This is a genomic window from Ancylobacter rudongensis (assembly GCF_900100155.1).
GTDB lineage: Bacteria > Pseudomonadota > Alphaproteobacteria > Rhizobiales > Xanthobacteraceae > Ancylobacter > Ancylobacter rudongensis.
In genome coordinates this window covers 56,718-169,039 of the sequence record NZ_FMTP01000006.1, presented here as the reverse complement: position 1 = coordinate 169,039, position 112,322 = coordinate 56,718, and the positions used below count along the sequence as shown (strand labels likewise).

At 68.9% G+C, this 112,322-nt stretch carries 105 protein-coding genes and 1 pseudogene (2 of these 106 cut by a window edge); 51 read left to right on the top strand and 55 right to left on the bottom strand.

Annotated elements, in window-relative coordinates; translation table 11 throughout:
- A protein-coding gene (locus BLO63_RS15880; protein WP_091442479.1) for a GyrI-like domain-containing protein crosses the window boundary here: on the bottom strand, nt 1–596 show its 5' portion. 124 nt of this gene lie to the left of the window's left edge; only the first 596 of its 720 coding nucleotides appear in the window; the start codon lies at nt 594–596; its stop codon lies beyond the left edge, outside the window.
- A gap of 265 nt (nt 597–861) precedes the next feature.
- Here BLO63_RS15880 and dapF point away from each other — a divergent pair, with 265 nt between their 5' ends.
- The 4 genes and pseudogenes from dapF to BLO63_RS15860 all read left to right on the top strand — a co-directional run bounded on the left by dapF (nt 862) and on the right by BLO63_RS15860 (nt 4,593).
- A complete protein-coding gene (dapF, locus tag BLO63_RS15875) occupies nt 862–1,737 on the top strand; it encodes a diaminopimelate epimerase (protein WP_091442477.1) in 876 nt (291 codons plus the stop codon).
- A 2-nt stretch (nt 1,738–1,739) separates the two neighbouring features.
- A complete protein-coding gene (gene mtaB, locus BLO63_RS15870) occupies nt 1,740–3,041 on the top strand; it encodes a tRNA (N(6)-L-threonylcarbamoyladenosine(37)-C(2))-methylthiotransferase MtaB (protein WP_091442476.1) in 1,302 nt (433 codons plus the stop codon).
- Nucleotides 3,042–3,073: 32 nt separating this feature from the next.
- Nucleotides 3,074–3,988 (top strand): annotated as a pseudogene (gene ftsY / locus BLO63_RS15865) (signal recognition particle-docking protein FtsY); the annotation flags it as partial.
- A gap of 2 nt (nt 3,989–3,990) precedes the next feature.
- A complete protein-coding gene (locus BLO63_RS15860) occupies nt 3,991–4,593 on the top strand; it encodes a septation protein A (protein ID WP_091442472.1) in 603 nt (200 codons plus the stop codon).
- Nucleotides 4,594–4,635: 42 nt separating this feature from the next.
- Here BLO63_RS15860 and BLO63_RS15855 read toward each other — a convergent pair whose 3' ends face one another.
- The 3 genes from BLO63_RS15855 to BLO63_RS15845 form a co-directional block, all read right to left on the bottom strand.
- Nucleotides 4,636–5,682 (bottom strand): aldo/keto reductase, encoded by a 1,047-nt coding sequence (locus tag BLO63_RS15855; RefSeq protein ID WP_091442470.1) that lies wholly within the window; start codon nt 5,680–5,682, stop codon nt 4,636–4,638.
- Between the two features lie 103 nt (nt 5,683–5,785).
- Nucleotides 5,786–7,849, bottom strand: coding sequence for an acyltransferase family protein (locus tag BLO63_RS15850; RefSeq protein ID WP_091442468.1), 2,064 nt, complete (start codon nt 7,847–7,849; stop codon nt 5,786–5,788).
- Between the two features lie 137 nt (nt 7,850–7,986).
- Nucleotides 7,987–8,676, bottom strand: coding sequence for an arylesterase (locus BLO63_RS15845; RefSeq protein ID WP_091442467.1), 690 nt, complete (start codon nt 8,674–8,676; stop codon nt 7,987–7,989).
- 114 nt (nt 8,677–8,790) lie between these two features.
- Between BLO63_RS15845 and BLO63_RS15840 the strand changes: the two genes are divergently transcribed.
- From BLO63_RS15840 to BLO63_RS15820, 5 genes are all read left to right on the top strand, one after another.
- Nucleotides 8,791–9,516, top strand: a complete 726-nt coding sequence (locus tag BLO63_RS15840) for an ABC transporter ATP-binding protein (RefSeq protein ID WP_091442465.1) — start codon at nt 8,791–8,793, stop codon at nt 9,514–9,516.
- Complete coding sequence (locus BLO63_RS15835) at nt 9,513–12,116, top strand: ABC transporter permease (RefSeq protein WP_091442463.1); 2,604 nt, start codon at nt 9,513–9,515, stop codon at nt 12,114–12,116. The genes BLO63_RS15840 and BLO63_RS15835 overlap by 4 nt, the downstream gene beginning before the upstream one ends.
- A gap of 229 nt (nt 12,117–12,345) precedes the next feature.
- Complete coding sequence (locus BLO63_RS15830) at nt 12,346–13,125, top strand: Bax inhibitor-1/YccA family protein (RefSeq protein WP_091442462.1); 780 nt, start codon at nt 12,346–12,348, stop codon at nt 13,123–13,125.
- A gap of 142 nt (nt 13,126–13,267) precedes the next feature.
- On the top strand, nt 13,268–13,627 hold the full coding sequence (locus BLO63_RS15825) for a DUF1428 domain-containing protein (RefSeq protein WP_091442459.1): 360 nt from the start codon (nt 13,268–13,270) through the stop codon (nt 13,625–13,627).
- Nucleotides 13,628–13,809: 182 nt separating this feature from the next.
- Nucleotides 13,810–15,255 carry an NAD-dependent succinate-semialdehyde dehydrogenase gene (locus BLO63_RS15820; RefSeq protein WP_091442458.1) on the top strand — a complete coding sequence of 482 codons (1,446 nt, stop codon included), beginning with the start codon at nt 13,810–13,812 and terminating at the stop codon, nt 15,253–15,255.
- A gap of 74 nt (nt 15,256–15,329) precedes the next feature.
- Here the strand turns inward: BLO63_RS15820 and BLO63_RS15815 are convergent, their stop codons facing one another.
- From BLO63_RS15815 to BLO63_RS15805, 3 genes are all read right to left on the bottom strand, one after another.
- A complete protein-coding gene (locus BLO63_RS15815) occupies nt 15,330–17,549 on the bottom strand; it encodes a xanthine dehydrogenase family protein molybdopterin-binding subunit (protein WP_091442456.1) in 2,220 nt (739 codons plus the stop codon).
- A gap of 5 nt (nt 17,550–17,554) precedes the next feature.
- Nucleotides 17,555–18,013, bottom strand: coding sequence for a (2Fe-2S)-binding protein (locus BLO63_RS15810; protein WP_091442453.1), 459 nt, complete (start codon nt 18,011–18,013; stop codon nt 17,555–17,557).
- 177 nt (nt 18,014–18,190) lie between these two features.
- A complete protein-coding gene (locus BLO63_RS15805; RefSeq protein ID WP_091442451.1) occupies nt 18,191–18,814 on the bottom strand; it encodes a TetR/AcrR family transcriptional regulator in 624 nt (207 codons plus the stop codon).
- A 136-nt stretch (nt 18,815–18,950) separates the two neighbouring features.
- Here BLO63_RS15805 and BLO63_RS15800 point away from each other — a divergent pair, with 136 nt between their 5' ends.
- The 6 genes from BLO63_RS15800 to BLO63_RS15775 all read left to right on the top strand — a co-directional run bounded on the left by BLO63_RS15800 (nt 18,951) and on the right by BLO63_RS15775 (nt 24,295).
- On the top strand, nt 18,951–20,030 hold the full coding sequence (locus BLO63_RS15800) for a putative urea ABC transporter substrate-binding protein (RefSeq protein WP_091442448.1): 1,080 nt from the start codon (nt 18,951–18,953) through the stop codon (nt 20,028–20,030).
- Between the two features lie 309 nt (nt 20,031–20,339).
- Entirely contained in the window at nt 20,340–21,158 is an 819-nt protein-coding gene (locus BLO63_RS15795; RefSeq protein ID WP_091442446.1) for an ABC transporter permease, read from the top strand.
- 1 nt (nt 21,159) lies between these two features.
- Nucleotides 21,160–22,008, top strand: coding sequence for an ABC transporter ATP-binding protein (locus BLO63_RS15790; protein WP_091442444.1), 849 nt, complete (start codon nt 21,160–21,162; stop codon nt 22,006–22,008).
- Between the two features lie 5 nt (nt 22,009–22,013).
- Nucleotides 22,014–23,327 (top strand): NtaA/DmoA family FMN-dependent monooxygenase, encoded by a 1,314-nt coding sequence (locus BLO63_RS15785; protein WP_091442441.1) that lies wholly within the window; start codon nt 22,014–22,016, stop codon nt 23,325–23,327.
- A 167-nt stretch (nt 23,328–23,494) separates the two neighbouring features.
- Nucleotides 23,495–23,956, top strand: a complete 462-nt coding sequence (locus tag BLO63_RS15780; protein WP_244517912.1) for a flavin reductase — start codon at nt 23,495–23,497, stop codon at nt 23,954–23,956.
- Nucleotides 23,957–24,076: 120 nt separating this feature from the next.
- A complete protein-coding gene (locus tag BLO63_RS15775; RefSeq protein WP_091442437.1) occupies nt 24,077–24,295 on the top strand; it encodes a hypothetical protein in 219 nt (72 codons plus the stop codon).
- A gap of 30 nt (nt 24,296–24,325) precedes the next feature.
- Here the strand turns inward: BLO63_RS15775 and uraD are convergent, their stop codons facing one another.
- From uraD to pucL, 5 genes are read right to left on the bottom strand one after another with little or no spacing between them, the layout of a single operon-like run.
- Nucleotides 24,326–25,219 carry a 2-oxo-4-hydroxy-4-carboxy-5-ureidoimidazoline decarboxylase gene (gene uraD / locus BLO63_RS15770; protein ID WP_091442434.1) on the bottom strand — a complete coding sequence of 298 codons (894 nt, stop codon included), beginning with the start codon at nt 25,217–25,219 and terminating at the stop codon, nt 24,326–24,328.
- Nucleotides 25,216–26,577, bottom strand: coding sequence for a guanine deaminase (gene guaD / locus BLO63_RS15765; protein WP_091442432.1), 1,362 nt, complete (start codon nt 26,575–26,577; stop codon nt 25,216–25,218). Before guaD ends, uraD begins: the two co-directional genes overlap by 4 nt.
- Nucleotides 26,574–29,300 (bottom strand): molybdopterin-dependent oxidoreductase, encoded by a 2,727-nt coding sequence (locus BLO63_RS15760; RefSeq protein WP_091442429.1) that lies wholly within the window; start codon nt 29,298–29,300, stop codon nt 26,574–26,576. Before BLO63_RS15760 ends, guaD begins: the two co-directional genes overlap by 4 nt.
- The gene (locus BLO63_RS15755; RefSeq protein WP_091442426.1) at nt 29,297–30,130 is read right to left on the bottom strand and encodes an FAD binding domain-containing protein; all 834 of its coding nucleotides are present in this window, start codon (nt 30,128–30,130) and stop codon (nt 29,297–29,299) included. Before BLO63_RS15755 ends, BLO63_RS15760 begins: the two co-directional genes overlap by 4 nt.
- A 47-nt stretch (nt 30,131–30,177) precedes the next feature.
- Nucleotides 30,178–31,017, bottom strand: coding sequence for a factor-independent urate hydroxylase (gene pucL / locus BLO63_RS15750; RefSeq protein ID WP_091442424.1), 840 nt, complete (start codon nt 31,015–31,017; stop codon nt 30,178–30,180).
- A gap of 477 nt (nt 31,018–31,494) precedes the next feature.
- On the opposite strand from pucL, the gene BLO63_RS15740 reads away from it, so the two are divergent.
- The 3 genes from BLO63_RS15740 to BLO63_RS15730 all read left to right on the top strand — a co-directional run bounded on the left by BLO63_RS15740 (nt 31,495) and on the right by BLO63_RS15730 (nt 33,919).
- Entirely contained in the window at nt 31,495–32,307 is an 813-nt protein-coding gene (locus BLO63_RS15740; protein WP_091442421.1) for an SDR family oxidoreductase, read from the top strand.
- 95 nt (nt 32,308–32,402) lie between these two features.
- Nucleotides 32,403–33,047: a TenA family protein gene (locus tag BLO63_RS15735; protein ID WP_091442419.1), complete on the top strand. Its 645-nt coding sequence runs from the start codon at nt 32,403–32,405 to the stop codon at nt 33,045–33,047.
- Nucleotides 33,048–33,454: 407 nt separating this feature from the next.
- A complete protein-coding gene (locus BLO63_RS15730) occupies nt 33,455–33,919 on the top strand; it encodes a Ros/MucR family transcriptional regulator (RefSeq protein WP_091442416.1) in 465 nt (154 codons plus the stop codon).
- A 108-nt stretch (nt 33,920–34,027) separates the two neighbouring features.
- Here the strand turns inward: BLO63_RS15730 and BLO63_RS15725 are convergent, their stop codons facing one another.
- The 6 genes from BLO63_RS15725 to BLO63_RS15700 form a co-directional block, all read right to left on the bottom strand.
- The gene (locus BLO63_RS15725) at nt 34,028–34,795 is read right to left on the bottom strand and encodes a glutamine amidotransferase (protein ID WP_091442413.1); all 768 of its coding nucleotides are present in this window, start codon (nt 34,793–34,795) and stop codon (nt 34,028–34,030) included.
- A 106-nt stretch (nt 34,796–34,901) separates the two neighbouring features.
- On the bottom strand, nt 34,902–35,363 hold the full coding sequence (locus tag BLO63_RS15720; protein WP_018388131.1) for a tellurite resistance TerB family protein: 462 nt from the start codon (nt 35,361–35,363) through the stop codon (nt 34,902–34,904).
- Nucleotides 35,364–35,616: 253 nt separating this feature from the next.
- Nucleotides 35,617–36,345, bottom strand: a complete 729-nt coding sequence (locus tag BLO63_RS15715; RefSeq protein WP_091442410.1) for a GntR family transcriptional regulator — start codon at nt 36,343–36,345, stop codon at nt 35,617–35,619.
- A 334-nt stretch (nt 36,346–36,679) separates the two neighbouring features.
- The gene (locus BLO63_RS15710; RefSeq protein WP_091442700.1) at nt 36,680–38,194 is read right to left on the bottom strand and encodes a tripartite tricarboxylate transporter permease; all 1,515 of its coding nucleotides are present in this window, start codon (nt 38,192–38,194) and stop codon (nt 36,680–36,682) included.
- 47 nt (nt 38,195–38,241) lie between these two features.
- The gene (locus tag BLO63_RS15705) at nt 38,242–38,742 is read right to left on the bottom strand and encodes a tripartite tricarboxylate transporter TctB family protein (RefSeq protein WP_091442408.1); all 501 of its coding nucleotides are present in this window, start codon (nt 38,740–38,742) and stop codon (nt 38,242–38,244) included.
- A 239-nt stretch (nt 38,743–38,981) separates the two neighbouring features.
- Entirely contained in the window at nt 38,982–39,992 is a 1,011-nt protein-coding gene (locus BLO63_RS15700) for a Bug family tripartite tricarboxylate transporter substrate binding protein (RefSeq protein WP_091442406.1), read from the bottom strand.
- Between the two features lie 738 nt (nt 39,993–40,730).
- Here BLO63_RS15700 and zwf point away from each other — a divergent pair.
- The 3 genes from zwf (at nt 40,731) to edd (ending at nt 45,039) form a co-directional block, all read left to right on the top strand.
- The gene (gene zwf / locus BLO63_RS15695; RefSeq protein ID WP_091442402.1) at nt 40,731–42,206 is read left to right on the top strand and encodes a glucose-6-phosphate dehydrogenase; all 1,476 of its coding nucleotides are present in this window, start codon (nt 40,731–40,733) and stop codon (nt 42,204–42,206) included.
- 208 nt (nt 42,207–42,414) lie between these two features.
- Nucleotides 42,415–43,107: a 6-phosphogluconolactonase gene (pgl, locus tag BLO63_RS15690; RefSeq protein ID WP_091442399.1), complete on the top strand. Its 693-nt coding sequence runs from the start codon at nt 42,415–42,417 to the stop codon at nt 43,105–43,107.
- Nucleotides 43,108–43,200: 93 nt separating this feature from the next.
- Nucleotides 43,201–45,039 (top strand): phosphogluconate dehydratase, encoded by a 1,839-nt coding sequence (gene edd, locus BLO63_RS15685; protein ID WP_091442397.1) that lies wholly within the window; start codon nt 43,201–43,203, stop codon nt 45,037–45,039.
- Nucleotides 45,040–45,212: 173 nt separating this feature from the next.
- On the opposite strand, the gene BLO63_RS15680 is transcribed toward edd, so the two are convergent.
- Entirely contained in the window at nt 45,213–46,304 is a 1,092-nt protein-coding gene (locus tag BLO63_RS15680; RefSeq protein WP_091442394.1) for a DUF2125 domain-containing protein, read from the bottom strand.
- Between the two features lie 202 nt (nt 46,305–46,506).
- On the opposite strand from BLO63_RS15680, the gene BLO63_RS15675 reads away from it, so the two are divergent.
- Nucleotides 46,507–47,064, top strand: a complete 558-nt coding sequence (locus BLO63_RS15675) for a gamma-glutamylcyclotransferase (protein WP_091442391.1) — start codon at nt 46,507–46,509, stop codon at nt 47,062–47,064.
- Nucleotides 47,065–47,097: 33 nt separating this feature from the next.
- Here BLO63_RS15675 and BLO63_RS15670 read toward each other — a convergent pair whose 3' ends face one another.
- The 4 genes from BLO63_RS15670 to ftsE all read right to left on the bottom strand — a co-directional run bounded on the left by BLO63_RS15670 (nt 47,098) and on the right by ftsE (nt 49,892).
- The gene (locus tag BLO63_RS15670; RefSeq protein WP_091442389.1) at nt 47,098–47,421 is read right to left on the bottom strand and encodes a hypothetical protein; all 324 of its coding nucleotides are present in this window, start codon (nt 47,419–47,421) and stop codon (nt 47,098–47,100) included.
- 89 nt (nt 47,422–47,510) lie between these two features.
- A complete protein-coding gene (locus BLO63_RS15665; protein ID WP_091442386.1) occupies nt 47,511–48,197 on the bottom strand; it encodes a YdcF family protein in 687 nt (228 codons plus the stop codon).
- An 8-nt stretch (nt 48,198–48,205) separates the two neighbouring features.
- Nucleotides 48,206–49,240, bottom strand: a complete 1,035-nt coding sequence (locus BLO63_RS15660; RefSeq protein ID WP_342028881.1) for a cell division protein FtsX — start codon at nt 49,238–49,240, stop codon at nt 48,206–48,208.
- The gene (gene ftsE / locus BLO63_RS15655; RefSeq protein ID WP_091442379.1) at nt 49,233–49,892 is read right to left on the bottom strand and encodes a cell division ATP-binding protein FtsE; all 660 of its coding nucleotides are present in this window, start codon (nt 49,890–49,892) and stop codon (nt 49,233–49,235) included. The genes BLO63_RS15660 and ftsE overlap by 8 nt, the downstream gene beginning before the upstream one ends.
- A 190-nt stretch (nt 49,893–50,082) precedes the next feature.
- Here ftsE and hpt point away from each other — a divergent pair, with 190 nt between their 5' ends.
- Nucleotides 50,083–50,670, top strand: a complete 588-nt coding sequence (gene hpt, locus BLO63_RS15650) for a hypoxanthine phosphoribosyltransferase (RefSeq protein ID WP_091442377.1) — start codon at nt 50,083–50,085, stop codon at nt 50,668–50,670.
- Between the two features lie 90 nt (nt 50,671–50,760).
- On the opposite strand, the gene BLO63_RS15645 is transcribed toward hpt, so the two are convergent.
- The 10 genes from BLO63_RS15645 to BLO63_RS15600 form a co-directional block, all read right to left on the bottom strand.
- Nucleotides 50,761–53,556, bottom strand: coding sequence for a TIGR02302 family protein (locus BLO63_RS15645; protein WP_091442374.1), 2,796 nt, complete (start codon nt 53,554–53,556; stop codon nt 50,761–50,763).
- A gap of 161 nt (nt 53,557–53,717) precedes the next feature.
- Complete coding sequence (gene lysA / locus BLO63_RS15640; protein WP_091442371.1) at nt 53,718–54,986, bottom strand: diaminopimelate decarboxylase; 1,269 nt, start codon at nt 54,984–54,986, stop codon at nt 53,718–53,720.
- Nucleotides 54,987–54,999: 13 nt separating this feature from the next.
- Entirely contained in the window at nt 55,000–55,209 is a 210-nt protein-coding gene (locus BLO63_RS15635; RefSeq protein WP_091442367.1) for a lipoprotein, read from the bottom strand.
- Nucleotides 55,210–55,317: 108 nt separating this feature from the next.
- Nucleotides 55,318–56,136 carry an exodeoxyribonuclease III gene (locus BLO63_RS15630; RefSeq protein ID WP_091442365.1) on the bottom strand — a complete coding sequence of 273 codons (819 nt, stop codon included), beginning with the start codon at nt 56,134–56,136 and terminating at the stop codon, nt 55,318–55,320.
- A 281-nt stretch (nt 56,137–56,417) separates the two neighbouring features.
- The gene (locus BLO63_RS15625) at nt 56,418–57,161 is read right to left on the bottom strand and encodes a LolA family protein (protein WP_091442362.1); all 744 of its coding nucleotides are present in this window, start codon (nt 57,159–57,161) and stop codon (nt 56,418–56,420) included.
- Nucleotides 57,162–57,321: 160 nt separating this feature from the next.
- Complete coding sequence (locus BLO63_RS15620) at nt 57,322–59,811, bottom strand: DNA translocase FtsK (RefSeq protein WP_091442698.1); 2,490 nt, start codon at nt 59,809–59,811, stop codon at nt 57,322–57,324.
- Nucleotides 59,812–60,038: 227 nt separating this feature from the next.
- The gene (locus BLO63_RS15615; RefSeq protein ID WP_205409343.1) at nt 60,039–61,304 is read right to left on the bottom strand and encodes an aminotransferase class I/II-fold pyridoxal phosphate-dependent enzyme; all 1,266 of its coding nucleotides are present in this window, start codon (nt 61,302–61,304) and stop codon (nt 60,039–60,041) included.
- Nucleotides 61,305–61,588: 284 nt separating this feature from the next.
- The gene (locus BLO63_RS15610) at nt 61,589–62,953 is read right to left on the bottom strand and encodes an ammonium transporter (RefSeq protein ID WP_091442357.1); all 1,365 of its coding nucleotides are present in this window, start codon (nt 62,951–62,953) and stop codon (nt 61,589–61,591) included.
- 51 nt (nt 62,954–63,004) lie between these two features.
- Entirely contained in the window at nt 63,005–63,343 is a 339-nt protein-coding gene (locus BLO63_RS15605) for a P-II family nitrogen regulator (protein ID WP_013168191.1), read from the bottom strand.
- 296 nt (nt 63,344–63,639) lie between these two features.
- On the bottom strand, nt 63,640–64,530 hold the full coding sequence (locus BLO63_RS15600) for an acyl-CoA thioesterase (RefSeq protein ID WP_091442353.1): 891 nt from the start codon (nt 64,528–64,530) through the stop codon (nt 63,640–63,642).
- Between the two features lie 137 nt (nt 64,531–64,667).
- Between BLO63_RS15600 and BLO63_RS15595 the strand changes: the two genes are divergently transcribed.
- Complete coding sequence (locus tag BLO63_RS15595; protein ID WP_091442351.1) at nt 64,668–65,915, top strand: ubiquinone biosynthesis hydroxylase; 1,248 nt, start codon at nt 64,668–64,670, stop codon at nt 65,913–65,915.
- Between the two features lie 3 nt (nt 65,916–65,918).
- Here the strand turns inward: BLO63_RS15595 and BLO63_RS15590 are convergent, their stop codons facing one another.
- Nucleotides 65,919–66,146, bottom strand: coding sequence for a Trm112 family protein (locus BLO63_RS15590; RefSeq protein ID WP_205409342.1), 228 nt, complete (start codon nt 66,144–66,146; stop codon nt 65,919–65,921).
- 110 nt (nt 66,147–66,256) lie between these two features.
- On the opposite strand from BLO63_RS15590, the gene BLO63_RS15585 reads away from it, so the two are divergent.
- The gene (locus tag BLO63_RS15585) at nt 66,257–66,931 is read left to right on the top strand and encodes a GntR family transcriptional regulator (RefSeq protein WP_091442348.1); all 675 of its coding nucleotides are present in this window, start codon (nt 66,257–66,259) and stop codon (nt 66,929–66,931) included.
- A 7-nt stretch (nt 66,932–66,938) separates the two neighbouring features.
- On the opposite strand, the gene BLO63_RS15580 is transcribed toward BLO63_RS15585, so the two are convergent.
- Complete coding sequence (locus BLO63_RS15580) at nt 66,939–67,742, bottom strand: gamma-glutamyl-gamma-aminobutyrate hydrolase family protein (RefSeq protein ID WP_091442346.1); 804 nt, start codon at nt 67,740–67,742, stop codon at nt 66,939–66,941.
- A gap of 226 nt (nt 67,743–67,968) precedes the next feature.
- On the opposite strand from BLO63_RS15580, the gene BLO63_RS15575 reads away from it, so the two are divergent.
- From BLO63_RS15575 to BLO63_RS15555, 5 genes are all read left to right on the top strand, one after another.
- A complete protein-coding gene (locus tag BLO63_RS15575; protein ID WP_091442343.1) occupies nt 67,969–69,384 on the top strand; it encodes an MBOAT family O-acyltransferase in 1,416 nt (471 codons plus the stop codon).
- 14 nt (nt 69,385–69,398) lie between these two features.
- Nucleotides 69,399–70,529: an alginate O-acetyltransferase AlgX-related protein gene (locus tag BLO63_RS15570; RefSeq protein WP_091442341.1), complete on the top strand. Its 1,131-nt coding sequence runs from the start codon at nt 69,399–69,401 to the stop codon at nt 70,527–70,529.
- A gap of 98 nt (nt 70,530–70,627) precedes the next feature.
- Complete coding sequence (locus BLO63_RS15565; protein ID WP_091442338.1) at nt 70,628–71,161, top strand: prolyl-tRNA synthetase associated domain-containing protein; 534 nt, start codon at nt 70,628–70,630, stop codon at nt 71,159–71,161.
- Between the two features lie 71 nt (nt 71,162–71,232).
- Complete coding sequence (gene trxA, locus BLO63_RS15560) at nt 71,233–72,159, top strand: thioredoxin (protein WP_091442337.1); 927 nt, start codon at nt 71,233–71,235, stop codon at nt 72,157–72,159.
- Nucleotides 72,160–72,235: 76 nt separating this feature from the next.
- A complete protein-coding gene (locus BLO63_RS15555; protein WP_091442334.1) occupies nt 72,236–72,913 on the top strand; it encodes an LON peptidase substrate-binding domain-containing protein in 678 nt (225 codons plus the stop codon).
- 456 nt (nt 72,914–73,369) lie between these two features.
- Here the strand turns inward: BLO63_RS15555 and BLO63_RS15550 are convergent, their stop codons facing one another.
- The 9 genes from BLO63_RS15550 to rsfS form a co-directional block, all read right to left on the bottom strand.
- Nucleotides 73,370–76,555 (bottom strand): efflux RND transporter permease subunit, encoded by a 3,186-nt coding sequence (locus BLO63_RS15550; RefSeq protein ID WP_091442333.1) that lies wholly within the window; start codon nt 76,553–76,555, stop codon nt 73,370–73,372.
- Nucleotides 76,555–77,817, bottom strand: a complete 1,263-nt coding sequence (locus tag BLO63_RS15545) for an efflux RND transporter periplasmic adaptor subunit (protein WP_091442330.1) — start codon at nt 77,815–77,817, stop codon at nt 76,555–76,557. The genes BLO63_RS15550 and BLO63_RS15545 overlap by 1 nt, the downstream gene beginning before the upstream one ends.
- Nucleotides 77,814–78,536 carry a TetR/AcrR family transcriptional regulator gene (locus BLO63_RS15540; RefSeq protein WP_091442327.1) on the bottom strand — a complete coding sequence of 241 codons (723 nt, stop codon included), beginning with the start codon at nt 78,534–78,536 and terminating at the stop codon, nt 77,814–77,816. Before BLO63_RS15540 ends, BLO63_RS15545 begins: the two co-directional genes overlap by 4 nt.
- A 122-nt stretch (nt 78,537–78,658) precedes the next feature.
- Nucleotides 78,659–79,171, bottom strand: a complete 513-nt coding sequence (locus tag BLO63_RS15535) for an RNA pyrophosphohydrolase (RefSeq protein WP_091442325.1) — start codon at nt 79,169–79,171, stop codon at nt 78,659–78,661.
- An 88-nt stretch (nt 79,172–79,259) separates the two neighbouring features.
- Complete coding sequence (locus BLO63_RS15530) at nt 79,260–79,664, bottom strand: hypothetical protein (RefSeq protein WP_091442322.1); 405 nt, start codon at nt 79,662–79,664, stop codon at nt 79,260–79,262.
- A 176-nt stretch (nt 79,665–79,840) separates the two neighbouring features.
- Complete coding sequence (locus tag BLO63_RS15525; RefSeq protein ID WP_091442321.1) at nt 79,841–81,190, bottom strand: S41 family peptidase; 1,350 nt, start codon at nt 81,188–81,190, stop codon at nt 79,841–79,843.
- Nucleotides 81,187–82,485 (bottom strand): murein hydrolase activator EnvC family protein, encoded by a 1,299-nt coding sequence (locus tag BLO63_RS15520; protein WP_244517900.1) that lies wholly within the window; start codon nt 82,483–82,485, stop codon nt 81,187–81,189. Before BLO63_RS15520 ends, BLO63_RS15525 begins: the two co-directional genes overlap by 4 nt.
- 118 nt (nt 82,486–82,603) lie before the next feature.
- Nucleotides 82,604–83,086, bottom strand: coding sequence for a 23S rRNA (pseudouridine(1915)-N(3))-methyltransferase RlmH (gene rlmH, locus BLO63_RS15515; protein WP_091442318.1), 483 nt, complete (start codon nt 83,084–83,086; stop codon nt 82,604–82,606).
- A gap of 7 nt (nt 83,087–83,093) precedes the next feature.
- Nucleotides 83,094–83,507: a ribosome silencing factor gene (gene rsfS / locus BLO63_RS15510; RefSeq protein ID WP_091442315.1), complete on the bottom strand. Its 414-nt coding sequence runs from the start codon at nt 83,505–83,507 to the stop codon at nt 83,094–83,096.
- 171 nt (nt 83,508–83,678) lie between these two features.
- On the opposite strand from rsfS, the gene BLO63_RS20980 reads away from it, so the two are divergent.
- The gene (locus tag BLO63_RS20980; RefSeq protein ID WP_143007078.1) at nt 83,679–84,320 is read left to right on the top strand and encodes a hypothetical protein; all 642 of its coding nucleotides are present in this window, start codon (nt 83,679–83,681) and stop codon (nt 84,318–84,320) included.
- A gap of 52 nt (nt 84,321–84,372) precedes the next feature.
- On the opposite strand, the gene BLO63_RS15505 is transcribed toward BLO63_RS20980, so the two are convergent.
- Nucleotides 84,373–84,798, bottom strand: coding sequence for a hypothetical protein (locus BLO63_RS15505; protein WP_091442313.1), 426 nt, complete (start codon nt 84,796–84,798; stop codon nt 84,373–84,375).
- On the bottom strand, nt 84,759–84,989 hold the full coding sequence (locus BLO63_RS15500; RefSeq protein WP_091442310.1) for a hypothetical protein: 231 nt from the start codon (nt 84,987–84,989) through the stop codon (nt 84,759–84,761). Before BLO63_RS15500 ends, BLO63_RS15505 begins: the two co-directional genes overlap by 40 nt.
- A 177-nt stretch (nt 84,990–85,166) precedes the next feature.
- On the opposite strand from BLO63_RS15500, the gene BLO63_RS15495 reads away from it, so the two are divergent.
- The 4 genes from BLO63_RS15495 (at nt 85,167) to BLO63_RS15480 (ending at nt 88,402) form a co-directional block, all read left to right on the top strand.
- A complete protein-coding gene (locus BLO63_RS15495) occupies nt 85,167–85,562 on the top strand; it encodes a hypothetical protein (protein ID WP_091442309.1) in 396 nt (131 codons plus the stop codon).
- A gap of 25 nt (nt 85,563–85,587) precedes the next feature.
- Nucleotides 85,588–86,715 carry a BMP family ABC transporter substrate-binding protein gene (locus BLO63_RS15490; RefSeq protein ID WP_091442306.1) on the top strand — a complete coding sequence of 376 codons (1,128 nt, stop codon included), beginning with the start codon at nt 85,588–85,590 and terminating at the stop codon, nt 86,713–86,715.
- A gap of 185 nt (nt 86,716–86,900) precedes the next feature.
- On the top strand, nt 86,901–87,953 hold the full coding sequence (locus BLO63_RS15485; RefSeq protein WP_244517899.1) for a sensor histidine kinase: 1,053 nt from the start codon (nt 86,901–86,903) through the stop codon (nt 87,951–87,953).
- 71 nt (nt 87,954–88,024) lie between these two features.
- A complete protein-coding gene (locus tag BLO63_RS15480; RefSeq protein WP_091442302.1) occupies nt 88,025–88,402 on the top strand; it encodes a response regulator in 378 nt (125 codons plus the stop codon).
- Nucleotides 88,403–88,424: 22 nt separating this feature from the next.
- Here the strand turns inward: BLO63_RS15480 and BLO63_RS15475 are convergent, their stop codons facing one another.
- Nucleotides 88,425–88,991 (bottom strand): nicotinate-nucleotide adenylyltransferase, encoded by a 567-nt coding sequence (locus BLO63_RS15475; RefSeq protein ID WP_244517911.1) that lies wholly within the window; start codon nt 88,989–88,991, stop codon nt 88,425–88,427.
- Between the two features lie 198 nt (nt 88,992–89,189).
- Complete coding sequence (locus tag BLO63_RS15470; RefSeq protein ID WP_425284340.1) at nt 89,190–90,524, bottom strand: glutamate-5-semialdehyde dehydrogenase; 1,335 nt, start codon at nt 90,522–90,524, stop codon at nt 89,190–89,192.
- A gap of 231 nt (nt 90,525–90,755) precedes the next feature.
- On the opposite strand from BLO63_RS15470, the gene BLO63_RS15465 reads away from it, so the two are divergent.
- The 10 genes from BLO63_RS15465 (at nt 90,756) to BLO63_RS15420 (ending at nt 98,023) form a co-directional block, all read left to right on the top strand.
- Nucleotides 90,756–91,589, top strand: coding sequence for a YihY/virulence factor BrkB family protein (locus BLO63_RS15465; RefSeq protein WP_091442294.1), 834 nt, complete (start codon nt 90,756–90,758; stop codon nt 91,587–91,589).
- Between the two features lie 115 nt (nt 91,590–91,704).
- Entirely contained in the window at nt 91,705–92,163 is a 459-nt protein-coding gene (locus tag BLO63_RS15460; RefSeq protein ID WP_091442292.1) for a baeRF12 domain-containing protein, read from the top strand.
- Between the two features lie 200 nt (nt 92,164–92,363).
- Nucleotides 92,364–92,840, top strand: coding sequence for a TspO/MBR family protein (locus BLO63_RS15455; RefSeq protein WP_091442290.1), 477 nt, complete (start codon nt 92,364–92,366; stop codon nt 92,838–92,840).
- 45 nt (nt 92,841–92,885) lie between these two features.
- The gene (locus BLO63_RS15450) at nt 92,886–93,089 is read left to right on the top strand and encodes a twin transmembrane helix small protein (RefSeq protein ID WP_091442287.1); all 204 of its coding nucleotides are present in this window, start codon (nt 92,886–92,888) and stop codon (nt 93,087–93,089) included.
- Between the two features lie 12 nt (nt 93,090–93,101).
- Entirely contained in the window at nt 93,102–93,707 is a 606-nt protein-coding gene (locus BLO63_RS15445) for a cob(I)yrinic acid a,c-diamide adenosyltransferase (RefSeq protein WP_091442284.1), read from the top strand.
- Nucleotides 93,704–94,366, top strand: a complete 663-nt coding sequence (locus tag BLO63_RS15440) for a glutathione S-transferase family protein (protein ID WP_162841821.1) — start codon at nt 93,704–93,706, stop codon at nt 94,364–94,366. Before BLO63_RS15445 ends, BLO63_RS15440 begins: the two co-directional genes overlap by 4 nt.
- Nucleotides 94,367–94,454: 88 nt before the next feature.
- Nucleotides 94,455–95,174 (top strand): rhomboid family intramembrane serine protease, encoded by a 720-nt coding sequence (locus BLO63_RS15435; RefSeq protein WP_091442282.1) that lies wholly within the window; start codon nt 94,455–94,457, stop codon nt 95,172–95,174.
- A gap of 211 nt (nt 95,175–95,385) precedes the next feature.
- Nucleotides 95,386–96,135 (top strand): electron transfer flavoprotein subunit beta/FixA family protein, encoded by a 750-nt coding sequence (locus BLO63_RS15430; RefSeq protein WP_091442278.1) that lies wholly within the window; start codon nt 95,386–95,388, stop codon nt 96,133–96,135.
- 2 nt (nt 96,136–96,137) lie between these two features.
- Nucleotides 96,138–97,094, top strand: a complete 957-nt coding sequence (locus tag BLO63_RS15425; protein WP_091442276.1) for an electron transfer flavoprotein subunit alpha/FixB family protein — start codon at nt 96,138–96,140, stop codon at nt 97,092–97,094.
- A gap of 47 nt (nt 97,095–97,141) precedes the next feature.
- The gene (locus BLO63_RS15420; RefSeq protein ID WP_091442273.1) at nt 97,142–98,023 is read left to right on the top strand and encodes a 3-hydroxybutyryl-CoA dehydrogenase; all 882 of its coding nucleotides are present in this window, start codon (nt 97,142–97,144) and stop codon (nt 98,021–98,023) included.
- 145 nt (nt 98,024–98,168) lie between these two features.
- Here the strand turns inward: BLO63_RS15420 and BLO63_RS15415 are convergent, their stop codons facing one another.
- Complete coding sequence (locus tag BLO63_RS15415) at nt 98,169–99,131, bottom strand: DMT family transporter (RefSeq protein WP_091442270.1); 963 nt, start codon at nt 99,129–99,131, stop codon at nt 98,169–98,171.
- A gap of 154 nt (nt 99,132–99,285) precedes the next feature.
- Nucleotides 99,286–100,689 carry an aminotransferase-like domain-containing protein gene (locus tag BLO63_RS15410; protein WP_091442268.1) on the bottom strand — a complete coding sequence of 468 codons (1,404 nt, stop codon included), beginning with the start codon at nt 100,687–100,689 and terminating at the stop codon, nt 99,286–99,288.
- Nucleotides 100,690–100,811: 122 nt separating this feature from the next.
- On the opposite strand from BLO63_RS15410, the gene BLO63_RS15405 reads away from it, so the two are divergent.
- Entirely contained in the window at nt 100,812–101,672 is an 861-nt protein-coding gene (locus BLO63_RS15405) for a DMT family transporter (protein ID WP_091442266.1), read from the top strand.
- A gap of 61 nt (nt 101,673–101,733) precedes the next feature.
- Here BLO63_RS15405 and tlpA read toward each other — a convergent pair whose 3' ends face one another.
- Nucleotides 101,734–102,531 carry a thiol:disulfide interchange protein TlpA gene (gene tlpA, locus BLO63_RS15400; RefSeq protein WP_244517898.1) on the bottom strand — a complete coding sequence of 266 codons (798 nt, stop codon included), beginning with the start codon at nt 102,529–102,531 and terminating at the stop codon, nt 101,734–101,736.
- A 27-nt stretch (nt 102,532–102,558) separates the two neighbouring features.
- On the opposite strand from tlpA, the gene argH reads away from it, so the two are divergent.
- A complete protein-coding gene (gene argH / locus BLO63_RS15395; RefSeq protein ID WP_091442263.1) occupies nt 102,559–103,944 on the top strand; it encodes an argininosuccinate lyase in 1,386 nt (461 codons plus the stop codon).
- A 116-nt stretch (nt 103,945–104,060) separates the two neighbouring features.
- Here argH and BLO63_RS15390 read toward each other — a convergent pair whose 3' ends face one another.
- Entirely contained in the window at nt 104,061–106,316 is a 2,256-nt protein-coding gene (locus BLO63_RS15390) for a heavy metal translocating P-type ATPase (protein WP_091442260.1), read from the bottom strand.
- A gap of 79 nt (nt 106,317–106,395) precedes the next feature.
- Between BLO63_RS15390 and BLO63_RS15385 the strand changes: the two genes are divergently transcribed.
- Entirely contained in the window at nt 106,396–106,830 is a 435-nt protein-coding gene (locus BLO63_RS15385; RefSeq protein WP_091442258.1) for a MerR family transcriptional regulator, read from the top strand.
- A 15-nt stretch (nt 106,831–106,845) separates the two neighbouring features.
- Here BLO63_RS15385 and BLO63_RS15380 read toward each other — a convergent pair whose 3' ends face one another.
- Nucleotides 106,846–107,769: a LysR family transcriptional regulator gene (locus BLO63_RS15380; RefSeq protein ID WP_091442255.1), complete on the bottom strand. Its 924-nt coding sequence runs from the start codon at nt 107,767–107,769 to the stop codon at nt 106,846–106,848.
- Between the two features lie 117 nt (nt 107,770–107,886).
- On the opposite strand from BLO63_RS15380, the gene BLO63_RS15375 reads away from it, so the two are divergent.
- The 3 genes from BLO63_RS15375 to BLO63_RS15365 all read left to right on the top strand — a co-directional run bounded on the left by BLO63_RS15375 (nt 107,887) and on the right by BLO63_RS15365 (nt 110,613).
- Nucleotides 107,887–109,377 (top strand): CoA-acylating methylmalonate-semialdehyde dehydrogenase, encoded by a 1,491-nt coding sequence (locus BLO63_RS15375; protein ID WP_091442252.1) that lies wholly within the window; start codon nt 107,887–107,889, stop codon nt 109,375–109,377.
- A gap of 99 nt (nt 109,378–109,476) precedes the next feature.
- Nucleotides 109,477–110,184: a helix-turn-helix transcriptional regulator gene (locus BLO63_RS15370; RefSeq protein WP_091442250.1), complete on the top strand. Its 708-nt coding sequence runs from the start codon at nt 109,477–109,479 to the stop codon at nt 110,182–110,184.
- A 54-nt stretch (nt 110,185–110,238) separates the two neighbouring features.
- Complete coding sequence (locus BLO63_RS15365) at nt 110,239–110,613, top strand: VOC family protein (protein ID WP_091442686.1); 375 nt, start codon at nt 110,239–110,241, stop codon at nt 110,611–110,613.
- Nucleotides 110,614–110,630: 17 nt separating this feature from the next.
- On the opposite strand, the gene BLO63_RS15360 is transcribed toward BLO63_RS15365, so the two are convergent.
- Nucleotides 110,631–111,566 (bottom strand): prephenate/arogenate dehydrogenase family protein, encoded by a 936-nt coding sequence (locus tag BLO63_RS15360; RefSeq protein WP_091442248.1) that lies wholly within the window; start codon nt 111,564–111,566, stop codon nt 110,631–110,633.
- Nucleotides 111,556–112,322: the 3' portion of a histidinol-phosphate transaminase gene (gene hisC / locus BLO63_RS15355; RefSeq protein WP_091442245.1), read on the bottom strand. 361 nt of this gene lie beyond the right edge of the window; 767 of the gene's 1,128 nt are visible here — the last part of the coding sequence; its start codon lies beyond the right edge, outside the window; its stop codon occupies nt 111,556–111,558. The genes BLO63_RS15360 and hisC overlap by 11 nt, the downstream gene beginning before the upstream one ends.

Here is a 112,322-nt window from a genome sequence, read left to right as displayed (position 1 = left end):
ATCTGCTCATAGGTCGGGTCCATCGCGTCATAGGGGCCACGATGGGTGAAGCGCAGCGCCTTGCCCGCCGGCGAGGCCGAGAATTCCATGCCGTCCTTGGGCTTCTCGGCAGTCGCCCCCTCAAACGGCACTGCCGCCTCGAAGTCGAAGCCGAGATCATCGGTCGAGGTGTAGATGATGAAGGACGCCCCGTTGGCCTTTAGCTTCAGCCGCGCCATCTCGGCGTCGATCTGCTTCAGCGTGGCGACGATGGTCGTGAAGGCGTCGTCCCAGGTCGCATGCGCCTTTTTCATCAGCACCGGCACCGGCTGCATCACCGCCGGCTCGCCAAAGCCATCGGGCCGGCTCAGCGGATCGGGCGCGGGGGCGACGTTCTGCGTCTCCACCGAACGCGGGTCCACCATGGGCGGCGCGATCATGTCGTCCTCGTCGAGCGGCGCCGGATCCGGCGCGGTCTCGGGCGCCGCCACGCCGGGCGCGGCCGGGGCCGCCTCGCCCTGCGCCCGTAGCGGCGCGGGCAGCGCCAGCACGGCCAGCAGCGCGAGCAGGAGAAGGAGCCGGCGCGGAAGGGCGCGGGAGGACGAAATCACCATCATCGTCGGTTCACCGGAAAGGGCGTGAGCCGAGACTTCTAGCACTCCCGCCCGCCGCCCGCGACGCTGCGGGGAACACGCTGAGGTGTTTGCGCGCGGCTGTCGCCCGCCCGCGACACGTCTTTCGGCAGGTGCGCGGCAGGACGATGGCAGGTCCGCCGGTGCGGCCGATAGGTCTGGCCAATCCTCCGCGCTTCGCCATATAAGGACCGCACCCTCTTCCCTCACATTTGGTGGCCCTGCCGCCGCACGCTGTGAAACCGGGTCAATGGCCGCGCTGGAAAACCGCCCTTTCGTGAAGATGAACGGTCTCGGCAACGAGATCGTCGTGCTGGATCTGCGCGAGGCACCGCTCATGGTGCCGCCGGAAGAGGCGCGCGCCCTCGCCCGCGACGGCGTGCTGCCCTTCGACCAGATCATGGCGCTGTACCCGCCGCAGAGCGAGGGCACCCACGCCTTCGTCCGCATCATCAATGCCGACGGCTCGGAATCCGGCGCCTGCGGCAATGGCACGCGCTGCATCGCGCTTTATGAATCCGGCCGCACCGGCGCCGACCATCTGGTCTTCGAGAGCGTCGCCGGCCCGCTCGCCTGCTCCATAGGGCCCGAGGGCATCACGGTGGACATGGACGTGCCGCGCTTTGGCTGGCACGACATTCCGCTCGCCGGCCCGGTCGCCGACACCCGCGCCATCGAATTGCAGGCCGGCCCGGCGGAAGCCCCGGTGCTGCGCGCGCCCGCCGTGGTGAATGTCGGCAACCCGCACGCCATCTTCTGGGTCGATGATGTCGAGGCCGTCGACCTTGCCCGCCTCGGGCCGGAGCTGGAACACCACCCGATCTTTCCCGAGCGCGCCAACATTTCGGCCGCGCAGATCGTCTCGCCCGAGCACATCATCCTCAGGGTATGGGAGCGCGGCGTCGGCCTCACCCGCGCCTGCGGCACCGGCGCCTGCGCCGCCGCCGTCTGTGCCGCGCGCCTCGGCCTCACCGGGCGGCGCGTCACCGTCACCCTGCCGGGCGGCGATCTCGTCATCGACTGGCGCGAAAGCGACGACCACATCCTGATGACCGGCCCGGCCGAAATCGAGTTCGACGGCCGGCTCACCGCCGCCATGCTCGGCGCCCCTGCCGGCGCCGAGTGACCATGACGCTCGCCTCCCGTGCTCCCGCCTCCTCGGTCGAGGTCGTCACCTTCGGCTGTCGGCTGAACGCGCTCGATTCCGCCACGGCGAAGGCCATGGCGGGCGCGGCGGGGCTGGAGAACGTGGTCATCGTCAACACCTGCGCCGTCACCGCCGAGGCGGTGAAGCAGGCCCGCCAGGCCATTCGCCGGCTGAAGCGCGAATCCCCCGCGCGCCGTATTGTCGTCACCGGCTGCGCCGCCCAGACCGAGCCCGAACGCTTCGCCGGCATGGACGAGGTCGACCGGGTGCTCGGCAATGCCGAAAAAACCGCCCCGGCGACATGGGAGGCCACCCGCGCCGCGCTCGATTTCGGCCTCGGCGACACGGCGAAGCTCGTCGTCGGCGACATCATGGCCGTGCGCGAGACCGCGCCGCACCTGCTCGACGGGCCCGCCGACATCATAGAGGGGCACACCCGCGCCTTCGTGCAGGTGCAGGATGGCTGCGACCATCGCTGCACCTTCTGCATCATCCCCTATGGAAGGGGAAATTCCCGTTCGGTGCCGATGGGCGCGGTGGTGGCGCGGGTGCGCGAGCTGGTGGCGGAAGGCGCCCGCGAAATCGTGCTCACCGGGGTCGACCTCACCTCCTATGGTGCCGACCTTCCGGGCGCGCCCAAGCTCGGCACGCTGGTGCGGGCCCTGCTTCGCCATGTGCCGGAATTGCCGCGGCTGCGGCTCTCGTCGGTCGATTCGATAGAGATCGACGCCGATCTGATGCGGGCGCTGGCAGAGGAAGAGCGGCTGATGCCGCATCTGCACCTCTCGCTGCAGGCCGGCGATGACCTCATCCTCAAGCGCATGAAGCGCCGCCATGCGCGCGCCGACGCCATCCGCCTCTGCGCGGCGCTGCGGCGGGCGCGGCCGGACATGGTGTTCGGCGCCGATCTGATCGCCGGCTTCCCCACCGAGACCGAGACGGCGTTCCGCGCCTCGCTCGACCTGGTCGATGCCTGCGGGCTGACGCATCTGCACGTCTTCCCCTTCTCGCCCCGCCCCGGCACACCGGCCGCCCGCATGCCGCAGCTTCCCCCGGAACTTGCCCGCGAGCGGGCGCGGCGGCTGCGCGAGAAGGGCGCCCACGCCCTGCTGCGCCATCTCGCCGGCGAGATCGGCGGGCGGCGCGAGGTCTTGGCCGAGCGCGGCGGCCTTGCCCGCACCAAGAGTTTCACCCCGGTGCGCCTGTCCACTCCGCTGACGCACGGCACGCTCACCCATATCCGCATCGCCGGCCATGACGGCGTTCGGCTGATCGCGGCATGAACGACATGAACGACGACACCACCACCCGCCCCGGCTTCTGGAAACGCCTGACGCAGGGCCTCACCCGCACCGCTACCGGCCTGTCCACCGGCATCACCGACCTGTTCACCAAGCGCAAGCTCGACGCCGACACGCTGGAGGATCTGGAGGACGTGCTGATCCGTGCCGATCTCGGCGTGGACACCGCCGCCCGCATCGCCGCCGCCGTCGGCAAGGGGCGCTACGACAAGACCATCGAGCCGGAGGAGGTGCGCGCCCTCGTCGCGGCCGAGATCGAGACCGTGCTGGACCCGGTCGCCGTGCCTTTGGTTTTCGCCAGCGAGAACAAGCCGTTCATCCTGCTGATGGTCGGCGTCAATGGGTCGGGCAAGACCACCACCATCGGCAAGCTCGCCGCCACGCTGAAGGCGCAGGGCAAGAAAGTCGTGCTCGCCGCCGGCGACACGTTCCGCGCCGCCGCCATCGAGCAGCTGAAGGTCTGGGCCGATCGCACCGGCGCCACCGTCGTCTCCCGTGCCCCCGGCGCCGACGCCGCCGGCGTCGCCTTTGACGGGCTGCAGCAGGCCCGCGCGGAGGGCGCCGACGTGCTCATCATCGACACCGCCGGCCGGCTGCAGAACCGCGTCGAGCTGATGGCGGAACTGGAGAAGATCGTCCGCGTCATCAAGAAGCAGGACCCCACCGCCCCGCACGCCGTGGTGCTGACGCTGGACGCCACCGTGGGCCAGAACGCGCTGCAGCAGGTGGAAGCGTTCAAGCGGGTGGCCGGCGTCACCGGCCTCGTCATGACCAAGCTGGACGGCACGGCGCGCGGCGGCATCCTGGTCGCCCTCGCCGCCAAGCATGGCCTTCCCATTCATCTCATCGGCGTCGGCGAAGGCATTGACGACCTGCAACCCTTCGCGGCGCGCGATTTCGCCCGCGCCATCGTCGGACTGGAGAACTGACCATGAGCGATTCACCGTCCGATGCGCCCCCGGCTACGCGCCTGCGCACCATGCACCCGCTGCTCAAATTCGCGCTGGAGCTGGGCCCGCTGGTCGTGTTCTTCGTCGCCAACGGGCGCGGCGGCATCTACCTCGCCACCGGCGCCTTCATGGTCGCCACCTTCGCCGCGCTGGCGGTCATGTGGATCATCGCCCGCAAGATCGCGGTCATGCCGCTGGTCTCGGCCGGCGTGGTGCTGGTGTTTGGCACGCTGACCCTGGTGCTGCAGGACGACCATTTCATCAAGATGAAGCCGACCCTGGTCAATGCGCTGTTCGGCGGCGCCCTGCTCGCCGGCCTGTGGCTGCGCAAGCCGCTGCTGCCCTATGTGCTGGGCGACGTCTTCGTGCTGACCGACCAGGGCTGGCGCGAGCTCACCATTCGCTGGGGCGTGTTCTTCCTGGTGATGGCGGTGCTGAACGAGATCGTCTGGCGCAACGTCTCGACCGACACCTGGGTGGCGTTCAAGACCTTCGGCTATCTCCCGCTGACGCTCATCTTCGCCATGGCGCAGGTGCCGCTGATGACCCGGCACGCTCCGCCCGAGAGCAAGGGCGAAGGCTGAGGGAGGGCGGCGCGCTTTCGACCACCCTCCCTGATACCCCGCTCAGGGGCAGGGATTGCCGCGAAGCTGGTGCACGGCGTCGATGCGCGCCAGCACCTCCGGCGACAGCGTCACGTCCACCGCGCCGATGTCCATCGCGAGCTGTTCCATCGTCGTCGCGCCGATGATGACCGAGGTCATGAAGTCGCGGGTGAGGCAGAAGGCGATGGCCATCTGCGAAGGGTCGAGCCCAGCGTCGCGGGCGATCGTGAGGTAATCCTCGATCGCCTCCTCCGCCCCCGGCACCTGGTAACGGGACGCCCGCTGGAACAGGGCGGTGCGCGAACCCTCGGGCAGCGCGCCCTTCTGGTACTTGCCGGTGAGATAGCCCTGGCCCAGGGCCGAATAGGCGAGCAGGCCCACATTCTCGCGCAGGCTCACCTCGGCCAGCGCCGTCTCATAGGTGCGGTTCAGCAAATTATAGGCGTTCTGCACCGAGGCCACGCGCGGGCCGCCACGGCGCTCCGCCTCATGGAGGAACGTCATCGTGCCCCAGGCGCTCTCATTGGAGAGGCCGACATGGCGGATCTTGCCTTCCTTCACCAGTTCGCCGAAGGCATCGAGCGTCTCGGCGATCGGCGTTTCCTCGCCTGGCGCGCTCTCCCACCGGGTCGGGTTCGCGCCGAACAGCGCCACCGGACGGCCCGGCCAGTGCAGCTGGTAGAGGTCGATATAGTCGGTCTGGAGCCGGACAAGGCTCTTCTCCACCGCCTCGCGGATCTGCCCGCGCGTGGGGCGCGCCGGGGCGCCGTCGTCGCGGAACCAGGTCATCTGCGAGAGACCGCACACCTTGGTGGCGAGGATCACCTTGTCACGGGTGCCGCGCGCCTTGAACCAGCTGCCGATGATGCGCTCGGTCGAACCCTGGGTCTCGGGCTTGGGCGGGATGGAATAGAGTTCGGCGGTGTCGAAGAAGTTGATGCCGCGCTCAAGCGCGGCGTCCATCTGCGCGTGGCCTTCGGCCTCGGTGTTCTGCTGGCCATAGGTCATGGTGCCGAGACAGATCGTGGACACCTCAAGGCCGGTGCGGCCCAGCGGGCGATACTTCATGTCAGTCGCTTTTCGGAAAAAGGGGCGGGAGATGCGGGCAAGATAGGTAGCCGCGCGCCGCCCGGCAAGCCGCCCTCCCGTCGGCGGCCGGCGGCAGCCCCCGTCAGGGCGGGGCGGCGCCCGACGGCCGGCCCGCACGTACCACTTCCGCGATCTCCTCGAAGGCCACCGTCATCGCCGGCGCCAGCAGCGCCGCGCCATGGGCGGAGAGGTGGTCGCCATCGAGATAGAAGGTGCCGTCGCGGTCGCCCCAAAGATAACGCCCGTCGTGCGCGAACAGCTCGTCGAACGACAGCACCCACACCTTCTCGCCACGCAGCTTGTCCAGCTCCGCCTCGGTGAAGGCCTGCAGCCGGCCATCTTCTTCGACGGTGACGGAGCTCTCCCTGACCGCCTGCTCGAACTGCGCCTCGCCCTGCCCCTGATCGAGATCGAGCAGGATCGCCTGCTCGATCACCTTGCGCGGCAGCACCCGGTGCTCCGGCACCTGGTCGATCAGCACCACGGCGACGCCGAGATCGCGATACTCCTTCACCGTCGCCGCGAGATGGCTGGAGAAGGTGGCGCGCGAGGTGGCGAGGGAGGGGAAATACGGGTCGCCCTCCGGCCCCAGCGCGAAGGAGCGGCGGCCCTCGCGGCCGGCATAGACCGACCACCGGGCGGCCAGCACCACCACGTCGAACTGCCCCTCGCGCACCGCCTGCACCTGGTCACGGGTGGCCTGCTCGCACACCCCGATATCGAAAATCGCCCGGTGCAGCGAGGTGCGGTTGATCGGCGGGCAACTGGCCAGCGCCATCTGGTAGACCGCATTGTCCCGCCCGACGCCGGCGAAAGCGGACAGGAGCGAGCCGGCATGGCTGTCGCCGATGATCAGAATGCGTAGCTTCGGGTTTGCCGGGGTGAAGACCGCGCACAGGGGCGGCCGGTTCTCGCCCGGCGGCACCGACGCGCAATCGACGCGGAGCCCTGCCCTGCGCGTCGAAGCGAGGAGCTTCTCAGCGTAGCTGCCGGGCTCGACACCGGCGAGCCGGCTCGGAACGCCGGCGGAGAGGTAGGCATAAAGGCCGAAGCCGACAAAACCCGCGCCCACCCCCGCGCACAGCGCGAACAGCGCCCGGCGCGAAGCCAGCAGCGGCAGTGGCCGCCGGCGGAAGGGCTGCTCGACAAAGCGCCAGCTGACATAGGCCAGAGCCATCGAGAGCAGCGCGAGGCCCATCATCAGTGTCGGCGCCGGCTCTACCAGCGAGCGGATGCGGGCAAAGGCGAACAGCGGCTGGTGCCAGAGATAGGCGCTGTAGCTGATGAGCCCGATGCCGACCAGCGCCCGCGCCGAGAGCAGGCGGGCCACCCATGTGCCCTTATGGGCGAACAGCACCACCAGCGACGCCCCGCCCACCGGCACCAGCGCATAGAGGCTCGGGAACGGCGTGTTCTCGTCGAAGGCGAAGATCGCGAACAGGATCATCCCCAGCCCGAGCGCGCTCAGCCCATTGCTGGCGCGCGGCAGATTCTTGGTGCCTGGCGAGTGGCTGGTGGCGATGAAGCCGCAGATCGAGCCGGCGAGAAGTTCCCAGATGCGGAACTGCGGCAGGTAGAAGTTCGCTCGCGGCGCGTAACGCCAGCCCCATTCGGTGGCGAGAAGGCCGAGCACCGCCGACGCCACCACCAGCCAGAACAGGGTGCGCCGGCCGAAGCGCCAGAGCAGCGCCAGGCTCAGCGGCGCGAAGAGGTAATACTGTTCCTCGACCGCCAGGCTCCAGGTGTGCAGCAGCGGCTTCAACTCGGCGGCGGCGGCGAAATAGCTGCCCTCCTCGCTCCAGAACAGGAAGTTGGAGACGAAGAACACCACCGCCATGAGGCTCGCGCCGAACTCGCGCAACTGGTCGGGGATCATCCACATCCAGGCGAAGGGCAGGCACGCCAGCATCACCACGGTCAGCGCCGGCACGATGCGCCGGGCTCGCCGCTCGTAGAAGCGGGCAATCGAGAAGGTGCCGCTCTCGATCTCGGTCAGCAGGATGATGGTGATCAGGTAGCCGCTGATGACGAAGAAGACGTCGACGCCGACATAACCGCCGGAAAACGCCCCGAAGCCGGCATGGAACAGGATCACAGGAACGACGGCGACGGCCCGCAAGCCATCGATCTCGCTTCGGTATTTCATGTGCCCCCGCACAAGCAGACTTCGGCACGACACGGCCCCAGGGCGAGCGATAGCCCAGCCGCCCACATGCGTCGAGGACCGCCCAGCAACACTTCGTCACAATCTTGCCGGCACCCACCCCCGCTGCGGGGTCGCCGTCAGCCGGGATTGGGCCCGCCCGAGGCCGGCCCGCCGCCGCCCGCCGCCGGCGCTCCCGCCTTCAGCGTGGCAAGGAACGCCTCCACCGCCGGAAGCATGCGCTCGACGATGATCTCGACCCCGGCGGCGGTGGGGTGAACGCCGTCGGACTGGTTCATCGCCGTGTTGCCCGCCACCCCATCGAGGAAGAACGGGTAGAGCGGCACGCCGTATTTCTGCGCCAGCCGCGCATAGAGGCCATCGAAGCGTTTCTGATAGGCAGCGCCGAGATTGGGCGGCGCCTGCATGCCGGCCAGCAGCACGGGAATGCCGCGCGCCTTCAGCCGCGCCAGAATGGCATCGAGCGATTTCTCAGGGATGGCGGGATCGAGGCCGCGCAGCGCGTCATTGGCGCCGAGTTCCAGGATCACCCCATCCGTGCCCTCGGGGATCGACCAGTCGAGCCGGGCGAGACCCGCACTGGTGGTGTCGCCGGAAACGCCGGCATTTTCGATCACAACCTCGTGTCCCTTGGCCCTGAGCGCCGCCTGCAGCCGTACCGGGAAGGCCTGGCTGGCCGGCAGGCCGTAGCCGGCCGCGAGGCTGTCGCCAAACGCCACGATCCGCAGCGGTTCGGCCAGAACAGGCGTGGCGAGGCCCGCCCCGCCAACAAGGACAAGGCCGCAGAGAGCAAAGAGCCGATGGAGCAATCGTGACAAGGGTCTACCCTTTCGGAAACGGTGCAGCGCAACATATGGTGCGGGAGATGTCGGCCTCCAGAGGACGAGGCCTTCGCCGGCCCGAACAGACGCGAAAAGAGCCCCATGCCTTCTGACAAGACCACCGCCACCGCCATCCGCCTCGACGGGGTGGATCTCTCCCTCGGCAACGGCGCGGCGCGCGTCCATATTCTCAAGGGCATCTCGCTCGCCATAAGCCAGGGCGAGGCCGTCGGTCTGGTCGGCCCTTCCGGCTCGGGCAAGTCGAGCCTGCTGATGGTGCTGGCCGGGCTGGAGCGCGCCGATGCCGGCCGGGTCGAAGTGGCGGGGCAGCAGCTCACCGGCCTCGACGAGGATTCCCTCGCCCGCTTTCGCGGCCGGCATGTCGGCATCGTGTTCCAGGCCTTCCACCTCATCCCCACCATGACGGCGGTGGAGAATGTCGCCGTACCGCTGGAACTTGCCGGCCGGGCGGACGCCTTCGCCCGCGCCGCCGCCGAACTGACCGCCGTCGGCCTTGGCCACCGGCTCGACCATTATCCCTCGCAGCTCTCCGGCGGCGAGCAGCAGCGCGTGGCGGTGGCCCGCGCTTTGGCGCCGGAGCCGCGTATCCTCGTCGCCGACGAGCCGACCGGCAATCTCGACGAGGCGACCGGCAAGCAGATCATGGACCTGCTGTTCGAGGCGCAGGCGCGGCGCGGCGCCACGCTGGTCATCGTCACCCATGACGCGACGCTGGCCGCCCGCTGCGATCGCACGGTGCGGCTGCGGTCCGGTGCGGTCGAGACGGCGGACGCGCTGGCCGGGGCCGGCGAAGAGAGCCGCGTATGAGCACGGATCAGGTTTCCACCTCGGCGGCGGATGCCGGCCGGGCCGCCCCGCTGCGCGCGCCCAGCCGTCGCACCCTGCCGCTGCGCTTCGCCCTGCGCGAACTGCGCGGCGGCCTGCGCGGCTTCGCCGTGTTCCTCGCCTGCCTCGCGCTCGGTGTCGCCGCCATTGCCGGCGTCGGCGCCTTTTCGCGCGCCCTGACCGATGGGCTGGCGCGCGAGGGCACCACCCTGCTCGGCGGCGATGCCGCCTTCACCCTCGTCCAGCGCGAGGCCAGCCCGGAGGAATACCGGCTGATCGAGGAGGGCGGGCGGGTCTCCACCATCGCCACGCTGCGGGCCATGGCCCGGGCCGGCGGCGGCGAGGCGCTCGACGCCACCCTGGCGGAAGTGAAGGCGGTGGACGGCGTCTACCCCATGGTCGGCACGCTCGACATCGCCCCGCCGCAGCCGCTGGCCGAAGCCCTCGCCCGCACGGGCGACGCCTATGGCGCGCTGGTCGATCCCTCCCTCGCCGACCGGCTGCAGCTAAAGACCGGCGATCGCTTCCAGCTCGGCGCGGCGACGCTCATCCTCAAGGGCACCCTCGATCGCGAGCCGGACCTGCTCTCGACAGGCATCGGCTTCGGTCCGCGCCTGATGGTGTCGGTCGAGGCGCTGCGGGCAAGCGATCTGCTGCAGCCCGGCAGCCTCGTGCGCTGGCACTACCGGGTGAAGATGGACCGCCCGGCCGAACTCGCCGCCTTCGTCGAGGAGGTGCAGAAAGGCGCGCCGGAGGCCGGCTTCGAAGCCCGCACCCGCGACGCTGCTGCCCCACGGCTGGAAAACAATGTCCGCCGCTTCACTGAGTATCTCACCCTCGTCGGCCTCACCGCCCTTCTGGTCGGCGGCGTCGGCGTCGCCAATGCGGTGAAGAGCCATCTCGACGCCAAGCGCGGCGTCATCGCTACCTTCAAGAGCCTCGGCGCGCCGGGGGTGACGGTGTTCGGCATCTATCTCGCCGAGGTGGGGTTGATCGCGCTGATTGGCATCGCCATCGGCATCACGGTCGGTTCCGCCCTGCCCTTCCTCGCCAATGCCGCCTTCGGCCATCTGCTTCCCGTCGCCATCGAGCCCAGCCTGCAGCCCGGCGCGATCCTGCTGGCGCTGGCCTATGGCGCGCTGATCGCGCTGGCCTTCGCGCTGTGGCCGCTCGGCCTTGCCCATGACGTGCCGGTGTCGGCGCTGTTCCGCGAGCATGTGGAAGGCGCCCGGCGCCGCCCGCGCCTCGTCTATGTCGTCCTCACCGCGCTGGCGGTAGCCGCTCTGGCGGGTCTCGCCGTCTACGCCTCCGAGCAGCGGCACATCGCGATGATCTATCTCGCGGCGGCGGCGAGCGTGCTGGTGACGCTGCGCCTGGTGGCGGCCGGCATCATGGCGGTGGCGCGCCGGCTGCCGCGCCCGCGCTCCACCGCGCTGCGGCTTGCTCTGGCCAACATCCACCGGCCGGCGGCGCTCACCCCCACCATCGTGCTGTCGCTCGGCCTCGGCCTGACGCTGCTGGTGACGCTGGCGCTGATTGACCGCAGCCTGACGCGCGAACTCACCTCGCGCCTGCCGACCGAGGCGCCGAGCTTCTTCTTCCTCGACATCCAGAACAGCGAGACAGACAGCTTCACCCGCTTCCTCAGCGAGAAGGCGCCGGAGGGCGAGGTCGAGGTGGTGCCGATGCTGCGCGGGCGCATCCTCACTCTGGGCGGGCGCCCGGCGGAGAGCCTCGACCCGCCGGCGGAATTCGCCTGGGTGCTCTCCTCCGATCGCGGCGTCACCTATGCGCAGGACCTGCCCGAGGGCTCCATCCTCGCCAGCGGGGAATGGTGGCCGGCCGATTATGCCGGCCCGCCGCTTGTTTCCTTCGAGCGCGAGATCGCCGACGCCTTCGGCCTCAAGATCGGCGACGAGGTGACGGTGAACGTGCTCGGTCGTTCCATCACCGCCACCATCGCCAATCTGCGCGACGTGGAGTGGGAGCGGCTCGCGATCAATTTCGTCATGGTCTATTCGCCCAACACCTTCGCCGGCGCGCCGCACACCTCGCTGGCGACGCTGACGCTGCCGGACGGCGGCGATGTCGCCACCGAGCGCAGCCTCGGCCGCGCCGTGGCGGCGGATTTCCCCGCCGTCACCGCCGTGCGGGTGAAGGAGGCGCTGACCCAGATCGGCGAGATCGTGGGCAATCTGCTCATCGCCATACGCGGCGCCAGCCTCGTCACCCTGCTCTCCAGCGTGCTGGTGCTCGCCGGCGCGCTGGCGGCAGGCCAGCATCACCGGGTCTATGACGCAGTGATCCTGAAGACGCTTGGCGCCACGCGGGCGCGGCTGGTGGCGGCCTATGCGCTGGAATATGCAGCGCTCGGCCTCGTCACGGCGGTGGTCGCGGTCGGCGCCGGCACGGCGGCGGCCTATGTGGTGGTGGTTTATGTGATGAAGCTCGGCTTCGCCTGGTCCGCCGGCGCGGCGCTCGGCGCGGTGGCGGTGGCGCTGGTGCTCACGGTCGGCTTCGGCCTGATCGGAACCTGGCGGGCTCTGGGCCAGAAGCCGGCGCGCATCCTGCGCAATCTGTGAGGCGCCGGGGCGCTGATCCCGGGAGGCGCCGAGGGCGCCGATCGCGGTGCCGCCAACCGCTCTCACTCAACGCACGCTGCGGCAGAACCTTCTGCCGCAGCGTCATTCCTGTCGCAAACTTCACTTGCGGCAGGAGGGTCGCGCCCTCATATTCAGCGCAATGATCCACGCCGCCCGGCGGAGCGCCGGTGGCGGAGTGGGTGACGGGATTTCGCGAGAGGATTCGACCATGTCCGACTTTAACCGCAACGTCTCCGTGCCGCGCTTCGGGGCGACCGCGGCCCGGACGCAGGCCGACATCGACCAGGGCCTGCGCGCCTATATGCTGCGCGTCTACAATTACATGACGCTCGGCCTCGCCATCACAGGCGCGGCGGCGCTGGGCATCTACATGCTCGCCGTCTCCGATGTGGCGACCCCCTACCAGTTCGCCGGCATCTACCTCACCGAGTTCGGCGCCACGCTGTTCGGCAGCCCGCTGCGCTATGTCGTGATGTTCGCGCCGCTCGCCGCCGTGCTGTTCCTCAGCTTCCGGGTGGACCGGCTGAGCGTCGCCACCGCACAGACCATCTTCTGGGTCTATGCCGCACTCGTCGGCGTGTCGCTTGCCAGCATCTTCCTGGTCTACACGCATGAGAGCATCGTCCGGGTGTTCTTCATCACCGCGGCGGCGTTCGGCGGGCTGAGCCTTTATGGCTACACTACCTCGCGCAGCCTCTCGGGCCTCGGCTCGTTCCTCGTCATGGGCCTGATCGGCATTCTGGTCGCCATGGTGGTGAACATCTTCCTCGCCTCCTCCATGCTGCAGTTCATCATCTCGGTGGTGGGCGTGCTGGTGTTCGCGGGCCTCACCGCCTACGACACCCAGCGCATCAAGGAGATGTACTTCGCCGGTGACGACGACGTGGTGGCCGGTCGCAAGGCGATCATGGGCGCGCTGACGCTCTATCTCGACTTCATCAACATGTTCCTGATGCTGCTGCAGCTGTTCGGCAACCGGAACAACTGAGCCACCCCAAGGCTCCGCTAACAGGAAAAGCCCCGGCCCCGGCCGGGGCTTTTTCGTTTCCCCTCCTGCGCAGCCTACCGCCCTTCCGCTTGGGAACGCGGCTAGACTGCCGGCCCTGCCCGGGCAGAACGAGGAGGACGCCATGAGCTATATCGACGGGTTCGTCATCGCCGTGCCGACCGCCAACAAGGAGGCCTACCGCGTCGTAGCCGAGAAGGCCGCGCAGATTTTCTTCGATCATGGCGCGCTGCGTCTGGTCGAAGCCTGGGGCGACGACGTTCCAGAAGGCAAGGTCACCGACTTTCGCATGGCCGTGAAGGCGACGCCCGAGGAGACGGTGGTGTTTTCCTGGATCGAGTGGCCCTCGCGCGAAGCGCGCGACGCCGGCATGAAGAGCTTCATGGAAGATGCGCGACTGAAGGAGGCGACCGACATGCCCTTTGACGGGCAGCGCATGATTTTCGGCGGCTTCGCCTCGCTGCTCGACCTGCGCAAGGGGTAGCCCCCCCTCTGCCCGCAACCTCACAACCGATGTGACCGTCCCGGCGATTGTCGCCATGCCAGCCGGGCGCTACATAGCCTTGGCCGGCGCCGGCCAGGAGGGCCGCGCCCCGGGAGCCTGGTCCGGTCAGGTCGTCCGCCTGATCGGAGAATCAGTCTCCCCCTGATGGAGAGGCGGAACCCATGAACTGGGCGGATTTCAAGCGCGACGCGAACCTCATTGGCGGCGAATGGGTGGGCGCCGATGGCGGCGGCACGATTGACGTCACCAACCCCGCCACCGGCGAGGTGATCGGCACCGTGCCGAATGCCGGCACGGACGAGACGCGCCGCGCCATCGCCGCCGCCGAGAAGGCGTTCGAGACCTTCTCGCGCACCACGGCGGATGAGCGCGCCAAGCTGCTGCGGCGCCTGCACGCCGCCATCATGGACAATCAGCGGGCGCTCGCAGAGTTGCTGACCATCGAGCAGGGCAAGCCGCTGGCGGAATCGATGGGCGAGGTCGGCGCCAGCGCCGCCTATGTGCTGTGGTTCTCGGAAGAAGCCCGGCGGGTCTATGGCGATGTCATTCCCTCGCCCTGGGGCGAGCGGCGCATTCTCGTCACCAAGCAGGCGGTGGGCGTGGTGGCCGCCATCACGCCGTGGAACTTCCCCTCCTCCATGGCGGCCCGCAAGATCGGCCCGGCGCTCGCCACCGGCTGCACCTCGGTGATGAAGCCGGCGACGCAGACCCCCTATTCCGGCCTCGCCTGGGGCGTGCTGTGCGAGCAGGCGGGCTATCCCAAGGGTGTCGTCAACATTCTCACCGGCTCGGCCTCGGCCATTGGCGGCGAGATGACCTCCAACCCCACTGTCCGCAAGATCACCTTCACCGGCTCCACCCCCATCGGCAAGATGCTGATCAAGCAGGCCGCCGACACGGTGAAGCGCGTCTCGATGGAACTGGGTGGCAACGCGCCCTTCCTCGTCTTCGACGACGCCGATCTCGACAAGGCGGTGGAAGGTGCGATCGCCTCGAAATACCGCAATTCCGGCCAGACCTGCGTCTGCGCAAACCGCTTCTATGCCCAGGCCGGCATCTATGACGCTTTCGTCGAGAAACTCGCCGCCGCTTCGGCCAAGCTGAAGGTCGGGCCGGGGCTTGAGGAGGGCGTGGTGCAGGGCCCGCTGATCGACGACAAGGCGGTGGCCAAGACCGCGAGCTTCGTTGCCGACGCGCTGGCCAAGGGCGGGAGGCTCGTCACCGGCGGCAAGCGCCATGATCTGGGCGGCCAGTTCTTCGAGCCCACCGTCATCGCCGACGCGACGTCCGAGATGAACTTCGCCCGCGAGGAGATCTTCGGCCCGGTCGCCCCGGTGTTCCGCTTCGAGACCGAGGAAGAAGCGGTGCGCCTCGCCAACGACACCGAGTTCGGCCTCGCCTGCTATTTCTACACGCGCGACCTCGCCCGCGCTTTCCGCGTCTCGGAAAATCTGCGCTACGGCCAGGTCGGCATCAATGCCGGCGTCATCACCACGGAAGTGGCGCCCTTCGGCGGGGTGAAGGAATCCGGCATTGGCCGCGAAGGCTCGAAATACGGCATCGAGGAATATCTCGACGTGAAATATGTCTGCGTCGGCGGCTTGTAAGCCGGCAAACTAACGCTGCAACAAAAAGGCCGGTCACGCGACCGGCCTTTTCATATGTCGAAAGGGCGCGCCCCTCAGGCCTTGAAGTCCTCCAGCCGGAAGGGCAGCGAGCGCAGCCTCTGGCCGGTGGCATCAAAAATGGCATTGGAGAGCGCCGGCGCCACCCCGGGCACGCCCGGCTCGCCAATGCCGGTCGGCGCGTTGGCGGAGGGCAGGATATGCACCTCCACCCTGGGCATTTCCGACATGCGTAGCGGCACATAGGTGTCGAAATTGGCCTGCTCGACCACGCCGCCGTCCAGCGTGATCTCGTCATGCAGCGCGGCGCCGAGGCCGAAGCCGGCGCCGCCCTCGATCTGCGCCGCGATCACGTCGGGGTTGATGGCGATGCCGCAATCGACGGCGCAGATGACGCGGTCGACCTTGATCTTGCCGTCGACTACCGAGATGTCGATCACGCTGCCGACCACGGTGTTGAAGCTCTCATGCAGCGCCACGCCGCGCCCCTTGCCGGGCCCGGCCTTCGGGCCCCAGTTCGCCTTCTCCGCCAGCAGCTTCAGCACGGCGGCATGGCGCGGCTTGTCCTTCAGCAATTCCAACCGGAACTCGACGGGATCGCGCCCGGCGGCGCGCGCCAGTTCGTCGATCATCACCTCCACCACATGAGCGGTGTGGGTGTGGCCGACCGAGCGCCACCACAGGGTCGGCACCGCGACCATCGGCGAGTGCAGGTCCACCGCGAAATTGCCGATGTCGTAATTAGTGTCGGAGGCGCCTTCCACCGAGGTGCCGTCCACCCCCTCCTTGATCGCGAAGGCCTCGAAAGGCGTGCCGGCCATGAAGGACTGGCCGACGATCTGCTGCTGCCAGCCGGCGATCCTGCCCTCCGCCGTCAACCCGGCGCGGACCTTGTGGTAGAACATCGGGCGGTAATAGCCGCCCTTGATGTCGTCCTCGCGGGTCCAGACGAGGTGCACCGGCGCCCGGCCGTCGATCGCCTTGAGGATGGTGGCGGCCTCGGCGACATAGTCCGCCGTGACGGTGGCGCGACGGCCGAAGGAGCCACCGGCATAGAGCGACTCGATCTTCACCTGCTCCGGCTTCAGGCCGAGAATGCCGGCGGTGACCGCCTGCTCGATGGTCTGGAACTGCGAGCCGGTCCAGATGGTGACGCCATCGCCGGTCTTCTCGATCACGCAGTTGAGCGGCTCCATCGGCGCATGGGCGAGATAGGGGAAGCTGAACTCCGCCTCAAGGATCTTGGCCGCGCCTTCCAGCCCCTTGGCGGCGTCGCCCCGGCGCGCGGCGGGCAGGCCTGGCGTCGCCGCCAGCTTGGCGTATTCCTCGAACAGCTCGGCCGTGCCGCGTTTCTCGGCCTTGGCCTCGTCCCATTCGAGTGCGGCCAGCGCCTCGCGGCCCTGGATCGCCGCCCAGGTATTGGTGGCCAGCACGGCGACGCCGGAGGGCACCGCCACCACCTCGACCACGCCCGGCACCTTCTTCGCCGCCGTTGCGTCGAAGCTCTTCACCGTGGCGCCGAAACGGTCGGGCCGGCGGATGACGGCGGTCAGCATGCCCGGCCGGCGCATGTCGAGCGCATAGGTCGCGGTGCCGTCGGTCTTCACCGCGGAATCGAGGCGCGGCAGCCTCGTGCCGATCAGCGTGAAGTCCTTCGGCTGCTTCAGCGTCACCTCGGCCGGCACGGGCAGCTTGGCGGCCGCTTCCGCGAAGTCGCCAAACGTGCCGGAATGGCTGCCGCTGGTCAGCACGCCCTTGGCGACCGTGATGCTGTCCGCCGGCACGCCCCATTTCGTGGCCGCCGCTTCGACCAGCATAGCTCGCGCCGCCGCGCCGGCCCGGCGCAGTTGGTCCCAGCTATTGGCGATGGAGGTGGAGCCGCCCGTGCCCTGCACCGGGCCGAAGGCGAGGTTGTTGTAGAGCGTGGCGTCGGCCGGGGCGAAGGCGGTTCGCATCTGGCTCCAGTCGGCGTCCAGTTCTTCCGCCACGATGGTCGGCAGGCCGGTGGTGACGCCCTGCCCCATATCGACATGCTTGATCAGCACCGTCACCGTGTTGTCGGGGGCGATGCGCACGAAGGCGTTCGGCATCGGCGGGGCGGGCGGGACGGCAGCGGCCTCTTCCGCAAGCGCCAGGCGCGGGCCGAGATGAAGGCCGATCACCAATGCGCCGCCGGCGGCACCGAGGCCCTTGAGGAAATTGCGGCGGGAGGCGGCCAGCGGCGTGCCCATGCCCGCCAGCATCTGCCGGTAGTGGTCGGGTGTGATGAGGTGCATGGCGCTCACGCGAGGTTGGAGGCGGCTTCGTGGATGGCGGCGCGGATGCGCTGATAGGTGGCGCAGCGGCAGACATTTCCATCCATGGCGGCGTCGATGTCGTCATCCGTGGGTGTGCGGTTCTCGCTGAGCAGCCCCACGGCCGACATGATCTGGCCGGGCTGGCAATAGCCGCACTGCACCACGTCGAGCGTGCGCCACGCCTCCACCACAGCCTCGCCCACCTTGCCGGTGGCGGCGACGCCCTCGATGGTGGTGACGCTCTTGCCCTCGATATCGGAGAGAGAAGTCTGGCACGCGCGCACCGGCACGCCGTCGACATGCACCGTGCAGGCGCCGCACAGGGCTGCGCCGCAGCCGAACTTGGTGCCGGTCAGCCCGGCAATGTCGCGCAGCGCCCACAGCAGCGGCATGTCGCCGTCGGCCTCAAGGGTCTGCTCGCGTCCGTTGAGTGTGAATTTCATCAGATCGCCCTCTCCTTCCCGGGGATGAGGACGCGCAACGCCAAGAGCCCGCCGCCACCGCGCGGCGGCGGCCAGCCATGTTGACTGCGCTCCCGCCGGAAGGCTAGCGCTTCATGATGGTCATCATCTAATCACCGTTCCGTGACTGCCGGCCGGTAGCCCGTAGCGGGGCGGAACTCAGGCCGCCGCCTCGGCCCGCTGGCCCAGCAGGTCACGCACGAAATCGGCGAGATCGGCGATGTCGTCGCCGATGCGATCGTCGCCCCGGCTGGCGGAGGCATAGAAGATCCCGTCCAGCATCAGGCCGATGCGGCGGGCGGTGCGGGGAACGTCGACGGGAGCGAAATGCCCGCCCGCGACCCCACGCGCCAGCGCGCCCTCCAGCAACTCCTTCTCGCGGGCATAGAAGCCGGCGATCAGGGCGTCGAGCTCGTCGTCGCGCAGGCCGGAGCTGGCATAGTCCGCCATCAGCTTCACCATCTGCGCCAGCGTGGGCGCCAGCTCCATATGGATGTCGAGCCAGGCGAGAATCTCCGCCAGCGGCTCCGTCCCGGCGGCGCGGCGCGCCTCGTAACCGGCCACGAGCTGCTCGATCGCGTGCCCAAGGGCGCGCCGCACCAGATCGTCCTTATTGTCGAAATAGTGGTAGAGCAGCCCGACATTGATATCGCAGACAAGCGCGATGTCGCGCACCGTCACCACCGAAAAATGCCGCTGGGCGAACAGCCGCAAGGCTTCTTCCAGGATCATCCCCCGTCGCTCGGCGGGCTGCAGGCGCTTGCGCGCAGTTCGGGCCGTCATCGTTTTCCTCCGTATTTTTACGGAATTTTCTGCCTTGCTCATATGCTAGGCGTGCCCATTTGTTGGGCTTGCACACGATATTAAGTCACCGTTTAATAGCCCGGTCCAGCCATTTCAGCGACCGGAGCCACCCCTCATGAAGCGCATAATCAGGGCTGCAGCCGTCTTCGCCAGCCTTACCGCCGTCGTCCTTGCGGGAGCGCCCGCCGCGCACGCCGCGCCGAAGAAGAGTTTCAAGGTCGCCTACACCGTCTATATCGGCTTCATGCCCTTCGCCTACATGAAGACCTCCGGCATCATGAAGAAATGGGCCGACAAATACGGCATCGAGGTCGAGGTCATCCAGGCCAATGATTATGTCGGCTCCATCAACCAGTTCATCGCCGGCGAGATCGACGCGGTCGGCGTCGCCTCGATGGACGGCCTCACCATGCCGGCGGCCGGCGGCGTCGACACCTCGATCCTGCTGATCACCGACTATTCCGACGGCAACGACATCGTCGTCTCCAAGACCGCCAAGGACGTGAAGGAACTGGCCGGCCAGGACGTGTACCTGCTGCAGTACAGCGTCTCGCACTATCTGCTGAACCGCGGCCTGCAGCTCGCCGGCATCGATGATCCCACCGCCGCCAAGACGGTGAACATCTCGGACGCGGAAATCTCCGCCGCCTTCATCTCGCAGGACGAGATGAAGCACGCCGTCTCTTGGAAGCCGCTGACCGAGGACATGCTCAAGGTCAAGGGCGCCACCAACCTGTTCGACAGTTCCAAGATCCCCGGCGAGATCATGGACGTGTTCATCGGCAACACGCAGAACCTCAAGGACAATCCCGATTTCGCCAAGGCCGTGGTCGGCGCCTGGTATGAGGCGCTCGGCATCCTCAAGGCCGGCGGCGCCCCCGCCGAGGAGATGCGCGCGGTGATGACCAGCGCCATGGGCACCGATGCCGGCGGCCTGCAGGCGCAGCTCGACACCACCCACTTCTTCTACACCGCCCCCGAGGCGCTGGCCTTCCTCACCTCGGCCGACAACGCCAAGATCTGGGACAATATCCGCACCTTCTGCTTCCAGCAGGGCCTGTTCGGCCAGGGCGCCACCAGCGTCGACACCATTGGCATCGAGGTCGCCGACGGTACGGTGCTGGGCGACAAGGCCAACATCAAGATGCGGGTCAATGCCAGCTTCACCAAGGACGCGGTCGACGGAAAGCTGTGAGCGGTGACGCCCCCCTCTCCCCGACGGGGAGAGGGTTGGGGTGAGGGGCGACGCCTCGCCCCGTTCCCCGGGCCAGTTGCGCCCCGCGCAGCACCGATCCGGGGGCCCAGGGGATACGTCGACGAAGCCTGAGAGACTGTTCCAAAGCGCCCTTCTCCTGAAGCGTGAGCGGAGCGAGCCTCGAAGGATGGGATGTGACGTGCCTGAACATCCTTCGAGGCCCGCCCTCCGGGTGGGCACCTCAGGATGACGGTCATCGCGGGATGAGGTTCAGCCCCCGGGATGACGATCGCAACCGAAAGGCCCCCCATGCGCCGCATTATCAATTACGCGCCACGTCCCGGCGTCCGGCTGATCCTCGCCTTGCTGCCCTTCGTTGCGGTGCTGGCGATCTACATCCTCGCCTCCAATGCGCGCCTCGCGGTGGAGCCGGCGGACAAGCTGATGCCGAGCTTCGCCAGCTTCTGGACCACCATGGTGCGGATGGCGACGACGATTGATCGGGCCACCAGCCAGTATCTGCTGTGGTGGGACACCTGGCTCAGCCTGCAGCGCCTGTTTCTGGGCCTCGGCATCTCCGCCGTGCTCGGGCTGGTGCTCGGCATCATCGTCGGTTTCGTGCCCTATCTGCGCGCCACCTTCGAGCCCTTCTTCGCCGCCTTCTCGCTGATCCCTCCGCTCGCCGTGCTGCCGATCCTGTTCATCCTGTTCGGCCTGGGCGAAGCCTCGAAGATCGTGCTGATCGTGTTCGGCATCGCGCCCTTTATCATCCGCGACGTGATGCTGCGGGTGGCTGCCATCCCGGCCGAGCAGATCATCAAGGCGCAGACGCTCGGCGCCTCCACCTGGCAGATGATCGCGGGGGTGGTGCTGCCGCAGGTGATGCCGCGCCTGATCGATTCGGTGCGGCTCTCGCTCGGCGCCGCCTGGCTTTTCGTCATCGCCGCCGAGGCCATCACCTCCGAAGGCGGCCTTGGCTACCGTATCTTCCTGGTGCGGCGCTACCTCGCCATGGACGTGATCCTTCCCTATGTGATCTGGATCACCCTGCTCGCCTTTCTCATGGATTACGCGCTGCGCCGCCTCGCCGTCGCCGCCTATCCCTGGGACCAGATAAAGGCGGCCTGACATGACCACCATCCGTTTCGAGAATGTCTGGAAGGAATATGACGAGCGGGTCGTGCTCGAACAGGTGAACCTGTCGCTGGCCGACCACGAATTCCTCGTCATCATCGGCCCCTCCGGCGTCGGCAAGACCACGCTGCTGCGCATGCTGCTCTCGCAGGAGCAGCCGACGCGCGGGCGAATCCTCCTCGATGGCGAGCCGATCGCCACCGAGCCCACCGCCGATCGCGGGGTGGTGTTCCAGCGCTATTCCGTCTTTCCGCACCGCACCGTGCTCGGCAATGTGATGATGGGCCCGCAATGGGCCGGCGCGCCTTTTCTCGGCCGCTTCTTCGGGGCCCGCCGCAGGGCGCTGGAAGAGCGCGCCATGGCGCTGCTCACCCGCGTCGGCCTCGGCGAGCACGCGCATAAATACCCCGCCCAGCTCTCGGGCGGCATGCAGCAGCGCCTCGCTCTGGCGCAGGCGCTGATCATGAAGCCGAAGGTGCTGCTGCTCGACGAGCCCTTCGGCGCGCTCGACCCCGGCACGCGCCGCTCCATGCACGAGCTGGTGGGCGAATTGTGGGAAGAGAACCGCATGACCATCGTCATGGTCACGCACGACCTGCCCGAGGCCTTCCTGCTCGGCACCCGCGTCATCGCCGTCGACAAGCGGCGCAACGACCCGCAGGCGCCCGAGCGCTTCGGCGCCACCATCGTCTCCGACTTTGAAGCCAAGTGCCGCAGCGTGCGCGAATCCAGGGCCTTCGAGGCGGAGCGCGAAAGGGTCCGCCTCGCCCTCCTCGCCGGCCCATCCCCCGCCGTGGACGCCCCAGCCGTCCCGGCATTCGAGACCGCTTTAGTGAAGGACTGACAGCAATGGCCGACAAGCGCTTCCATCTCGCCTGGTTCATGAACTTCACGCCCGACGAATGGCGCGAACCCTTCGGCCAGGGCGGCAACCCGTGGGACGGCCAGTTCTATATCGAAATGGCCCAGGCCATGGAGCGCGCCTGCTTCGATCTCATCATGATCGAGGACAAGCTGATGGTGCCCGAAACCTTCGGCGGCTCGCGCGACCTCTCGCTCAAGCACGCCATGATGGTGCCGAAGGCCGATCCCGCCCCGCTGGCGGTGGCCATGGGCATGGCGACCAAGCATCTCGGCGTGGTGGCGACGCTCTCGACCATGGCTTATCCGCCCTTCATGCTGGCGCGGCTGTGCTCGACCATCGACAGCCTCACCAAGGGCCGCTTCGGCTGGAACGTCGTCACCTCGGCCGAGGACCTGATGGCGAAGAATTTCGGCATGGACAAGCTGCCTCCGCGCGAGGACCGCTACGCCATGGCCGAGGAATACATGGAAGTCTGCGACAAGCTGTTCAACAGCTGGGAGCCGGACGCCGTGGTGCTCGACCGTGCCAACGGCATCTATGCCGACGGCTCCAAGGTCCACACCATCGACCACAAGGGCACCTATTACCAGGTGCGCGGCCCGCTCAACACCGTGCCCTCGCCGCAGCGCCGCCCGGTCTATCTGCAGGCCGGCGCCTCCCCGCGCGGGCGCGATTTCGCCGCCCGCTACGCCGACGCTATCGTCTCGGTGGCCAATGGCGTCGACGGCATGAAGGCGTTCCGCGCCGACATCCGCGCCCGCGCCGCCGCCATCGGCCGCGACCCGGACGAGATCAAGGTGTTCTTCTGCATCACGCCGAGCTTGGGCGAGACTGAAGAGGAAGCCCGCGCCCGCTTCGACCGGGTCACCTTGTCCGACAACTTTGCCAATGACGTGCTGATCTCCATCTCGGCCATCACCGAGATCGACTTCGCCCAGTTCGACCTCGACCAGCCCCTGCCGGAAAAGCTCGTCACCAACGGCGAATCCGGCACGCTCGACAAGTTCCAGCAATGGGGCTCGGGCAAGACGCTGCGCCAGCTGGCGGCCGATGGCGGCGGCGGCCTCGTCTCCTCGCTGGAGCTGATCGGCACGCCGGCACAGGTGGCGCAGAAGATGGGAGAGGCGATGGAGGAGGTCGGCGGCGACGGCTTCCTCATCACCACGCCGGTGTTGCGCGTGTCCCGCCGCTACATCACCGAGATCTGCGACGGGCTGGTGCCGGAACTGCAGCGGCGCGGCCTCACCCGCACCGAATACAAGCACCAGCTGCTGCGCGACAATCTGCGTGAATTCTGACCCGCGACCCGACATCGCGACCCGGGGGCGCGGCCGCGCCGCGCCCTGCACCAGCGCCGGCAAGGCTCCGGCAGAAGGAGATGGGCATGCCCCCCCCGTGCTCGCCGCTCGACGGCGCTCCCGACACCACCCCTCCCGCGGTCACGCGGGAGGGCTTTCGCAACGCCATGGCGCGGCTGGGCGCGGCGGTGAATATCGTCACGACCGACGGGCCGGGCGGGCGCCACGGCTTCACCGCCTCGGCCGTGTGCTCGGTCACCGACAGCCCGCCGACGCTTCTGGTCTGCCTCAACAAGGGCTCCTCGGCGGCCGGCCCGGTCCATGCCAATGGCGTCGTCTGCATCAACACGCTGGCGGCGGGGCACGAGCCGCTGTCCAACCTGTTCGGCGGCCGCACCCCGCCGGAGGAGCGCTTCGCCAGCGGCGCCTGGCGCGTGGCCGCCACCGGTGCGCCGATGCTGGTCGGCGCGGTGGTCGCCTTCGATTGCCGCATCGTCCGCACTGTCGAGGTCGGCACCCATAATGTGCTGTTCTGCGAGGTGGTCGGCGTCGCCGAGGGCGGCTCGCATGAGAGCCTGATCTATTACAGCCGACGCTACCACACGCTGTCCGGCCCGACCGACGACTGAACGGGCATCAACAGCCGGTGATCCGCGGCGGTTTCCGCGCGCGCTGGAAAGCGAGCGGACAGGTGCGCGCGTAGATAACGGCGAGGCGTGCAGCCCGCACGCCCGTCGAGGAGACGCCCCATGCGCACCACCAAGCTCATCGCCGCTGCCCTGCTCGCCAGCACCTTCGCCCTGCCGGCGGCGGCGCAGACGCAGCCGCAGAACCCCAATGCGAAGCCCTCCGCCTTTCCCTGGCTGCGTACCTACGCGACGCCGGAGCGCGCGGCCAACCGCGCCGCGCTGAATGGCGACGCCGCCATTCGCTGGCAGGAAACGATCAACGCCTATGCGCATCGCTGACGCCGCCACGGCCGGCGGCACGCGCGTCGATCAGCTGCCGCGATAGGTGGAATAGCTCCACGGCGTCACCACCAGCGGCACATGATAGTGCCCCTCCGGCTCGGCGATGCCGAAACGGATCGGCACCGTGTCGAGGAAGGCCGTTCCCGGCAGATCGAGGCCTCGCGCCCTGAAATAGGCGCCGATATGGAACACCAGCTCATAGCGCCCCGCCCGCAGCGGCGCGCCTGAGATCAGCGGCGCGTCGGTGCGCCCGTCTTCATTCGTCACCGCCTCGGCCAGCAGTGCCCGCGCGGTGGCGCCCACCTCGAACAGCTCCACCCGCACGCCCTGCGCCGGTCCGCCCTTGTGGGTGTCGAGCACATGGGTGGAAAGTCGCCCGTGCACCTTCGGCGGACCCGGCCCCTCCACCCGCTCCACCAGCCGCAGCGCGGTGATATGGCCGATCTCGACCAGCGCGGTGGCGAGTTCCGCCTCCCGCCCCTGCAGCAGCCGCGCCTCGAAGACGTCGAGCAGCGCGTCGCGGGTCTGCCGCCGTACGCAGATGACGAAGGGAAAGCCGAAGCGGGCGCGATAGGCGGCGTTCAGCCGCTCGAAGCGCGCGAATTCCGCGTCCGACAGCCGGTCGAGCCCCAGCCCCGCCTGTTCCGACACCGAGGCGGCGGCGATGTCGCCCGCCCGCGCCGCCTTGCCGGCGAGGTCGGGATGCGCCGCAACGAAGGCGACGCGCTCCGCCTCCGGCCGCGCCCACACTGCCGCCATCAGCCCGTTATGCAGCGCTGAGACCGTATCGAACGGCGCATGGGCGAAGGCGGCCTGCGCCACCCATGGCGCATGCTCGAACACGCCGTCCAGCGCGGCGACGAAGCCGTCGCGGTCAAGGGTGTTGAGCGTGTCGAGGGAGACGGGGTGGGGCACGGTCACTCCTCGCTCGGGATCGCAGGCCGGAACGGATCGTCCTCGCGGTCACGGTCATAGACGCAGCGCCCGGCGACATAGGTCGCGCGCACCGCGCGGTCGTCGCCCAGCGTCATCAGCATGAACAGCACCTCCTCGATCGAGGCGCAATAGCCGGCGCGGAACGCCATGAACGGCGTCGCCCTCGGGTCGAGCACGCAGAGATCGGCCTCCATCCCCGGCGCCAGCTGGCCGATCTTACCGTCCAGCCCCAGCGCCCGCGCCCCGCCCAGCGTGGCGAGATAGAAGCCCTGCACCGCGTCGAGCTTGTGGCCGACCATCGCCGCGACCTTGTAGGCCTCGTTCAGCGTCTGCAGTTGCGAGAGCGAGGTGCCGCCGCCCACATCGGTGCCGAGCCCCACCATCACCGGCCGGCGCGGATCGACCGCTTCGAACAGGCGAAACAGGCCGCTGCCCAGAAACAGGTTCGAGGTCGGGCAATGCGCCAGCGCCGCCCCCGCCTGGTGGCAGGTGCAGAAATCGCCCTCATGCAGGTGGATGCCATGGCCGAACATGGAGCGCGGCCCCACCAGCCCGGCATGGGCATAGACGTCGAGATAGGAAGCGCGAGCGGGGAAGAGCTCGCGCACCCACTCGATCTCGGCCGGATTTTCGCACAGATGCGTCTGCAGGAAGAGCCCGTCGCGGGTCTTCAGCAGCGCGCCGGCGGCGTCGAGCTGGGCCTCGGTCGAGGTCGGCGCGAAGCGCGGCGTGACGCAGTAGAGCGCCCGCCCGCGCCCATGCCAGCGCTCGATCAAGGCGAGGCTTTCATCATAGCCGCGCTGGGCGGTGTCGAGCAGGCCCGCAGGCGCGTGCCGGTCCATCAGCACCTTGCCGGCGATCATCCGCGCGTCGAACCGCGCCGCCTCGTGGAAGAAAGCCTCCACCGACTGCGAGTGGACGGTGCAATAGACCATCGCCGTGGTGGTGCCGGCGCGCAGCAATTCGCGCAGGAACAGATGCGCCACCCGGCGGGCATGGCCGGCATCAGCGAAGCTCATCTCGGCGGGGAAGGTGTAGGTCTCCAGCCATTCCAGCAATTGCGTGCCATAGGCGCCGATCACCTGCATCTGCGGGTAATGCACATGCGCGTCGATGAAACCGGGCACGATCAGATGGTCGGGATAGTGCGTGACCTCGCTGCCGGCGGGCAGCGCGTCCTTCAGTTCGGCATGCGGCCCGAAGGCGGTGATGATCCCTTCCTCGATCACGACAAGCGCGTCGTCGTGATAGGCGAGGCAGCCGCGCGAGGGCTGCTCGAACGGGTTGCCGGTCAGCGTCGCCGCCGGCCCGCGCAGCACCCGCGATTGAAGGCTCCCACTCATGACGCCACCTCTTCCGCCGCCTGGGCGGGCAGCAGCGCGTAGAGTTCATCCGCCACGAAGGGCGTGGCGCGCAACCGCACGCCGGTGGCGTCGAAGATCGCGTTGGCCAGCGCCGCCGCCACCGGGTTGAACGGGCTCTCGCTCATCGACTTCGCCCCCATCGGCCCGATCGCATCAAACGTATCGGCAAAAAACACCTCCGTGCGCGGCACATCGGCGAAGGCGGGAATGTGGTAGCCGCGAAAGCTGGCATTGGTCACCGCGCCCTCGTCATCCATCATCAGCCGCTCATAGAGCGCCGCCCCGATCGCTTGGGCGACGCCGCCCTCCACCTGTCCCCGGCACTGCATCGGGTTCACCACCGTGCCGGCGTCGGCGGCGTGGACGGAGCGCAGGATGCGGATCTCCCCGGTGCGGGCATGCACCGCGACCTCGAAGCCCTGCACGTTGAAGGCAACCGAGCGCGGCGTGCCGGAGGCATCGCCCACCGCTTCCAGCGGGGCGAGAGCGGCGAGCGCGATCCGCTTCTCCCCCGCCGCCACCGCCTCGCCCTCGATCCGGCACTGCCCGGGCGCCACGCCCATCCGGGCGGCCGCGGCGGCGCGGATCTTGTCCGCCAGCGCCCGCGCCGCCGCCTGCGTGGCCGCGCCCGCCACCACCGTGCCGGTCGAGCCATAGGCGCCGGTATCGTGCGCGACATGGGCGGTGTCGGACTGGCGCACGACTATCTGCCCCGGCCGGGCGCCCAGCACTGTCGCGGCAATCTGCACATGCACCGTCGTCGTGCCATTGCCGAATTCCGCCGTGCCGGTGCGCAGCTCGTAAGTCCCTTCCGGGGTCAGCGCCAGCCGCGTCTGCGCCACATGCCCGCGCGGGGGAATGGTGTCGATCATCGCCGCCGCGAGGCCGCGCCCGACATGCCAGTCGGCGGATAGCCGCGCCGGCGAGGGCTTGGCCAGTTCCGCCTCCACCCGGTCGAGGCACTGGTCGAGCCCGTAGCTGCCCATTTCCACGTCGTGGTGCGGCGCCGAGGACGACACCATCGCATCGCCCGGCCGCACCATGTTCAGCCGCCGCAGCGCCACCGGGTCGATCCCCAGCCGGTGCGCCAGCTCGTCCATCGCCGATTCCACCGCGAAAATGGTCTGGCTCAGCCCATAGCCGCGAAAGGCGCCGCTCGGCAGGGAATTTGTATAAACCGACCAGCCCTCCACCTTCTTGTTCGGGCAGCGATAAAGCGCGACGCTCTCGCCCGAGCCATGAAACAGTACGCCGGTGGCATGGTTGCCATAGGCGCCGGTGTTCAGCAGCATCCGCATGGAAATGGCGGTCAGCCGCCCGTCCCGCGTCGCGCCGAGCTTCACCGTCACCTTCATCGGGTGGCGGCTGGTGGAGGCGGCAAACTGCTCGGCGCGGGTATATTCCAGCTTCACCGGCCGCCCGGTCTTCAGCACGGCCAATGCCACGATATCTTCGGTGAGCATTTCCTGCTTGCCGCCGAAGCCGCCGCCGACCCGCGCGGCGAAGACGCGCACGCCCTCACGCGGCAGGTCGTAGAGAGCGGCCAGCGCGTCGCGGGTGAGGAAGGGCGTCTGGGTGGAACTGCGGATCACCAGCCGCCCCTCGGCATCGCGCCACCCGATGCAGCCATGCGTCTCCAGATGCGCGTGCTGCACCCGCTGGCTCTCATAGGTCGCCTCGTGGATCACATCGGCGGCGTCGAAACCGGTCGCGATATCCCCGACCTCGCCGGCCTGCGCCGCGACGATATTGCGGGAGGGGTCGGCGATACGGCTGTCCGGCCCCTTCTCGCCATGCACCAGCGGCGCACCGGGTGCCATCGCCTCCTCCGGGTCGAACACCGCCGGCAGCAGCTCGTAGTCGATCCGGATCGCCGCGCAGCCGGCCTCCGCCACGGCCTCGCTCACCGCCACGACCGCCGCCACGCGCTGGCCGATATGGCGCACCACCGCGTCGAGCACGCGGGTGTCGTCGACATCGTCGGTGGCGTGGTGGTGACGCGCGGTCGAGAAAAGCCGGGAAGGCGCATCCTCATGGGTGAGCACCGCCACCACGCCCGGCAGGGCAAGCGCCGCCGCCGTGTCGATGGCGCGTATGCGGGCATGGGGATGGGGCGCGCGCAGCAAATTCATGTGCAGCAGCTCCGCGAGTTCGCCCTCCGGCGCCACATCCATGGTGTAGCGCGCCGCGCCGGTCACGATGGCCGGCCCGGCCGGCGCGGCGAGGTTGCGGCCGACGCGGCCTTGCCGCGCATCGGGCTCCACCGTCGCAATCCCGCCCACCGCATCGGCGATGGCGGCATAGCCGGTGCAGCGGCAGAGATTTCCCTTCAGCGCGGCCGGCAGGTCCGCGCGCTGGCCCTGGTCGAGCGCGGCTGACGTCATCACCATGCCGGCGGTGCAGAAGCCGCACTGGAAGCCCTGCGCCGCAAGGAACGCCTCCTGCATCGGGTGCAGGCCGTCACCTTCGGCCGTGTCCGCCAGCCCCTCGATGGTGGTGACGGCCCGCCCCTCGGCGCGGAAGGCGGGGGTGACGCAGCTATGCACCGGCCGCCCATCGAGATGAACGGTGCAGGCGCCGCAATCGCCGGCATCGCAGCCCTTCTTCACCCCAAACCAGCCCAGTTCGCGCAGCAGGGTGCGCAGGCACTGGCCCGGCCGGGCCTCGGTCTCGACGGCACGGCCATTGACGGTCAGCCTCACGCGCGCCCCTCGCCCGGTTCACTCAGTTCGTCGCGGATTTCCTGCGCGAGAAGATGCGTCATGTGGCGGCGCCAGTCGGGCCGCCCGTGCATGTCGTCGTAATAGAGGGCGTCGGGAATGGCTGCCGCCAGCTGCGCGGCGAGTTCGCCAGATATCGGCATAGCGGGGAAAACGAGTTGCACCGGCCGCCTTGTGGAGGCCGTCACCGTGAGCGCGAAGTCGCCCTCCTCGCCCCGCGTGCCGATCAGCAGCACGCCCGAGCGGCCGAGCGGGGTGAGCGAGGCGCGGCGGAAGGCGGCGCGGCGGCGCAGCGCCTCGGCCGGCAGATGAACCGCCCGCAGCACCTCGCCGAGCGCCAGCGCCACCTCGCGCGGCCCGCGCACGAAATCGGCGATCCGCACCCGCCGCTCGGTCCCCTCCGGCGCCCACAGCACGCCCTCGCCCTCGAGCGCGGCCGCGAGCGAGATCATCGGCCCCGCCGGCAGGGCGAGGCAGATATTGCCACCCACCGTCGCCATGTTCCAGATCTTGAACGAGGCGAGGAAGGCACGGCAGCATTCGCGGATGAGGAAGGCCGCCCGCCACTCCGACGGCGCCTCGAGGCCGTTCAGCTCGGCGATCGTGCAGGTGGCGGAAAGGGTGAGCCCATCCGCCCCGGTGCGCAGCGGCTCCCAGCCGAAGCCGGCGAGGTCGATCAGCCGGCGGATGGCGGGCTGCGGCTCGGAGAACAGCCAGGTGCCGCCGCCGAGAACGGCGTCGCCCTCGCACGCGATCGGCAGCTCCGCCCGCCCGCATGGGCGCAGCACGTCCGTGACCGCGTTGAGGTCCATGAGCCGATCCCTGTCGCCGATCCCTGTCGCCGTTCCCCGCCGCCCGCTCAGCCGCGCCCCACGGTGCAGACGATCTGGCCGTGGGGCTCGTCGGTCGGGGTGAACACCTGCCCGTCAAAGGCGCGGCCGAAGGGCGAGAGGTCGATGGGCAGGTAGTGCTTGTTCGGGCAGGCCATGGAAATCTCAGCCACCTCCGGCACCGCGGCCAGCACCGCCTCGCCCATCTGGTACAGCGTCGCCTGCACGCCGGGGCTGTAGGTGGTGGCGAACACCTTGAGCGCCGCCGCCAGCACCGCCGCATTGGCGGCTTCATAGCTCGCCGGCACCCCACTCCACAGCCACTGCGCCTCCATGGCGGTGGCGAACAGCCGGTCGGCGGTCGGCTTCAGCGTCGTCGCCTCGTCGAACCAGTAATCCTCCCAGCCCGACTGGGTGGTCTTGAGGAAGGTGAATCGGTCGACCCCGGAGGCGAGGCGGGTGCCCTCGCGGGTCGCGGCGAGCGTCACGGTGGCCTTGCCATTGCCGTCGAGCACGAAGGCATGGTCGTGCGGGGCGCCTTCGACCTCGATCCGCCGCCATTTCGTCTCGGATGCCGAAATGTCGACGCCGGTGACATGGGGGTAGCGGTCGAGGAAATACTGCGCCAGCGCGCCCGCGAACACCTCATTCTCCGCCCCGACATGGTCGCGGGCGACGATGTTGACGATGTTCTTGATCGAATCGGTGGCGATCACCTGCCGGTTGTCGCCCTGCGTATAGGCCGCCGTGAAATCGCCGGTCAGCATCGCCTGCACGGAAAGCTCGCGCACCTCGTGGCGGGCGCCGTCGCGCCCGACCCGCATGATGCGCACGCGGCCCTTGCCATAGCTGTTGGAAATGAGCGGCATGGGCACGGTCCCCCAGGGTGCGGATGGGTCAGCGGATCGGTCGGCTAACGGTCGCGCATGCGAAACCGATGCCAGTCTGGCACCGCCGCGCCCCGTGCGAAAGCCACCTGGACCAATGGGACCGAAACGCCGCAGCTTCCGGCAGCACTATGTGGAGCGCCATCGCCGAGGCGGTCGCCACGAAGGGCCTGCCCACCACATGGGCCGGCTGCGACAGCGGGCTGTTGGGCACCGAGAACAGCAGCACGCCGGTGATGCCGATGGCGATCGTCGCGCCGCGGCCGGCGAACAGGGCGGCCGGCAGCGTGTGCGGAAGCGGATGGCGGTGGAGACAATGACGCTTATCTATGTACCATTCAGCCTATTGTTTACCCAACAGCACAGACGACATCCGGCCCTGTTCGGCGCGAAAGCGGGTGGCGCCGGCCGGACGACCGGGCCAACATGCGCCCCCCCTGCGCTCCAGCCGAGTTCGCCATGACGACCTCTTCTTCCCCGCCCGCTGACGGCGCGTCAAAGCCCCTCGCGCGTCCCTTCCGCCTCGACGGCCGTCTCGCCCTCGTCACCGGGGCGGGGCGCGGGCTCGGCTTCGAAATGGCGAAGGCGCTTTCCGCCGCCGGCGCCCATGTGGTGATCAATGGTCGGCACGCCGGGCGCCTGCAGGCGGCGGCCGCCGCCCTCACCAACGCCACCGGCCGTCCCGTCGCCATCGCGCCCTTCGACGTTGCCGACCCGGCCGCCGGGCGCGCGGCGATCGCTTCCATCGTCGCGGAACATGGCCGGCTCGACATCTTGGTCAACAATGTCGGCGCCCGCGACCGTCGGCCGCTGAAGGATTTCGTGCCGGGCAAGGTGGAAGCCCTTCTTGCCGCCGATCTCGTCGGGCCGATGCTGCTGGCGCGCGAGGCGGCCGAACACATGGCGGCGCACCGGCATGGCCGGCTGATCACCGTCACCTCGATCGCCGCCCACATCGCCAACCGCCACGACCCGGTCTACACCGCTGCCAAGGCGGGGCTCGGCGGGCTGATGCGGGCGCTGGCGGTCGACTATGCCCGGGCAGGGATCACCAGCAACGCGATCGCCCCCGGCATGTTCGCCACCGAAACCAATGCCGGCCTGGTCGCCGACGCCGCCTTTTCCGCCTTCGTCGATATCCGCGTGCCCCTCGGCCGCTGGGGCCATCCACCGGAAATCGGCGCCGCCGCCGTGTTCCTGGCGTCCGACGAGGCCTCCTTCGTCAATGGCCATGTCCTCGTCGTCGATGGCGGCCAGTCGGTCAGGATGTAACCGACGGCCCCAACAACTTTCACGCCGGACGATTCCTCTCCCACGTAAAACGCTCTAGATACCCGCGCAGGATCTGGGCAGGCGGAGAGGAACCGATGAGCTTCAGCAATGAACTGCGGCAGGAGAACGCGCAGGACTGGCAGGCCTGCGTCGATCACCGTTTTGTCCGGGAGATCTTCGCCGGCGAGGTGTCGCCTGATGTGATGCGCCGCTATCTGGCGCAGGACTACCAGTTCATCGACGGCTTTGTCGCCCTTCTCGGCATGGCGATCGCCACCGCCGACCGTTTCGAGTCACGCATTCGCTTCGCCCAGTTCGCGGCGATGATCACCAGCGACGAGAACACCTATTTCCAGCGCGCCTTCGTCGCGCTTGGCGTGCCGGAAGCCGAGCGCGCCCATCCCGTGCTGACGGCGCCGACCGCCGGCTTCCAGGCCCTGATGAAGGACGCTGCCGCCAGCCGGGACTACGCCAGTTGCCTGGCGGTTCTCACCGTGGCCGAATGGCTTTACTTGAGCTGGGCCGATCGCCCGGGTGAAGAGCTTCCGCCCGACTTCGTGCATGCGGAATGGATCACCCTGCACAATAATGACGGGTTCCGAAGCTTCGTCACCTGGTTGCGCGGCGAATTGGATCGCATCGGTGCGGCTAGCGCCCCTGCCGCCCGCGCCGATGCCGCCGCCTTCTTCCGCCGCGCGGTGACGCTGGAGCGGGCTTTCTTCGATCACATCTACGAGTGATTCGATTAAGCCCCGGCGCGACGCGGGACGTCCAGGGATTGTACTTTGAGGCAAGGCTCATCAAGAACTTGTGCGCACGGGTCTGACTATCGTTTATTTCCCACAGCCTTTCCTAGCGCGCGACAGTGGCCGAGTGCCAATACATGGCCGCCTCAGGGGCGGTGCGAAATGCCGCGATTGGGCGAAGGAAAAAACCTTTGCCGCCGCAGGACTTCATTCGACTTAACCCAAGGGCGCCGCTACAACTCACCGTGCCGCAGGAAGCCTCCAAAGATGGAGGTACGCGCACGGTAGTTTTTAGTTCGAGGCATAGAAACTGCCACAACCCTGCCGCTTTGCTTGTCGATTGCTTATTGACGTTTCTACGGTTGATGTTAAATCGATGTCAGATTCAATGGAGAAAATAAATGTCTGAGCAGGAAAGCGTGTCGGCCGACTATCTTGGCCTCACCGCGGATGTCGTTGCGGCTTTTGTCGGCAACAACTCGGTGCCCGCCGCCGAACTTCCGGATCTGATCGCCAAGGTGCATGGCGCCCTGCTTCGTCTCTCCACTCCCGCTCCGGCCGTTGTCGAAGAGGTTTTGAAGCCTGCGGTCCCGGTGAAGAAGTCGGTGACGCCGGAATTTATCATCTGCCTGGAAGACGGCCTCAAGTTCAAGTCGCTGAAGCGTCATCTGCGCACGAAGTACAACATGACGCCCGAGGAATACCGCGCCAAGTGGGGCCTGCCGAACGATTATCCGATGGTCGCCCCCAGCTATGCTGAAGCGCGCTCCAACCTCGCGAAGAAGATGGGCCTCGGCCAGCAGCGCAAGAAGCCGGTGCCCGCTCCCGTCGCCAAGCCGCGTGGCCGCGCCAAGAAGGTCGCCTGAGCCTCTGGCTGGTCCGACGCTTTCATTATGAAGAGGCCGCGCCGGCGATGTCGGTGCGGCCTTTTTCGTTTTCACTGGCCCGCCTTTCGTCCCGCGCGCCCGCTAAGCTCAGCTCTGGCCGGCGGCGGCTGGCTGGCGGGTGCCCGCAAGCCAGCGCTCGACAAAGGCCTCCAGCCAGAGCCGGATGCGGGCATCATGCTGCAGCCGGTCGGTGAAATGCGCCCGGCGCGGGCGGGCGCCCGGCAGATCCAGCCTCTCCCCGCCCCGCACCGTCCAGCGGCACATCATGTGATGCGTCACCTCCGGGTGGAACTGGATGCCATAGGCGCTGGCGCCGTAGCGGAAGGCCTGGTTGGGAAAGGTCGGCCCCTCGGCGAGCAGTTCCGCTCCCGCGGCGAGGTCGAAGCCTTCACGATGCCAGTGATAGACATGATCCGGCCAGTGCGCCGGTCCAGCGGGCGCTAGCGCGGCCGCGTCTTGCAACATCTGCGTTCCGGCATCGGTGGCGCGGATCGGGTAGTAGCCGATCTCGACCAGTCCTTCCGGGTGCGGTGCGACGCGCGCGCCGAGATGGCGCGCCAGCATCTGCGCGCCGAGGCAGATGCCGAGATAAGGCTTGCCCTCGCGCAGCGGCACGCCGATCCAGTCGATCTCGGCCCGCACATAGTCATGGCAGTCATTGGCGCTTTGCGGGCCGCCGAACACCACCGCCCCGGCATGGTCGGCGAGGGTGGGCGGCAAGGCTTCTCCGAGGCAGGGCCGCCTGATGTCGAGCCGGTGCCCCCGCTCGGCCAGCAGCCGCCCGACGCGGCCCGGGGAGGAGTGCTCCTGGTGGAGGACGATGAGAACGGGAAGCGGGGTTTCTGCGACAGCCATGATCTCGGTGCGGCACGAGCCGGTTTGGACGCTGGGCCCCCACCCAAGCAAGGATGACGCCACGATTCGCCCCGCACCTCAACCCCGCACTCGGACGGGCGGGTGATCAGCCCTCGAAGGCGTCGCGCACGCGCTTGCGAATATCGACCCGGTCGCGGGAGGTGATGTTGAGCAATTCGGCCGCGCGCCAGACCAGATTGTCCTCGAATTCGGTCAACCCGCCATCGGCATAGGCGACCTCGAACATCATCTCCACCACCCGGCGGCGGCCCTCTTCGTCCATGGCGCGGTTGAGCACGCTGGTGAAGGCGTAGAGGTCGACCGCCTCGGCGTCGCGGGCAATGGCGGCTTCGAGCAGCTTTTCCGCGTCGTCTTCGGACAGGGTGAAGCGCGCGGCGAGGAGGCGGCGCAGCTTGTCCATCTCGTCGGCGCCGATCACGCCGTCGATCGTCACCACATGCACCAGCAGCGCGGCGGCCGCCAGCCGGTAGTCGTTCTCGGCAAAGGCGGAGGTCTCTCGACCGCCCCCGGCAATCTCGGCGATGAAATCGGTCAGCGAGCGCAGCATGCCGGACGGCTCCTCCTGCGGCGGGTCGATCGGTTCAGCAATGGGATGGGGTCCGGCAGCGGACCTGAACCGTGGGTAACGCAATCCCTGCGGGGGCGCAACGGCCGGTCGGCCGCGCACGACCGAAGGCGCGGCGTCGGTGCAGCCGGGCCACACTTCGCTCGCCACCAAGCAAAAAACCCCGGCGGGGTCGAGGAACCCGCCGGGTCGAGTGTGCCTGTGGGGCGTGTCCGCGCGGGGCGCGGGCGCGGCCCTATTCGAGATAGTCGGCGTAGCGCGAGACGTGATCGGCGAGACCCAGCGCGTGGTTGCGCACCAGCACCTCCGCCGCATCGGTATCGCGCGCTTCCAGCGCCTGGATGATGGCGAGGTGATCCTGGATCGAGCGATCGGCCCGGTTCTCCTCGCCGATGGTCTTGCGACGGATCATCCGCATATGGGTGAACAGGTTTTCCGCCAGATTGACCAATATGCCGTTGCCGCCCATGGCGATGATCGTCTGGTGAAACTGGATGTTCACCTCCGAATATTCGTCGAGCTTGGCGTGGGGGCCGCCGGCCTCGTCGAAGGAGGCGAACATCTCCCGCAGCCGGCCGATCTCCTCGTCGCTGGCGTGGACGGTGATCAGCCGCGCCGCGAGGCTTTCCAGCGCCGCCCAGACCTGGATCATCTCGATCACTTCGCGCCGGGTCTTGCGCACCACATAGATGCCGCGCCGGGGCACCGAATGCACGAAACCCTCGCGCTCGAGCTGGGCCATCGCCTCACGTACCGGGGTGCGGCTGACCCCGAGGCTCTGGGCGAGCTGGCGTTCGTCGAGGCGCACCTCGTTCGACTGGTCGTAGATGTTGAGCGAGACAATCACCTCCTTCAGCGCGGTATAGGCGCGGTTCTTGAAGGTGGAGGTGTCTTCCAGCGGCGCCACGGAGAGCTTGGCCGCTCCTCCATTGACCCGGCGAATAGTGCTTTCGACGCTCATCATGATGCTTCCGTCCCGAGCCAGCTGCCGGGCACTGGCCCATGGCATCGGCGATGAAGCTCCGTATCGGCGTAGATCATTGGCGTTGCCTCCCGTCCCCCGAAACGCCGGTTCGCGCTTCCGTCCGCTGGCCACCTTCTGCTGCGTGGCTCGGGCGGCGGAGTGTCCCGCGACCGTTGATGGCCCGATTTCCCTCTCCGGGGGCGAGGGACTCGGCGGAAGAGCGATTGGCCCCGCCCTTCGCCTGGGCGCCCCGAGAAGGCTGACGTTGGGTCATCCGTCTCGCGGCAGAGCCCGCCGCACGCGAAACGCGCGGCGGGCCATTCGTGTGCCGGGCTCAGGCCGGCTGGGCGGAGCTGCCACGCAGCTTGCTGAAGCCCATGGCGATCAGCGGCCACAGGCCGGCGACCAGGCCGAGACCCATGATGGACGACACCAGCGGGTTCGACCAGAACACCGCGATGGAACCACCCGAGCCGAGCAGGGACTGGCGGAAGGCTTCCTCGGCGCTGTCGCCGAGAACGATGGCCAGCACCAGCGGCGCCAGCGGGTAGTTCGTCTTCTTCAGCAGGTAGCCGAGGACGCCGAACACCATCATCATCAGCACGTCGAACACGTTGTTGTTCACCGTGTAGGCACCGATGGCGCAGATCACCAGGATCACCGGGGCGATGATCGAGAACGGAATGCGCAGGATCGAGGCGAACAGCGGCACCGTGGTCAGCACCAGGATGAGGCCGACGATGTTGCCGAGATACATGGAGGCGATGAGGCCCCACACGAATTCAGCCTGCTCGACGAACAGCATCGGGCCGGGCTGCAGACCCCAGATCAGCAGGCCGCCAAGCAGAACCGCGGCGGTCGGCGAACCGGGAACGCCCAGCGCCAGCATCGGGAGCATGGCGGCGGTGCCGGCGGCGTGCGCGGCGGTCTCGGGGGCCACAACGCCCTCGATCTCGCCATTGCCGAAGTTCTTGCCGTTCTTCGACACGCGCTTGGCGATGCCATAGGCCATGAAGGAGGCCGGTGTGGCACCGGCGGGCGTGATGCCCATCCAGCAGCCGATGACGCAGGAGCGCAGCGACGTGGCCCAGAACTTGGGCAGCGTCTTCCAGGTCTTCCACACCACCTTCGGGTCGATCTTCGCCGCCTTGCCGCGGAACTCCAGACCTTCTTCCATGGTGAGCAGGATTTCACCGATGCCGAACAGGCCGATGACCGCGATCAGGAAGTCGAAGCCGTTCAGAAGCTCCGTGATGCCGAAGGTCAGGCGCAGCTGGCCCGTCACCATGTCGAGGCCGACCGCCGCAAGGGCAAAGCCGATCATCATCGACACGATGGTCTTGGCCGGCGCTTCCTTGCTCATGCCCACAAAGGACGCGAAGGCGAGGAAGTAGACCGCGAACTTCTCGGCTGGACCGAACTGCAGCGCGAACTGGGCGACCAGCGGTGCGATCAGCGTGATCATCACGATGGCGAAGAAGGCGCCGATAAAGGACGAGGTGAAGGCGGCGGTAAGTGCCTCGCCTGCCCGTCCCGAGCGGGCCATGGGATGGCCGTCGAAAGTGGTGGCCACCGACCAGGGTTCGCCCGGAATGTTGAACAGGACCGAGGTGATGGCGCCACCGAACAGCGCGCCCCAGTAGATGCAGGTCAGAAGGATGATCGCCGAGGTCGGCGACATCGAGAAGGTCAGCGGCAGCAGGATGGCGACGCCATTGGCGCCGCCGAGGCCCGGCAGCACGCCGATGATGACACCGAGCAGGATGCCGATGGCCATCAGCAAGATGTTGAACGGATCGGAAGCGATTCCGAACCCGTGGTAGAGATAGGTGAAATTCTCAGCAATCATATTCATGGGCGCTTATCCCCTTGGGAGGCCTTCTTTTCTGTGCCTGGTCAGAGTCCGAGCATCGCCTCGATCGGCCCCTTGGGGAGCGGAATCAGGAACCAGCGCTCGAGTGTGATGTAGAAGAAGGCCGGCACGCCGAAGGCGACAGCCAGGGAAAGCGGCCAGCGATATTTGCCCAGCCAGATCATGAAGACGAGGATGAGCGCGACCGAGGGAACATAGATGCCGAACTCAGGCACCAGCGCCACATAGATGCAGGCGGGAATGAGGACCTTCAGCACCTGACGGAGCTGGCTGTACTCGGCGAAGATCGCCTCGGGATCTTCACGCAGGCCCAACACCACATTGATGAGGCTGCACAAGCAGATGATGAGCCCCACATAGAAGGGAAAGAAACCGGCCTGCGGCCCATCCGAGCTCCACCCGTAGCCGACGAGGACGCTGCCGTAGATGACGATGAGGCCGAAAAGCATGGTCAGGAGCGCCGTGCCGACTTCAACGACGCGTTGCTTGGGCCCCGACCCGGCTCCGTGGTGAGACTGTTCCATCAGATGTCTCCGAAAATCCGCGCGAAAAACCGGGCCGGCGGGACAAGGACCCGTCGACGGCACGTTGGCGCCAGCCCGCTGGTTGTTTGTTGTGTGCTGTGTCTCAGCCCGGATGGCGGCCCGGCGGCATGCGTCTCCGCTTCCCGCCTGTACGCCGCGCGTGCCACGATCCGGCCGAGGATGGCATAGCCGGCCACAGGGTGGCCGGCTATGCTTAGACCTACCCCGTCAGGGGCGCATCAGTTACCGGCGATGAAGCCAGCTTCCTGCATCAGGCCCTTGTGGGTCGTCTCAGCCTGATCAAGCCAGGCCTTGAACTCGTCGCCAGCCATGAAGGTCTGGTTGAAGGCGCCATCCTTCATCAGCTGCTTCCACTCGGGGGTCTCGCGGACCTTCTTGAACAGCTCGACAAAGTAATCGACCTGCTCCTGGCTCACGCCCGGGGGCATGAACACGCCACGCAGCATCAGATATTCCACGTCAAGGCCGGCCGACTTGCAGGTCGGCACCGAGGACCACGACATGTCGCCCTGGATCTTGTCGGTGTAGGGGAGCGGCTTGGAGTCGAACACGCAGAGCGGACGCACCTTGTCGCCGCGCCACTGCGAGACGGCCTCGATCGGGTTGTTCACGCTCGAATTGATGTGCCCGCCGACCAGCTGCACCGCAACCTCGCCGCCGCCCTTGTAGGGGATGTATGTCAGCTTCTTGCCGAGCGCCTTCTGGATGGCGACGGTGATGATCTGGTCTTCCTGCTTGGAGCCGGTGCCACCCATCTTGAAGGTGTTGTCCGGCGCCGCCTTGATCGCGGCCTCATATTCCTGCGCGGTCTTGTAGGGCTCCTGGGCGTTCACCCAGAGCACAAACTCGTCCAGCGCCAGCATCGCGACCGGGGTCAAATCCTTCCAGTTGAAGGGAATGCCAGTGGCGAGCGGGGTGGTGAACAGGTTGGAGAGCGAGATGACAATCTTGTGCGGATTGCCCTTGTTGCTCTTCACGTCGAGGAAGCCCTCGCCGCCGGCGCCGCCGGACTTGTTGATGACGACCAGCTGGGTCGACATCAGGTCATGCTTGGCGATGATGCCCTGGAGCGTACGGGCCATCTGGTCGGCACCGCCGCCGGTACCGGCCGGAACGATGAATTCGACCGGCTTGGTGGGTTCCCAGGCGGCCGCGGCGGGCAGCATGGACAGGGCCGTCATGCCAAGAGCGGTCACGGCACCGAGGCCGAGAGCATGCAGATGTTTCATTTGGCGTTTCCTTCCCAAAGGGTTTAGCGAACGGCCGACTCATTGGATGGTCGGCTCTTTGTTTGGGCCTCTCCTCACGTCCAGGGGACGGGGCGAGACCTCGATAGCCGGGGACTTTGTTGTGTCTCTCCGCCGGATATTCTGTGGAATAACTTGTACCAAGAATAAGCCGAAGCCAAGCGCTAATTCTAAAGTTCAATGTTGCGACGCAAGGTCAACTGGTATTACGTATTCCAATTATTTTGTATTTGGCATACCTATTCTGGTATACTTAATACTTCATAATGTACGTCGGCATACGTTATTAATCAAACCATTGGGCACAAAGCCTTTTCTCCCGCCGGTCCGCCCGGCTGCCACCCACCGGATCGGGCCTGTCAGCGTGCGGGTCTCAGTCAATGCGGCGCGTGCGGCCGACGCAAGCCGAGCGCGACGAATACATGGGCATACGTACTTCGCCCGATTTCGCCCCGAAACCGCCCACTTTGCTGCCATATTGTTGCGGTGCAACACGGGCGTGAGGAAGCTTGCGGTGGATTCCGGCGACCCTGACCCACGCCTCCGCCCGGTTCCGCGCGCGAGATCGGGACCGCGCCCTCCCCTGCCGCCCGCGCCGGGTCGCGGCGCGGAATCGTTTTTGCTAGGAGTCACCCGAATGGCTCCCGTGCCTGCAACGGCGCGAAACGGAGCGACCCACCTCCCGTCCCGACCACGGGACACCAAGGAGACATTGCCCAAATGACCAGCCGCGTGATTCCGGTGGCGCCCTTCACCCTCACCGTCTTCGGGGCGACCGGAGACCTTGCCCGCCGCAAGCTCATTCCGGCGCTCTTTCACCGCGACCTCGACGGCCAGATCCCCGACGATGCCACGATCATCGGCGTCTCGCGCCGCGCGCTGAGCGATGACCAGTTCCGCGCCTTCGCCCGCCAGGCGCTCAGCGACCACATCCCGGCCAGCGAGCTGGAAGGGCCGGAGGTCGAACGTTTCCTCGCCCGGCTGTCCTATGTCGCCGCCGATGCCGACGCGGAGGCCGGATGGGCCGAGCTGGCGCAGCGCGTGAGCGCGTTCCCGGAGCATATCCCGGTCTATTATCTCGCCACCGCCCCGCATCTGTTCGGACCGATCTGCGAGCGCCTCGGCAAATACGGCCTCGCCGAGAATGGCCGCGTGGTCATCGAGAAGCCGATCGGCAAGGATCTGAAGTCGGCCGTCGCTCTCAATGAGCAGATCGGCCGCATCTTCCCGGAAGAGCGCGTCTACCGCATCGACCATTATCTGGGGAAGGAGACGGTGCAGAACCTGATGGCGCTGCGCTTCGCCAATGCCCTGTTCGAGCCCTTGTGGAACAACGCCCATATCGACCATGTGCAGATCACGGTCGCCGAGGCGCTCGGCGTCGAGGAGCGCGCCGGCTATTACGACACCGCCGGCGCGATGCGCGACATGGTGCAGAACCATATCCTCCAGCTGCTCTGTCTCGTGGCGATGGAGCCGCCCGCCTCGCTCGACGCCGATGCGGTGCGCGACGAGAAGCTGAAGGTGCTGCGCGCCCTCAAGCCGATCGACGACCAGAACATGGCCGCCGTCACCGTGCGCGGCCAGTACCGCGCCGGCGCCTCGGCGGGCGGGGCGGTGGCCGGCTATCTCGACGAGCTCGGCTCCTCCACCAGCAGCACCGAAACCTTCGTCGCCGTGAAGGCGGAGGTGGAGAACTGGCGCTGGGCCGGCGTGCCCTTCTATCTGCGCACCGGCAAGCGGCTCGCCTCGCGCGTTTCCGAAATCGTCGTCGGCTTCAAGCCGGTGCCGCATTCGGTGTTCGACGCCAATGTCGGGCCGATCGAATCGAACCGCCTCGTCATCCGCCTGCAGCCAGACGAGGGCGTGAAGCTGTGGCTAATGATCAAGGATCCCGGCCCCGGCGGCATCCGCCTCACCCATGTGCCGCTCGACATGAGCTTCGCCAAGGCGTTCAAGGTCCGCAACCCGGACGCCTATGAGCGCCTGATCCTCGACGTGGTGCGCGGCAACCAGACCCTGTTCATGCGCCGCGACGAGGTCGAGGCCGCCTGGAAATGGGTGGACCCGATCCTGCAGGCGTGGCGCAGCGCCAAGGAGCCGCCGCGCCCCTACACCGCCGGCACCTGGGGCCCCTCGGCCGCCATCGCTCTGATCGAGCGCGACGGCCGCACGTGGTTGGAGGACGGCGCCTAAGGGCGCCTGTGGTTGGAAGACGGCGCAAGATGGCGTCTTCGGGCTGAAAGACAGCGCCCCGCCGGGACGTGTGGGCGCTCAATCAGACGTGTGGCGACCGGGCTCCGGTCGTCGCACAACTACCCTATACTCGGGCGGACGGCGCAGCGCGCCGCCATGGGTACAGGAGCCGGCTTTAAGGCCGGCACGAGAGGGAGCACGCAGACGCATGCCGGAACTGCATGAACTGAAGGACAGCGCCGAGGTGGCGCGCGCCGTGGCCGATTTCGTCAGCGCAGCGCTCGCCGCGCGTGTCGCCCGCAGCGGCATGGCCAGCCTCGCGGTTTCCGGCGGGCGCACTCCCACCCGCTTCTTCGAGGAACTCTCCACCCGCGACCTGCCCTGGGACAAGATCGCCATCACCCTGGTGGACGAGCGCTGGGTGCGCGAGACCTCGGACCGCTCCAATGCCCGGCTGGTGCGCCAGCACCTCATCCAGAACAAGGCGGCCGCCGCCAGGTTCGTGCCGCTCGCCAATGACGCGCCGACGCCGGAAGATGGTCTTTTCGCCGTCAACGAGGCGCTGGAGGAGATGTCCTGGCCGCTCGCCTGCGCCATTCTCGGCATGGGCGATGACGGCCACACCGCCTCCTTCTTCCCCAATGGCGACCATCTGGAAGAGGCGATCGACCCCGACGCGGCGCTCGGCCTCATTCCGATGCGCGCCCCCGATGCCGGCGAACCGCGCATCACCCTCACCCTCCCCGTGCTGCTCGGCGCCGACGCGCTCGCCCTGCACATCGAGGGTGAGGCGAAGAAGCCGGTGCTGGACAAGGCGCTGGGCGAGGGCCCGGCGACCGAGATGCCCATTCGCGCCGTGCTGCGGGCCAAGCCCGGGCTCGACATCTTCTGGTGCCCCTGACGCCGGCACCGTCCCCTCCGGCGACCCGCCCGGGCCGCCGGCCACCACTGAGCGGCCGGAATGCCGGCCGCTGACGCTTCTGAGGAGAGCCGCATGGCCCATGCCATCCCGTCCAGCGTGAATGCCCGCATCGGCGAGGTCACCGAGCGCATCGCGGTGCGCTCGCGCGACGCCCGCGCGCGTTATCTGGAGCGGATCGCTCGGGCGGCCGAGCGCGGGCCGACCCGGGCGAAGCTCGGCTGCGCCAACCAGGCGCACGGCTTCGCGGCCTGCGGCCCTTCCGACAAGGCGATGCTGCGCGAGGGCGCCGGTGCCAATCTTGGCATCGTCACCGCCTATAACGACATGCTTTCCGCCCACCAGCCCTATGAAGGCTATCCCGAGCTGATCCGGGCGGCGGCGCGCCGCGCTGGCGGCACCGCCCAGGTGGCCGGCGGCGTGCCCGCCATGTGCGACGGCGTCACCCAGGGCGAGGCCGGCATGGAATTGTCGCTGTTCTCGCGCGACGTCATCGCGCTCTCCACCGCCGTCGCCCTCTCGCACCAGACCTTCGATGCCGCCGTGTTTCTCGGCATCTGCGACAAGATCGTGCCCGGCCTCGTCATCGGCGCGCTCTCATTCGGTCATCTGCCGGCGGTGTTCATCCCGGCCGGGCCGATGACCTCGGGCCTGCCCAATGATGAGAAGGCGAAGATCCGCCAGCTCTTCGCCGAAGGAAAGGTCGGCCGCGACGCGCTGATGGAGGCCGAGAGCCAGTCCTATCACGGGCCGGGCACCTGCACCTTCTACGGCACCGCCAACACCAACCAGATGATGATGGAGATCATGGGCCTGCATCTGCCCGGCGCCTCCTTCGTCAACCCCAACACGCCTTTGCGTGACGCCCTGACCACAGCGGCGGCGGAGCGCGCCATGGCGATGACCGCGCTCGGCAATGACTATGTGCCGGTCGGCCGGATGCTGGACGAGAAGGCGTTCGTCAACGGCATTGTCGGCCTGCACGCCACCGGCGGCTCCACCAACCACACGCTGCACATCGTCGCCATGGCGGCGGCGGCGGGCATCCGCCTCACCTGGGACGATTTCTCCGATCTCGCCGACGTCACCCCGCTGCTCTGCCGCGTCTACCCCAATGGCAAGGCCGACGTGAACCACTTCCACGCCGCCGGCGGCATGGGCTTCGTCATTGGCGAGTTGCTCGCCGACGGCAAGTTGCACGCCGACGTGGAAACCGTGTGGGGCGGCGGGCTCGACGCCTACACGCAGGAGCCGATGCTGAACCCGGACGGCACGCTCGGCTGGCGCGAAGGCACCACGGCGAGCGGCGACGAGGCGGTGCTGCGCGGCACCAAGGCGCCGTTCCAGGAAACCGGCGGGCTGAAGCTGCTCGCCGGCGAGCTTGGCCGGGCTGTCATCAAGACCTCCGCCATCGCCCGCGAGCGCCACATCATCGAGGCCCCCGCCCGCGTCTTCCACAGCCAGGAGGAACTTCAGGCGGCGTTCAAGGCCGGCTCGCTCACCGGCGATTTCATTGCCGTGGTGCGCTTCCAGGGCCCGAAGGCCAATGGCATGCCTGAACTGCACAAGCTGATGCCGCCGCTCGGCGTGCTGCAGGACCGTGGCCACAAGGTCGCGCTCGTCACCGATGGGCGCCTGTCGGGCGCCTCCGGCAAGGTGCCGGCGGCGATCCACGTCACCCCGGAAGCCGCCGATGGCGGCGCCATCGCGCTGATCCGCAATGGCGACATGATCCGCCTCGACGCCGTCAACGGCACGCTGAAGATTCTGGTCGAGCCGGAAATCTGGGCCGAGCGGGCGCCGGCTTCCGCCAATCTCGCCCCCTCGCATGTCGGCGTCGGGCGCGAATTGTTCGCCGCCTTCCGCGCCGCTGTCGGCACCGCCGACACCGGGGCCAGCATCTTCGCGGTGTGAGCGGGGGTCTGAGCGAGTCCTCGGCGCCACAGAGCGCCGTCATCCTGAGGTGCCCGGCCATTGGCCGGGCCTCGAAGGATGGGCATGCTGGCGGTTCGGCCCAATCCTTCGAGGCCGCCTTCGGCGGCACCTCAGGATGACGGCTGCTCTCAATTGAGGTGGCGCCAGCCCCCTCAGTAAAGCGGGCCGATCTTGCCGAGCGGCAGCACGCCGAGCATCACCCGCCCGTCGCGGAAGGCGAAGGGGAAGGAACTCGCCTTCTGTCCGTCCACCGTGGTCGGCATCCCCGCCATCATCATCGCCGGGGCGAGGTTAGCGAGGAAATCGGGCATCAGCCCCGCCTCCGCCATCGCCGCGAACAAAGGCTGCGCCTTCACCACGGCAAGGTCGAGCCGGCCATCGGGGCGGTGCTGCGCGTCGAGGCCGAGTTCGCCCGAGGCGCTGAGCGCGCCCCCGCCGCCGGTCACGCGCGCTAATTGCAGGTTGACCCGCCCGCCGGATTGCTGCCACAGCGCCAGCCGCTCCGCCGCCGGCATGGTGCGGAAGGGCGGCACCTGCGTCAGCGTCGCCTGCATTTCGCCGTCGATTGACTTCGCCGCCAGGGCCGCCGCCTGCGCCATCGCCACGCCGGAGGTGCGGGCCTGCGGGGTGCTCAGCGCCATGCCGCTGGCGCCGGTGAAGCCAAACGCGATGTCCAGCGTGCCCAGGGCCTCGCCGGGATGGTGGCGCACATGCAGTTCCGCATGCCGGGCGGAAAACACCGTCGTGCCGCCCTCGGCGAGCGTGTAGTCATTGGCGGCGATGGAAACGCGCTCGGCCCGTCCCTCGCGGCCGACGCCGCTCACCTGCAGCAGCGACCAGTTGGCGGTGATCTCGCGGCCGGTCGCCGTCTCCGTCAGCACGGAGGGGCCCTCGAACTCGGCGATGATGTGGCGCGGGTTCCACACCTGCGCCACCGCATGGGCGCGGCTCATGCGGGCGGTCCATTCGGCGGGGCCGGCAAAGGTCACGCTGGGGGCGTTGCAGATCAGCTCGAAGCGGAAGGGAAAGCCGCCAAATTCGCGGTTGGCGCAGTTCCACGTCCGCCCTTCGGCGGCCTCGCGCGCGATCCAGGCGTCGATCTCCGCTGATGCCCGCTCAGCGCTCCAGGTCCAGGCGAACGACCAGCCGATGCCGAGCACGACGATGAGCGCGAAAGGCAGCGCGATCAGCCACCGGCGGCGCCGGGCGGCGGCAGGATCGGAGGGGGCGTCGGACACGCTCATGCGGCAACTCCAGGGATCACGGGCGGCGCACGCTCGGCCGTCGATGCGGCGAGCGTAAGGCGGGGCGCCGGGCGGGGTGGACACGGCCGGGGACAGCATCCCTTCTTTAGGGCAGCGACGCCCCTTGCGCCATGCCGCCCGCTCGCGCAAGCAAAAGCCTGTCGTCGCCCTTGGCCGATTCCCGCTCCAGCAGGTGCCCTCCATGTCCGCCGCCGGCCTCCTCGCCCATCCTCCCGCTCCCGGCGAACCGCTCTGGGTGTTCGGCTATGGCTCGCTGATGTGGAATCCGGGCTTTGCCTATGAGGAACGGGTGCCGGGCAAGCTGATCGGTGCGCACCGTTCCTTCTGCGTCAAATCGGTGCACTGGCGGGGAACGCCGGAAAAGCCCGGCCTGGTGCTCGGCCTCGATCGCGGCGGCGCCTGCGTCGGCATCGCCTTCCGTGTGGCGCCGGACGCGGCGGAGGCCACCCTCGCCTATCTGCGCGAGCGCGAGCAGGTGACGAACATCTATCGCGAGGCGGTGCGGCGGGTGTGGCTGAAGGATGGAAGCGAGCGGGCCGTGCCGGCCGTGGTGTTTCTGGTCGATCGCAGCCATGCCCAATATGCCGGGCAGCTCAAGGCCGAGGAGCGGCTGCATCTGATCCGGCAGGGCCACGGCATGGGCGGGCCGAATGCCGACTACGTCACCGCCACCGCCCGGCATCTGGCCGAGCTCGGCATCCGCGATCCGGAACTGCACTGGCTGGTTGAGCGGCTCTGAACGCCGGACGCGCACCGGGCGCGTCCCCGCCGCTCACATCGGGGCAAGCGCGCCGCTTTCGGCGTTGGGCAGAATGCGCAGGTGGATTTCCTGCGCCCCGGTGGCCATGGCGGCACTGCGGGCCTTGGCCCCGGCCGGCCCGGTCCACACCGGAATCCGGCGCGTGCCTTCCATCCGCACCGCGATGGCGACGGCGGCGGGATAGTCGGGCGCCTCCTCGGCGGCATAGACGGAATACATCTGCCGGCGGCCATCCGTGCCGCGCCAGAGCCGGAAGCGCCGCGCCAGCAAACCGCTGGCGCTGAGCGGCCCGGCGTCCTCAAGCGAATCAAAGCGGTGCGTGTCGCGTGTCATCATGGGAACAAATCTAGAACATCTGGTTGCGGCGTCAACTCTGCCTGTGGAGGAATCCGCAAAGATGCTGAAGGTTCCCTTGACAACCCCTCTTACGGCGCCGGCAACCGCCCCGGTTCACGCAGTTGCGATGTCACCGCCGGCCAGGCCCGCACCCCGAGCGAGGCGGCGAGGAACTTCACATATTCGACCGCCAGCAGCCGCAGGCTGGCGAGCGGCGTCGGGCCGCTGCCCTCCGTCCGCCGCGGCACCACCGGATAGGGCACGAGGGTGATTCCCGCCGTGGTGCGGCGCAGTTCCACCAGCGCCCGCGGCATGTGCCAGGCCGAGGTCACCACCAGCAGTGAGCGGAAATGGTTGGCCCGCGCCCATTCTCCGGTCTCGATGGCGTTGCCCTGGGTGTTGAGTGCGGAGCGGCCAAGCTCGACGCAGCATTCCAGCGCCTCGCGCGTCGCCGGCACCGTCCGCACGATCTCGTCGAGCGTGGTGTCGGGGTGCACGCCGGTGATGAGCAGGCGCTTGCCCCGGCCCTCAAGCAGGAGGTTGGTGGCGTCGACAATGCGCTCGGACCCGCCGGTCAGCACCACGATGCCGTCGGCGTGCCGGCCGGCCTGCGCCTCGCGCCCCTCGATCCCGGCGACGAACAGGCCGAAGCCGGCCAGCAGGGCGAGCAACGCCGCCAGCGGCAGGGCGGCGAGGATCCACAGCAGGCGGACCATCCGGCGGCGGGCCGGCCGGGTCGGCGCCTGGGCAGGATCGGAAGGGGAGAGGATGGCCACGGCGCTGCCTAGCTGATGCCGCGCAAGGTGCGGTAGACGGTGAGGCGCGAGGTGAGCGTCGTCACAAGCGCCACCAGCACCGCGACGCCGACTATGCCGCCATAGCCGCGCGCATCGATGGTCATCGCCCCGACAAGCGTGTCGATCTGCTGGTCGAAGCTCAGCCAGGAGGGCAGGGTCGAGCCGAGGAAGAACAGCGCGATCGCCGCCCCACCGCCGATCGCCGCGCCCTTGAGCCCGACGGTGAGGAAATGGCGCTGAAACTCCGACACGATGAAGGTGTCGCGGGCGCCGACGAAATGCAGCACCTCCACCACGAAGCGGGCCGCATCCACCGCCGCGCGGGTGGCCACCGTCACGCACAGCACGGTGGCGGTGGCCACCAGCGCCAGCACGGCGAGCCCGATCGCCATCGCCGTGCCCGTGGTGGTGGCCAGCCGCTCGGCCCAGACCCGGTGGTCGTCGAGGGTAGCGGAAGGCACCTGCTGGGCGAGGTCGGCGCGCAGGGCCGGCAGCGTCTGCGCATCGGCCGTGCCGGCGAGCGTCACCGTGACCAGCCGCGGCACCGGCAGGTTGGCGAGGTCGAGCCCGGTGCCGAGCCACGGCTCCAGCAGCTTGGAGGTCGCGGCGGGGTCGAGCGCCTGCGCGTCCGCCACACCAGGCGTCGCCTTGGCCCGTTCCACCGCCTTGGCGAGCGCGGCCTCGATATCCAGCCCGTCGCCCGGCTTGATCTCGATCGTCACCTCGCGGGCGATGTCGGCCGTCCATTCCGCCGCGACATTGCTCACCGCCGAAACCGCGCCAATGGTGATGCCAGCGAGAAACGTCATGATCGCGATCACCGCGATCAGCGCCCGCCCCGTCACCGTCGCGCTGGGCACGATGGGGCGCTGCGCCGCCGATTTGGTCGGCGCGGCGTGCCCGGCACGCGCGGCCTGCGAGGCGGGCTTGGCCGCCGGCTCGGCGCTCGCGGCCGCCGGCGCGCGCAGACGCCCCGCCATCGCCGCCAGCCGTCCCGATGCCGTGGATCGATGTTCAGTCATAGACGGTCAGGCGTCCCTGATTGATGACGAGCCGGCGCGCGTCGAACTGGTCCATCAGCCCGATGTCATGGGTGGCGATCAGAACCGAGGTGCCGCTCTTGTGCAGTTCGAGGAACAGGCGCAGCAAGCGCCGCGCCAGACTGGGATCGACATTGCCGGTCGGCTCGTCCGCCAGCAGGATTTCCGGCCGGCTGATCAGCGCCCGGGCAATGGCGGCGCGCTGCTTCTCGCCGCCCGACAGTACCGGGGGCAGCACATGCATCCGCTCGCCCAGGCCCACCCATTGCAGCAGCTCGGTCACTTCGGCGCGATAGGTCGCCTCCTCGCGCCCCTGCACCCGCAGCGGCAGGGCGACATTCTCATAGGTGCTGAGATGATCGAGCAGGCGGAAATCCTGGAACACGATGCCGATGCGCTGGCGCAGCGCCGCCGTCTCGTCGGGGGCGAGCTTGGCGGCATCGCGGCCGAAGACGGTGACCAGGCCGCGCGTCGGCCGCAGCGACAGGAACAGCAGCCGCAGCAGCGTGGTCTTGCCCGCACCGGAGGGCCCGGTGAGGAACTGGAAGGAGTGCGGGGGAATGCCGAAGGTGACATCCCGCAGCACCTCCGGGCCCATGCCGTAGCGCAGGCCGACATTTTCGAAGCGAACCAAGACTCAATCCTTCGGCGGAGCGTCCCCCGCTGATTCTGATGCCGCCACCTCTAACATAGCGTGTGCGCGCCGTCGCAAAAGACGGGCATGCCCGGCCGGTAGCGGGAAACCCCGCTGGACGCGCGCGGACGGCCCGTTCATCCTGCCGATGAAGTACAGGGTGCGCCATGCGCGGCGCGAGAGGAAGCCGATGACCGAAGAAAATGCCGCCCCGACGACCACCGACGTCGCCCCCTCCTATCGCGACGCCCGGATCGAGGTGCTGTTCAACGCCGAGACCATCGCCGCCCGCAACCGCGAGCTGGTGGAGGAGATCGTCGCCGCCGCACCGGAAAAGCTGGTGGTCATCGCGGTGCTGAAGGGCAGCTTCGTCTTCGCCGCCGATCTCATCCGCGCCATGCACCATGCCGGGCTGGCGCCGGAGGTGGAGTTCATCACCCTGTCGAGCTATCGCGACGCGCGCGTCTCGTCCGGGCAGGTGACGGTGCTGCGCGACATCGAGACCGATGTGCGCGGGCGCGACGTGCTGCTGATCGACGACATTCTCGAATCCGGCCGCACCCTCGCCTTCGCCAAGGACCTGCTGGCCGCGCGCGGCGCCCGGCGGGTGATGGTCGCCGTGCTGCTGGAAAAGCCGCACAAGCGCGCGGTGCAGATCACGGCGGACTTCGTCGGCTTTCCCTGCCCGGACTATTTCGTCGTCGGCTATGGCATGGACGTCTCGCATGCGTTCCGCCAGTTGCCCTTCATCGGCTACATCCCCGAGGCGGAGAAATAGGCGCCGGCCCCTATCACAACGCCGAGTCCGTCGTCATCCCGGCACGGAGTGGCCGGCCGGGATGACGGTTCGGCGAGCCGGCGGGCCGAATCAGAAATCGCGCAGCAGACGCTCGAGATAGTCGAGTTCGAGGCGCGGCCGGTCGGGCTCGCCGAAGCGGCGGCGCAGCTCCTCCAGAACGCGCCGGGCGCGTTGCATGTCGATCTCTTCCGGCACCTTCACCGTGTAGTCGTCGCCATAGTCGCGCGAGCGCATCGGCCGGCCGAGCGGATCGGTGCGCTCGGCGGTCTGGCCGGAAGGGCCGCCCGGCCCCTCGCCCCCGGGCTGGCCCTGCTGTTGCTGCATCGCCTCGGCCATCTGCTGGGCGCCGCGGCGCAGCGCCTGCAGCGCCTCGCTCTGCGCATCGACCGCGCCGGTGCCATCGCCCTCGCCAAGCGCCTGCTCGGCCTCGCGCATCGCCTGCTCGGCCTGGGCGAAGCCGCCCTCGCCGGGCATGCCCTGCCCCTGCCCCTGCCCCTGCCCCTGCCCCTGCCCCTGCCCCTGCCCCTGGCCGCGCCCTTGGCCCTGCTGCTGGCCCTGGCCCTGCCCTTGCTGGCCTTGCTGGCCCTGGCCCTGCTGGCCCTCGCCATTCTCGCCTTGCTGACCCTGCTGGCCCTGCTCGCGCATCGCCTGCTGCATCTTCTCGCGCAGCTGGCGCAGCTGCTCGCGCAGTTGCTCCTGGCTCTGCTTCAGCTCGTTGAACGCCTGGTCCTGCTGGCCCTCGCGCCCTTCCTTGAAGGTGCGGTCGCGCAGCTGCTGCTGGCGGCGGATCATGTCGCCGAGCTGGTCCATCGACTGCGACATCTGGCTCTGGCCCTGCTGGCGCTGCTGCTGCCGGCCGGCCTGCAGGCCGTTCAGCATGTTCTGCAGCTCGCTCAGCATCTGCCGCGCCGCGTCGCGGGCGCCGTTTTTCGCCATGTCCTCGATGCGGTCGAGCATCTTCTGCAGGTCCTGCGGGCGGACCGTGCGGGTGTTGGGGTCCATCGGCTGGTTGGCGTCGGCGCGGTTCTGGTTGCGCTGCGCCTCCTGCGCCAGCGCCTGCATGAACTCGTTCATCGCCTCGCGCAGTTCCTGCGTCAGCCGCGCGATCTCCTCGTCGGAGGCGTTGTTCTCCAGCGCGTTCTGCAGCGCCTGCTGGGCATCGCGCAGCCGCTTCTCGACATCGGAGAGGTCGCCATCCTCGATGCGGACCGCCACTTCCCAGAGATAATCGACCACGCCGCGCAGATCCTCGTCGCTGCGGGCATTGGCCAGCCGAAACGAGGCGGTGCGCAGGCCGATATAGTGCGAGGGATCGGGGGTGAAGGCCTCAGGCGCGATCGACAGCGCGTCGAGCCCCGCCTGCACCCGCTCGCGCTTGTTGGCGTCGAGCGCGAGGATGCGTCGCTCCTCGATCAGCGCCCGCGCCAGCGGGTTGGAGAAGCTGCGCTGCGGCAGGGTGAGGCTGCGCGGCACGGACTGGCCGACATTGCCGGCCTGGTCGCGCGCCACCAGCGTCAGCGTCACCCGGGTGCCGGCCCACGGATTTTCCGTGAAGTCCTTCGTCGTCTGCCCGCTCGCCGCCTTGGAGCGGCCGCCGACCAGCGGCAGCGGGAAGTTCGGCGCTTCCACCAGCGGGCGGGGCTCGGCGGGCTTCGGCGCGTTCTTCAGCCCGTGCAGCGGCGGGGGCGGCGGCAGAGCCGCAAAGCGCGCCTCGGCGCCGGCGATGCCGTAATCGTCCTCGGCCCTGTAGCTCAGCGCCAGCGCGTTATTGCCCGAGGCCTGCGGCTCCTTGGTCAGCTCGATGGTCGGCGGGTTGTCCGGCTGGGCACGGAAATGCCAGGACACGAAGCGCCCGTCCGGCCCCTCGATGCGGGCCGCGCCATCGGTGGCGATGACAAAGCGGCGCTCGTCGCCGGTGGTGGCGGCAGCGGTAGGAGTCGGCCCGCCCGACGTCGCCGGCGTCTCGCCCTCCTTGGGCGGCGCGGCGGCGATGCCGCCCTGCGTCACCAGCCTGGCGTCCTCCAGCCCGATGATCCGCACCACCAGCTCGCTGTCGGCCGGCACGGTCATCGCGCTCGCCTCATAGGACGAGCCGGCGGCGGGATCGGGAGTGCCGGCGGCATCGGCCTGCGCCAGTTCCTGCGAGCGCAGGCCCGGCAGCATGATGGGCGCGCGGCCGGTATAGCCGGGGGGCGTCACCCAGGCATCGACGCGGTAGGGCTTGGGCGGCACCAGCTCGGCCCAGTCGAAGGCGGCGGCGATGCGGCGCAGATGCTCGCCCGGCACCATGAAGAAGGTGGCGATCACCCCCAGCAGCACCAGCGCCCGCAGCGCCTGCCCATCCTTGGCGGCGACGCCCGGCGCCGGCAGGCCCACCTTGAAGCTGCCGATCTGCGCCGACATCCGCGCCAGATGCGCCCGCCACAGTGCGGCGCCGATGGGATCGTCGGGCTTGGAGGCGAGATGGTCGGACAGCGCGGTGGCCGGACGGTGCGGCAGATAGCTTTCGCGGTCGAGCCGCGCCAGCGCCTCGCCGGCGGAAGGCGGCCGGATGCGGAAAGCCGGCACCAGCGCCAGCGCGAACAGCGCGGCAAAGATCACAAGCCCGATGATGCGTCCATAGGGCGGCAGCGACAGCCACAGGCCGAGCCAGGAGGCGATCAGGAAAACGCCGAGCGCAGCCCCGAGCGCCACCATGGCGGGCCAGACGCGCTCCCACAGCAGCACGCCCCAGGCCCGCTGCAGCGCGGCGCCCATTTGGTGCTCGGCAGCCCGGCGCTCGCCGGCCCGCGCCGTCTCGGCGCGCACGCCAGCGGCCGCAGCCGGGCGGCCCTCGCCTTCCGTTCCATCCGGTGTTGCCGTCACGCGGCTGACCTCCGACGCTCTCAGGTCCACACCAGCCCCAGCGTCACCTTAACATGGGCAAACCCGCGCGCCAGCCCTGCCGCCGGAACGGGCAGGCTCAACGCATCATCACCTCGTGAGCGCGCGCGTAAGGCAAAGGTGGCGGCCGCAACCCCGGCGGCTCAGGCCAGCCAGCCGGGAATCCGGTCGAGCGCGATCAGCTCGTCGACCTCGACGCGCGGCCGTACAATCGCGAATTCCCCACCCTTGGCCAGCACTTCCGGGACCAGCGGGCGCGTATTGTAAGTGGAGGCCTGCACCGCGCCATAGGCGCCGGCGGTCATCACGGCGATGAGATCGCCGGCCTTCAGCCCCGGCAGGCGCCGCCCCAGCGCCAGGAAATCACCCGATTCGCACACGGGACCGACCACATCCGCGACCATCTGCCCCTCGCCGGGCACCGCCTCGCGCACGGGCAAGATTTCGTGATGCGCGTCATAGAGCGTCGGGCGGATCAGATCGTTCATCGCCGCGTCGACGATGACGAAGTGCTTGCCCTCGCCTTCCTTCACATAGAGCACGCGGGTGACGAGGATGCCGGCATTGGCCACCAGCATGCGCCCGACCTCGAAGACGAGGCCGAGCCCGAGATTATGCGTGTGCCGCTTCACCAGCGCCGCATAGGCGGACGGCAGCGGCGGCTCCGTCTCGCCGGCGACATAGGGCACACCGAGCCCGCCGCCGAGATCGAGATGGGTCAGCGCATGCCCGTCCGCCATCAGGTCGCGAGCGAGTTCCACCAGCAGCGCGGTGGCGTTGTCGAACGGGCCGAGATCGGTGATCTGGCTGCCGATATGCATGTCGACGCCGGTGATGCGCAGCCCCGGCAGGGCGGCGGCGTGGCGATAGACCTCGCGCGCCCGCGACACCGGAATGCCGAACTTGTTGTCGGACTTGCCGGTCGAGATCTTGTGGTGGGTCTTGGCGTCGACGTCCGGGTTGACGCGGATGGAGATCGGCGCCGCCACCCCGTGGCTCACCGCCACCTCGGAGAGGGTCAGCAGTTCCGGCTCGCTCTCGACATTGAAGCACATGATGCCGGCATCGAGCGCCGCCGCCATTTCCTCGCGGGTCTTGCCGACGCCGGAGAACACGATCTTGCGCGGCTCCACCCCCGCCGCCAGCGCGCGCTTCAATTCGCCGCCCGAGACGATGTCGGCCCCGGCGCCGAGCTTGGCGAAGGTGCGGATCACCGCCTGGTTGGAATTGGCCTTCACCGCGTAGCACAGCGTGGTGCGCATGTCGGCGAAGGCGTCGGTGAACACCCGGTGGTGCCGCTCCAGCGTCGCGGTGGAATAAGCATAGAAGGGCGTGCCGACCGCACGGGCGATGTCGACAAGGCTTACATCCTCGGCGTGGAGGATGCCGTCACGATAGGCGAAATGATGCATGGCGCTTCGGTGGTCAGAGCAGGCCGTCGAGGATGAAAGGCGTGTTCGGCTTCACCGGGCCGGTATCCTTCGGCACCTTGCCGTCCGGGCCGGGCTGCGCCTGCGGCGAACCGGGCGGCGGCTCCAGCGGGCCTTTCACGCCGCAGCCGCCCAGCGCCAGCGCGCCACCGAGCGCGAGCGAGAGGGCAAGGGTGCGGCACAGGCGGGAGAGAGCGCGGGACAAGGAGGCTTCCTCGGCTGGGTCAGGTGATGAACAGGCGCAACCTATAACGGCGCTTTCGGAAAGGCGAGCCCGCAGGAAGGCTTCTGCCCCGCAGGGCTGGCGCCGTATCTAGGCGTCGAATGTGGCGATCACGGGCACATGGTCGGAGGGCCGCTCCCAGCCGCGCGCCTCGCGCAGCACGGTGAGCGCGCGCGCCGTCGGCGCCAGAGCGGGCGTCGCCCACACATGGTCGAGCCGCCGGCCGCGATTGGAAGCCGCCCAGTCGGCGGCGCGGTAGCTCCACCACGTATAGAGCTTCTCCTGCGGCGGGATGAAATTGCGCATCACATCCACCCACTGGCCCGCCGCCTGCAGCCGTCCCAGCTTGTCGACCTCAACCGGCGTGTGGCTGACAACGTCGAGCAGCTGCTTGTGGCTCCACACATCGGCCTCCAGCGGGGCGATGTTGAGATCGCCCACCAGCACCGAGCGGGCGGCGGGATCCTGCGGGTGCAGGTGCTCCCAGGCGGTGGCCTCGTCGAGAAAGGCGAGCTTGTGGCGGAACTTCTCGTTCACCTCAGGGTCGGGAACGTCGCCGCCGGCCGGAATGTAGAAATTATGGATGGTCAGCGGCGCGGAGAGCCCCGCCTCGCGGCCCAGCACCACCGAAATATGCCGCGCATCGCCCATGTCGCAGAAGCCCTGCCGGCTCACATCGTCGAACGGCCGCTTCGAGAGGATGGCGACGCCGTGATAGCCCTTCTGGCCATGGATCGCGGCGTGGGGATAGCCGAACTTGGCCGCCTCCTTCAGCGGAAAGCGATCATCCGGCGTCTTGGTCTCCTGCAGGCAGATGACGTCCGGCTGGTGCTCCTCGGCGAGCTTGGCGACGAGGCCGATGCGCAGGCGCACCGAATTGATGTTCCAGGTGGCGATGGAGAGCGGCAAAGCGGGGGGACCTTCGCGGGGCGGGAATCGGCCGCGACACTAGAGCATGTTCCGCCGAAGGTGAACGGCGCCGCACCGTCATCGCCGCCGGGCGCCCTTATCCCACGCCTCCTCATCCTCCACGCCCCTCATCCCCGGGCTTGACCCGGGGACCCAGCCTTGCGGCGCGCGCGCCGTGAAGCGCAACAGACGCCCGGCCGTCAGCCACCTGGGTGCCCGGGTCAAGCCCGGGCATGAGGGAGGCGCGTGCGGCTATCCCAGACTCCGCAACTCGGCTCCCCTCAATTCCGGTTGATGACGAACAGCATCGGGTCCGGCCGCTGCGAGGTGTCGAGGTTGGAAACCGCGACCGTGGTGTCGTAGCCCTGCGGGTCGGTAACGGTCCACTGCTTCAGCTGCATGGTCTTGGCGTCGAACATAATCATCAGCCGGTAGGTGCCGACCATGGGCTGCTTCTCCTCGATCACCACCGTGGCGAAGATGTCGTCCTGGTAGACGCCGGTCACATTGGCGTTGCGGGCGAGGTTGAAGTTCTCCGACAGCAGGAAGCGCAGCGGCGTGGCGGAAAGCGGAGAAATGTCCTGCGTCTTCAGCTTCTTGTCGCGCACCGCCACCGAGCGCCCATCGGCCACCAGCTCGATCCGGCTCGGCGCCTCATACTCGAACAGCACCCGGCCCGGCTTGAGGATGTAGAACTGGCCCTGCTGGCGGTCGCCATTGGGATCGACCTGCACGAAATCGCCGATCATCGTCTTGAAGCTGTTGAAATAATCGTTGATGCGCTGGACCGTCTCATTGGCCGCGCGCTGGTTCGCCGCGGCGGCGACCTGAATGTCGGGGCTGGCGGCAGGAGCGGCGGTCGCGGCAGCCGGCGCGGCGGCGGGGCCGGCCTGGGCGGTGCGCATCAGCGCCGCCGGCTTCTTCGGCGGCACCGGCACGAAGGAGGGCGGCGGCACCTGCGCCAGCGCGAGGCCCGCGGGCAGAAGCAGGAGGGCGGCGGCGCAGGTTCGGAACAGGTGGCGCATGATGGGGCACGTCTCGGCTGGCGCGCGGCGCAGAAGCGACCGGGGGGCGCGGGGCGATGTCATTGAGGCGGGTAGCGCGCCGCTGTGGCGATCCTGTGGCCCCGACGCTGCGTCAGCGGCCGCCGGGCGGCAGAAAGCGGGGTGAGAGGCCTTCATCGGCTCAGTAGCCCTCCCCGCCGCCCTCGACCAGGATCTCGCGCTTGCCGGCATGGTTGGCCGGGCCGACCATCCCCTCGCGCTCCATCCGCTCGACCAGGGAGGCGGCGCGGTTATAGCCGATCTGCAGCCGGCGCTGGATGTAGGAGGTGGAGCACTTCTTGTCGCGCAGCACCACCGCCACGGCCTGGGAATAGAGGTCGCCGCCTTCCTCGCCGCCCATGCCGCTCTTGTCGAACACCGCGCCGTCCTCGCCCTCGCCGTCGAGGTCGGTCGTCACCTCGTCGAGATAGTCGGGCGCGCCCTGCGCCTTCAGGTGCTCGACCACGCGTTCGACCTCCTGGTCGGAGACGAACGGGCCGTGGACGCGGGAAATCCGCCCGCCGCCGGCCATGTAGAGCATGTCGCCCTGCCCCAGCAGCTGCTCGGCGCCCATCTCGCCGAGAATGGTGCGCGAATCGATCTTGGACGTGACCTGGAAGGAGATACGGGTCGGGAAGTTCGCCTTGATGGTGCCGGTGATGACGTCGACGCTCGGGCGCTGGGTCGCCATGATCAGGTGGATGCCGGCCGCGCGGGCCATCTGGGCGAGCCGCTGAATGGCGCCCTCGATCTCCTTGCCGGCGACCATCATCAGGTCCGCCATCTCGTCGACCACCACCACGATATAGGGGATCGGCGAGAGGTCCATTTCCTCGCGCTCATAGATCGCCTCGCCCGTCTCCTTGTCGAAGCCGGTCTGCACGGTACGCACGATCTGCTCGCCCTTGACCTGCGCCTCGGCGATGCGGGCATTGAAGCCGTCAATGCTGCGCACGCCGACCTTCGACATCTTGCGGTAGCGCTCCTCCATCTCGCGCACCGCCCATTTCAGCGCCACCACCGCCTTCTTCGGGTCGGTGACAACGGGGCTGAGCAGATGCGGGATGCCGTCATAGGTCGACAGCTCAAGCATTTTCGGGTCGATCATGATCAACCGGCACTGTTCCGGCCGCATGCGGTAAAGCAGGCTCAGGATCATGGTGTTGATCGCCACCGACTTGCCCGAGCCTGTGGTGCCGGCGACCAAGAGATGCGGCATGCGGGCAAGGTCGACGATGACAGGCTCGCCGCCAATGGTCTTGCCAAGCGCGATGGCGAGCTTGTGCGCCGCCTCGCCGAAATCCCGCGCGGCGAGAATTTCGCGCAGCAGCACCTTGTCGCGCTTGGGGTTGGGCAGTTCGATGCCGATGGCGTTCTTGCCCGGAATCACCGCCACGCGGGCAGAGATCGCGCTCATCGAGCGGGCGATGTCGTCGGCGAGGCCGATGACGCGGCTCGACTTGATGCCGGGCGCCGGCTCCAGCTCATAGAGCGTCACGACCGGGCCGGGGCGGGAGTTGACGATGGCGCCGCGCACGCCGAAATCGTCGAGCACGCCTTCAAGATCACGGGCGTTCTGCTCCAGCGCCTCGCGCGACAGCGCCGGCCCGCTGCGCGGCGGCGGCGGCGCCAGCAGGTCGAGCCCGGGCAGGGCATAGCGCCGGCGCTGTTCCTCCAGCGCGGCCCGCCCGCCACGGATCGAGCGCAGCGGCGGCGGTCGTTTGGCCGCGCGTGGCGCCGGGGGCGGCGGCGGCGCGGCGAAATCTTCGTCCAGCGCATCGGGCAGTTCGTCGTCGGCGCTCTCGAAGCCGGCGACATCCTCCTCGTCGTCAAACGCCTCGCGCCGGCCAAAGCTCGGCTCGTGCCGGCCCGCGCGCAGGGCAGCGAGATCGTCCTCCTCCGCCCCACCAAAGCCGACGCTCTCGCGCAGCCGCTCCGACAGGGCGCGCGCGGGGCGGGGCTGGCGGGCGCGACGGGCGCCGCCGGGGGCCAGGCGTGCCTTCAGCGACAGCACGGCATGGGTCATCATGCCGAGCAGGAAGGCGAGCCAGCCCGGCTCGTCATCCTCGAAGCCGGCCGGGGCGCGGCGCGCCTCGTCCGGCTCCTCCTCCGCGTCGGCGCGCAGGCCGAACCCGACCGCCAGCGGCAGGGTGAGCGCGGCGCCGATGAGGCAGACGATGCCAGCCACGGCATAATCGGCGCTGGTCAGCCAGCCGGTGCGCAGCGCACCGGGTATCGCCAGCACAAACTCGCCCAGCACGCCGCCGAGCCCGCTCGGCAGCGGCCAGCCGCCAAAGCGCGGCAGGCAGGCGGCAAAGCCGGCGGCGAACACCATGCCGGCCAGCAGCGCGATCATCCGCGCCCGCAGCCGCCCGGGATGGCGATGGGTCAGGATGAGCCAGCCCCAGACGCCGACCGGCAGCACCACCGCCAGCGCGGCGACGCCGAAAAGCTGCATCATCACGTCGGCGAACACAGCGCCGGGCACGCTCAGGAGATTGGACGGTGGCGCCGCGCTGGAGCGGCTGAGACTGGGGTCGTCGGCGGACCAGGTGGCCAGCGCCAGCAGCATCACCGCGCACAGGCCCAGCAAAGCCAGGCCGACCAGCTCCGCCGTGCGGCGCGAGAGCACGCCCCGCACCTCTTCCGGCAGGAAGCCGCCCGGCGCGCTCTTGCCCGCCCGGTGCGCCCGCCCGCCCGGGCCGGCCGCGCCGGCCCCCTTGCTGGCAGGGTCGACCCGCAGCCTTGGCCGGGCGGCACGGGAAGGGGCAGCCTCCAGCCGAGGCGTCCGCATCGATGTCTGCGTCCCCATATCGCGCCCCGTTTCCTTGCCCCGCCTCGCCAAACGCCCCGCCCCGCTCAGGACAGACCGGCCAGAAGGCGCGGCAGCGCCTCCTGCGTGGTCGCCAGATCCTGCACCAGCGCGATGCGCAGATAGTCCGCGCCGGGATTGCGCCCGTCCACGCCGCTGCGGCAGAGATAGCCGCCCGGCACGGTGCGCAGCCCCTCGCGCCGCCACAGAAGCCGCGCCGCCTCTTCGCCGGCGCTGAATTCGTCGGTGCGCAGCCCGGCGACGTTCAGCCAGAGGAAGAAGCCGCCATCGGGCCGCTGGTAGCCGAAATGCCCGCCAAGCACCTGGTCGGCGACGTCGAACTTCGCCTTGTAGAGGTCGCGGCTCTCCGCCACATGCGCCTCATCGCTCAGCGCGGCGATGCCGACCCATTGCAGCGGCTCGGGCACCTGCGGCGCGGCGACATTGCGGAAATCGGCGAAGGCCTCGATGAAGCGGGCCTCGCCGGCGCAGAAGCCGCAGCGCAGGCCCGGCAGGCTGGAGCGCTTGGAGAGCGAGTTGAACGCCACCACGCCGGCAAAATCCGGCCCCGCCACCTCAAGGATGCCGGTCGGCGGGGCGTCGCCCAGCCAGATCTCGGAATAGCATTCGTCGGCGAACACCATCACCTCATGTGCCCGGCACAGCGCCACCAGCCGCTCCAGATAGGCGCGCGGGGCGATGGTGCCCTGCGGGTTGGCGGGCGAGGCGAAATAGAGCGCGACCGAACGGTCGAGCAGTTCCGGCGTCAGCGCGTCGAGGTCGGGCAGCCAGCCGCCGTCCGCCGGCAAAGGCAGGTCGACGCTCTCGCAGCCGGCGGCCTCCGCCCCGGCGCCATAGGCGGCATAGAACGGGTTGGGCAGCAGCACCGCCGGGGCACGCTCGCCCATGCGGGCGCGCTTGTGCGGCGAGAGCAGCCGGCGCGCCATCAGCGCGGCGAAGAACAGCCCCTCGCGCGAGCCGTTGAGAACAAGCACCTCGCGCTCCGGGTCGGGCGTGCGCGCCAGCGCGTAGCGGCGGGCGAACCAGTCGCTGGCGGCGCGGCGGAATTCGGGCAGGCCCTTGCCGGCGGGGTAGCGGCCGAAGCCGTCGAGATGGCCGGCCAGCACGGCGCCGACAAAGCCCGGCATGGCATGGCGCGGCTCCCCGACCGCCAGACTCAGCGCCGGCTTGCCCGGGGCGAGATCGGCGAGAAGCTCGGTCAGCCGCACGAAGGGCGAGCGCGCCGCCGGCCCGGGATCGGGGGCGGCGGCCGCCGGGGTCGCGACGGCGGCGGGAGAGGGGGCGTCAGGCACGGGGAAGGTCTCGCCTCGGCCACGGGATGCGGCCTCCTGCACCAGACTAACCCGGCTGCGGTAAAGGCGTTCTTAACCATGCGCGAATGGAGTGCGGCCAAGAGTGAACGCAGTCACCAAAAGAAAAGGCCCCGGGCGATGCCGGGGCCTTGAGGCAGCGGGAGGCTGCGGAACGAGGAAACCTGCGTGCAGGCCCGGGGGAAAACGGCACCAAGGCGGCGCCGCTCCTGGCAGGGTCGACGCGCGGGGCAGGCCCGCGCGCCGGATCGAGGCCGAGGCTGCGATCAGCTGTGATAGGCGCGCTCGCCGTGCTCGACGATGTCGAGACCCTCGCGCTCCTTCTCCACCGACGGACGCAGGCCGATGATGACATTGACGATGTAGTAGAGGATCGCCGAGACGACGCCGCACCACACGATGGTCAGCGCCACCGCCTGGAACTGCACCCAGATCTGGTGGCCCATCTCGTAATCGGCGATGCCGGGGCCGCCGAGCGCCGGGGCGACGACGATGCCGGTGCCGAGGGCGCCGACGATGCCGCCGACGCCATGGACGCCGAACACGTCGAGGCTGTCGTCATAGCCGAGCGCGTTCTTCACGGTGGTGCAGAAGAAGAAGCAGATGATCGAGGCGACGAAGCCGAGCACGATCGCGCCGAGCGGACCGGAGAGGCCGGCGGCCGGGGTGATGGCGACGAGGCCGGCGACCATGCCGGAGATCGCGCCGAGCATGGAGGGCTTGCCCTTGGCCAGCCACTCGATGAGCGTCCAGCCGACGATCGCGCCGGCGGTGGCGACGAAGGTGTTCATGACGGCGAGGGTGGTGCCGGCATTGGCTTCAAGGTTGGAGCCGGCATTGAAGCCGAACCAGCCGACCCACAGCACGCTGGCGCCGACCATGGCGAAGGGCAGCGAGTGGGGAGGCATCAGTTCCTTGCCGTAGCCGGTGCGCTTGCCGATGATGATGCAGCCGACGAGGCCGGCGATACCGGCATTGATGTGCACCACCGTGCCGCCGGCGAAGTCCAGCGCGCCCATGGCGAACAGGTAGCCTTCCGAGAACCACACCATGTGGGCGATCGGGTAGTAGACGAACGTCACCCAGAGGATGCTGAACAGCACGATGGCCGAGAACTTCATCCGCTCGGCGAAGGCGCCGATGATCAGCGCGGGGGTGATGGCCGAGAAGGTCATCTGGAAAACAATGAAGATGTATTCCGGAATCTTGACGTTGGCCGAGAAGGTGTCGGCCAGGCTCTCCGTCGTCACGCCGGCGAGGAAGGCCTTCTCGAAGCCGCCGATGAAAGCGTTGCCGGCGGTGAAGGCGAGCGAGTAGCCGTAGAACACCCAGATCAGCATCATCACGGCGGCGATCACCGTGACCTGCATCAGCACGGAGAGCATGTTCTTGGCGCGCACGAGGCCGCCATAGAACAGCGCCAGGCCCGGCACGGTCATGAACAGCACGAGGATGGAGGAAACCATCATCCAGGTGACGTCGCCCTTGTCCACGGTGGCGACCGCGGCGACGGCCTCGGCGGTGGCTTCCGCGCCGGTGGCCGGGTTGTCCTGGGCGAAAGCGGCGGCCGCGAACAGCGCCGTCGTCGCCAGCGCAGGCAGGCCCGCGCGTATCCAATTCTTGGTCGTCATGGGTTCAATGCTCCGTCGCAATCGGAAAATGTCGGGATCTGTGTCGCGGGCTTAGAGCGCGTCGGCGTCGGTTTCGCCGGTGCGGATGCGCACGGCCTGGTCGATCGCGTAGACGAAGATCTTGCCGTCACCGATCTGGCCGGTCTTGGCCGAGGTGGTAATCGCGTCGATGACCTTGGAAACCTGATCGGAAGGCACGGCGACCTCGATCTTGAGCTTCGGCAGGAAGCTCACCGCGTATTCCGCGCCGCGGTAGATCTCGGTGTGGCCCTTCTGCCGGCCATATCCCTTGACCTCCGTGACGGTCAGTCCGTGCACACCAATGCCAGTGAGCGCATCCCGGACTTCCTCAAGCTTGAAAGGCTTGATGATAGCCATGACGATCTTCATGGTTCCTGTCCCCGCTTGGCCCCGAACCGCTGGCGGGGTTCTGGGCGTTTCATGTCGGACTCGGCCAGGCTGATTCCTTCAGCCTCCCGGTCAAGCCGCCAAGAGAGAATCAATTCGCGTGCCAACCGAGATGAATCAACGCTTTCGGCACAAATGCCCGCGCCGCGCGCGCCATGGCCGGGCGCACGCGGGCGCTGCGTCCTGCCGGTGCGACACGGCCCGCTTGCTCAATTCTTGATCGCGATGATGACCCTTCCTGAGTCACCGCCGCATAATCGCCATATGAAGTCTAATTTTTAGGCAGATGCCTGCGCAGGAGGCGGTGCGGCAGGCCGTACCGGCCGGATCAGCCCCTCCTGCGCCACCGAGGCCACCAGCCGCCCGGCCCGGTCATAGATCAGCCCGCGCGCCAGGCCGCGCGCCCCGGCGGCACTCGGGCTGTCCTGCGCATAGAGCAGCCAGTCATCGGCGCGGAAGGGCCGGTGCAGCCACAGCGCATGGTCGAGGCTGGCGACCTGCAGGCTCTCGCCGAGCACGCTGGTGCCGTGCAGCAGCGTCGTCGCCTCCAGCAGCGTCATGTCGCTGGCATAGGCGAGCACGGCCCGGTGCAGGCCCGCCTCGTCCGGCAGCGCCCCATTGGCGCGGAACCACACCGCCCGGCGCGGCGCCGCCACCGTCTCGCCGAGGCCGACCGGCTTCAGTTCGATCGGGCGCGGCCGCTTCCAGTAGGTCAGCACTGGCGCCGGCAGCTTGGCGAGCACCTCGGCGGGCAGTTCGCCGATGCCCGGCACCTCCTCGGGCGCCGGCACCACCATGTCGAGGTCGAGCTGGTGCTCCAGCCCCGGCTCCTCGCGATGGAACGAGACCGACATGATGAAGATCGGCCGCCCGTGCTGGATCGCCACCGTGCGCCTTGTGGCGAAGCTGCGCCCGTCGCGCACCCGCTCGACATCGTAGATGATCGGCACGCGCGGATCGCCGGCGAGGAGAAAATAGGCGTGCATGGAATGGGCGCCCGCCACCTCCACCGTGCGCTGCGCCGCCACCAGCGCCTGCGCCAGCACCTGCCCGCCGAACACGCGCGTCCGGAACGGCCAGGATTCCGGCGGGTTGTCGCCGCGGAAGAGGTTGTCCTCCAGCTGCTCCAGATCGAGCAGGGCGACGAGTTCGGCGGCGCTGTTGGTCATGGGCGGGCGGCTCCACATCGGGTCGAAAGCGTCGAAGTAACGCGGCCTTGAGGCGGCGCATTGTCCGGGGTGCCTAGCTAAGGCATAGGATGGAGCGCGCACAATGCGCGGATGGTCGAGAGCGGAGGCGCCGAGCCATGCAGCAGCAAGCCATGCAACAGGGCCAGCGATATGATGCGGTGATGGCGGGCGGCGGGCTCGCCGGGCTTTCCCTCGCCTTGGCGCTGCGGCAGGGGCTGGGAGAAAGCGCCCGCCTCGCGGTGGCCGACCCCGCCTTTGCCGCCCCCCGCCCGGCGAGCACCGATCTGCGCGCCTCCGCCATCGCCGCCGGCGCCCGCCGCCTGTTCGAGGCGCTGGGCGTATGGGAGCGGGTGGAAGTGGAAGCCCAGCCGATTCTCGCGATGGAAATCACCGATTCCAAGCTCGGCGATGCCGCCCGCCCGGTGTTCCTATCCTTCGACGGCGAGGTCGAGCCGGGCGAGCCCTTCGCCCATATGCTGCCAAATGCGGTGCTGCAGGACGCGATGACAGAGCTGGCGCGCGAACGCGGCATCGCCCTGCTGCCGACCCGCATCGCCGGCTTCATCCCCGGCCCGGCGCGCACCGCGCTGCGGCTTGCCAATGGCGAAGACGCCGCCGCCTCGCTGCTCGCCGCCTGCGATGGCGGCCGCTCGAAGCTGCGCGCGCTGGCCGGCATCGGCGTCACCGGCTGGCCCTACCACCAGTCCGCCATCGTGATGACGGTCGGCCATGAGCGCCCGCATGACGGCAAGGCGATCGAGCATTTCCTGCCCGCCGGGCCCTTCGCCATGCTGCCGCTCACCGGCAATCGCTGCTCCATCGTCTGGACCGAATCCACCGAGACCGCCGCCCGCCTGCTCAAGCTGCCGCGCGTGCTGCTGCAGGACGAGCTGGAACAGCGCTTCGGGCTGGAGCTGGGTGAGATCGAGATCCTGGACGAGCCTAAGGCGTTTCCGCTCGGCTTCCAGATGGCGCGTTCCTTCATCGGCGAACGCCTCGCTCTGGTGGGCGACGCCGCCCACACCATCCACCCCATTGCCGGGCAGGGCATCAATATGGGCCTGCGCGACGTGGCGGCGCTGGCCGAGGCGATCACCGACGCCGCCCGGCTCGGCCTCGACATCGGCGGGCCGGACGTTTTGGAGCGCTACCAGCGCTGGCGCCGCTTCGACACGCTGGCCATGGGCGCGGCCACGGACGGGCTCAACCGGCTGTTCGGCCTGCGCTCGGACGCGGTGCGGCTGGTGCGCGATGTCGGCCTCGGCCTCGTCGAGCGGATGCCGGCCCTGAAGGGCTTTTTCATCCGCGACGCCGCCGGCATTGGCGGGACGTCGCCCCGCCTGCTGCGCGGCGAGGCGCTCTGAACGTCAGCGCGCCGCTTCTTCCTCGGTCAGCTGGCGCGCCTCGTCGGCGAGCAGGATGGGGATGCCGTCGCGAATCGGGTAGGCCAGACGGGCCGCGCGCGACACCAGCTCATGGGCGGCGCGGTCATAGTCCAGCGGCCCCTTGGTGACGGGGCAGACCAGCAGTTCGAGCAGCTTCGGGTCGATCTCATAGCCCGAGCGCGCGGCGGGAAATTCGGGGGTGGTAGCCATGGGCAGGGTTCTCTCGATCTACGCGAACGATGGAATCGTATTCCGGCTATATAGCGCAGCAAGCTGACAGTCTCACGTCGCCGCCTCTCACCCGCCAGCCGCACGGACCGATGGATTCTCCCACGCTCGATCTCGCCCAGGAACCGCGCCTCGATGGCGAGACCTTGCAGCAATGGGTGTTTCGCCGGCTGCGGCGCTCGGTCATGGCCGGCCGCTTCCCGCCCGGCAAGGCGGTGACGATCCGTGGGCTGGCGGACGCGCTCGGCGTCTCCTCCATGCCGGTGCGCGAGGCGCTGCGCCGGCTGGTGGCCGAGCGGGCGCTGGTGCTGCTCGACAATCGCCGCGTCCGCGTGCCTGAGATGACCGCCCGCCGTTTCGAGGAACTGATGACGGCACGCACCCTGTTGGAATGCGAAGCCGCCGCGCGGGCGCTGGCAGGTGCCGATGCCGCCTTCATCGCCCGGCTCGACGCGCTCAATGCCGAGTCCGATGCCGCCGTGGCGGCCAGCGACACCGAGGCGATGATCGAGACCAACCTCGCCTTCCATGGCGCGCTCTATGGCGGGCGGACGGACAATGTGCTGCTGCCGCTGATTGAATCGGTCTGGCTGCAGATCGGCCCGTTCATGCGCATGGCGCTGGCCGATTTGGAGACCCACTATCCCGTCGACCGCCACGCCGAGGCGCTGGCCGCGCTGCGCGCCCGCGACGAGGCGGCGCTGCGCCGCGCGATCGAGGCCGATATTCGCGACGGCATCGGCCATCTGCTGGCGCAGCTGGGGTAGAGACGCCTCAGCCCGCCGCCTTCAGCCGGCCGCCGGCGCGCCGGCGCTCGGCGGCGAGGCGTGCGGCGGCGCCAAAGGCGGTGAAGATGCCGCTGGAGAGCCTGTCCTCCCAGAAGCGCCATTCCGGGTGCCACTGGATCGCCATGTTGAAGCCCGGCGAATCCGGCACGCGGAACGCCTCGATCGTGCCGTCCCCGGCCTGCGCCTCCACCACCACGCCGGGCGCCAGCGTCGCCACGCCCTGGCCGTGCAGCGAGTTCACCCGCCACGTCGTGTCGCCGGCAAGGCTCGCCAGCAGGCCGCCTTCGGTCAGCGCCACCCCATGGGCGGGCGAGTACTGGCCTTCGATGTCGAGGCTGGAATCCTCGCGATGGTCGAAGCGGCCGGGCTGCTCATACAGCTTCTGGAACAGCGTGCCGCCGAGCGCGACATTCATTTCCTGAAAGCCCCGGCAGACGCCGAACAGCGGCACGCCGCGTTCCAGCGCCGCGCGGATCAGCGGCAGCGAGATGTCGTCGCGGTGCGGGTCGGCCGGCAGCGGCGGGTCGTGCGGCACGTCGCCATAATGCTGCGGCCCGACATTGGAGGGGCTGCCCGGCAGGAACAGCGCGTCGACGGCGCTGAGAATCTCGTCGACGACGATCCGCTCCGGCGCCATGGCGGAATCCACCGCCGAAATGGTGCCGGGAATGAGCACCGGCATCGCCTGGGCGCCACGCGCCACCGCATAGATGTATTTTTCGGTGACGCCATGGACGACATGTCCGTCCCTGGCCTTCACGTCGCTGATCACACCGATAACCGGACGCATGCTGTCTCCTGCGCTCTGCTCGCCAGATGTGGCGCCCGCCCCCGCCGGCTGTCAACGGTACCCGCGCGCAGGCCCGCCTTGCAGCGGGCGCGCAGGCCGCGCGGGGGCCCGCTCCTTGCGCCCGATCGCCGCTGCCGCCGGGGCGCGTCCTCGCCAAGCGTTTCCGTGGATGATTCTTCGTGTATGAAGGGCCACCCCTCCGCCCGCAGGCCGCCGCCGGAAGCCCATGGTTTTTTCGTCCGTCACCTTCCTCTTCTATTTCCTGCCGGCGTTCCTGATCTGCTACTTCGCGACACCGGGGCTGCGGGCGCGCAACCTCGTGCTGCTGGCCTTCTCGCTGGTGTTCTATGCCTGGGGCGGGCTGGCCAATGTCATGGTGCTGGCGGTCTCCATCGTCGCCAACTACGCCTTCGCCCTGCTGATCGACACCCGCACCGGGCGCTGGCGGCTGGGTATGCTCGGGCTGGCGGTGGCGCTGAACCTGTCCGGCCTGATCGCCTTCAAATATGCCGGCTTCCTCGCCGAGAACATCAACCTGCTGCTGCCGGCCGGCGCCCAGCTGCCGGTGGTGCATCTGCCGCTGCCGCTCGGCATCTCCTTCTTCACCTTCCACGCCATCTCCTATCTCGTCGACATCTATCGCGGGAAAGCGCGGGCCAATGGCCGGTTCGAGGAGATCGCGGTCTACATCACCATGTTCCCGCAGCTGGTGGCCGGCCCGATCGTGCGCTACTCCACCATCGCCCACCGCATCCGCGCGCGGCGCACCACGCTCGGGCGGGTGTCGGCGGGGCTGCGCATCTTCGTCATCGGCCTGTCCTGGAAGGTGCTGATCGCCGACGAGGTGGCGCCGCTGGTGGCCGTGGTGTTCGACAACACCTCCGCCCCGAGCCTGGGCGAGGCCTGGATCGGCGTCTGCGCCTATGCGCTGCAGATCTATTTCGACTTCGGCGGCTATTCCAACATGGCGATCGGCCTCGCCTTGGCCATGGGGCTGAAATTCCCGCGCAACTTCAACCTGCCCTATGGCGCGCTGTCGATCACCGATTTCTGGCGCCGCTGGCATATGAGCCTGTCGAGCTGGTTCCGCGACTATGTCTACATCCCGCTCGGCGGCAACCGGCGCGGCCATGTCTATACCGCGCTGAATCTCTGGACCGTGTTCCTGCTCTGCGGCCTGTGGCACGGCGCGAGCTGGACCTTCGTCATCTGGGGTGTCCATCACGGCACCTTCCTGGTGCTGGAGCGCACCCGGCTCGGCGCCGCGCTGCGCGCCGCGCCGCGCCTGGTGAACCATGCCTATGTGCTGCTGGTGGTGCTCACCGGCTGGGTCTGGTTCCGCGCCGACAGCCTGCCGCAGGCGATCGACCTGTTCGCCGGCCTCGCCGGGCTGAACGGGGTCGGCCCGCTCTCGGTCAATCTGCTGGCCGATCTGGAGCCGGTGACGATCGTCATCATGGTGCTGGCCTGGCCGCTCGCCATGTTCGGCCTGCCGCAGCCGCGCCCGAAGCGGCTTTCCGAGCGCGCCCGCCGTACCCTGTTCGGCGTCGCCGACACGGTGCTGATGGCGCTGCTGTTCGTGCTGTGCATCCTGTCGGTGGGGGCGGCGACCTATTCGCCCTTCCTGTATTTCCGGTTCTGAGGGGAGCTGAGACGATGGCGCTGCTCATGGCCTTCCGCCGCTGGTGGGCGTTCGTCTTCGTCGCCCTCCTGTCCCTGCCGGCGCTCGGCCTGCTGCTGCCGGACCTTCCCGGACCGATCCGCAATGTGTTGGCACCGGAAGCGCGCTGGTGGGTGCACGCCTCCGAGCGGCTCGATCCCTACATCAACAATTCCTTCGGCTTCCGTGGCCCGGTGCTTGCCGCGCACCGCCGCTATCTGCGCTTCATCGGCTCGGCGCCCGGGGCGCGGGTCCTTGATGGCACGGATGGCAGCCTGTTCCTGCGCGACGACAATGCGCTGGAACAGTCGATCGGCCAGCTGGTGCGCCCGCAGGCGGTGGAACGGCTCGCCATTCTCGCCCGCGAGCTGAAGGCGAAGATGGCGGCCATTGGCGGCACCTTCGTTCTCACTTTGGCGCCCAACGCCCATACCGCCCGCTTCGAGATGCTGCCCGACTATATCCGCCAGCAGCGGCAGGCGCGCAGTGAATATGATCTCGTCGCCGCGCGGATGAAGCAGGACGGCGTCACCTTTGTCGATCTGCGCCCCTTCCTCGCCGAGGCCGCGACGCAGGGTCCGATCTATTACCGTTACGACACCCATTGGAACGCGCGCGCGGCCCTGGCGGCGTTCAACGCCGTGATGGCGGCGGCGGGTCGGCCGCAGCTGGCCATCCCGGAATCGGAGGCCTTCGGCGCCACCCGGATCCGCACGAGCGGCGATCTGCTCACCGTCGCCGGCATCACCAGCCGCGAGCCGCCCGATGTCGAATATGTCTGGAAGCCGCCGCTGGCCGGCCCGCATGAAACCACGCCGCTGACCGGCATCGTCACCGCGCCGCCGCCGGCAAAGGACGATTACGGCTTCCACGCCTTCGCCACCGGCCATGCCGGGCCGCGCATCATGGTGGTGGGCGATTCCTTCACCCAGGGCTTCTGGTACAATCCGCTGGTCTATCGCGCCTCGGCGGCGGTGTGGATCCACCACGCCGCCTGCGAGTTCGACCAGGGCATCATCGACCGCTTCAAGCCGGACATATTGATCTACGCCCCGACCGAGCGGTTCCTCACCTGCAAGAACTGGAGCCGCACAAAGCTACCGGCCGCTGCGCCACCGGGCGGCTGAGCCGCCGCCCGCCCTTGCCTCCAACGCTGCCCCTCACCCTTGCCTCTTCGCGCCGCCCGGCTCTAAAACGCCGCAGCTTTTCAGGCCGGATCACCGCCATGCCCCTCTCCCGCGACGACCTCCTCGCCCGGCTCGCCGAACTCGGAATTCCCACGCGCACGGTCGAGCATCCGCCGCTGTTCACGGTGGAGGATTCGCAGGCGCTGCGCGGCGACATTGCCGGCGGCCACACCAAGAACCTGTTCCTCAAGGACAAGAAGGGGAACCTGTTCCTCGTCGTGGTCGAGGAGGAGACACGGGTCGACCTCAAGAACCTGCACGGGCCGCTGGGCGCGGCGAGCAAGCTCTCCTTCGGCAGCGCCGAGCTGCTGGAAGAGGTGCTGGGCGTGCTGCCCGGCGCCGTCACCGCCTTCGGCCCGGTCAATGATACGCAGGGCCGCGTCACCGTGGTGCTCGATGAAGAGCTGATGGCGCATGAGGCGATCAACTGCCACCCGTTGGTCAACACCGCCACCACCACCATTGCCAGCGCCGATCTCATCCGCTTCCTGCGCGCCACCGGCCATGAGCCGCTGGTGCTGGCGGTACCCCGGCGCAGCGAGGCGGGGGAGCCGGCCACCGCCGAGAGCTGATCGCCCCGTTGCATTCGCGGCGCGGCAGACCATTTTAGACGCCGAGCACAGCCCTATTGCGAGGACGACCCATGTTGCTGAACCAGCCCTCCTCCCCCGCCGGCAAGGGCGACGCGCCGGGCGGCGACGATGTGGTGATGGACGTCACCACCAAGAGCTTCATGAAGGACGTGGTCGAGGAATCGCGCCTGCGCCCGGTTCTGGTCGATTTCTGGGCCCCCTGGTGCGGCCCCTGCCGCCAGCTCACACCGGTTATCGAGAAGGTGGTGCGCGCGGCCAAGGGCAAGGTCCGCCTTGCCAAGATGAACACCGACGAGCACCCCGCCGTCGCCCAGCAGCTCGGCATCCAGTCGCTGCCCACCGTCTATGCCTTCGTCAACGGCCAGCCGGTCGATGGCTTCATGGGGGCGCAGCCGGAGACGCAGATCAAGGCGCTGGTCGACAAGCTCATCGCCGCCGCCGGCGGCGGCAACGACATTGCCGACATCCTCGCCAGCGGCGAGGCGGCGCTGGCCGAGGGCGATCTTGTCGGCGCGGCGGAGATCTTCGCCGCCGTGCTGGGCGAGGAGCCGGCCAATCTCGCCGCCATTGCCGGCCTTGCCCGCACCGAGCTGGCCGCCGGCAATCTCGAACAGGCCAAGGCCACCCTCGCCCTGGCGCCGGAAACGGCCGCCAATGACAGCGCCCTCACCGCCGTCCGCGCCGCGATCGAGCTGGAAGAGGCCGCGAGCGCGCTGGGCGATGTCCGCGAGCTGGAAGCCAAGGTCGCCGCCAACCCGCTCGACCATCAGGCCCGCTTCGATCTCGCCGTGGCGCTGAGCGCCCGTGGCAAGCGCGAGGAGGCGGTCGACCACCTGCTCTCCATCGTCCGCAAGGACCGCGCCTGGAACGAGGATGGCGCGCGCAAGCAGCTGGTGCAATTCTTTGAGGCTTGGGGACCGACCGACGAGCACACCCTCGCCGGCCGCCGCCGCCTGTCCTCGCTGCTCTTCGCCTGACGCCGGCGGGGGTGCCCCCCGCCACCGCCGAGAGACGGCGCCGGAACACGGCGCCGGGAAATCGTGCAAGGAACCAATGGCGATCAACAAGCCCTATACCGACCCGTCCGAACTGGCGCCCATCATCCCGCTCTTCCCGCTGGAAGGCGCGCTGCTGCTGCCGCGCTGCCAGCTGCCGCTCAACGTGTTCGAGCCGCGCTATGTCGCGATGATCGACGCGGCGCTGGCCGGCAACCGGCTGATCGGCATCATCCAGACCGCGCCCGAGCAACCGGCCCTCACGGTGCCGGGCGCGCCTGACATCGTCGCCGTCGGCTGCGTCGGCCGCATCACCGAGATCGCCGAGAGCGGCGACGGGCGCTATCTGCTCAATCTCAGCGGCATCGCCCGTTTCAAGGTGGTGGCGGAGGTCGATTCCGGCACGCCGTTCCGGCAGGCGAAGGTCGATTACGAGCCCTTCCGTGCCGATTTCACCCCCAATGCCGGCGCCGAGGCGGTGGATCGCGGCACGCTTCTGCGCACGCTGGCCGATTATCTCGACGCCAACCGGCTGGAAGCGGACTGGAAGAGCATCAAGGACGCGCCGAACGAGGCGCTGGTCAATGCGCTGGCGATGATGGCGCCCTTCGGCCCGCGTGAGAAGCAGGCGCTGCTGGAAGCCCCCAACCTCGCCTCGCGCGCCGAGATGCTGATCGCCGTCACCCAGATGACCATGGCCCGTACCGGCGGCGAGGGCGACGGCACGCTGCAATAGCGGGCCGCTCCCTTCCTCTGGGAAGGGCCATGCCCCGTGTCCCGGACGCCTGCAGCGAAAGCGGAAGGCGAGCCGGGACCCAGCGGGAAGCGCTTCGGCATTGCCCTCTTCGGTGTCACGGGGAGCGACGCTCTCCCGGCCCTGGGCCCCGGATCAGCGCCGCGCGAGCGCGGCTTGTCCGGGGAACGCGGCGATGCCCGGGATGAGGGTTCCCCGGAGGCCCTTTCCGCCCGTTTCCCGGACAAGGTGCGCGCAGCGCACCGCCGATCCGGGACCCAGCGCAAAACTCCTGGCCGATCCCACTCCCCCTTGCCCCTGGCGCGAACGGGGCCGGCAGCGTCCACGCCCACCCCTCAGGACCGGGCTTGACCCGGCCACCCAGCCTTCCTGCCGGCGCGAAGCGCAGACTCTGGGTCCCCGGGACAGGCCCGGGGATGAGGGACGATCGGCCCCCTTTTACTCTGCCGCCATCGGCGGGCGCGGCGTCGAGTGCGGGCCGGCATCGACCGCGTGCAGCCCCGGGCGCGCCGCCGGCACGGCCGCGTGGTCGTCCGCCTCGTCGCGCGCGCCGATGAAGCGGCCGAAGATCCGCCCCATCAACCGGCCGAGATCGTCCATCAGGGTGAACACCGCCGGCACGAACACCAGCGACAGCACGGTGGAGGCGATGAGGCCACCGATGACAGCGATCGCCATCGGCGCCCGGAACGTGCCGCCCTCGCCCAGTCCCAGCGCCGAGGGCATCATGCCCGCCACCATGGCGATGGTGGTCATGACGATCGGCTGCGCGCGCTTGCGGCCGGCCTCGATCAGCGCCGTGGTGCGGTCGACACCGGCATGCACCGCCTCGATGGCGAAATCGACCAGCAGGATGGTGTTCTTGGTCACGATGCCCATCAGCATCAGGAAGCCGATCACCACAGGCAGCGTCATGGCGTTGTGGGTGACCAGCAGCGCGATGAAGGCGCCGCCCACCGACAGCGGCAGCGCGATCAGGATGGTGATCGGCTGCAGCACATTGGCGAAGAGCAGCACGAGCACCGCCAGCACCATCATCACGCCCGCCGCCATGGCGGTGGCGAAGCCGCCGAACACCTCGGCCATGATCTCGGCATCGCCGGTTTCCTTCAGCACCACGCTGGCCGGCAGGCTCTTCGCCCCCGGCAGCGCGTAGACTTCCGCCAGCGCCTCGCCGAGCTGGGTTTCGCCGGCAAGGTCCGCCTCGATGGCGACCCGGCGGGCGCGGTCATAGCGGTTGAGGCTGGAAGGGCCGGTGCCGAAGGAGATGTCAGCCACCGAGAGCAGCGGCACCGAGGCGCCGGCCGCCGTCCGCACCTTCAGCGTCTCGAAGGTGGAGAGGTCGGCGCGCGCCTTCTCGTCGAGCTGCACCCGGATCGGGATCTGCCGGTCGCCGGCGGAGAATTTGGCGAGGTTCTGCGAAACATCGCCCAGCGTGGCGATGCGGACCGTCTGGGCGATGTCGGCCACCGACACGCCCATTTCCGCAGCTTCCGCCAGCTTGGGCACCACGCGCAGCTCCGGCCGCTCCAGCGCCGCCGAGGACTGCACGTTGGAGAGCCCCTTCACCTTGTCGCGGATCTCCCGCTCCAGTTCCAGCGCCTTGGCTTCCACCAGCGCGCCGTCCGAGCCGGAGAGAATGACGGTGAATTCGCGCCCGCCGGGGCCGGCCCCGCCGGAGGCGCCGAAATTGAAGCGCAGGTCGGGAAGGCGCGCGATCTCCTCACGCAGCCGCATCTCGAACTCTTTCTGCGTCGCCGCGCGTTCGCCACGCGGCACCAGATTGACGATGAGCGTCGCCTTGCGCACCTCGCCGCCGCTGCTGACCGACTCCCCGGCCGAGCCCGAGCCGGCGGTGGCGAAAACGCTGGCCACTTCCGGCTGCGCCTTCAGCAGCTCGGCGATCTCGTCGACCGCCTCGCGGGTGGATTCCAGCGTCGCCCCCGGCGGCAGTTCCAGTGCCAGCACCGAGCGCGACACATCGGCATTGGGAATGAAGCCGGAGGGCAGCAGGGTCGACAGCCACATCGAGCCGATGAACAGCACGATACCCGCCGCCACCGTCACAAACCGGTAGCGGATCGAGCGGAGCAGCAGCGCGACATAGGCGCGCTTCAACCAGCCATCGGGCTTTTCGCGATGGCCGAGATCGCGCATGAAATAGGCGGCCAGCATCGGCGTGAGCAGGCGCGCCACCAGCAGCGAGAACAGCACCGCCACCGCGACCGTGATGCCGAACTGGCGGAAATACTGGCCGGCAATGCCGCCCATGAAGCTGACCGGCAGGAACACCGCGACGATCGTCAACGTGGTCGCCACCACGGCGAGACCGATCTCGTCGGCGGCGTCGATGGCGGCGCGATAGGCCGATTTGCCCATCCGCATATGGCGCACGATGTTCTCGATCTCGACGATGGCGTCGTCGACCAGGATGCCGGTGACGAGCGTCACCGCGAGCAGGCTCACCCCGTTCAGCGAGAAGCCGAGCATGTCCATCACCCAGAAGGTGGGCAGGATGGAGAGCGGAATCGCCGTCGCGGTGATGATGGTGGCGCGCCAGTCGCGCAGGAACAGCATCACCACGATCACCGCCAGCACCGCGCCCTCGATCAGCGTGTGCATGGCGGAGGTGTAGTCGGCCTCGGTGTATTTCACCGTCGAATCGATCAGCGTGATCGAGACGTCGGGATGGCGCTTCTCCAGATCCCGCAGCGCCTGCGCCGTGTTCTCGGCCACCACCACGTCGGAAAAGCCCTTGGCGCGGTAGACGCCGAAGGCCACCACGGGCATGCCGTCGAGGCGGGCGAAGATGCGCGGCTCGGCCGCCCCGTCGGTGACGGAGCCGAGATCGGCCAGCCGCACATGGCGGCCCCCGGGCAGGGCGATGCGGGTCTCAGCGAGATCGGCCACTGTGGAGGCGCCGCCCAGCGTGCGTACGGACTGCTCCTGCGTGCCGATTTCGCCGCGCCCGCCGGCGAGGTCGACATTGGTGGCGGCGAGCTGGCGGTTCACATCCGCCGCCGTCACGCCGAGCGCCGCCAGCTTGTCGGGGTCGAGCGAGATGCGGATCTCGCGCTCGACGCCGCCCTCGCGCTTCACCTGCGCCACGCCGCGCACGCCCTGCAGCGCCCGCACCAGCGTGTCGTCGACGAACCAGGACAGTTCCTCCGGCGTCATCGCCGGGGCCGAGGCGGCATAGGTGACGATCGCCATGCCCTCGACATCGACCCGCTGCACCAACGGTTCCTCGATATCCTGCGGCAGGTCGGTGCGCACCTTGGTCACCGCGTCGCGCACATCGTTCACGGCGCGGTCGACCTGCGTTTCCAGCTGGAACTCGACCACGGTGAGGGAGGAACCCTCGGTAATGGTGGAGGAGATGTGCTTCACCCCCTGCACGCCGGCGATCGAGGTCTCGACGATCTTCGTTACCTGCGATTCGAGCTCGCTCGGCGCCGCCCCCGGCTGGGTGATGGCGACCGAGACGATCGGCACGTCGATATTCGGCATGCGGGTGATCGGCAGCCGGTCGAAGGTGTAGAGGCCGATCGCGGTCAGCACCACGAACAGCACGATGGAGGGCACCGGCTTGCGGATCGCCCAGGCGGAGACGTTAAGGGCCATCAGACGCCTCCCTTGTCCGGCTCGGCGGCCAGCGGCACCGGGGTCACCCGGTCGCCGTCGCGCAGGAAGCCGCCGGCGCGGGCGACGACGCTCTCGCCCTCGCGCACCCCCTCAACGATTTCGACCACGCCGTCGCCCTGCAGCCCGATCTTCACTGGCCGGCGGCGCACCGTGTCGCCCTCGACGACGAGGACGAAAATGCCCTCGGACGCGAACTGCACCGCCGATTGCGGCAGCGCCACGCCCTGGTGGCGGGCGATTTCGATCACGCCGCGACCATAGGCGCCCGGGCGCAGGCGCGGGTCGTCCGGCAGCGCCACCGCGACGCGGGCGAGCCGGGTCGTCGGGTCGACCTTGGCGCCGACCAGGCGCACCGTGCCGTCCAGAGGCGTGTCGAAGCCGGCCGGCAGCACCGCCACGGTGAGGCCCGGCGTCACCCGCGGCAGCGCCGATTCCGGCACTTCGGCGTCGAGATCGATGGCGCCATCCTTGACGATGCGGAACAGCGGCTCGCTATTGGCCGAGAGGACGATGGCGCCGACGCGGGCCGAGCGGGCCGAGACGATGCCGGCCTGCGGCGCCTTGATCTCGGTGCGGGAGAGCCGCACCTCGATCTCGTCGCGAGTGGCCTTGATCTGGGCCGCCTCGGCCTCGGCGGCCGTCACCATTTCCTCCGCCGCCGTCACCTGGGCGGTGGAGACCTTCACCGCGCGCTCGCGCTGGTCCAGCACTTCCTGCGAGGTGGCGCCGGTCTTGATCAGGGTGCGGGCGCGCTCGACAGCGGCTTCCGCCTCGGTCAGCTGCGCCAGCATCTGCTGCAGCTGCGCCTTCTGCTGGGCGATCGAGGCCTGCGCCTTGGCGGCATTGGCGGTGTTCTGGGCGAGCAGCGTCTCCAGCATGTCGCGCGAGAGCCGCGCCATCACCTGGCCCTGCTCCACCCGGTCGCCCTCCTCCACCAGGATTTCGGTGATCTGGTAGCCGTCGATCTGCGGCCCGACCAGAATCTCCTCGCGCGCCACCAGCGTGCCGGTGACGGGCAGCCGCTCCACCACCTCGCGCACGGTGGCGGGCACCACCGAGATGGTGATGCCCTTGACCTCGTTCGGGGCCGGGGCGGCGCTCTCGGCCTGGGCCGGCTCGGAAAGGCTCAGCCCGGCGGCGATCCGGTCGCGGAAGGCATAGCCGGCCAGGCCCACGACCACGGCGGTCATGGTGAGGGCGAGCGCAATGCGCCCGCGGAAGGAGGGCGGCTTCACGGTCATGATGTGTGGTCCGGTGAAAGGGTCGGCGCCGCGGCGGGGGCCAGCATGCGGCCGATCAGGCCGGCGAGCGCCGGCATCATCTGAACGAGGGAAAGGTCGGGCTCGAAGCTGTGGCGCAGCACCAGCCCGTCGCCAATGGCGTTGATCATCACCATGGCGACGTCGGGGTCGATGGCGGCGTCGACCTCGCCGCGCGCCTGGGCGGCGACGAAATGGGCGCGGATCGCCGCGTTCATCTCGTCCTCGACGGCGTCGAAGGTCGGCTTCAGCGCCGGGTTGCGCGCCGCCTCGGCATAGATTTCCGGCCCGAGCGCCAGCGACACCATCGGCGTCTCGCCGGAAAACAGCGCCTGCCCCATGCGGGCCAGCCCCTCGACGAAGCCCGGCGCGCTGTCCAGCAGCTCCAGGCAGCTCATCCGCATCGCCCGCTCCTCGTCGACAATGGCGACGATGATCGATTCCTTGGAGGGGAAATAGCGGTAGAGCGCGCCCGGGCTCATCCCGGCCTCGGCGCAGATCTGCTGCATCGAGGTGCCGTGGAAGCCGGCGCGGGTGAAGCAGGCAATGGCCGCGTCCAGCACCCGCCGGCGCGGGTCGCGGCGAAGCTTCTCCGCCGGTGCAGCGGTTCCCGCGACCTCGGATGGCGGGCGCGCGCCGGGAGCGGTGCCGGAGTTGGCGCCGGTCTCGGCCACGGGCAGGCGGGGAGCGTGGGTGTTCATGCACCTTCCACTGCTGGAGCGAACGTTCGTTCGCATTTAGACATATTGGGAAAACGAGTCAAGAACGAACGTTCGTTCGCATTCGGGATGGGCGCCCCGAAGGATGCTCTCTGACGCCGCGCCTAGCGCGCCGGCGCCACCACCGGCTGGAACTCGCGCGCCACCCGCTCATAGACCGGGCGCTTGAACGGCACGATCAGCCCGGGCGTGCGCTCCAGCCGCTCCCACCGCCAGGCGACGAATTCCGGCTTGTGCTTGCCCCCGCCCGGATTGAGGACGTCGATCTCGTCCTCCGTGCCGGTGAAGCGCAGGGCGATCCATTTCTGCGTCTGCCCGCGAAAGCGCCCCTTCCAGGCCTGCCGCGCCAGCGGCTCCGGCAGGTCATAGGCGAACCATTCCGAGGCCATGGCGAGCGGCTCGACCGAGGAGACGTTGGTCTCCTCATAAAGCTCGCGCAGCGCCGCCTCTTCCGGGCTCTCGCCCTCGTCGATCCCGCCCTGCGGCATCTGCCAGGAATGCTGCGCGTCCACCTGCTCGGGCCCGCCCCGGCGCTCGCCGAGAAAGACGAGCCCGTCACGGTTGACGAGCACCACTCCGACGCAGGGGCGATAGGGAAGCTGGTCGAAAGGGATCATGAAGCCACCGCAGGACCTGGAGCACGCGCCGGGCGGGATCATAGGCGAGGAGCCGGGCGGCGCGTAGGGGCGGCGCGCGCCCGCTTGGTCACGGGGTTAACGCCGTCTCACTCTCCGCGCCGGCGAAGGGCGCGGCCGTGGCGGTATCGAGCGTTCCAGGACCCGCCATCACCTCGCTGCGCCCGGTCGCGCCGTCGAACACGGTGATGCTGGCGCCGTCATCCCCGCCCAGAGGCGAGCGCAGCGTCGGCATGTCGGCGGCGACGCCCATGGTCGGGAAGCCGCCCGCCTCCAGCGCGAAGGGGGCGCTCGGCGGCGCGGCCGGCTCGCTGGTACCGAACACATAAGCCGCCACCCCGACGCTGACCGCCGACAATATGGCGAGGCCGAACACACCAACCGCCGCGCAGTGCCGCGCGTGGTCCCGCCCGGCGTCGCGGCCCGGCAGGCTTTCGCCTGACGGCGCCTGTTCCAACGGACGGGAAGAAAGCATGCGGAGAGGGGGCGCGCTGTTCATGCTCCCTTTGTCGCCGCCGACCAAGGCAGGATCGGGGCAGAATCGGGCGTTCGCCGCGGCAGCGCGAAAAAGCGAAAGGCCCGCCTCCGGGGAAGGCGGGCCTCGCGGTCTTCAGGTGACGCCACCCTTCGGCGGCGCCACGAACGGCACGCTCAGTTCGGCACGGCCGCCTTGGGGTCGGCGGGGTAGGCCGCGTTCTTCTGCACGCCCTCGATCAGGTCGATCGCCAGCTTCAGCTGGGTGTCGTCCTTCGGGTCCGGCGGCACATAGGCCGGCGAGCCGGTCTGCTCGTCCTCGCCATTCTTCAGATGGCCCTTGAGCGAGGCCTCGCCGCGCGTGGTCTCGACGCCGGCCGCCTCGGCCTTTTCCTTCACGTCCTGCGGCACGTCCTGCACCAGCTCGATATCGGGCTGGATACCCTTGGCCTGGATCGAGCGGCCCGACGGCGTGTAGTAGCGCGCCGTGGTCAGCTTGATCGCGGCATTGCCGGACACCGGGATCACCGTCTGCACCGAGCCCTTGCCGAAGGAGAGCGAGCCCAGCACCGTGGCGCGCTTGTGGTCCTGCAGCGCGCCGGCGACGATTTCCGAGGCCGAGGCCGAGCCGCCATTGACCAGCACGATGATCGGCTTGCCGTTGGCGAGGTCGCCCGGCCGGGCGTTGCGCCGCTCGGTCTGATCGGGGTCGCGGCCACGGGTGGAGACGATCTCGCCGCGGTCGAGGAAGGTGTCGGAGACGTCGATCGCCTGGTCGAGCAGCCCGCCCGGATTGTTGCGCAGGTCGATGATGAAGCCCTTGAGCTTGTCCTCGCCGATCTGCTTCGTGAGGTCGGCAACCGCCTTCTTCAGGCCTTCGCCGGTCTGCTCGCTGAACGAGGTGATGCGGATATAGCCGATATCGTCCTTCTCGACCCGCGAGCGCACCGACTTGATGTTGATAACATCGCGGGTGATCGACAGCTCGATCGGCTTGTCCGCGCCCTTGCGGACGATGGTCAGCTTGATCGGCGTGTTGACGGCGCCGCGCATCTTGTCGACGGCCTGGTTCAGGGTCATGCCCTTCACCTCTTCGCCGTCGAGCTTGGCGATGAGGTCGCCGGCCTGCACGCCGGCCTTGGCCGCCGGGGTGTCGTCGATCGGGGCGACCACCTTGACCAGGCCGTCCTCCATCGTCACCTCGATGCCCAGCCCGCCGAACTGGCCGCGGGTCTGCACCTGCATGTCGCGAAAATCCTTCGCGTCCATATAGGTCGAGTGCGGGTCGAGCGAGGTGAGCATGCCGTTGATGGCCGCTTCCACCAGCTTCGCGTCTTCCGGCTTCTCGACATAATCGGCGCGCACGCGCTCGAAGACGTCGCCGAAAAGGTTCAGCTGGCGATACGTATCCGAAGCCGCCGCCATCGCCGCCGTCGGCTCAAGCAGCAGACGCGGCTGAGTGGCACCGACCGCGATCAAGGCGCCGGCCGCCGCACCGAAGAGAAATACAGACGTCCTACGCATCATCCGCGTACCTTCTCGCTTTCGCTCGTCGCCCACCATGGCGTTGGATCGATCGAGTTACCATCCTTGCGGAACTCGACGTAGAGAATGGGTTGGGCGGTTCCAAGGCCGGCCGACGATACGAGCTGGGGACCGCGTCCCATCACCCCCACCGGCTCGCCCGACAGCACGAACTGACCCAATTCCACCGTGATCTTATCCATTCCGGCGAGCAGGATATGATAGCCGCCGCCCGCATTGATAATTAACAGTTGTCCATATGAGCGGAAAGGCCCGGCATAGACCACCCAGCCATCGCTGGGGGAGGCCACTTGCGCCTCGATGCGGGTGCCCATGGACATGCCCTTTTCCTGCCCGCCATAGCCGTCATCGGCGCCGAAGCCCTTCAGCACCGCGCCGCCGACCGGCAGTTTCAGCAGGCCCTTCGCCTCCTCGAAAGGCACGCCGGGCGCCAGCCGGCCGGGGTTCTGCAGCGCCGCCAGCCGGTCCGCCGGGCCCCCGCCGGCGCCTTGCTGCGCCTCGATTTGCGCCGCCTCCTGCGCCGCCTTGCGGGTGGCGGAAATCTCGGTCTCCATCCGCTCCATCAATTCACGCACATTGCCCGCCTCGGCGGCGAGCGCGGCGGCGCGGGTCTTCTCCTCGGTCAGCGCCGCCTCGCCCTGCTGCAGCGAGTTCTTCTTCTCCTCGATCAAGGCGGCGGTGCGGGCGCGCTCATCGGCCAGCGAGCGTTTCAATTCTGCGAGAGCGTCGCGTTCGCGGGCGGTGTCCTGGCGCACCCGCTCCTGCGCGGCGAGTTCGCTGGCGAGCAGATCGGTCTCCGCCTTCAGCTCCGGCAGCACCGCGCCCAGCATCATCGCCGAGCGGATCGACTGCAGCGCGTCGTCCGGGCGCACCATCAGCGCCGGCGGCGGGCGGCGGCCGAGCCGCACCAGCCCGCCCAGCACCTCGGCCAGCACGGCGCGGCGGGCCTCGAGCGATTCCTTGATGTCGGCCGCCTCGCGGTTCAGCAGCAGCAGGCGCTGTTCGCTGGCGTCGAGCTTGCCCTCGGTCTCGCGCACCCGGATCGCGGTGTCGAGCAGCGCCTCGTTGAGCTTGGCACGGTCGCCCTCCAGCGCCGCCACCTCGGCGGCGAGGCGCTCCTGGACGGCGGTGGAATCCTTCAGTTCGGCGTCGAGCTGCTCGATGCGCTGGCGCTGGTCCTGCGGGGCCGGCGGCTCCGCCCCGGCCGGCGGGGGCGTCTGCGCCAGGGCCGGCGCTCCCCACAGCCCGGCCAGCAGCGCCAGCACGCTCAGCCGCACGCACGCCACCGCCCGGCGGGGCGGCCGGCGGCAGGGGGGCGAAGCGGTGCGGCGGGCGGGCATCGGCACAGGGAGGGGCCGGCAGGGTTAAGGTGAGGTTAGCGCGCCGCCATCGCCCTCAGGCCTTGTGGTAGGGGTGGCCTGCGAGAATGGTGGTCGCACGGTAGATTTGCTCGGCCATCATGACGCGAACGAGCTGGTGGGGAAAGGTGGCGCGGCCGAAGGCGATCAGCCGGTCGGCGCGGGCCCGCACCGGCTCGCTCAGTCCATCGGCCCCGCCGATGATGAAGGAGAGGGTGCGCGAGCCCCGGTCGCGCAGCGCGGCGATGTCGGCGGCGATCTGTTCGGAGCTCATCTCGACCCCGCGCGGGTCGAGCGCCATGACGGCGCCGGCGTCGGGCAGCGTGGCGATGAGGGCGGCGCCCTCCTCGGCCATGCGGTCCTCGGCGCGACGGGCGGCGCTCTCCGCGATCTCGGAGACATCCGGGCCGGAAAGCCCGAGCGCGCGCCCGCTTTTGCCGGCGCGATCAAAATAGCGCGCGCACAATTCCCTCTCGGGCCCGGCCTTCAGCCGGCCCACGGCGAGAACAAGCAGGCGCAAGACGCGCTCAGCCGCGCGTCAGGGTCGCCGGGCCGCCGGGGACGGCAGCCGACCACATCTTCTCGATATTGTAGAACCCGCGCACTTCCGGCTGGAAGATGTGGACGATGACATCGCTCGCATCGATCAGCACCCAGTCGCAGGCCGGGAAGCCCTCGACCCGCACGCCCTTGACGCCACGGCCCTTGAGCGCCTCGACGAGGTGCTCGGCAATGGCGCCGACATGGCGCTGGGCGCGGCCGGAGGCGACGACCATGTAATCGGCGATGGTCGTCTTGCCGCGCAGTTCGATGGAGACGACGTCCTCGGCCTGGTCATCATCGAGACGGGCGAGAACGAGGGCAAGAATCTCCTCGGCGTCTAAACGCGCGTCAGAGACAGGTGCAGTCGCCGGGCTGGTGTCGGCCGCTGCAAGCGCCATGATGGACAGGGGTCCTGATCCTCTCGTCGAAACCGCATCGCCCCGGGCGGACCTCCCGCCCGTGCATGCCCCCTTAGGATAGTGCGGATGGAGGCAATCTTCAACCGGGGGGCGGGGAGGGGTATCACTAGTTAACCGTGTCCGCACGCCTTGCCGAATTTGGAGATCGTAATGACCCTCCCGCAAAATTACCGACATAATTACATCCCGACGAAGTACTTTTTGTCCTCGTATCGTGCCCTATCAGACGGACGAAGTGGCATACGGAACCTTAATGACCGCCTGAAATCAGTTGATACGCTTCTCTTCGAATGGAAGGTGGGATGGATTGGAGCATGCACCATTCTAAGAACCTCTATCGATCTTTTTAAGATTGACGCCAAATCCTGTCTACCCTCATGCCTGACAAACGCAATTAAAGATGAGTGGAAATTCATTAATTCTGAGAAAGATAAGAACGAGATATTCTGGCATTTCTTAAAAAAGGAAAGAGATAGCATAATTCACCAGTATGAATGGAGGGCTTACGAGGCCTGGATAAAGCAGGACGGTACATTTAGCGCTCGTCGACTGTCACTAATTTCAATGTACAATGACGATGGAGCGCGCCCTGTCATTCGCATGAATGGAGGAAAATTCTCCGGTAGAGATTCTTTGGAGCTTTTAACGGAAAGCTCCAACTGGATCGAAGAACGAATCTTTAGCGCGGTGCGGCGAGCAGGCTTCAATCCCGACGAAGAACGGAACATGAGCAGTTTCCAAACACGTGCAGAAGCAGGACAAACGCTCGCACAGCATCTGAAATCTAGTTAAAATTCAAAGTCCGTTTGTTCGAGTGCACTCCCGTCCCGTCGGCCCGCTCCCCTCACCGCCCCTTCTTTGCACCCTCCCCTCCTCCCGCCGCCGCCCGCCGCGCCGCGAAGGCGGCCAGCATCGCCATCGCCGCCAGAATCGGCAGCGCGGTCCGCACGGCCGCCAGCAGGCTCGCGCCGTCCGCTCCCAGCCAGTCGCCCGCGCTGCCGGTCTCCACGCGCAGCCGCCAGGCCAGCGCGGTCGCCCCGGCGGCGACGCCGAGGCTGGTGCCGAGCACGCGCATCAGGTTCCGCAGCGAACCGGCGGCCCCGGCCAGCCCTGCCGGCGCGGCGGCGAGGGTGGCCGTGCTGTTAGGGGCGACGAACAGGCCGAGGCCCGCGCCGATCAGCAGAAAGGACAGCGTGTCAAACCAGTGGTGCCAGGGCGACAGGCCAAAGGTCAGCCACAGCATCCCGATGCCGCACAGGCGGGCCGCCATGCCGGCGACGCCAATCCGGCGGGCGCCGAGGAAGGCCCGATCTCATGGCTGAACGGCGCGACAAGGCCCAGCGCGACCGGCACCAGCGCCAGCCGCAGCCCGGCCTCGGCGGTGCTTTCGCCATAGCCATGCGCCAGCCCGAAGGACATGAGAAAGAACACGCCATAAAGCAGCCCATAGCCCAGCACCACCGCCAGCGCGCCTCAGCGGAAGGCGGCCAGAATCGCCATCGCCGCCATGGGGCTGGTTTGTTGACCAGAGAACCGGCGTCCGCCTCCCGGGTCGCCGGGCGGCGGATTCAGCTGGCGCTGGAGCGCGAACGGGCGCAAGGATCGGGGGCGCCATGTGAGGGCGCGGAGGGACACGAAGTGGCTGACCGTCTGGCGGCTCTGGGTCTGGTGGCCGCGCTCGCGGCGCTGTCCCCCTCGTTGTCCTTCGCCCAGACCGTCGCCTTCGACCCCGACGCGCTCATCATCGAGGCGCGGGACAATGCCGAGCTGGCGCGGAAATGGTGCGCGGCCAATCCGCAGGTTGAGCATGTGCTGGTGCTGCCCGCCGCTCTTTTCGTCGACAGCGAGCAGCTGATCTGCGACGGCAACCCCTACAAGCTCTACCGGCTGATCGAGCACGATGATCCCGACGATTTCGAGTATTTCCTCGATCCGCCCTTCACCAACACCATCCGCCTCGGCTGCGATGGCAAGGCCGGCCGCACGATGAAAACCGTGGCGCTGAACTGCCGGCCGCTGCACCCAAAACCCTAGAGCCGCCGCTCCCCGGATGCGCCCCATGCACGGCCTGCCCACCCGCCGCCATCTGCTGAAGGGCCTGGCCCTCACCGGTCTGGTGCCGCTGGTGCCGGCCATGGCGCGGGCGCAGGCGCTCACCGTCGGGCTCATTGCCATCGGCCCGTGGCAGGATTGGGGGTGGAACCAGTCCTTCGCCGCCGCCGGGGCGGCGCTGGAAGCCGCCGGCGTCAACGTGGTGCAGGCCGGCTATCTGCCTGAGAGCACCGACTATGACAGCGGTCGCGACGATGCCGAAACCCGCGCCTATGCGGCGGCGCTCGACCAGCTGGTGGCGCAGGGCGCGGGGCTGGTGATCTCCACCTCCTTCGGCCATGACCCCTTCCTGGTGGCGGCGGCGCTGCGTCACCCGCAGGTGAGGTTCCGGCAGGCCTCGGCGCTGGCCAATGCCGCCACCCCGGCCAATCTCGGCAGCCAGAACGCGCTGATCAACCAGGGGCATTATGTCAACGGCGTCGCCGCCGGCCTGTGCACCGCCAGCAACACGCTCGGCTTCGTCGCCGGCCTGCCCTTCGCCCCGGTGCTGCTCAATGTGAACTCGTTCCTGCTCGGCGCCCGCGCCAGCAACCGCGAGGCCGTCGTGCGGGTGCTGTTCACCGGCGGCTGGGAGGACGAGGCGCATGACGCGGCGGCCACCAATGCGCTGGTCGATGCCGGCTGCGACGTCATCACGTGCCATCTCGACGCGCCGAAAGTCGCCATCGCGACGGCGGAAGCGCGCGGGGTGAGAACCTGCGGCCACGCGGTCGACCAGAACCCGCTGGCGCCCAAGGGCTACATCACCGGCGCGGATTATCACTGGGCCGGCCTGTTCGAGGGCTTCGTGCAGGAGGTGGCGCGCGGCGCGGCGCTGCCGAACTTCGTCACCGGCGGCTATGACACCGGTCTCGTCCGCTCCAGCCCGTTCGGCGCCGGCGCCAACCCGCAGGCGATCGCGGCGGCAACCGGCGCCATCGCCGAGATGATGCGCGGCGCGCCGATCTTCACCGGCCCGCTCTTCGACAATAGGGGCCGGCAGGTGCTGGGGGCGGGCACGAGCTATGGCCCCTACGCAGACGAACTGCAGCGCACCGACTATCTCCTTGAGGGCGTCGTCGGCGCGCTCCCGTGAGGCGCGGCGCGCCGCCGCGATTGCCACTCAGGGTTCTCACCTATCCCCCTCAGCCTCAACTCATGCGGGTTCTGCCCGTTTGTGTGCTAAGGTCTGCCAGAACGTCAGGCCGGCAACGGCCTTTGACGGCGTTCCCGCCGAATGATGGCTCGCTCCGCGGGTTTTCGGCCCATGAGGGCCATGCCGTGTCAAACGAACCGATTGCGCATTTCGAGGCGGCGAGCACGATTGCCGTTGTCGTCTCGTCCAATGAGCCGCTGCTTTTTCTCACCGAGGACCAGCGCGTCATCGCGGCGAGCACCTCGTTCTGCCGCGCCTTCGCGATCGAGCCGGCGACGATTCCCGGCCGCCCGCTCGCCGAGCTGGGTGCGGGCGAATGGGCGCTGCCCGGGCTTGCCTCGCTGCTGCGCACCACCGCCTCGGGAAGCGCCCGCATCGAGGCCTATGAGATCGATCTTGAACGGCCCGGCCGCGAGACGCGGCGGCTCATCGTCAATGCGCGCACGCTGGACGATGGCGACAGCGCGCGGGTCCGGCTGCAGATGGCCGTCACCGATGTCACCGACATGCGCGCCGAGGCGCGGCTGAAGGACGATCTCGTGCGGGAAAAGGCCATCCTGATCCAGGAGGTCCAGCACCGGGTCGCCAACAGCCTGCAGATCATCGCCAGCGTGCTGATGCAGAGCGCGCGCGGCGTGCAGTCGGAAGAGGCGCGCGGCCACCTTCACAACGCCCACCACCGGGTGATGTCGATCGCCTCGGTGCAGCGCCAGCTCTCCTCCGCCCAGGCGGGCAAGGTCGAGCTGCGCAGCTATTTCACCCAGCTGAGCGAGAGCCTCGGCGCCTCGATGATCGCCGATGCCGCCCGGCTCTCCATCGCGGTGACCGTGGATGAGAGCAGCGTGGAGGCGGATGTGTCGATCAGCCTCGGCCTGATCGTCACAGAACTCGTCATCAATGCGCTCAAGCACGCCTTCCCCGATCAGGCGAAGGGCCGGATCGGGATCGACTTTCACTCCGCCGGCAAGGACTGGACGCTGCGCGTGTCCGATGACGGCGTCGGCCTGCTGACCGGCGAGGCGGCGCCCAAGCCCGGCCTCGGCACCGGCATTGTCGATGCGCTGGCGCGCAATCTCGATGGCGAGATCGAGGTGAGCGACGCCCATCCCGGCACGTCCGTCACCATCCGCCACCGGGCCGGCACCCGTCGCTCCGCCAGCCACCCGGCAGCGGAGTAGCCCTGCCGTGCCCGGCGACATGCCCCTCCCTCGGCCGACGACGTCCTCGGCTCACGTGAACCGAGTGCGTGATGTTTAACGGCAAGGCCGTCATCCTCATCGTCGAGGACAGCCCGATCATCCGGATGAGTGCCGTCGACCTCATGGAATCGGCGGGCTATGTGGCGCTGGAAGCCGGCTGCGCCGACGAGGCCATCGCCCTGCTCGAGTCGCGCAACGACATCGACCTCGTCTTCACCGATGTGCAGATGCCCGGCACCATGGACGGCATCAAGCTCTCGCATCATATCCGCAACCGCTGGCCGCCGGTGAAATTGGTCGTGGCCTCCGGCAACGCGATCATCGAGGAAGGCAGCCTCCCCGCCGGCAGCCGGTTCTTTCCCAAGCCCTATGACGGCCATGCCATCGCCGACGCCATCGGCCTTCTGCTGGCAGGCGAGGCCCTGTGATCGCGGCGATCCCGCCGCGCGCTCATCCCTCGCCGGCCTGCCGGATCCGGGTCGAGGACAGCGGCGATTTCAGCCCGTGCAGGAACACCCAGGCCGGCGGGCGCTGGATGGCGAGCGCGGCGGCCTCATTCTCCGGCACCCGCCAGCGGGCGAGCGCGGTCGCCGCCGGGCTCGCCATGGCGGGGAAGGTGCAGCCGGGCCGGTCGATCACCGCGATCGGCACCAGCGCCGCGATCTCCCGCCAGTGCTGCCAGCGGTGGAAGGCGGCGAGATTGTCCGCCCCCATCAGCCAGACGAAATGCACATGCGGGTAGCGCCGCACCAGCGCCGCCACCGTGTCATGGCTGTAGCGGGTGCCGAGCCCGGCCTCCAGCCCGGTCGGCAGCAGCGCCGGATGGTCCGCCATCGCCCGCGCCTGCGCCAGCCGCTCGGCCAGCGGGGGCAGCGCGCGGTTGTCCTTCAAGGGGTTGCCGGGCGTCACCAGCCACCACACCCGGTCGAGCCGCAGCTTTTTCAGCGCCAGCAGGCTGGCGGCGCGGTGCGCCTCATGCGCCGGGTTGAAGCTGCCGCCATAGAGCCCGATCCGCATGCCCGGCGCGAGCGGGGGAATGCGGGCAAGCGACGGCAACGGGACAACGTCACCTCTCCCCGCCGGGGAGAGGTCGGCGCGGAACGCGCCGGGTGAGGGGAAGGGGCGTTCCGTCATCCCGGCCCCAACGCCCCCTCACCCCGACCCTCTCCCCGGCGGGGAGAGGGAGCAACAGCGCGGCAGGTCAAAGCGGGCATGTTACGGCCGGATCTGGCCGGTGCCGCGCACGCGGTATTTGAACGAGGTCAGCTGCTCGGCGCCCACCGGCCCGCGCGCATGCATGCGGCCCGTGGCGATGCCGATCTCGCCGCCGAAGCCGAACTCGCCGCCATCGGCGAACTGGGTCGAGGCGTTGTGCACCACGATGGCGGAATCGACCTCGTTGAGGAAGCGCTCGGCCACCTCCGCATCCTCGGTCAGGATGGCGTCGGTGTGGTGCGAGCCATAGGTCTCGATATGGTCGATGGCCGCGCCTACCCCATCGACCAGCTTCACCGAGATCACGGCGTCGAGATATTCGGTGCGCCAGTCCTCCTCGCTCGCCGGCGTCACCCGCGCATCCGCCGCCTGGGTGTCGGCGTCGCCGCGCACCGCGCAGCCCGCCTCCAACAGCATGGTGACGAGCGGGGCGAGCAGGCGGGAGGCATCGGCGCGGTCGACCAGCAGGGTTTCCGCCGCCCCGCACACGCTGGTGCGCCGCAGCTTGGCGTTCTTGACGATGGAGAGCGCCTTGCCGAGATCGGCGCCCTTGTCGACATAGATGTGCACCAGCCCTTCCAGATGGGCGAAGACAGGCACCCGCGCCTCCGCCTGCACCCGGGCGACGAGGCTCTTTCCCCCGCGCGGCACGATTACGTCGAGAGTGCCGCCGAGCCCGGCGAGCAGTTCGCCCACCGCCGCGCGGTCGCGGGTCGGCACCAGCTGGATCGCGTCGGCGGGAAGGCCGGCGCTCACGAGCCCTTCCACCATCGCGGCATGGATGGCGCGGGAGGAATTGAAGCTGTCCGAGCCGCCGCGCAGGATCACCGCATTGCCCGCCTTCAGGCACAGGCTGCCGGCGTCCGCCGTCACATTGGGCCGGCTCTCATAGATCACGCCGATGACGCCGAGCGGGGTCCGCACCCGCTCCAGTCGCAGCCCGTTCGGCCGCTCCCAGCTTTCCGTCACCTGCCCCACCGGATCGGGCAGCGCGGCGATCTCCTCCACCGCGCCGGCGATCGCCTCCAGCCGGCCCTCGGTCAGCACCAGCCGGTCCTGCAGCGCCGCGCTCATGCCCGCGGCGCGGGCGGCGGCGAGGTCGTCTTCATTGGCGGCGAGGATGGCGGGCGCGCGGGCGCGGATGGCGCGCGCGGCGGCCATCAGCCCGTCCGCCTTCGCCTGCGCCGGGGCGAGCGCCAGTGCGCGGGCGGCGGCACGGGCACGCTGGCCGATAGCGGCCATCACCGCGTGCACATCCTCCGGAACGCGCGGCGCCGGCGCGCCGAGAGCGGTCTCGGTGGCGGAAGCGTCGCGCAGGGCGGAGGAGGCAGTCATGGCATCACCCATCAAGTTTGGTCGGGGCACATTGGCCGGGGGTGGTTAAAGCGGGCGCCCTGTCTAGCACAGGCCGGCCTTCGGGCACCAAAGCGAAATGGCGGGTGCCGCGCTCTTTACCATGGCGCGCCGACCGGAATCGCATTTGTGCCTTGCCATTTCGCCCGAGGCATCCGATGTCACGGCGACAAGCCCGCCCGTTGAGGCGCATCCGCGAGGAGACCGCCGCCCTTGTTTCGCGCCTTCGACATTGCCTGGGACGCCTTCTGGCGCTTCGTCGAGGATGACGGCTGGGCGATTGCCAGCCACATCGCGCTTTCCGCGCTGATGTCGCTGTTTCCCTTCCTCATCTTCGTCACCGCGCTGGCCGCGTTCTTCGATTTCAAGAACCTCGCCGACGAGACGGTGCAGCTGATGCTGGAGGCGTGGCCCTCGCAGGTGGCCGACCCGATCGGCCGCGAGATCCGCAACGTGCTCACCCAGGTCCGCACCGACGTGCTGACCATCGGTGTGGTGCTGGCGATCTACTTCTCGTCCAACGGCATTGAGAGCCTGCGCATCGGCCTCAACCGCGCCTATGGCATGCGCGAGGCCCGCTCCTGGTACTGGCTGCGCCTCGAATCGATCGGCTATGTCGTGGTCGGCGCCGCCGGCCTGCTGGCGCTGTCCTTCCTCGTCGTGCTCGGCCCGGTGCTGTGGCTCGCCGCCGTGCGCTATGTGCCGGCGCTGGAGCCGTTCGGCTGGGTTATCACCTTCCTGCGCTACGCCGCGACCTCGGCGATCCTGATCGTGGCGCTTGTCGTGGCGCATATGTGGCTGCCGGCGGGACGGCGCACCCTCGCCGAAGTGGCGCCGGGCATCTTGGTGACGCTCGGCCTGTGGCTGGCGGCCGGCGCCGCGTTCGGCCGCTACCTCGCCGAGTTCGCCGGCAATTACGTCACCACCTATGCCGGCCTCGCCTCGGTCATGATCGCGCTGGTGTTCCTCTACACCACGGCCTCGATCTTCGTGTATGGCGGCGAACTCAACGCCTCGATCCGCCGCTCCCGCGAAGGGCGCTTCTGAGCCGCCGCCTGCACGGAACCTCCCCGCTCTCCCATCGCTTGACCTTGGTCAAGGCGCCCGGGCGCGTTCCGGGCGCCCAATGGCGTGTTGGGTTCGAGATGGCAAGGAGGCTCGCATGAGCACCAGCTACGACAAGATGAAGATCGAGGAAGGCGCGTGGGTCGTCGTCTGCGACGGGCGCAAGGCGCTGATCCTGTGCAACAAGGGCGACGCCCTCTTCCCCAATCTGCGGTCCCACGAGGTGCATGAGCAGGACAACCCGCCGACCCGCGAGCAGGGCACCGACCAGCCCGGCCGGGTGCACCAGTCGGTGGGCTCGGCGCGTTCCTCGGTGGAGCCGACCGACTGGCAGGAGGAGGGCGAGCGCGCCTTCATGCGCCAGCTCGCCGGCCGGCTCGACGCCGCGGTGACGGCGGGCGAGGTGAAGTCGATGGTCATCGTCGCCGCCCCGCGCGCGCTCGGCGCGCTGCGGCCGCATCTGTCCAAGGCGGTCAGCGACATCGTCGCCGCCGAGGTCGACCGCGACATGGTCAAGCTGCCGATCCACGAGATCGAGAAGCATCTGGCCGCCTGACGCCGCCGGTTTCCCCGCAGCGAAAAAGAGGATTAGGTTCTCCCCGCCGCCGGCCCGCCCGGCGGCGGGGTTTCGCGTCGGCACGCGGCGCCCCAGGCCCGGCGCGGTGAACCGATCCGCGTCCCGCCCGTATTGCCTACGCCGGCGCCGGCCGTGAAAAGCCGGCGGAAGTGACCGACCACGAGCCCGGAAGGTGCCTGATGAAAACCCTCTCCTTCTTCCGCCTGGTTCTCGCCGTCGGCCTCTGCCTCGGCGTCGGCGCGCTCGGCTCGCTCGTCACCACGCCGCAGATTCCCACCTGGTATGCCGGGCTGGTGAAGCCGTCCTGGACCCCGCCGCCCGCCGCCTTCCCCATCGCCTGGACCACGCTCTATGTGCTGATGGCGGTGGCGCTGTGGCGGCTGTGGCAATTGCACGCGCCCTCACCGGCGCGCCGGCTGGCCATCGGCCTGTGGCTGGCGCAGCTGGCGCTCAACGCCATCTGGTCGCCGGTGTTCTTCGGGCTGGAGGCGCCGGGCGCGGCGCTGGTCGTGGTGGTGGCGCTCTGGCTCGCCATCGCCGCCACCATCTGGGCGTGCCTGCGTATCGACCGTATCGCCGCGTGGCTGCTGGTTCCCTATCTGGCGTGGGTGTCCTATGCCACCACGCTGAACGCCGCCATTGTCGTGCTGAACTGAGCGCCCCCGAGACACGCGGCCCCTCGCGCGCCGCCGGAGACCCTGATGGACCTTGTCACCATCGCCAAATTCATCGTCCTGCCCATCGCCCTCGGCTCGGTGGCGCTGGTGCTGGTGCTCGGCCTCGCCAATCTGGCGCGCGGCGGCCCGCCCGAGCGGTCGCAGAAGCTGATGCAGTGGCGCGTGCTGCTGCAGGCGGTGGCGCTGTGCTTCGTGCTGCTCACCATCATCCTGATGAACCAGGGCTGAGAGAAAATCCGCATGGTCGTGCTCAACCGCATCTACACCCGCACCGGCGACGACGGCACCACCGCGCTCGGCACCGGCGAGCGGCGGCCGAAATATGATCTGCGCATCGCCGCCTATGGCACGGTGGACGAGACCAATGCGCTGATCGGCGTCGCCCGGCTGCACACGAGCGCCGCGCCGGCGCTGGCCGACATGGAGGCGATGCTGGCGCGCATCCAGAACGACCTGTTCGACCTCGGCGCCGACCTCGCCACGCCGGAGACCGGCGAGGATCTCGGCTACACCCCGCTGCGCATCGTCGCCACGCAGGTCGACAAGCTGGAGCGCGACATCGACACGCTCAATGCCAGCCTCAAGCCGCTGCGCTCCTTCGTGCTGCCGGCCGGCACCCCGGCGGCGGCGCATCTGCATGTCGCCCGCACCGTGTGCCGCCGCGCCGAGCGCATGGCGGTGGAGCTGTCCGCCACGCTGGGCGAGTTCGTCACCCCGGAGGCGGTGAAATATCTCAACCGCCTGTCCGACCTCCTGTTCGTCATGAGCCGCATCGCCAATGCCCGCGCGGCGGGCGAGGGCGAGCCGGGCGACGTGCTCTGGGTGCCGGCAGCGGGGCGGGAGTGACCGCCCCGGACGCCCCCGCCGCGCGGCCCTGCGTCTTCGGCACGGCGGACAGCGTCTATGTCCGCATCGTCCGCCTGACGCTGATCGAGAAGGGCGCCGACCACGATCTGGTGCCGGTCGATCCTTTCGCGCCGGAGGGCCTGCCGCCCGGTTATCGTGAGCGCCACCCCTTCGGCCGGATTCCGGCCTTCGAGCATGACGGCTTCCGCCTCTATGAGACCGGCGCCATCACCCGCTATGTCAATGAGGCCTTCGCGGGCCCTGCCCTCCTGCCCGACGACGCGAGGGCACGGGCGCGCGCCAACCAGATCATCAGCATCGCCGATTCCTACGCCTATCGGGCGCTGGTCTGGGGCGTCTATGTCGAGCGGGTGGAGAAACCCGCGCAAAGCGTGCCTTGCGACGAGGCCCGCCTCGCAGGCGCCCTTGACGAGGCCCGCCAATGTCTGGCCGCCATCGAGGCCCTCATGGCCGGGGCGCCGTTCCTTGCCGGCCCCCAGCTGAGCCTTGCCGATCTCCATCTGGCGCCGATGATCGACTATGTCAGGCAGGCGCCGGAAGGCGCCGCGCTGCTGGCGGCGCATCCCGGGCTCGCCGCGTGGTGGGCCCGCATGGCGGCGCGGCCGTCGCTGAAGCAACTCGGTCTCGCCGCGCGTTAAGCGCCGGCGCGGTGGCGTTTTCGCGCGCGGCGCGGCATTCTTGTACGGCGTCGCGCGCCGCATCGCTTCCGAGATTCGCTGTACCCCCATGCTCATCCCCTTCAACGACGACAATCCGCTGGAGGGCATCACCCACGCCTATGTCACCTGGGCGCTGATCGCGGTGAATGTGCTGGTGTTCGTGCTGGTGCAGCATGGCTACCGCGCCGAGCTCGACATCGCCTCCGCCTTTGGATTCGGCGCCATTCCCGCCGTGGTGACGCATGCGGCGGTGCTGCCGGACGAATATGTCCGCCTGCCGGCCGAGCTGACCCTCGTCACCTACATGTTCCTGCATGGAGGCTGGCTGCATCTGGCCGGCAACATGGCCTTCCTCTGGGTGTTCGGCGACAATGTCGAGGACGCGCTCGGCCATGCCCGCTTCCTGCTGTTCTATGTGCTGTGCGGCGTCGCCGGCGGCCTCGCCCATTCCCTCGCCGTGCCTGATTCGGCGTCCCCTCTGGTCGGCGCCTCGGCGGGCATTTCCGGGCTGGTCGGGGCCTATCTCATGCTGCACCCCAATGTGCGGATCTGGGTGCTGATGTTCCTGCGCGTGCCGCTGCGGGTGCCGGCGATCTGGCCGCTGGGCGCCTGGATCGGCTTCCAGCTGTGGAGCCTGTTCCAGTCCGGCGACGAGGAAACCGCCTGGTGGGCGCATGTCGCCGGGCTCGTCGCCGGCGCGGTGCTGATCGTGTTCCTGCGCCGGCCGGGCGTGCCGCTCTGGGTGATGACGCGCGACGGCACGCCGGACGGGCGCCCGCCGGTGTGAGCGGCGATTGGCGCACGCCAGGGTGAGCGTTGACAGTGCCGGGGCCGAATCCTAGTTTGCCGGCGCTTTTCGCAGGCTGCTCCCGCCCCCCAAGCACCGCCCCCACGCGCCCTTTCCCGGCGTCCTGCGCGGCCTTGCGCGGGCGAGGCCCCTGCCCCAACGCGGCTGCCAGAGGCGGGGTCCTGCACCCGGCCCGAGGGGGAGACAGGTGATGAAGATCCTCGTGCCCGTGAAGCGGGTGGTCGACTACAACGTCAAGATCCGGGTCAAGGCCGACGGCTCCGGCGTCGAGCTGGCCAATATCAAGATGTCGATGAACCCGTTCGACGAGATCGCCGTCGAGGAGGCGCTGCGCCTCAAGGAAGCCGGCAAGGCCTCCGAGGTCATCGCCGTCTCCATCGGCCCGGTGAAGACCGACGAGACCATCCGCACCGCGCTGGCCATGGGCGCCGATCGCGGCATCTGGGTGAAGACCGAGGAGGCCGGCATCGAGCCGCTCACCGTCGCCAAGCTGCTGAAGGCGATCATTGCCGCCGAGGGGCCGTCGCTGGTCATCCTCGGCAAGCAGGCGATCGACGATGACTGCAACCAGACCGGCCAGATGCTCGCCGCCCTGCTCGGCTGGCCGCAGGCGACCTTCGCCTCGAAGATCGTCGTCGGCGAGGGCACGGTGGACGTGACCCGCGAGATCGATGGCGGGCTGCAGACGCTGCGCCTCGCCCTCCCGGCGGTGCTGACCACCGATCTGCGCCTCAACGAGCCGCGCTACGCCTCGCTGCCCAACATCATGAAGGCGAAGAAGAAGCCGATCGAGGAAAAGAGCGCCGCCGAGCTCGGCGTCGACGTCGCCCCCCGGCTGGAAATCCTCTCCACCTCCGAGCCTTCGGGCCGCACCGGCGGCATCAAGCTGGCGTCCGCCGCCGAGCTGGTCGCTCATCTCAAGACGGCGGGAGTGCTCTGACCATGGCCGACACCCTTCCCACCCTGCTGCTCGCCGAACATGACGATGCCAGCCTGAACCCGGTCACGGCCCGCGCGCTCACCGCCGCCCTGGCGCTCGGCGCCCCGGTGCATGTGCTGGTGGCGGGCGAGAACGCGCAGGCCGCCGCGCAGGCCGCCGCCCGGCTCGACGGCGTGGCGGAAGTCCTGCTCGCCGACGGCCCGGCCTATGCCCACCGCCTCGCCGAGCCGGTGGCGGCACTGGGCGTCGCGCTGGCCCCGGCCTATGGCGCGCTGGTCGCCCCCTCGACCGCCTTCGGCAAGAGCGTGATGCCGCGCATCGCCGCGCTGATCGACGTGATGCAGGTCTCCGACGTGATCGCCGTCATCGCGCCCGATACGTTCGACCGGCCGATCTATGCCGGCAACGCCCTGCAGCGTGTGCGCGCCACCGACGCCACCAAGGTGCTCACCATCCGCACCGCCTCCTTCGCCGCCGCCGGCGAGGGAAATGCGGCGCCGATCCGCGCGGTTGCGGACGCCGCGCCCGCCGGCGGCGCCAGCTTCCTCGGCGAGGAGATCGCCGCCAGTGCCCGCCCGGACCTGTCCGCCGCCCGCATCATCGTCTCCGGCGGACGGGCGCTCGGCTCGGCGGAGAACTTCCACGCCATTGTCGAGCCGCTGGCCGATGCGCTCGGCGCGGCGGTGGGTGCCTCGCGCGCGGCGGTCGATGCCGGCTACGCCCCGAATGACTGGCAGGTCGGCCAGACCGGCAAGGTGGTGGCGCCCGACCTCTATGTCGCGCTCGGCATTTCAGGCGCCATCCAGCACCTCGCCGGCATGAAGGATTCCAAGGTCATCGTCGCCATCAACAAGGACGAGGACGCGCCGATCTTCCAGGTGGCGGATTACGGGCTGGTCGGCGACCTGTTCGAGATCGTGCCGGCGCTGCAGGCCGAAATAGCTAAGGCAAAAGCCTGACGGGACACTATACTGCCGCCCTCCGCAGGGGCAGAACGGACGTGGCAATGGCTTTCGAGATCAAGCGCATCGGCATCATCGGCGCCGGCCAGATGGGCAATGGCATCGCGCATGTGTGCGCGCTCGCCGGCTATGACGTGGTGCTGAACGACCTTGAGGCGGACCGCATCAAGTCCGGCCTCGCCACCATCAACGGCAACATGTCGCGGCAGGTCTCCAAGGGCCTCTATGCCGAGGACGAGAAGAAGGCCGCGCTCGCCCGCATCCACGGCACCGACCAGGCCGCCGACCTCGCCGAGGTCGACCTAGTGATCGAGGCGGCGGTGGAGAAGGAAGAGATCAAGCGCCGCATCTTCAACTCCATCTGCCCGTTCCTGAAGCCGGAGGCGATCCTCGCCACCAACACCTCCTCGATCTCCATCACCCGGCTGGCCGCCTCCACCGACCGGCCCGAGCGCTTCATCGGCATTCACTTCATGAATCCGGTGCCGCTGATGCAGCTGGTGGAGCTGGTGCGCGGCATCGCCACCGAGGACGAGACCTTCGAGCTGTCCAAGGGCTTCATCACCCGGCTCGGCAAGACCTATGCGGTGGCGGAGGATTTCCCCGCCTTCATGGTCAACCGCATCCTGCTGCCGATGATCAACGAGGCGATCTACACGCTCTATGAGGGCGTCGGCTCGGTGGACGCCATCGACACCGCCATGCGGCTGGGCGCCAACCACCCGATGGGCCCGCTGCAGCTGGCCGATTTCATCGGTCTGGATACCTGCCTCTCCATCATGCAGGTGCTGCATGAGGGACTGGCCGATTCGAAGTACCGCCCCTGCCCGCTGCTGGTGAAATATGTCGAGGCCGGCTGGCTGGGCCGCAAGACCCAGCGTGGCTTCTACGACTATCGCGGCGAAAAGCCGGTGCCGACCCGCTAGAGGCGGGGCACGCCGGCACGCTGACACACTGAACGTCCGTCATCCAGGCCGCAGCAAAGCGCAGAGCCGGGATCGCGTGGCAGTCGAGATCCGGTCGGCGATCCCGGATCGGCCTGCGGCCGTCCGGGATGACGTCCGAAGGCCCCTACCCCATCTTGCCCCTTACCCACCGCGCCGGCCTTCCGTCGATCGCCGCCAGCCCCAGCGCGATGATGGCGAAGCCGGCGAATTCGCGCGGCTCCAGCGCCTCGCCCAGCACCAGCGCGCCGAGCAATATGGCGCTCACCGGCACCAGGAACGTCACCAGCGAGATATTGGTCGCCCCATTGCGGCCGACGATGCGGAAATACAGGATATAGGCCAGCCCGGTGGAGAGCACGCCGAGCCCCAGCAGCGCGCCGATCACCGGCAGGGACGGCGCCGGCAGCAGCCACGGCTGGTCGATCAGCACCACCGCCGGCAGCAGCAGCAGGCTGGAGGTGGCCAGCTGCGCCATGGCGATGCCGAGCGGCGGCAGATGCCGGAAGCGCCGGGAATAGACCGCCGCGAAACCGTAGGACACGGTGGCGCCGATGGCGGCGAGCTGCGCCGGCAGTTCATGCCCGCCGAGCTGGCCGAGCAGCGCCGGCCCCATCATCACGGCCACGCCGAGAAAGCCGAGGCTCACCCCCATCAGCTTGCCGAGGGTGAACTTCTCGTCATGAGTGAAGGCCTGCGCCACCAGCACGGTGAACAGCGGCGTCGCCGCGTTGAGGATGGAGGACAGCCCGCTCGGCAGATGCTGCTGCGACCAGGCGATGAGCCCGAAGGGGATGATGTTGGCGATCACCGCCAGCAGCAGGAACTCGCCCGCCAGCCGCCGGTTCATCGGCATGTGGATGCCGCGCGCCCGGGCGATGATCCACAGCGCCAGCGCGCCGATCGCCACCCGCGTCAGCACCATGGTGAGCGGGGGAATCTCGGCGATCGCCACCTTGCCGAAGAAGAACGAGCCGCCCCAGATCACCCCCAGCAGCGCCAGCGCCGCCCAGTCGGAGGGCGCCATCGGCAGCGGCCCGGCGATCGCCGTGGCGAGCCCGGTGCGGTGGACGGGGCTCGAGGCGGACATGGGGCACGCTCCTGCAGGGGTGAGCGGCGTTCTAGTCCTTCCATGGGCGGCGCGCCACCCGATTTTGTCGGGCGCGCGGCGTGGCGCGGCGGCGTCACCGGCCGTTCGTCGGCCCGGATGGGTCGCCATAGGCGCCATCCCCCGGCAGGTCGGCTCAAGAAGCGGCCACGAGACGGGCCGACAGACCGGCCCTGAGCACGGCATAGATGCGGGCATCGTCCATCTGCGCGACATTGAAGCGGATGAAATCGGGGACCTGCTGCGCCGGGCTGAACACATTGCCCGGCGCCAGGATCACGCCTTCGCCGAGCGCGAACTGCGCCAGCCGCGCCGCGTCACGGCCATCGGGCAGCTGGCACCAGAGATAGAAGCCGCCGCGCGGCGTCACCCAGGTTCGAATGCCGAGCTCCGCCAGCCGGGCCTGGGTGTCGCGCCGGGCGCGGGAAAGGCGCCCCCGCAGCGCCGCCATGTGCCGGCGATAGCCACTGTCCATCAGGCTGTCGAACACCAGCTGGGAGGCGAGCGGGCTCGCCCCGCCGAACTGGGTCGCCACCTGCAGATCGACCAGCGCCTCGATCCAGTCCGGCCGCGTCGCGATATAGCCGCAGCGGACGGAAGCCGACAGCGTCTTGGAAAAGCTGCCGATGCGGATGACGTTGACGAGACCGTCAAACGCTGCCAGGCGCGGCGAGGGCTCGGGCTCGAATTCGGCGAAGATGTCGTCCTCCACGATGACAAGCCCATGCGCCGCGGCAAGCGTCAGCACCTTGTGCACCGTCTGGGCCGACATCGTCGCCCCGGTCGGATTGTGCAGGCCACACGTGGTGATGTAGAGCCTCGGCCGCTGCTCGGTCAGGATCTCGGCGAACCGCGCCATGTCCGGCCCGGCCGGCGTATAGGGCACGCTGACGATCCGGGCCTGGTGGGCGCGCAGCAGCGCCTGGAAATTGAAATAGCAGGGATCATCGACCAGCACCGTGTCGCCGGGCCGCAGCAGGAACCGGCAGATGAGGTCGATCGCCTGCGTGCCGGACGAGGTCAGCAGCACCTGCTCCGGGCTGAGGTCCAGCCCCTCGCCGGCGCAGCGGCGGGCCAGAAACTGCCGCAGCGGCAGCAGCCCCTGCGTGCCGCCATAATTGGCCAGCAGGGCGTCATCGGCGCGGGCGAGGCCGCGCAAGGCGCGCCGGAGGATGGCGCCGGGCATCCAGTCCGGCGGCAGCCAGCCGCATCCCGGTTTCAGCGTCTGCGCGGCGGCGTCCAGCGACTGCCGCGACACCCAGAGCGGGTCGATGGCGCGGTCCGCCCTCGGCTGCAGCTCGTTGACGGCCGGGGACGCCGCCCCGGCCGAGACATAGAAGCCCGACCCCGGCCGGGAGCGCACGGCCCCCTCCGCCACCAGCCGGTCATAGGCCTCCACCACCGTCGAGGGCGACACCTTCATCCGTGCGGCGAAGCGGCGGATCGAGGGCAGCTTGTCGCCCGGCAACAAGGTGCGGCGGGCGATCTGGTCGAGGATCGCCGCCATCACATCATGGGTTCGGGTCGAATGCCTGGCCATCGCCGTGCTCCCAACTGTATGGCAAACAAAGGCATACAGTTCGGCAGCGATTGTACCGGGCGTGCCTGTCCCGGCCAAGGCCGGAACGGCTAGGTCTGCCGCTCCTTCACGCGGGCGGGACGATGCAACAGACATCAAGGGGATGGGGCAGCGGCCTTGTCGGTGTGGTCATTTTCAGCGGCTCGCTGCCGGCCACCCGGGTCGCGGTCGGCGGTTTCGAGCCCGTCTTCCTCACCAGCGCCCGCGCAGTGATCGCCGCGCTGCTCGGCGGGGCGCTGCTATTGGCGCTGCGCCAGCCCCGCCCGGCGGCGTCCGACCTCGTCGCGCTGCTGATCGTGGCGGTCGGTGTCGTCGTCGGCTTTCCGCTGCTGACGGCGATGGCGCTCCAGCACGTCACCTCCGCCCATTCCATCGTCTTCATCGGCCTCCTGCCGCTGGCCACGGCAGCCTTCGCCGTGCTGCGCGGCGGCGAGCGGCCAAGGCTGGGCTTCTGGATTTTCTCGCTGCTGGGCAGCCTGTCGGTGGTCGGCTTCGCCCTCGCGCAGGGCGGTTCGGGATCGGGGGTGGGCGACCTTTTGATGGTGGCGGCGGTCGTCCTGTGCGGCCTCGGCTATGCGGAAGGCGCCGTGCTCTCCCGCCGGCTGGGCGGCTGGCAGGTGATCTGCTGGGCGCTGGCGCTGGCGCTCCCCATTATGGTGCCGATCGCGCTCGTCACCCAGCCCCCGACATGGCAGGGCATCGGCGCCCCGGCCTGGCTGGGCCTCGCCTATGTCTCGGTCTTCAGCATGCTGGTCGGCTTCGTGTTCTGGTATCGCGGCCTGGTGCTGGGCGGCATCGCCAAGGTCGGGCAGCTGCAGCTGCTGCAGCCCTTCTTCGGCCTGGCACTGGCGGGGGCGCTGCTGCACGAACCCGTTCCCATCGCCATGGTGGCCGTCACCGGCTTCATCGTGCTGTGCGTCGCCGCCGCCAAGCGGACCGCCTGACCAGCATGTGGGCGATGACAGGACCGATGCGGGGGCCTCCCGGCGCCCGGTTGGACCCGCCTCAGCGCTTGGCCGTCTCGGCCAGCGCCGCCTTCACCAGCGCCACCGCGTCCGGGCTCGCCCATTCCGCCGGCCCGGCGATATGGCCGAGCTCGCAGCCCTGCGCGTCGATCAGCATGGTGGTGGGCAGGCCGAAGCCGCGCCCGACCACGCGCAGATCCTGGAAGGCCTGCGCCTTCGGGTCGGTGTAGAGCGCGAGGTGCTTCAGCCCCGTCTCCTCGAAGAAGGTCTTCGGCTTGGCCGGGTCGCGGGTGTCGATATTGACCGTGATCACCTCAAAGCCCGGCGCGCCGTCCCTCCCCTTGCTGCCGAGCGTCGCCTGCAGCTCGTCGAGCGCCGGCATCTCCTTGCGGCAGGGCACGCACCAGGTCGCCCAGATATTGACCAGCTTCAGCCCGTCGCCGCCGACCTGCGACAGCCGGGTCGGCTGGCCGTCGGGGCCGAGAAAGGCGAGGTCGGGAATCCGGGTCGGCTTCTCCGTCGGGGCGAAGGCGGCGAGTTCGCCGGTGGCGAAGCTGGCGAGGCGCTTGCCGGCGTCGCTGGCCACACCGCACTGATCGTCCACCACACCGGCCTGACCGGCCTTGCCGGCGACGCCCGGCGAGGGCGCTGCGGCGGGGCCGGTGGCCGGCACGGTGGCAACGACGTTGCGCGGCCCGCCCCCTATCCCGTATACGCCTGCCAGCCCGGCGACGGCGCCCGCCACCAAGGCGGCCGCCAGCAGCAGGGCGAAGCGGCCCATGCGGCGCGGCGGAACCTCGCTTGCCGGTTCCCTCGCCTCCTCAGGTCGTTCGGTCATGGCCGTCCTCGCGGAGAAAAGTCTAACATGAGCAACAAGATGTGGGGCGGCCGCTTCGAGACCGGGCCCGATGCGATCATGGAGGAAATAAACGCCTCCATCGGTTTCGACCAGCGCCTATATGCGCAGGACATTGCGGGATCGAAGGCGCATGCCTCGATGCTGGCGGCGCAGGGGATCATCGACAAGGCTGATGCCGAAAAGATCGCCGCCGGTCTAGACACGATCCTGTCAGAGATCGAATCGGGCGATTTCACCTTCCAGCGGGCGCTGGAAGACATCCACATGAACGTGGAATCGCGCCTCGCCACCCTCCTCGGCGCCCCCGCCGGCCGCCTCCACACCGCGAGATCGCGCAACGACCAGGTGGCGACCGATTTCCGGCTCTATGTGCGCGATACGATCGACACGCTTGACGCGCAGATTCGGGATTTGCAGCAGGCACTTGCCGAGAAGGCGCTGCTCTATTCCGGCACGGTCATGCCCGGCTTCACCCATCTGCAGACCGCCCAGCCCGTTACCTTCGGACACCATCTCCTGGCCTATGTCGAGATGCTCGGGCGCGACCGCGGCCGCTTCCGCGACGCCCGTGCCCGGCTCAACGAGTGCCCGCTCGGGGCCGCCGCGCTGGCCGGCACCTCGTTCCCGATCGACCGATTCGCCACCGCCAGCACCCTCGGCTTCGACCGTCCGACGGCCAATTCGCTCGATTCCGTTTCCGACCGCGACTTCGTGCTGGAGACACTGGCCAGCGCTTCGATCGCCGCCATGCACCTCTCCCGCTTCGCCGAGGAGATCGTCATCTGGACCTCGCCGCTGGTGGGGCTGATGAAGCTCTCCGACCGCTTCACCTCCGGCTCCTCGATCATGCCGCAGAAGCGCAACCCGGACGCGGCCGAACTGGTGCGCGCCAAGATCGGGCGAATCGCGGGTGCTTTCAATGGCTTGCTGATGGTGATGAAGGGCCTCGCCTTGGCCTATGCCAAGGACATGCAGGAGGACAAGGAAGGCACGTTCGACGCGCTCTCCACCCTTTCGCTGATGATCGCGGCCACATCCGGCATGGTGCGCGACATGGTGCCGGACGAGAAGCGGATGAAGGCGGCGGCCGGCGCGGGCTATTCCACCGCCACCGATCTCGCCGACTGGCTGGTGCGGGTGCTCGGCCTGCCCTTCCGCGAGGCGCACCACGTCACCGGCCGCATCGTCGGTCTCGCCTCCGCCAAGGACGCCCCGCTGCACAAGCTCTCGCTGGCCGAGATGCAGTCGGTGGAGCCGCGCATCACCAAGGAGGTGTTCGGCGTGCTCTCCGTGTCCAAATCGGTCGCCAGCCGCGTCTCCTATGGCGGCACGGCGCCGAAGAATGTCCGCACCCAGGCCAAGCGCTGGCTGAAGCAACTGGCGAAGGCGTGAGGCTGGACTACAGGGCGTCATCCCGGCCGAAGCGAAGCGCAGAGCCGGGATCGCGCGCCGTCGACCGGCGCCGAACGGTCCCGGATCGGCCTGCGGCCGTCCGGGACGACGTGTTTTTACGCCTTCCGCCCCAGCAATCTCAAGGCGTTCGCCGTCACCAGCACGGTGGCCCCGGTGTCGGCGAGGATGGCGGGCCAGAGTCCGGTGAGGCCGATGAGGGTGGTGACGAGGAACACCGCCTTCAGCCCCAGCGCGAGGGTGATGTTCTGGTGGATGTTGCGCAGGGTGGCCTGCGAGAGCGCGATCATCGCCGCGACATCGCCCACCCTTCCATGCAAAACGGCAGCATCCGCCGTCTCCAGCGCCACATCCGTTCCCCCGCCCATGGCGATGCCGACCGTGGCGGCGGCGAGCGCCGGCGCGTCATTGATGCCGTCGCCGACCTTGGCGACCTTCAGCCCCTCGCGCTGCAACTCGCCGACGATGCGCTGCTTGTCGGCCGGCATCAGCCCGGCCCGCACCTCGATTCCGAGATCCGCGCCGATCGCCCGCGCCGTGCGCTCATTGTCGCCGGTCAGCATCAGCGTGCGGATGCCGGCCGCCTTGAGTGCATCGAGGCCGGCCCGCGCATCGGCGCGCGGCTCGTCGCGCAGGGCGATCAGCCCCTGAGCGCGCCCGTCCGCCAGCAGCACCGCCACCGTCTTGCCGGCCTCGTTGAGCGCGGCGATGGCGGCGCTTTGCGCCTCGGTCAGCGTGGCCCGCGCCCCGGCCGCCTTTGGCGAGCCGAGGAACAGCGCCACACCATCCACCGTGCCGCTTACCCCCTCGCCGCCCAGCGCGCCCGCCTCGCGCACCGGCGGCACGGCGAGCGCGCGCGCCGCTGCTTCCGTGAGAATGGCGTTGGCGAGCGGATGGGTGGAGCCGGATTCCAGCGCGGCGGCGCGGGCGAGCAGGGTCGCCTCGTCGCCCTCGAAGGGAATGATGTCCGTCACCTCGGGCTTGCCCTCGGTCAGCGTGCCGGTCTTGTCGAAGGCCACGGCATTGATGGTACGCAGCGTCTCCAGCACCGCCCCGCCCTTGATCAGCAGGCCGCGCCGCGCCCCCACCGCCAGCCCAGCCGCGATGGCGGCGGGGGTGGAAATAACAAGCGCGCAGGGGCAGCCGATCAGCAGCAGAGCGAGGCCCTTATAGATCCATTCATCCCAGCCGGCGCCGAAGAGCAGCGGCGGCACCACCGCCACCAGCGTCGCCAGGCCAACGACAAAGGGCGTGTACCAGCGGGCGAAGCGGTCGATGAAGCGCTCGGTTGGCGCCTTGCTCTCCTGCGCCTCCTCCACCAGCCGCACCACACGGGCAATGGTGTTGTCGGAAGGCGCCGTGGTGGCGCGGATGGTGAGAGCCGACTCGCCATTCACCGTGCCGGCGAACACGCTGTCGCCCGCCTGCTTGGTCACCGGCACGCTCTCGCCCGTCACCGGCGCCTCGTTCACCGAACCGGCGCCCTCCAGCACCGCGCCATCGGCCGGCAGGCGCTCCCCGGGGCGGACGAGGATCACGTCGCCGATCCGGAGGCTCTCTGCCGGCACCTCGCGCGTCGCCCCGTTCGCGAGGAGGCGCGCGGTCTTCGGCACCAGCGCGGTGAGCGCGCGGATGGAGTCGCGCGCCCGGCCGGCGGCGACGCCTTCCAGCAACTCGCCGACGAGGAACAGGAACACCACGGCCGCCGCCTCCTCCGAGGCGCCGATGAGCACGGCACCGATAGCGGCGATGGTCATCAGCGTCTCGATGGAGAAAGGCGTGCCGGAAAGCCCCGCCATCACTGCCCGGCGCGCGATCGGGACGAGCCCGATCGACAGGGCGGCGATGAAAATCCACGGATCGAGGACGGGGTAGAAATGGCCGAGCCCATAGGCGACCGCCAGCGCCGCGCCGCAGGCAAGGGTGAGCCGCGCCTTGCCGCTGGTCCACCAGGGACCATCGCCGGCGAGATGCGCATGGTCGTGCGCGCTCGGGGTTGCCGCCGCGTGGGCGGGATCGCCGTGCTCGTGCCCCGCGTGCGAATGACCGTGGTCGTGACCGCAGTCGTGACCATGGCCATGTGCCTGTTCATCAGCGTGCGTCGGCGCGGCGGGGGTGCCGGTCGCGGCTTTCGTCGCGGTCGGCAGGGGCGAAATGCCATAGCCGAGCCCCGCGACGCGCCGCTCAAGAAGCACGAGGTCGGCGCCGTCATGGCCCACCGTCATCGTGCCGGCCGCCACCGCGACCGATACGTCGGCCACGCCTTCGACGCGGCGCACCGCCGTCTCGATCTTCATGGCGCAGGACGCGCAGTCCATGCCCTCGATACGGTAGCGGGTCTTCATCGCCGGCATGATCGTCTCTCCTGTGCCACCCTTGCATCGGCGGCAGGGGGAACGTACTTCCTCTAGCGACTAGAGGAGCAAGCGCGAAATGACGGGAGCCTATACAATCGGCGAGGCGGCACGGGAAAGCGGGGTGAAGGTGCCGACCATCCGCTATTATGAGGAGATCGGACTGCTCCCCGCGCCACCGCGCACGGAAGGCGGGCGCCGTTCCTATGGGGCGGCGGATCTGCGACGGCTGGCCTTCATCCGTCATGCGCGTGAGCTGGGCTTCGAGATCGACGCCATCCGCACCCTGCTGCAGCTGCAGGACCAACCGGACCAGCCTTGCGCCGCCGCCGACGCCATCGCGCGGGACCACCTCGTCACGGTGGAACGCCGGATCGCCAGCCTCACCGCCCTGCGCGCCGAACTTCAGCGCATGGTCGAGGGCTGCTCGCATGGCCATGTCGCCAGCTGCCGGGTGATCGAAATCCTCGCCGACCACGGCGAATGCGCGCACCATGAGGGCGGACGGGCATAAACTAGCCGGTACCGCTCAGGCCTCCGCCATCCGCGCGTCCTCCGGCGCCACCGGCTCCCGGGTAAAGCCCGCACGCGCCTCGCGCACCGCTGCGGCGATGAAGTCTTCCACCGTGCGGATGCGCCTTAAATCGCGGATGTCGGCATGCGTCACCAGCCAGTAGGCGCGTCGGAAGCTCAGCTCGGGCAGCAGCCGCACCAGCTCGGGGTGATCCAGCGCCGCATAGTCGTGCAGGATGCCGATGCCCCCGCCCGCGCGCACCGCCTCCATCTGCCCGACCACGCTGGCGCATTCCATCCGGCGGGCTTCCACCTCGCGAAACACCTCGAAATAGTCGAGCGCCGGCGAATAGACGAGATCAGGCACATAGGTGACGAGCAGCCGGCCGGTGACATCGCGCAGCGTCGCAATGGGGCCAGTGCGGGCGAGATAGTCCCGCGAGGCATAGACGCCGAGCGTGTAGTCAGTGAGCTTGCGCGCCACCAGCCGCCCCTCGCTCGGTCGCTGCAGGGTCACGGCGATATCCACCTCGCGCTTGGGCAGGGAGAAGCTGCGCGGCAGCGGCGCCAGCTGGATGGAGAGGCCGGGATGATCCTCGGCCAGACGTCCGAGACGCGGGGCGAGGAAATAGGTGCCGAACCCGTCCGGCGCGCCGATCCGCACCGCTCCGGCGAGCGCGAGATCAACATTGCCCAGCGCCGACTGCGCCTGCAGCATCTCGGTCTCGATGCGCTCGGCATGGGCGAGCAGCCGCTCGCCGGCGGGCGTCAGCTCGCTGCCGGTAGTGCGGCGCTCCAGCAGCTTGGAGCCGAGGCTCGCCTCCAGCGCGCCGAGCCGCCGGCCGACGGTGGCGTGGTCCAGCCCGAGCTGCCGTGCCGCCGCCAGCATCTGGCCGGCACGGGCAACCGCGAGAAAGATGCGCAGATGGTCCCAATCCATGGCACCCTGCCTATCGCAATGTGCGCAGCCGCACAACGGATGCGAAAACATCGTCGTTGAAGTGACGACTTTCGACAAGCACAACCGCAGGCAGGAAAACCAGAGGGAGAGATCGCCATGGCGGTCATCGGGCATTACATCGGCGGCAAGGTGGTGACCACGGCGGGGCGCACGTCCCCGGTGTTCGATCCCTCCACCGGCGCGCAGACCGGCGAGACGCTGCTCGCCACGACGGCCACAGTGGGCGAGGCGGTCGCCGCCGCCGCCAAGGCGTTCCCCGGCTGGGCCGACACGCCGGCGCTGACCCGCGCCCGCATTATGTTCAAGTTCAAGGCGCTGCTGGAACGCGACATCGACGCGCTGGCGGAAGCCATCACCCGCGAGCACGGCAAGACCTTCGAGGATGCCAAGGGCGAAGTCACCCGCGGCATTGAGGTGGTCGAGTTCGCCTGCGGCATTCCGCATCTTCTGCGTGGTGATTTCACCGAGCAGGTGGCGCGCGGCGTCGACGTGTTCTCGGCCCGCCATCCCGTCGGCGTGGTGGCCGGCATCACCCCGTTCAACTTCCCCGTCATGGTGCCGATGTGGATGTTCCCGGTGGCGCTGGCCTGCGGCAACGCCTTCGTGCTCAAGCCCTCCGAGAAGGACCCGACCCCCTCGCTGATGCTGGCGGAACTGCTCGCCGAGGCCGGCCTGCCGGCGGGCGTGTTCAACGTCGTGCAGGGCGACAAGGAGGCGGTCGACGCCCTCCTCACCCATCCCGATGTCGCCGCGGTCAGCTTCGTCGGCTCCACCGCCATCGGCGAATATGTCTACAAGACCGCCGCCGCCCACGGTAAGCGGGCGCAGGCGCTCTGCGGCGCCAAGAACCACCTCGTGGTGATGCCCGACGCCGATCTCGACAAGACCGTCGACGCGCTGATGGGCGCCGGCTACGGCTCGGCCGGCGAGCGCTGCATGGCGGTCTCGGTCGCGGTGGCGGTCGGCGGCGTCGGCGACGCGCTGATGGAAAAGCTGGTGCCGAAGGTGCGGGCGCTGAAAGTGGGCCCCGGCCTCGACCGCGAGAGCGAGATGGGTCCGCTCGTCACCAAGGAACACCTCGCCAAGGTCTCCGGCTATGTCGATGACGGCGTCGCCGCCGGCGCCGAGCTGGTGGTCGACGGGCGCGGCCTCAAGCTGCAGGGCTATGAGAACGGCTATTTCATCGGCGGCTGCCTGTTCGACAAGGTCACGCCCGACATGAAGATCTACAAGGAAGAGATCTTCGGCCCGGTGCTCTCCGTCGTGCGCGTCGACCGCTATGACGACGCGCTCAAGCTGGTCAACGACCACGAATATGGCAATGGCGCCGCCATCTTCACCCGCGACGGCGACGCCGCCCGCGCCTTCGACCGCGACGCCAAGGCCGGCATGATCGGCATCAACGTCCCGATCCCGGTGCCGGTGGCGTTCCACTCCTTCGGCGGCTGGAAGCGCTCGGTGTTCGGCGACCGCAACGTCTATGGCATGGAGGGCGTCGGCTTCTACACCAAGATGAAGACCACCACCGCCCGCTGGCCCACCGGCATCCGCGAGGGCGCCCAGTTCGTCATGCCGACCAGCGGCTGACGGATAAGCAGCTTAAGGCCTGTGCCGCGCGGCAGACACGCTGCGCCGCGCAGGCTGCTGCCATTTTCGGACAGCGGCGCGTGAGAGTAGGATCGGCGCATGTCCCGCTCCGAGCGCCTGTTCGATCTGCTGCAACTCCTGCGCCGCCACCGCCAGCCGGTGAGCGGGCGGGTTCTCGCCGACGAGATCGGGGTGAGCCTGCGCACCCTCTATCGCGACATCGCCACCCTCCAGGCCCAGGGCGCGACCATCGAGGGCGAAGCCGGGGTCGGCTATGTCCTTCGCCCCGGTTTTCTGCTGCCACCACTGATGTTCCCGCCCGAGGAGATCGAGGCGCTTGTGCTCGGCTCGCGCTGGGTGGCGGGCCGTGCGGATGGGCGGCTGGCTGAGGCCGCGCTGTCGGCCCTCGCCCGCATCGGCGCCGTGCTACCGGTGGAGCTACGAGCCGAGATGGAAGCCTCCGCGCTGTTCGTGGCGCCGGGCCCGCCCATTCCCGCCGATACCATCGACCCCGTGGTGCTACGCAAGGCGATCCGCACCGAACGCAAGCTCGCGCTCACCTATCAGGACGCCGGCGGCGCCACGAGCGAACGCGTCGTGTGGCCTTTCGCGCTGGCCTTTTTCGATCAGGTGCGGCTGCTGATCGGCTGGTGCGAATTGCGCAGCGCCTTCCGCAGCTTCCGCACCGACCGCATTGCGCAGGCGGAGGTGCTGGAGGCCCGCTACCCCGCGCGGCGAGCGGAACTGATCCGGCAATGGAAGCAGGCCAAGCAGGCGGTCGGACGGGCGACGGCCGAAGACTGCTGACATAAACAGGCAGGAGCATCGCCTATTTTCCCCATCTAAGCTCGGGGGATGACGATGAACGACGCAAGCAACATTCTTCTCTATGTGAACGACGCCCACGCCAGCGCCCGCTTCTATGGCGCGCTGCTGGAACGCGAGCCGGTGGAGCAGAACGCGGGCTTCGCCCTGCTGCCGCTCGCGCCGGGCATGATGCTCGGCCTGTGGCAGCGCGACGGGGTGACACCGCGCCCGCATCTGCGCGCCGGCGGCAACGAAATAGGCTTCAAGGTCGCCGATCCCGCCGCCGTCGATGCCGCCTATGAGAAATGGGCGACAAAAGGGGTGGCGATCGCCCTGCCGCCGACCGATCTCGATTTCGGCCGTAGCTTCGTCGCGCTTGATCCCGATGGCCACCGGCTGCGGGTCTATGCGCCCAACAACACCAAATAGCCACGCGGCGGCGCGCCTCAATCGTGCGAGCGGCCGAAGTCTGGCGCGGCGGTCTCCTGGCCGATCTCGATGATCGAGCGGCGGATGGCGCGGGTGCGGGTGAACAGCTCGAACAGCTTGTCGCCCTCCGCCCAGCGGATCGCCCGCTGCAGCGCGATCAGGTCCTCGGTGAAGCGGCCCAACACCTCGATCACCGCCTCCCGATTATTGAGGAACACGTCACGCCACATGGTCGGGTCGGAGGCGGCGATGCGGGTGAAGTCGCGGAAGCCGCCGGCGGAATATTTGATCACCTCGGACTGCGTCACCGCCTCAAGGTCCGCCGCCGTGCCGACGATGTTGTAGGCGATCAGGTGCGGCACATGCGAGGTGATGGCCAGCACCAGATCGTGGTGCTCCGGCGTCATCGTCTCGACATTGGCGCCCATGGCGGTCCACAGCCCGGACAGCGTTGCCACCGCCGCGGGGTCGGTGCCCTCGGGCGGGGTGAGGATCGACCAGCGATTCTTGAACAGCGTGGCGAAGCCCGCATCCGGGCCGGAATATTCGGTGCCCGCCACCGGGTGGCCGGGGACGATATGCACATTGGCCGGCAGATGGGCGCGCAGCGCGCTCACCACCGCCCCCTTCACCGAGCCGACATCCGAGATGATGGCGCCTGCCTTCACATGCGGGGCGATGGCCTGCGCCACCGCGCCCATGGCGCCCACCGGTACGCACAGGATGACGATGTCGGCATCCGCCACCGCCTGCGCCGGCGTTGCCGCGACGAGATCGGCAATATCAAGCGCTTCGGCACGCGCGCGTACCGCCTCGGAGCCATCAAAGGCGACCAGCGTGCCTGCCAGCCCGCGCGCCCTAGCGGCACGCAGGATGGACGAGCCGATGAGCCCGACACCGATGACGGTCAGCCGGCCGATGAGCGGATGGGCGAGCGGCGGATCAAGCACCATCGCCCGCCTCCCCGGCCATGAACGCCTTCAGCGCCGCGACCAGCAGGCGGTTGGCCTCCTCGGTGCCGATGGTCACGCGCAGCGCGCCCGGCAGGCCGTAGGAATCCACCCGCCGAAGAATCAGCCCGCGCTGGGCGAGGAAGGCGTCGGCCTCCTTCGCCGTGCGGCCCGGCGCATCGGGGAAATGCACCAGCAGGAAATTGGTCACGCTCGGCGTCACGGTGAGGCCGAGCGCGGTCAGCTCCTGCGTCAGCCAGGGCAGCCATTCCTCATTATGCGCAATCGCCCGCTCGACATGGCCGGTGTCCTCGATCGCCGCCACGGCGGCGGCAAGACCGGGGGCTGAGACGTTGAACGCCCCGCGAATCCGGTTGATGGCGTCCACCACCTCCGCCGGCCCATAGAGCCAGCCGACCCGCAGCGCCGCGAGGCCGTGGATCTTCGAGAAGGTGCGCAGCATCACCACGTTTGGCGAGGTCGCCACCAGCTCGATCCCGGCCTCGTAGTCGTTGCGGCGGACATATTCGGCATAGGCGGCATCGAGCGCCAGCAGCACATGCGGCGGCAGGCCTTGCTGCAGCCGCTTCACCTCGTCGAAGGGAAGATAGGTGCCGGTCGGGTTGTTCGGGTTGGCGAGAAAGACCACGCGGGTCTTGTCCGTCACCGCCGCCAGCAGCGCGTCGACATCGGAACGATAGTCCTTCTCCGGCGCCACCACCGGGGTCGCGCCCGCCGCCAGCGTGGCGATGCGGTAGA

What these genes read in the sequence shown, in the direction of transcription:
- BLO63_RS15600 (WP_091442353.1), bottom strand. Translation starts at nt 64,530, where the DNA reads ATGACCAACAGCGCCGCCGAACTCGTCGCCCTGCTCGATCTGGAGCAG.
- BLO63_RS15720 (WP_018388131.1), bottom strand. Translation starts at nt 35,363, where the DNA reads ATGCTGCGCTCGCTGACCGATTTCATCGCCGAGATTGCCGGGGGCGGT.
- BLO63_RS15580 (WP_091442346.1), bottom strand. Translation starts at nt 67,742, where the DNA reads ATGCGTCCGGTTATCGGTGTGATCAGCGACGTGAAGGCCAGGGACGGA.
- BLO63_RS15460 (WP_091442292.1), top strand. Translation starts at nt 91,705, where the DNA reads ATGAGCACCAGCTACGACAAGATGAAGATCGAGGAAGGCGCGTGGGTC.
- mtaB (WP_091442476.1), top strand. Translation starts at nt 1,740, where the DNA reads ATGACGCTCGCCTCCCGTGCTCCCGCCTCCTCGGTCGAGGTCGTCACC.
- BLO63_RS15625 (WP_091442362.1), bottom strand. Translation starts at nt 57,161, where the DNA reads ATGCGCCACCTGTTCCGAACCTGCGCCGCCGCCCTCCTGCTTCTGCCC.
- BLO63_RS15430 (WP_091442278.1), top strand. Translation starts at nt 95,386, where the DNA reads ATGAAGATCCTCGTGCCCGTGAAGCGGGTGGTCGACTACAACGTCAAG.
- BLO63_RS15535 (WP_091442325.1), bottom strand. Translation starts at nt 79,171, where the DNA reads ATGATCCCTTTCGACCAGCTTCCCTATCGCCCCTGCGTCGGAGTGGTG.
- BLO63_RS15420 (WP_091442273.1), top strand. Translation starts at nt 97,142, where the DNA reads ATGGCTTTCGAGATCAAGCGCATCGGCATCATCGGCGCCGGCCAGATG.
- argH (WP_091442263.1), top strand. Translation starts at nt 102,559, where the DNA reads ATGAGCAACAAGATGTGGGGCGGCCGCTTCGAGACCGGGCCCGATGCG.
- BLO63_RS15820 (WP_091442458.1), top strand. Translation starts at nt 13,810, where the DNA reads ATGAACTGGGCGGATTTCAAGCGCGACGCGAACCTCATTGGCGGCGAA.
- BLO63_RS15735 (WP_091442419.1), top strand. Translation starts at nt 32,403, where the DNA reads ATGAGCTTCAGCAATGAACTGCGGCAGGAGAACGCGCAGGACTGGCAG.
- BLO63_RS15755 (WP_091442426.1), bottom strand. Translation starts at nt 30,130, where the DNA reads ATGGACCTCAACGCGGTCACGGACGTGCTGCGCCCATGCGGGCGGGCG.
- BLO63_RS15775 (WP_091442437.1), top strand. Translation starts at nt 24,077, where the DNA reads ATGCGCACCACCAAGCTCATCGCCGCTGCCCTGCTCGCCAGCACCTTC.
- BLO63_RS15715 (WP_091442410.1), bottom strand. Translation starts at nt 36,345, where the DNA reads ATGATGAGCGTCGAAAGCACTATTCGCCGGGTCAATGGAGGAGCGGCC.
- BLO63_RS15435 (WP_091442282.1), top strand. Translation starts at nt 94,455, where the DNA reads ATGCTCATCCCCTTCAACGACGACAATCCGCTGGAGGGCATCACCCAC.
- BLO63_RS15725 (WP_091442413.1), bottom strand. Translation starts at nt 34,795, where the DNA reads ATGGCTGTCGCAGAAACCCCGCTTCCCGTTCTCATCGTCCTCCACCAG.
- BLO63_RS15545 (WP_091442330.1), bottom strand. Translation starts at nt 77,817, where the DNA reads ATGACCGTGAAGCCGCCCTCCTTCCGCGGGCGCATTGCGCTCGCCCTC.
- BLO63_RS15800 (WP_091442448.1), top strand. Translation starts at nt 18,951, where the DNA reads ATGAAGCGCATAATCAGGGCTGCAGCCGTCTTCGCCAGCCTTACCGCC.
- BLO63_RS15575 (WP_091442343.1), top strand. Translation starts at nt 67,969, where the DNA reads ATGGTTTTTTCGTCCGTCACCTTCCTCTTCTATTTCCTGCCGGCGTTC.
- BLO63_RS15595 (WP_091442351.1), top strand. Translation starts at nt 64,668, where the DNA reads ATGCAGCAGCAAGCCATGCAACAGGGCCAGCGATATGATGCGGTGATG.
- BLO63_RS15570 (WP_091442341.1), top strand. Translation starts at nt 69,399, where the DNA reads ATGGCGCTGCTCATGGCCTTCCGCCGCTGGTGGGCGTTCGTCTTCGTC.
- pucL (WP_091442424.1), bottom strand. Translation starts at nt 31,017, where the DNA reads ATGCCGCTCATTTCCAACAGCTATGGCAAGGGCCGCGTGCGCATCATG.
- BLO63_RS15810 (WP_091442453.1), bottom strand. Translation starts at nt 18,013, where the DNA reads ATGAAATTCACACTCAACGGACGCGAGCAGACCCTTGAGGCCGACGGC.
- BLO63_RS15825 (WP_091442459.1), top strand. Translation starts at nt 13,268, where the DNA reads ATGAGCTATATCGACGGGTTCGTCATCGCCGTGCCGACCGCCAACAAG.
- BLO63_RS15385 (WP_091442258.1), top strand. Translation starts at nt 106,396, where the DNA reads ATGACGGGAGCCTATACAATCGGCGAGGCGGCACGGGAAAGCGGGGTG.
- zwf (WP_091442402.1), top strand. Translation starts at nt 40,731, where the DNA reads ATGACCAGCCGCGTGATTCCGGTGGCGCCCTTCACCCTCACCGTCTTC.
- BLO63_RS15480 (WP_091442302.1), top strand. Translation starts at nt 88,025, where the DNA reads ATGTTTAACGGCAAGGCCGTCATCCTCATCGTCGAGGACAGCCCGATC.
- BLO63_RS15585 (WP_091442348.1), top strand. Translation starts at nt 66,257, where the DNA reads ATGGATTCTCCCACGCTCGATCTCGCCCAGGAACCGCGCCTCGATGGC.
- BLO63_RS15525 (WP_091442321.1), bottom strand. Translation starts at nt 81,190, where the DNA reads ATGATGCGTAGGACGTCTGTATTTCTCTTCGGTGCGGCGGCCGGCGCC.
- BLO63_RS15490 (WP_091442306.1), top strand. Translation starts at nt 85,588, where the DNA reads ATGCACGGCCTGCCCACCCGCCGCCATCTGCTGAAGGGCCTGGCCCTC.
- BLO63_RS15425 (WP_091442276.1), top strand. Translation starts at nt 96,138, where the DNA reads ATGGCCGACACCCTTCCCACCCTGCTGCTCGCCGAACATGACGATGCC.
- BLO63_RS15590 (WP_205409342.1), bottom strand. Translation starts at nt 66,146, where the DNA reads ATGGCTACCACCCCCGAATTTCCCGCCGCGCGCTCGGGCTATGAGATC.
- BLO63_RS15450 (WP_091442287.1), top strand. Translation starts at nt 92,886, where the DNA reads ATGGACCTTGTCACCATCGCCAAATTCATCGTCCTGCCCATCGCCCTC.
- guaD (WP_091442432.1), bottom strand. Translation starts at nt 26,577, where the DNA reads ATGAGTGGGAGCCTTCAATCGCGGGTGCTGCGCGGGCCGGCGGCGACG.
- BLO63_RS15530 (WP_091442322.1), bottom strand. Translation starts at nt 79,664, where the DNA reads ATGCTTTCTTCCCGTCCGTTGGAACAGGCGCCGTCAGGCGAAAGCCTG.
- BLO63_RS15835 (WP_091442463.1), top strand. Translation starts at nt 9,513, where the DNA reads ATGAGCACGGATCAGGTTTCCACCTCGGCGGCGGATGCCGGCCGGGCC.
- BLO63_RS15660 (WP_342028881.1), bottom strand. Translation starts at nt 49,240, where the DNA reads ATGACTGAACATCGATCCACGGCATCGGGACGGCTGGCGGCGATGGCG.
- BLO63_RS15855 (WP_091442470.1), bottom strand. Translation starts at nt 5,682, where the DNA reads ATGAAGTATCGCCCGCTGGGCCGCACCGGCCTTGAGGTGTCCACGATC.
- BLO63_RS15390 (WP_091442260.1), bottom strand. Translation starts at nt 106,316, where the DNA reads ATGCCGGCGATGAAGACCCGCTACCGTATCGAGGGCATGGACTGCGCG.
- BLO63_RS15610 (WP_091442357.1), bottom strand. Translation starts at nt 62,953, where the DNA reads ATGACGACCAAGAATTGGATACGCGCGGGCCTGCCTGCGCTGGCGACG.
- tlpA (WP_244517898.1), bottom strand. Translation starts at nt 102,531, where the DNA reads ATGACCGAACGACCTGAGGAGGCGAGGGAACCGGCAAGCGAGGTTCCG.
- BLO63_RS15405 (WP_091442266.1), top strand. Translation starts at nt 100,812, where the DNA reads ATGCAACAGACATCAAGGGGATGGGGCAGCGGCCTTGTCGGTGTGGTC.
- BLO63_RS15410 (WP_091442268.1), bottom strand. Translation starts at nt 100,689, where the DNA reads ATGGCCAGGCATTCGACCCGAACCCATGATGTGATGGCGGCGATCCTC.
- BLO63_RS15815 (WP_091442456.1), bottom strand. Translation starts at nt 17,549, where the DNA reads ATGCACCTCATCACACCCGACCACTACCGGCAGATGCTGGCGGGCATG.
- edd (WP_091442397.1), top strand. Translation starts at nt 43,201, where the DNA reads ATGGCCCATGCCATCCCGTCCAGCGTGAATGCCCGCATCGGCGAGGTC.
- pgl (WP_091442399.1), top strand. Translation starts at nt 42,415, where the DNA reads ATGCCGGAACTGCATGAACTGAAGGACAGCGCCGAGGTGGCGCGCGCC.
- BLO63_RS15550 (WP_091442333.1), bottom strand. Translation starts at nt 76,555, where the DNA reads ATGGCCCTTAACGTCTCCGCCTGGGCGATCCGCAAGCCGGTGCCCTCC.
- BLO63_RS15455 (WP_091442290.1), top strand. Translation starts at nt 92,364, where the DNA reads ATGAAAACCCTCTCCTTCTTCCGCCTGGTTCTCGCCGTCGGCCTCTGC.
- BLO63_RS15780 (WP_244517912.1), top strand. Translation starts at nt 23,495, where the DNA reads ATGGCGCGGCTGGGCGCGGCGGTGAATATCGTCACGACCGACGGGCCG.
- BLO63_RS15790 (WP_091442444.1), top strand. Translation starts at nt 21,160, where the DNA reads ATGACCACCATCCGTTTCGAGAATGTCTGGAAGGAATATGACGAGCGG.
- BLO63_RS15475 (WP_244517911.1), bottom strand. Translation starts at nt 88,991, where the DNA reads ATGCGGATCGGGCTCTATGGCGGCAGCTTCAACCCGGCGCATGAGGCG.
- BLO63_RS15680 (WP_091442394.1), bottom strand. Translation starts at nt 46,304, where the DNA reads ATGAGCGTGTCCGACGCCCCCTCCGATCCTGCCGCCGCCCGGCGCCGC.
- BLO63_RS15675 (WP_091442391.1), top strand. Translation starts at nt 46,507, where the DNA reads ATGTCCGCCGCCGGCCTCCTCGCCCATCCTCCCGCTCCCGGCGAACCG.
- BLO63_RS15805 (WP_091442451.1), bottom strand. Translation starts at nt 18,814, where the DNA reads ATGACGGCCCGAACTGCGCGCAAGCGCCTGCAGCCCGCCGAGCGACGG.
- BLO63_RS15565 (WP_091442338.1), top strand. Translation starts at nt 70,628, where the DNA reads ATGCCCCTCTCCCGCGACGACCTCCTCGCCCGGCTCGCCGAACTCGGA.
- BLO63_RS15605 (WP_013168191.1), bottom strand. Translation starts at nt 63,343, where the DNA reads ATGAAGATCGTCATGGCTATCATCAAGCCTTTCAAGCTTGAGGAAGTC.
- BLO63_RS15710 (WP_091442700.1), bottom strand. Translation starts at nt 38,194, where the DNA reads ATGATTGCTGAGAATTTCACCTATCTCTACCACGGGTTCGGAATCGCT.
- BLO63_RS15540 (WP_091442327.1), bottom strand. Translation starts at nt 78,536, where the DNA reads ATGAACACCCACGCTCCCCGCCTGCCCGTGGCCGAGACCGGCGCCAAC.
- BLO63_RS15360 (WP_091442248.1), bottom strand. Translation starts at nt 111,566, where the DNA reads ATGGTGCTTGATCCGCCGCTCGCCCATCCGCTCATCGGCCGGCTGACC.
- BLO63_RS15470 (WP_425284340.1), bottom strand. Translation starts at nt 90,524, where the DNA reads ATGACTGCCTCCTCCGCCCTGCGCGACGCTTCCGCCACCGAGACCGCT.
- rsfS (WP_091442315.1), bottom strand. Translation starts at nt 83,507, where the DNA reads ATGGCGCTTGCAGCGGCCGACACCAGCCCGGCGACTGCACCTGTCTCT.
- trxA (WP_091442337.1), top strand. Translation starts at nt 71,233, where the DNA reads ATGTTGCTGAACCAGCCCTCCTCCCCCGCCGGCAAGGGCGACGCGCCG.
- BLO63_RS15555 (WP_091442334.1), top strand. Translation starts at nt 72,236, where the DNA reads ATGGCGATCAACAAGCCCTATACCGACCCGTCCGAACTGGCGCCCATC.
- BLO63_RS15830 (WP_091442462.1), top strand. Translation starts at nt 12,346, where the DNA reads ATGTCCGACTTTAACCGCAACGTCTCCGTGCCGCGCTTCGGGGCGACC.
- lysA (WP_091442371.1), bottom strand. Translation starts at nt 54,986, where the DNA reads ATGCATCATTTCGCCTATCGTGACGGCATCCTCCACGCCGAGGATGTA.
- BLO63_RS15740 (WP_091442421.1), top strand. Translation starts at nt 31,495, where the DNA reads ATGACGACCTCTTCTTCCCCGCCCGCTGACGGCGCGTCAAAGCCCCTC.
- hpt (WP_091442377.1), top strand. Translation starts at nt 50,083, where the DNA reads ATGACCGAAGAAAATGCCGCCCCGACGACCACCGACGTCGCCCCCTCC.
- BLO63_RS15840 (WP_091442465.1), top strand. Translation starts at nt 8,791, where the DNA reads ATGCCTTCTGACAAGACCACCGCCACCGCCATCCGCCTCGACGGGGTG.
- BLO63_RS15505 (WP_091442313.1), bottom strand. Translation starts at nt 84,798, where the DNA reads ATGGCGGCCCGCCTGTGCGGCATCGGGATGCTGTGGCTGACCTTTGGC.
- BLO63_RS15785 (WP_091442441.1), top strand. Translation starts at nt 22,014, where the DNA reads ATGGCCGACAAGCGCTTCCATCTCGCCTGGTTCATGAACTTCACGCCC.
- BLO63_RS20980 (WP_143007078.1), top strand. Translation starts at nt 83,679, where the DNA reads ATGACCCTCCCGCAAAATTACCGACATAATTACATCCCGACGAAGTAC.
- BLO63_RS15700 (WP_091442406.1), bottom strand. Translation starts at nt 39,992, where the DNA reads ATGAAACATCTGCATGCTCTCGGCCTCGGTGCCGTGACCGCTCTTGGC.
- BLO63_RS15705 (WP_091442408.1), bottom strand. Translation starts at nt 38,742, where the DNA reads ATGGAACAGTCTCACCACGGAGCCGGGTCGGGGCCCAAGCAACGCGTC.
- BLO63_RS15415 (WP_091442270.1), bottom strand. Translation starts at nt 99,131, where the DNA reads ATGTCCGCCTCGAGCCCCGTCCACCGCACCGGGCTCGCCACGGCGATC.
- BLO63_RS15860 (WP_091442472.1), top strand. Translation starts at nt 3,991, where the DNA reads ATGAGCGATTCACCGTCCGATGCGCCCCCGGCTACGCGCCTGCGCACC.
- BLO63_RS15370 (WP_091442250.1), top strand. Translation starts at nt 109,477, where the DNA reads ATGTCCCGCTCCGAGCGCCTGTTCGATCTGCTGCAACTCCTGCGCCGC.
- BLO63_RS15730 (WP_091442416.1), top strand. Translation starts at nt 33,455, where the DNA reads ATGTCTGAGCAGGAAAGCGTGTCGGCCGACTATCTTGGCCTCACCGCG.
- BLO63_RS15850 (WP_091442468.1), bottom strand. Translation starts at nt 7,849, where the DNA reads ATGAAATACCGAAGCGAGATCGATGGCTTGCGGGCCGTCGCCGTCGTT.
- BLO63_RS15445 (WP_091442284.1), top strand. Translation starts at nt 93,102, where the DNA reads ATGGTCGTGCTCAACCGCATCTACACCCGCACCGGCGACGACGGCACC.
- BLO63_RS15795 (WP_091442446.1), top strand. Translation starts at nt 20,340, where the DNA reads ATGCGCCGCATTATCAATTACGCGCCACGTCCCGGCGTCCGGCTGATC.
- BLO63_RS15670 (WP_091442389.1), bottom strand. Translation starts at nt 47,421, where the DNA reads ATGATGACACGCGACACGCACCGCTTTGATTCGCTTGAGGACGCCGGG.
- BLO63_RS15380 (WP_091442255.1), bottom strand. Translation starts at nt 107,769, where the DNA reads ATGGATTGGGACCATCTGCGCATCTTTCTCGCGGTTGCCCGTGCCGGC.
- BLO63_RS15365 (WP_091442686.1), top strand. Translation starts at nt 110,239, where the DNA reads ATGAACGACGCAAGCAACATTCTTCTCTATGTGAACGACGCCCACGCC.
- dapF (WP_091442477.1), top strand. Translation starts at nt 862, where the DNA reads ATGGCCGCGCTGGAAAACCGCCCTTTCGTGAAGATGAACGGTCTCGGC.
- BLO63_RS15375 (WP_091442252.1), top strand. Translation starts at nt 107,887, where the DNA reads ATGGCGGTCATCGGGCATTACATCGGCGGCAAGGTGGTGACCACGGCG.